Source organism: Corynebacterium meitnerae (assembly GCF_027570075.1).
Lineage (GTDB): Bacteria > Actinomycetota > Actinomycetes > Mycobacteriales > Mycobacteriaceae > Corynebacterium > Corynebacterium meitnerae.
In genome coordinates this window covers 56,607-137,385 of sequence record NZ_JAKMUS010000005.1, presented here as the reverse complement: position 1 = coordinate 137,385, position 80,779 = coordinate 56,607, and the positions used below count along the sequence as shown (strand labels likewise).

Genomic DNA, 80,779 nt, shown 5'->3' with positions numbered 1-80,779 from the left:
GGCCGGTTCTCGGGGTGAAGGTATCGGGTTCTAGCCGTGGCCTAATGAGCCCTAGCGGATGAACTGCCGCGCGAAGTTGACGGCGTTCTGGATGTCCTGCCCGTTGATGTTGGACACGAAGCGCTGCGCCTCAGAGGACAGGGCCTCAGGCGAAGGGTTGGAGAAGTTCGGCAGGGAGGAGTTCTCCGGCAGGCGGAAACCGGGTGCCGGTGCTGCGGGGGCGGCTGGCTGGCCCGGTGTCGAGGCAGGAGGCGGGGCGACGACGCGGCCGCCGGCTTGCCACTGGCCCCAGTCGGAGGTGTAGACGTTGTTGACGTCGCAAAGCACACCGTCGATGGTGACCTGCCACTTCGCCTTCTGGTGAATGTTGGCGCGCGGGTGCAGCTTTCCGCCGGAACCCCAGTCGTGCTGCCAGTAGTAGGAGCCGATGCCGTCCTGGACGCACCACTGGATGACGTTCCAGTTGCCGTACACGCCGGTGCGCAGACCGGCTGCGGTGAGACGCTCCTGGAAGGCACGCAGGTACGGGCGGATCTGGTTGTCGTACTGGGCGCGGGTGGGGTTGTCGTCGATAGCTACGTAGATCGGCTTGCCGTTCGGGCCGCCTGCTGCGCGGTGCAGGTTAATGGCCTGCGGGGCGTGGACAGCAGCGCCGGCGGCACCGGCGAGCCAGTCAGCGGTTTCAGCGCGGCCGAACTGGTAGACCGACGCGGTGAACAGGCCGTTAGCGGCGAAGGCCTGGGTTTCCTTAAGCGCAACGGGCTTGCCCAGCATCCATGATGCGCCGGGGCGGCGCTGGGAGACGTAGCGCACGGCACCCATGTGGCCGGCGGCCTTCACGGAGCGGGCGGAGGGGACACCACCGGCGTAGTCGAGCACCGTGCCGATCGGGCGGCCCTGCGCAGCGGCATTGGGGAGGCGCGAAACGCCGACGAGGGCGGCGGCGCCCAGCGCGGTGGCCAGGGTGGCGTTGCCGAGGAAAGAGCGACGGGAAAGGGGAGCGGATCCCTTAGAGGAGGCAAAAGAGTTATTCACAGCAGCAACATTAGCACCATTGACCCCAGTGGTCACAAGGGGATACGGTGCGGGTATGAAGACTTTTTTCACTGGTGAACAGACCCCGGGCCTCATCGACTGGGGCAATATGCCGACATACAACACGATCATGGCCGTGGCGGTGGGCGCCGGCCTCATTGCCGTTGCGCTCTTCTTCCGCGACTTCCGCAACGGGAAGCTCGAGGAGGTAGAGGGCTACGCGCTGACCTTCGGTGCGCTCGCGCTCATCCTTTTCCCAACTGGCCTGCACATGACGCTGACGTGGCCGCTGGCGCCGGACTTTGCCTTCGATAACATCGTCTTTGGTGAAACGTCCCTGGGCTTCAGTGTTCTGCTGGGCGCTGCCGCTTTCTTCCTGTGGAACAAGCGCGAGTACTACGCCGCCGGCTCTGACGCGAGCTTCCACAGTGCGATGAAGACGCTTCGCCCGGCCACGATCTTCATTGCCGGGCTGGGTCTCGCCCTGTTTGGTATTGCGTTGGCCGGCGTTGTGTACACGCTGTTCGCTGCCCCGGCCGAGGAGCCGATCTCCGGCGCCTTCGCCGACTGGCCGATGATGGAGGCCAGCTTCATTGGTGTGCTGTTTACCATGGTTGGACTTGGTGCAGTGCTGCTTCCGTTCGCGGTTCGTGGCACGGGCGAGGGCACTATCTCCGGGCTGTTCAAGACCATCGAGTGGCTGTGGATCATCTCGGGCACGATCTGGCTGCTGTTCGGTGCGATGAACTTCTACACCCACATCGGCCTGATTGTGAACACGATGTAGAGGGTGGCGGGGGGCGTCGATAAGCGCTATGCTTTCTGTTATGGAAAATAAGCAGATGGATGCGAGCACGGTGCGTGACTCGCTCGAGGCGGTCCGTGATGTGGAGGCCCGTGCCGCACACACTCCGATCCCGTGGCCGATGATCGCGGCAGTCAGTGTTGTGCTCGGCCTGGGCATCGGCCTCATGCTGGCCGGGCAGGTGTGGGGGCTACTCGCGCTGATCGGGTCGCTGGTACTCATGATGGTGCTCGAGTTCAGCGGTAAGAAGGCAGTCCGCGCGGCGATGAAGCAGGACGTGCAGCCCGATGAGGGGACATGGAGCTGGAAGCGCTTCCTCACGTTCATGGTGCTGTATACGATCGCGTATATCGGGATGCAGGTTTTCGCGGACCGCTATCCGGACGGCAATCTGGCCGTGGGGGTCACTGTGGGCATTCTTGCCACCGCCGCGATGATCGCGGGCTACGGCCTGACGTGGAGGAAATACCATTGATCGACCCGGTTATTCATCCACTGAACCGCCTGAGGATCTGCGCAGCCCTGCGCGCTGCCGGGGCGACGGAGGGCAAGGTGCGGCGCGAGATGCGCTTCGCGCGGCTGCGGGAGATCACGGAGCTGTCGGATGCCACGCTGTCGAAGCAGCTCTCGGCGCTCGAGGAGCACGGCTACATCACCCGTTTCCGCGAGTACGGTTCGTCACGCGCGAAGGACACCGTGTGGGTCACGCTCACGCGGGCAGGGGAGAAGGCCCTCGAAGGTCACCTCGAAGCACTCAGGCGCTACGCTGAGCCACATGACTCGCCTGACTAGAACGCCTGCAGAGCTCAAAGATGTGCTTATCGACGCCCCCCGCGTCTCCCTCGTCCCCACCATGGGCGCCCTGCACAGCGGCCACATTTCGCTCGTGCGTGAGGCTAAGAAGTTGGGTAATCCGGTGGTGGTGAGCATCTTTGTCAACCCACTGCAGTTCGCGCCGGGGGAGGACCTAGACGCGTACCCGCGCACGCTTGACGAGGACATGGCCAAGCTGGAAGCGGAAGGCGTGGACGCGGTCTTCGCGCCGAGCGTATCCACGATGTACCCCCACGGCCCCCGCACCACCATCCATCCTGGGCCTTTGGGTTCTGTCCTCGAGGGCAAGACCCGCCCGACTCACTTCGCGGGCGTGCTCACCGTGGTGGCCAAACTGTTCTGCCTCACCGGCGCCACCGACGCGTTCTTTGGGGAGAAGGATTACCAGCAGCTGGCCCTGATCCGGCAGATGGTGGAGGACCTGCACCTGCCCGTGCACGCGCACGGCTGCCCGATCATCCGCGAAGATAGCGGCCTGGCGCTGTCGTCCCGTAACCGCTACCTCAGCCCCGAAGAGCACCAGGCCGCCCTCGTGTTGTCCCGCGCGCTGGCTACCGGTTCGTACGAGGAAGCTCGTTCCCTTCTCGACGCCGCCCCCAATGTCGCCCTCGACTACCTTGCCGTGACCACCCCGGAGCTTGGCGAACTCCCCGCCGGATACCGCGGTCCCGCTCGCCTGCTCGTTGCGGCGAAGGTGGGGGAGACCCGGCTCATCGACAACGTTGCGATTGAAATCTAGCTAGAACGAGTGCTCTTCCGCGGGGAATTCTCCCTCGTGGACAGCGCGCTTGTAGTCGCTGGCTGCCGTGGCCAGTGCCTCGCCCACGGCGCCGAACTTGCGCACGAAGCGGGCACGGTGGCCGCCAGCGGGGAAGTCCGCCAGATCGTGCCAGACCAGCACCTGCGCATCCGTGTCTGGGCCGGCGCCGATGCCGACAGTGGGCACCGGGCTGTTTGCGGTGAGCTCTGCTGCGAGGGGAGCGGGGACCATCTCAAAAACCACCATGTCTGCGCCCCCGTTGACCACGGCCTCCATGTCGGCGCGGAGCTGATCAGCACTGTCATCGCGGCCCTGGACTTTGAAGCCGCTGAGGTTATCCACCGACTGCGGCGTGAAGCCCAAGTGCGCGCACACTGCTAGGCCCGCATCCTTGAGAGCCTTGATGCGCGACGCGATGCGCACCCCGCCTTCGAGCTTGACCATGTGTGCACCGCTGCGGTGAATCATCTCGGTGGCGCTGCGGACACACTGCTCGTCGGAAGCCTCGTAGCTGCCAAACGGCAGATCCGCGATAACCAGCGCATTGCCCGCGCCACGCACGACTGCGGCGGCGAGGTAGGTCATCTCGTCGATGGAGACCTGGTTCGTCGTCTCATAGCCAAACACAACATTTGCCGCGGAATCACCGACGAGCATGCACTCAATGCCCGCCTCCGCGAACACGCGCGCCGTGGAGTAATCGTAGGCGGTGACCATTGCCCACTTTTCCCCATCGGCCTTCTTCTGCTTCAGATCCGCTACCCGAACCTTTTTGGTGGGAACCAAGTATCCAGTCATGCGGACAGTCTAGGCACGCTCGGTGGCAATTCTTGGAATTCCCCGGGTAATTGGATTCTCCCGCTTGGCCAGCGTGCTGCGCTGTGCGTGCATATGCTGGGGCGCATGATCAGAGCATTTAGTGCCGCGCTTGCCGCAGTCAGCCTCATGGCCGTGGCTGGGTGCGGGGCGAGTGAAGACGTGCCACCTGCAGCAGAGAGCCACGATAGCGCTGTTGCCTCCGAGGCGCCGAAGGACGTTGACTACCGCACGCTTTTGGACGGCATCACCTACAAAGGCCAGCCCGTTGCCGTTCGCACGCCGGAACAGATCGAAGAATTCATCCAAATGTCCCGGGACGCGGAAGCCGGCAACGCGGTGGACAACGTCAAAGTTGAACCAGCTGAATGCGCGGAAAGCGTCACCGACCCTGCGCGAGCGAACCATGCTGAGAGAATGAGTGTGGACAATTACGCGATGGCTGACCTGGACGTCGATAGCTTCACGCTCATCGCGGAGGCCGCGGATATCGCTGATTACCGGAAGACTGATCTGGAGAAATCTGATGGGTCCTGTGACAAGTACACCGTCACGATGCACGGCTACACACAGCACATCACCGACAAGGAAATCCCATTCGAAGGCGACGCGAACAAAGGGCGTGCAATCATCTCGCACTCAGTTTTCGACGATGGAACCGAAGTCACCCTTTACAGCGTCGCCGCAGAGAAGAATGGCGCCTTCATCGACGTCGTGATCAAAGACGACTCGCAGGAATCTATCGACGCCGCCAACGCCACACTCGACCAGGTCCTCGCGCGACTCTAGGTCTCAGCCTGGAACAACGCCCAGTTCAGGCCGCGTCTTTCGCCCCCTGATGACGGTGCGGTAACGTAGATTCCCGTTGCCCTAGTAGCTCAGTGGATAGAGCACGGCTCTCCTAAAGCCGGTGTCGGAGGTTCGATTCCTCTCTGGGGCGCCATGTGTTGTCTCGAGACATAGTTCCGGTTATGTCTCGGGACTTCTTTTATTTTTGTTGCCTGGTTTGGGGTTGAGTTCGTTGTCTTTTTGGTTGTAGTAGATCTTGTCGGGGGTCATTGTGTAGCGGGCTATGTGTTGCCCCGTGGTGCGACCCAGCCCTGTTACCACTGTTGGCCTCCGGGTCTTCGCCATTGATGTACCGGCTTGACTATCTGGTTTGACTATCGCGCTTTGCGCCGATCTGCGACCTGCGGTTTTGCGTGGCGCCCTTCGCCATAGTCAAACCTGGGCACACCAAATGGCCGGACGAGCCGGCTATTCGGTGAGGTGGTGGGTTACCTGCCGTACAGGAGTGTCATTGCTCCGAAGGGGTGGACGGTGTTGGGGATGAGGTATCCGTTCGGTGATCTCCACATCGGGGCGCCGCGGATGTTCTCCACTCGGCCGTGGTGGGGTTTGGCAGGGTCATCATCATTGGTGCGGTTGTGATACCGGCACAGCATGGCCAGGTTGTTCATGTTGGTCAGCCCTCCCCTCGACCAGGCTGTGATGTGGTGGACCTCGCAGTTATCTGCCGCGTGCCGGCAATCAGGCACAGGACACGTCGGCATGGTGGCCCGGGCTAGGTCGCGTTGTTTCTGGTTGGCGAAGCGCTGAGTGGCGTAGAGGTTGACGGGGCCTTCTTGGGGGTGGAACATCGCTACTTCTAGGACGTCCCCAAAATTCTTGGCCAAAAACTCCGCACCAGTCATCGTCGTGCCATCGGTGAGCCCCAGGATGACGTCGTCGCCGTCGCCTTTCATGATTGTGATGTGCTCGTCCAGTGGGATGAGCACCAAGGGGCGCGGCACTGCCGGGGCAATGCCGGAAGGAGTGTCATCCTCGGAAGGGCGCAGGCCAAGGATGGCCATGAGCTTCTCGTACATTTGCGGGCCAGCAGGGCCGTCTTTGAGGTTTTGGCGTGTCGCGAATTCAATAGCTGCAGCGTCTTCTTCCAGCGCCATGATGGTCACAGGACGCCTCTTCTTATTCGAGCGGCCATACCGGACTGTTGGTTCCGGGGCTGGCTTGTCCACCTCGGGCACGATGTCCTTCGCACGGCGCTTGAGCGTGTCGTAATTGCCCGGAACAGACAACAGGGCAAGGCGTAGGCGCCACTTCTCGGCGGGGTCGGGGAAAGGTGCTACTCGGGATTCGATGTAGACGAGTTGATCCATCGACTTCTGGGTCGAGCGTGCCACCTTGATCGCGTTGGCTTGCTTACGGGTGAACCTGGTCTTGCCGTAGTAGGCCGTGTGGACCTTTACAAATTCGCGAACACGGGCAGGGCTGCAGCCAGCATCGAGGAGCACCCTGGCATCAAAGTCTGCCAAGGTCTCGATCGGGTTGGTGAAACCCGCTACTAAGGCTGCAAAAGAACTCATGCCATGCACGCTAAACGCAAATGCAAAAACGCGCGAGAAGGGCCCCAAAAACCTGTGGATAACCGGAAAAACTATCCACAGACAGCGCGGGCTACAGCCCGAGCAGAAAGCGTATGACCAGCGGAAACAGGCCGGTTCCCGCGAAACACAAAAATGTTTTAGAAGCTTGTCGTGGAACTAAACCGATTGCGACGCACCCCGCGTCGTGCACGCTTCCTGCTAGAAAGCCATGGCTTAGCTATTTTGCAAGGTCTTGGTGGCTATAGAAGGCCTGTTTTAGCTGCTTAGAGCGCTGCGCGATGGGATTTTCCCAGGTGAGATGATTGCAATTTAGAGACCCACCTAAAGCTTGTATCTTTCAAAAAGCGTGATTTTTGAAAGATAGAGAGTCGTTCGCGCGCTGTAAATTGCAGTGGTTCTAGCTTAGATCCGCGAGCTTGGCCAGCACGTCAGCGGCCGGTGGGTTGGTGGCGTGGGTGCCGTCGGAGTAGAGGATGGTGGGCACGATGCGGTTGCCGTCGTTGACGGACTTGATCCAATCGTCAGCGTCCACGCCGGGTGCTTCGACATCGACGATCTCCACGGCGCCTTCCGGTAACTTCGCGCGGCGAAGGTCTGCGATCAACGCCGTGCAGAACGGGCACCAGGACGCGGCAAAGACGGTGACGGGTGCGGTGGTCGCAGGGGTTGAAGGAGTGTTAGACAAAGCTCTAAGCCTTTCGTTCAAAACGTTGGAAGCGGTAGCGCAGTGGTGAAAAGTCGGTGCCATCGAACGTCACGCGGCCACGTGTAGAAGTGAACCATTCGGTTTCGTGGACCAGCTCAAATTCCGCTGGGATGCGTGGGGCGTGGACGGGGGTGGGGAGGTGGGGGAGGGAGACGTCGATAAGCGTGCGCTCAATGATGTCGACCTGGTCGAGCGTGGCTTCGTAGAGTTGCGCTCCGCCCATGATCCATGCGTCGGTGTCGATGGCGGGGAGGGAGCGGGAGACGAGCGCGCCGTCGGACCATTCGCCGGGCTCGCGTGAGGAGACGACGTGATTCGGGCGGCCGGGCAGCGGCTTGAAGGGGAGTGATTCCCACGTGCGGCGCCCCATGATGACGGGGCTGCCCAGCGTGGTCTCTTTGAAATGTTTGAGGTCCTCTGGCAGGTACCATGGCATGTCTTTGCCGTCGCCGATGACACCGTCGAGGCTTTGCGCCCAGATTGCGCCAAGCATGTTAGACCGAGACCTTCGCGGTGATAGTCGGGTGCGGGTCGTAGCCGGTGACTGCGATGTCGTCGAAGGTGTAGTCGAAGATGGACTCTGCCTTGTTCAGCTCCAGCTGCGGGTATGGGCGGGCGTCGCGCGACAGCTGCTCGCGGACCTGCTCGATGTGGTCGTTGTAGATGTGGCAATCCCCGCCGGTCCAGATGAGTTCGCCGACCTCAAGGCCCGCCTGCTGGGCGAACATGTGCGTGAGCAGCGCGTAGGACGCGATGTTGAAGGGCACGCCGAGGAACATGTCCGCGGAGCGCTGGTAGACCTGCATGGACAGCTTGCCGTCGGCGACGTAGAGCTGGAACAGCAGGTGGCAGGGCATAAGTGCCATCTTGTCCAGCTCCGCCACATTCCACGCGGAGACGAGGTTGCGACGGGACTCCGGGTCCTGGGTGAGAAGGTCCAGCGCATTCTGAATCTGATCAACATGCTGGCCATCGGGTGTGGGCCACGAGCGCCACTGCACGCCGTAAACCGGGCCGAGCTCACCGTTCTCATCGGCCCACTCGTTCCAGATGCGGATGTTGTTCTCCTGCAGCCAGCGCACATTCGAGTCACCCTTGAGGAACCACAGCAGCTCGCCGACAACACCCTTGAAGTACACCTTCTTGGTGGTCAGCAGGGGAAAGGATTCCGCCAGGTTGTAGCGCAGCTGCTTGCCAAACAGGCTGATCGTGCCCGTGCCGGTCCGGTCGCTCTTCGGGGTGCCGGTTTCCAGGATTTCGCGCAGCAGGTCCTCGTAGGGGGTGTTAATGGTTTCTGTCACTTTGCAATTCCCTCGTAACTGCCGTGCTCTTCCTTGTAGGCAGCAGCGTGTTCCAAAATCTCGTCCGCGATTTCCGGGCGGCAGATCAACAAATCAGGAATATACGTGTCCTTATTGTTGAAGCGAACTTCCGAGCCATCCAGCCTTGTCGCGTGAAGGCCCGCTGCCTTAGCGACGCCCACCGGCGCCGCCTGATCCCACTCATACTGCCCGCCCGCGTGGATGTATGCGTCGTAGTCACCCAGCAGAACGTGCATGGCCTTTGCTCCGGCCGAGCCGATGCCGGCGGCCTCAAATCCCATCTTCTCGGCCACGTATTTGGCCACGGCCGGGGGGCGGTTGTGGGACAGCGCGATCTTTCGGGACAACGGGCCCGACACATGGCGCACGTCGGATGACTTAAACACCACGCCCAGGTCCGGCAGGCCCACGGCCGCGTGGATAGGGACACCGTCTTCGACCAGCGCGATATGCACTGCCCAGTCCTGGCGGCCGGTGGCGAATTCCTTCGTGCCATCGAGCGGATCCACGATCCACACGCGGCGGCAGTCCAAGCGCGCCAGGTCATCCACGGCCTCTTCTGACAAGAAACCATCCTCCGGGCGGTGCTGCTCCAGCACGCGAGCGATCCAGTTCTGTGCCAGATCATCGCCCGCCTCACCGAGCTCCCGGCCCCGCAGCAGGCCGACGCCGCGAATCCCCTTCAGAATCTCGCCCGTGCCTTGCGCAATGAGGTTGGTCAACCGTGAGTCCGAATACGTTGCCGTCATGGCCTAGACCTTACCGCTTCCCGGCTTGTGCCGTAGATGTGCGGGGGCGGTGTGAGCCGTTCTCTGTGTGGTGCCCCGTCTGGGCCACTGGTCTGCAAACTGCAATGAATCAACTGCAATGAATCGAGTGGAAGGGGCCGTCAGTAATTTCTCGCGGTGGCGCCACCTGGCTTATATGAAAACGTTTATTGGGGTTTGCGTTGTGAGGGGGCCAAGCGAGACGGGAACATAACACTTAACTTCCCACATAACATCCCACAAGTGTTATGTAGTGGGAAGTTAAGTGTTATGTTGGACTGAAACAGGTGGCCACCATGAGAAAGGGGAGGGCAGAGCAATGACGGATGACGAGCTTGATGGCCTTATTGCCGAGCTCAAGATCATTGGTGCCGAGGGGCAGGCAGTCGAAGTCAAGAGCGGAGTGGGAAAGAATATCCGCGAAACTCTCAGCGCTTTTTCCAATGGTGACGGGGGTATCCTGCTCATCGGCCTGAGCGAAGAGGATGGGTTTACGCCAGTCGAGGGGTTTGATGCGTCGAAAGCTCGCGATGCTGTGGCGTCTCGCTGTGAAGAGCTCACCCCGGCGGTGCGGCCGGTTCTAGAGATTCACAAACATGAAGGGTCTTTCGTGCTTGTGGTTGAAGTGCCTCCGCTCAACCGTGAAGATAAACCGAGTTACATCACTGAACAGGGTCGATGCAACGGTTCTTTCATTCGTACCGGTGACGGGGAACGCCGGCTGACTAAGTATGAAATTGATCGCCTCCTCGAAGAAGAAGTGCAGCCGCGTTGGGATGAGGAGCCAGTGGAGGAAGCTGGCCGCGCCGATCTGGAAGAGGTGACATTAGGTGACTACCTGGCTGTTCAGAAAGCACGCCGGCCAAAGACATTTGCGGATGGGGAAGACCAGGCTTTGCGTCGTCTGCGGGTGATGAAGGGTGAACACCCGACATTGGCTGCGCTGATGACGATGGGGGATTATCCCCAGGAGTTCTTTCCTCGCCTGACGGTCACTTTCGGGCTGTTTCCGGGCACGGGTAAAGGTGATGTCACGGTCGGGGAGAGGCTGCTTGATAGCGCGACACTCGTTGGGACTATTCCTGAGCTCGTCGAATCCGGTGTGGCGATTGTTCAGAAAAACATGCGCACCGCCAGTGTGATTGGGGATGTGTACCGCACCGATTTGCCTGAATATCCCCTCGTGGCTGTCAGGGAGGCGCTGGTGAATGCGTTGATGCACCGTGATTATTCACCAAGCTCACTAGGGAGCCAGGTTCAGATCAACATGTTCGTGGACCGCCTGGAAATCACAAACCCGGGCGGACTCTACGGTGGTGTTACGGTTGAGAACCTCGGCGAAGCAGGCATTAGTTCTTCGCGGAACCGTCGACTGTCATCGTTCCTCGAAGACCTGACTTTTGATGGCGGCGGCCCGGTCGCCGAAAATCGAGGCTCTGGCATTGCGACGATCAACCGTGCGCTGGAGGAGGCACTGATGCCGCCGCCGATCTTCACGGATCGTTTGACTGATTTCACCGTCACCTTCCGGAAGAGGCGAGTGGCGCCGGCCGAACGTCATGGAACCGCGATGGACCAAGTGGCCAAGCTTTTTACCGAACGTGAATCGTGGTCTACCACCGAACTTGTTAACGCAACGGGGCTCAGCCGGACGGCGGTGCAGAAAGCGATCAACCAACTTGTGGCCGACGGAACGGTGGAGCCAACGGAGCCAGCCCGCTCCCCACGCCAGCGCTACCGGCTGACTACCTGATGGAATGTGCTGGTGGGAGCGACATAACACTTAACTTCCCACATAACATCCCACAAGTGTTATGTAGTGGGAAGTTAAGTGTTATGTTCTTCCCGGTTAAAGTGAACACGTGCCTGAGAACCCTTCCAACCACTCCGTGAGCGGGGATTCTGGTCGCGTGCTCGACCGCTTCCACCCGCAGGTGGCAACGTGGTTTGAGGAGGTCTTCGCCGCGCCGACTCCAGTGCAGGAGCAGGCGTGGCAATCGATCTCGGAGGGGGAGAACACCCTTGTCGTCGCCCCGACTGGCTCGGGTAAGACGCTCGCGGCGTTTTTGTGGTCACTCAATTCGATGGTGAATCGCGCCGGGCAGCAAGCACTGCATTTCGACGACAACGTGGCCCTCCAGCGCACCACCCAGGGAACGCGCGCAGGGGTAAAAGTCCTCTATATCTCCCCACTGAAAGCCCTAGGCGTGGACGTGGAGAACAACCTCCGCGCACCGCTGACCGGCATTGCCCGGGTGGCGCAGCGCATGGGGTTGGACATGCCGGATGTGTCCGTGGCGGTCCGCTCCGGCGATACCCCGCAGGCGGAGCGCAACCGGCAGGCGCGTAAACCTCCGGACATTCTCATCACCACGCCGGAGAGCCTCTACCTGATGCTCACCAGCAAAGCGGCGGGAATTCTGAAGACGGTGGATACCGTCATCGTCGATGAGATCCACGCGCTCGCCGGCACGAAGCGTGGCGTGCATTTGGTGTTGTCGCTGGAGAGGCTCCGCAGACTAGCCGGAAACTTCCAACGCATCGGCCTGTCCGCGACGGTGAGGCCGCTCGACGCGGTGGCGAATTTCTTGGGCGAGCGCACCACGATCGTGAACCCGCCCGCGGAGAAGAAGTGGCAGCTCGACGTTCACGTGCCCGTCCCCGACATGAGCGACCTGCCCGTGCCGGAAGAGGGTTCGCCGATCGGGGAGGCAGTTATCAGCGTGGACCTGGACCTCGATGCTGCTCCACCCACCCCAGGGCAGTCCTCGATCTGGCCACACATTGAGGCACAGCTGTACCAGGAAGTGATGGCGCACCAGTCGACGATTGTCTTTGTCAACTCCCGCCGCACCGCGGAACGGCTGACCAGCCGGCTCAATGAGATCTGGGCAGCAGAGCACGACCCAGAGGCGCTCAGCCCGGAAACGAGGCGGCCACCGGCGCAGCTCATGAAAGCAACAGACGTTGCTGGCAAGGCCACCCCCGTCATCGCACGCGCGCACCACGGTTCCGTGTCCAAGGAAGAACGCAAAGCCACGGAAACCGCATTGAAGGAGGGCACGCTCAAAGCAGTGGTGTCCACCAGCTCGCTGGAGCTGGGCATCGACATGGGTGCGGTGGACCTTGTCGTCCAGGTGGAATCCCCACCGTCCGTGGCATCGGGCCTGCAGCGAGTCGGACGCGCCGGGCACTCGGTGGGGGCTGTCTCGGAGGGCTCGTTCTACCCCAAGCACCGTTCTGACCTGGTGCAAACAGCCGTGACTGTTCCGCGTATGCGTCAGGGCCTCATCGAGGAACTGCACACCCCGAAGAGCCCGCTCGATGTGCTCGCCCAGCAGACCGTCGCGGCCGTGGCCATGGAAGACCTCGAACTGGAAGATTGGTACGAGACCGTCACCCGCGCCTGGCCCTACCGCGACCTCGCCCGGGAGGTCTTCGATGCGGTCATCGACCTCGTCATTGGCATCTACCCCTCCACCGACTTCGCGGAACTCCGCCCCCGCGCGATCCTGGACGGCACCACCCTCAAAGCCCGCCCCGGCGCCCAACGCGTGGCCGTAACCAACGCCGGAACGATCCCAGACAGGGGCATGTTCGGCGTGTTCCTCGTTGGAAACGAGGAACAGGGAACAGCACCCCGACGCGTTGGCGAACTCGACGAAGAGATGGTCTACGAATCCCGCGTCGGCGACGTGTTTACGCTCGGCGCATCCAGCTGGCGGATTGAGAACATCACCCGCGACCAAGTGCAGGTCAGCCCCGCGCCGGGCCACACGGGCCGCCTGCCGTTCTGGACGGGGGACAGCCTGGGCAGGCCGTATGAACTCGGGCTGGCGCTGGGCGCATTCCGCAGAGAAGCGAAAAGCGATCCCACCATCATCGACGCGAGCCTGGACGAATATGCCCACGACAACCTGCTGAAATACCTCGATGAGCAGGAGGACGCCACCGGCATTGTGCCGGATGAAAAGACGCTGGTGCTTGAGCGCTTCACCGATGAGCTGGGGGATTGGCGGGTGGTGCTGCACACGCCGTTCGGCAAGGGTGTCAACGCGGCGTGGGCGCTGGCCACCGGGTGGCGGGTGGCGCAAGAAACCGGCATGGACGCCCAGGCGGTCGCGGGGGATGACGGGATCGTGTTGCGGTTGCCGCAGGGGGAGAGGGAACCGGATGCGTCGATATTCGCATTCGATGCGGATGAGATCGCGGACATTGTCACTGAACAGGTAGGTAATTCCGCACTTTTCGCCTCGCGTTTCCGTGAGTGCGCTGCCCGCGCGCTGCTCCTTCCGCGCCGCAACCCGGGCAAGCGCGCACCGCTCTGGCAGCAGCGCCAACGCGCGGAGCAGCTGCTGGACGTCGCGCGCAATTACCCGTCTTTCCCCATCATTCTGGAGACCGTCCGCGAGTGTCTCCAGGACGTCTACGACCTACCCGCGCTGCAAGACGTCATGCGCAATCTGTCCACTCGTCGCCTGCGCGTCGCGGAGGTGACCACGGATCAGCCGAGTCCGTTCGCCTCAAGCTTGCTGTTCAATTACACCGGCGCGTTCATGTACGAAGGCGACACCCCGCTCGCCGAGAAACGCGCTGCGGTACTCGCGCTTGATCCGTCGTTGCTCGCGAAATTGCTCGGCACTGTCGAATTGCGCGAGCTTCTCGACGCCACCGTGATCGCCGACGTCGACCACTCCCTCCGCCGCCTGGGCAAGGCGGAGACCTCCGAGCAGTTCGCGGACACGCTCCGCGTCGTCGGACCTGTCCCTGTCGATGAACTGGAACAGTACACCTCGGTCCCACGCGTGGCGCTCGAGGAAAGCCTGGGCAAACGCATGATGGCCGTGCGTATCGGCGGCCGCGAGCACCTCGCCCAAGCACTCGATGCACCATTGCTTCGCGACGGCCTCGGCGTCCCCGTCCCACCCGGCATCGCCGCCCAAGTGGCCACGATCCCTGATGCGCTCAGCCAACTGGTCAGCCGCTGGGTGCGCACCCGCGGACCGTTCACCCTGCGGGACCTCGCAGCAGCCTTTGGCCTGTCCGTCGGCCAAGCCTACGAGGTGCTCCAGCGCCTTGTAGGGGATGGGAAGGCTATTGAGGGGCGTTACCGCCAGAGCGTCGATGAGCAGGAATACATGGGCGCAGAGGTCTTGCGTATCGTGCGCACCCGTTCACTCGCCGCGGCACGTGCGCAGACCCGCCCGGTTTCGCAATCCGCGCTCGGGAGGTTCATGCCTGCGTGGCTGAATGTCGCTCCGATTGGAGTCCGGCCCCCGTTACGGGGGTCGGACGGCACATACAGTGTCATCGAGCAACTCGCCGGCGTGCGTCTGCCGGCAAGCGCCTGGGAGTCGATGATCCTGCCCAGCCGTGTCGGCGACTATTCCCCGGAGATGCTTGATGAGCTGACCTTGTCCGGCGAAGTCCAGATCGTCGGTGCTGGCAAAGCTGGTGCGCGTGATCCGTGGATCATGCTGTTGCCCGCGGACTACGCCGCGCAGCTCATGCCAGTGCCGGAAGAACCGATGCTGAGTCTGACCCAGCAGCAGGTGATGGAGAAGCTCAACGTCGGCGGCGGCTACCTGTTCACTGACATCCTTGGCCCCGCGAGTGAAGCCACGACCACCGCTGATGAGCTCCGCGAATCCATGTGGGACCTGGTGGAAGCGGGGCTTATCGCACCGGATTCTTTCGCACCGATCCGTGCGCGCTTGGCCGGCGGCAAGCATGGCAAAACGGCGCATCGTGCGAAGCGCCGGCCCTCTCGCAGCCGGATTCGCTCTGGGCGCACGAGTTTTGCAACAGTCACTCCACCGGATATGACCGGGCGCTGGGCCGCGACGCCGACACCGGATACGGATCCCACGCAGCGTTCGCTCGCGCATGGGGAGGCCTGGCTGGACCGCTACGGCGTGGTCACCCGCGGCAGTATCGTCGCCGAAGACGTCCTCGGCGGATTCGCACTGGCCTACAAGTCCCTTGCCGCCTTCGAAGAAGGTGGCAAGGCCATGCGTGGCTACCTCGTGGAGGGGCTCGGTGCGGCACAGTTCTCCACACCGGCGACGATTGACCGGCTGCGTGGCCACCAAGACTCCGACGACCTCGTCGGTTGGCCGTCGGGCACCAAAGAGCCGAAGGTCTACGTGCTCGCCGCCACCGACCCCGCGAACCCCTACGGCGCCGCACTCCCATGGCCCGAAACCGGACCCACCCGCTCAGCTGGGGCACTCGTTGTGCTTATCGACGGTCTCCTCGCCGCCCACCTCACCCGCGGCGGCAAAACCATGACCACCTTCTTCGACGGCTTCCCCGAAGGAACCGGCACCGAGGACGAACTGCTCACCATGGTCGTTGGGGCTCTGACGGATGTGGTGGGGGCGGGCAGGATGGCGCCGTTGACCGTCGAAAAGCTCAATGGCGATGCTGCGTTCACGCTGAAGAATCATGGTGCCGGCGCATCCCCACGCGGCGCGAAAATTGGTGGGCGAACCATCGCTGCGCCGAAGCGGCGGGGAAGGAGCGTTACGGAAGCGCTCGAGGAGCTTGATCATTGACGGCCCCATCCACCGGCCGTAGAGTGTAGTTACGTTACTACCAAAAGGGGGTGCGTGATGACACAGACGATGTCCGCGCGAGAGTTCAACCAGGAGCTCAGCAGAGCGAAGCGGGAAGCGCTTGAGAATCCCGTCATCATTACTGACCGTGGTGCACCATCTCACGTGCTTATGTCCTACGCAGAATACAAAAAACTGACTCATTCGCCAGAAAGCATCGTGGAAAAACTACTCATTGATGGCTCGGTTGATACGAGTATTGAGAATGTCGTTCTTGGTCTACGGCCGGTTGAATTCTGATGTATCTTCTTGACACAAATATCATCAGCGAATTTCAAAAATCGCAGCCCAACGAGGGTGTTCTGCATTGGGTTGCGGAGCACGATGAATCTGAGTTGTATTTATCTGTCATTACCGTGATGGAGATCGAGATTGGTGTTCGTCGGCTCGAACGCCGTGATGCGGAGCAAGCCAGCCGGCTTCAGCATTGGCTCGATGGGGCGGTGCTCGAAGCGTTTCAGGGACGAATCCTGCCCATCAACCTTGAGGTTGCTCGGCGATGTGTTTTCAACCATGTTCCAGATCCCGCGCCGGAAAGAGACGTTCTTATTGCTGCGACGGCTTCAGCTCATGGTTTAGTCGTTGTCACCCGGAATGAAAAAGACTTTCGGAGACTGGGTGTTCCCGTACTCAACCCGTTCAAAGAAACATAGGGGTGAAGGTGATTCAGCGATTGGCTGCGACCCCGCGCCCAAGCGGCGGGGAAGAAGCGTGACAGAAACCCTCGACGAGCTCGGCTATTGAGGCTGCGGTACCTCGTCGGTACCATTGAGGCATGGCTATGAATTTGAGGCTGACCCCGGAGATTGATGAGAAGCTTGAAGCTCTCGCAGCGATGGATGGTGCCTCGAAACAGCAGGTGATTTCACAACTTATCAGTGAACGTTTTGAGCGTGTCGATGCCCGCGAATTTGCCGAACGTGAGCTCAATGCCTTCTTTGATGCGCGCCAAGATCTGATGGAACGTCTGCGAGACATTTGATGGATCCGCGTTCCGCGCTGCGTTTAGAATCCGTTGGCCCGTGGCTTGAAGAGCACGGTTTTTATGTTGCCGACAGAGGGCTACTCGCAGCAGCTTTGGAACGTCCTTGGCTTACTTTTGAGGGGATGGATCTTTACCCTGGGGTGTGGTTGAAGGCGGCTGCACTGATGGACAGCATCATTTCCACTCATCCCTTTGTTGATGGGAACAAGCGCTCTGGAGTATTGCTCGCGGTGTTGCTACTGCGTACATATGATATTCCTGTAGCGCATACTTCTTCAGACGACTGGTTTGACCTTGCCATTTCTGCAGCGACAGAATCGCCGAGTGTTGAGGAAATCGCGTCGCGATTGGAAGGGATCATCCGAAGGTAGTCGCGCATTTGTTCAGCGTGTGCAGTTATTGACCTCTTTTATGAGTTGGGTCGCCGCTGCAAGGCCGAGCCTTTTCTTGGCAGTACGAATGTCCTTGACGGCTTTCACGAACTCCTTCTCCGGATCGGTTCCGGTGTCTTTGAGCACGCCGCGCGCCCACTCGACTGCCTCATCCATGTCGGTGAAAAACCGATGAGTGATTCTTCAGGGGTTGGCTGGTTTCCAAATAAGTTGAACATGTCATTCAATTGTTGGGGGACGTGGTCCCGGCTGCAGGCCACCCAAGTGTTCTGTGATGGTGTTCCTAGATACATGTGCTGATTCATCCAGCTCACTGGCGATGCTGCGACGGCTTCAACTCATGGTTTAAGCGTGCCTGCCGGAGTGAAATAGATGGGTGAATCATTGATTCATGCAGCTTGTTGGAGGTATGCTCCGGTTTATGAGTGCGATAAAAAATCCAATGAGCGGTGGAACACGCACCACGGTTCGCCTGAGTGGTGAGGTCATGGTGGCCGCTAAACACCTTCAGGCCGATAGGGGGCTCTCGCTTTCGGAAGCCGTTAATGAACTAGCAAAGGCAGGCCTGAAACGGAGACAGTCCGTGAGAGAGGTCGTTCTTCCAGAATTCGATTACGAACCTAAAGTTGATGTGACCAACATCGGAGAACTTTTGGGAATCGAAGAGGAGGCGCACTGGCAGGACCGCGATGATCGTTGATGCAAATGTGCTGATCTACGCGTTGGGTGCACCGGGAGCGAAACAAGAACCCGCGCGTGCGTGGTTGGGCGACGCCCTGAACGGTGATGAACGGGTGGGATTGCCATGGGTGTCTCTACTTGCCTTTCAGAGAGTGACCACAAATGCGCGAATTATGAAGCGTCCGCTTTCAGTGGACCAGGCGTGGGGTGCAATCCAAACGCTCATCTCATCTGATCAGGTATGGATTCCGGAGCCAGGCCCACGCCACGCGGAAATACTTGGGCGTATACTCCGGACTTCCGGTGCGACCGGGAATCTGGTTACGGATGCTCATTTGGCTGCGCTTGCAATTGAGCACGGGACAGAAATCTGTTCCTTTGATGCTGATTTCGCGCGTTTCCCCGACGTGCGCTGGTTCAACCCATTACACGGAAACGCGGGGGCCTAGCGGTTGCCTGAAGGTGATTCGGTCTATCAGCTGTCCAAGCGGCTGCAGTTCATGACGGGCCGGGAGGTCACGCGGTGCTCACTGCGTGTCCCGCGCTTTGCCACCGTCGACTTCACCGGCATGACCGTGGAGCGCGTCTGGCCGTACGGCAAGCACCTGTTCATGCAATTCGCTGCGGATGGCCATGAGCCGCAGATTCTGCACACGCACTTGAAAATGGAAGGCACGTGGTCGGTGCACCGTGTAGGGGCGCGCTGGTCCAAGCCCGGGCACACGGCGCGTGTGGTGCTGCAGCTTGCGGATCCCGCCGGGGACATCGAATTGGTTGGTCACTCTCTGGGTTTAGTGGATGTGTTCCCAGTCCGCTTATTTGACTCCGAAATGGGCTACCTTGGCCCGGATCTGTTGGCTTCGACCTTTGACATGGACGAGGCCACCCGCCGCATTCTTGCTGACCCAGGGCGTGAGATCGGACGTAGCTTGCTGGACCAGCAGCGCGTGGCGGGGATCGGTAATGAGTATCGCGCGGAGATCTGTTTCCTGGCCGGCGTGCATCCGGCGCGGACAGTGGGGGAGATCGGCGAAGACGGCGTGGTTAAGATGCTGCGCATTGCGCGGCGCCTCATGTGGGCGAATAAAGACGAGGTCAAGCGCGTGACTACCGGTGTGAAACGCGCTGGTGAGACCAGTTATGTGTTCGGGCGCAACAATAAACCCTGCCGGCGATGCACCACGTTGATCAAGCAAGGATTCCTCGGCGGGCAGGGGGATTTGGAGCGCGTGATCTGGTGGTGTCCGAGCTGCCAGCCAGCGCCTGATACCTGGGATGGGTGAAGGGTTTAGCATTTCGCACCCAGTCCGCCTCCTAAAACACCAGGTCGGGCCAGGTCGGGCTGAGTCGGGTATTAAATCCTTCACCGAAGACGCAAAGTCCAGCTAACCCGCCTGCTTCTCCTTCGCAGCGCGGCGGATGAAGTAGACCAAGAAGCCCAGCATCACCAAGATGATCAGGGCGTAGGCGACCTTGGAGTACTGGTCGATGTAGTTGGTCACAGACTCCCAGTTATCGCCGAGGGTGAAGCCCAGGTAAATGAGGATGAAGTTCCACACGGCGGAGCCAAGGGTGGTCCACACACCGAAGGTGAGCAGGTTCATGCGGTCCAGGCCGGCGGGAATGGAGATGAGGGAGCGGATGCCGGGGATCAAACGACCAAACAAAATAGATGGGCGGCCGTGGCGGTCGAACCATTCGAGGGACTTGTCCACGTCAGAGGCCTTAACCAGCCACATCCAATCCGCGATGGTGCGCAGGCGCTCAGCACCCAACCATGCACCCACGCCATACAGAATGTAGGCACCCACCACTGAGCCGATGGTGGCCCAGATGAACACCGCAGCGAAGCTCAGCGAGCCCTGGGCGACGGTGAAGCCACCCAGCGGCAGGACAACTTCGGAGGGGATGGGTGGGAAGAGGTTCTCAAGCAGGATCGCAATGCCGACGCCGGGGGCGCCGAGCGTATCCATGAGGCTGACAATCCAATCAATGATGGCAGACATGAGGGATAGTCTGCCTTAATCAATGTCCGTGGACCAAGAATGAACCGGCATGCCAGACTTTTGGTTTTCCAGGTACAGCTTCAGCATCTTTGCCAGGGCCTCTTGGCGTTCAGGCGTGTCAGGCTTGGTCCCACCACCGAGTTTGTCCAGAACATCCAGCTGCCAGGTGGCACCGTTCTGGCGGTTCCACGCCCGGCCTTCGATGATGCCCAGGTATTTCTCGTTGAGTTCCTCATCAACCTTGAGCATTCGCAGGCCCTCGTGGGCCTGGTCGAGGAGGTGGTTGAGGACGAGGTTGGATACGTCGATACGCCCCAGCGTGGGCCAGATCATGGTGGCGCTGATGCCGTCGCGGGCGCCGTCGTAGAAGTTCGAGCGGGCGTCCTCGAAGGTGAGGCGGGACCAGACGGGGCGGGTTTGTTCGCCGAGGAACTTCACCAGTCCGTAGTAGAAAGCGGCGTCCGCGATGATGTCGGCAGTAGTGGGGCCGGCGGGCAGGAGGCGGTTTTCCACGCGCATGTGGGACAGTTCCAGCGAGGGATCATAGATTGGGCGATTCCAGCGCCACACCGTGCCGTTGTGCAGGTTGAGGTAGTGCAGCGCGGGGCTGTTTCCATCCATGATGGGTTTGCCGGCGGCGGTGCGGGATTCGGGGATAAGCGGAGAGAAGTATCGTACGTTCTCCTCAAACAGGTCGAATACGCTGGTGATCCACCGTTCGCCGAACCACACGCGCGGGCGAACACCCTGATTCATCAACACAGCGGTGCGGGTGTCAATGGACTGCTTGAACACCGGGATGCGCGATTCATGCCACGTCCGGTGGCCCATAAATAGCGGCGAGTTCGCGCCGAGTGCGACCTGCACGCCGGCGATGGCCTGGGACGCATTCCACGCATCGCGGAAGCGGTCAGGTGCCACTTGGAGGTGCAGCTGCATCGAAGTACAGGTGGATTCCGTAGCGATGTCGTCGAAGGTGGCGCGGTAGCGTTCCTGCCGGGAGACGTCGATATGCACGAGCTCACCGCGCGCCTCGAGCACCATGTTGGACAGTGCGGCGTAACGGTTTTCGGGGGTCATCCACTCGTCGCTTTGTAGGTAGTCGGTGGTGACGGTGGGTAGCGTGCCGATCATGGCAACGTGTGCGCCGGCCTTCTTCGCTGCATCATCCACGGCCGCGAGCCGCTTATCGAGCCCCTCGTGCAGCTGCCGCAGCCCGTCCCCGGTCAGGTCAAGCGGCGGGTGGTTGAGCTCGACGTTGTAGCGGCCGACCTCGGTCTGGTACTCGTCGGAGAGCCCCTCCAGCACCGCCTCGTTGCAGCCCTTGGGCGCCATATCATCGCCCACGAGGTTGAGCTCAAGCTCCAGCCCGATGGTTCCGTGGTCGACGAACTCGGCCTCCTGGAGGTGTGCGTCGAAGCTCTCCAGGTCATCGAGCAGGAGCTGACGGTATCGCGTCCGCTGCTTGGGGGTATAAGAATCACGTGAAACGGCATCGCCCATGCTGGCTTAGCCTATCCGCGGTAAGCGCACTTTCTGTGTTTCAACCGCGGATTTGATTCACGCGTCACGCATTTTTGCGGTACCACGCGATGAGCGAGTCAGTGGAGGAGTCCCCGCTGTTCGGCTCTTCCTCACCCGAGACGGCTGCGGCCAGCTCGTTGGCCTGCGCCTTGCCCAGCTCCACGCCCCACTGGTCGAAGGAGTTGATGCCCCAGATCACGCCCTGCGTAAACGTGATGTGCTCATACAGCGCGATGAGCGCGCCCAGCGCGTGTGGGGTGAGCTCGTCCGCAAGGATCGTCGTTGTCGGTCGATTGCCCGGCATGACCTTGTGCGGGGCCAATTGCTTATCGACGCCCCCCGCTTCCACCTCTTCCACCGTCTTCCCAAACGCCAGCACCTTGGTTTGCGCGAAGAAGTTCCCCATGAGCAGGTCGTGCATGGAGCCTTCACCGGTAGCGGTGGGCAGGTCTTCCTTCGGGCGGGCAAAACCGATGAAGTCAGCCGGGATCATGGACGTGCCTTGGTGCATGAGTTGGAAGAACGCGTGCTGGCCGTTGGTTCCTGGCTCACCCCAGAAGACTTCGCCGGTGGCGGTGGGGACCGGCGAGCCGTCGATAAGCACTGACTTGCCGTTCGATTCCATGGTGAGTTGCTGCAGGTACGCGGGGAAGCGGGAGAGATCCTGCGAGTAGGGCAGAACCGCGTGGGTGGCTACGCCGTGGAAATTGCGGTACCAGATGTTGAGCAGACCCATGAGCGCCGGGATGTTCTGGCGGATCTCGGTGGTGCGGAAGTGCTCATCCATCGCGTGGAAGCCTTCGAGGAAGCGCATGAAGTCCAAGGGGCCGATGACCGCCATGAGGCTCAGGCCGATCGCGGAGTCCACCGAGTAACGGCCACCAACCCAGTCCCAGAACGGGAACATGTTCTCTGTGTCGATACCGAATTCCGCGACCTTCTCCGCGTTCGTGGACACAGCGACGAAGTGCTTCGCGATGGCCGATTCATCCCCATCAAACTGCTCCAACAGCCAGCGCTTCGCGGCGTGCGCATTGGAAAGAGTCTCCTGGGTGGTGAAGGTTTTGGAGGCGACGATGAACAGCGTCTCACCCGGATCCGCCTGGTCGAGGACGCTGACCATGTCCGCCGGATCAACATTGGACACGAACTCTGCGGTGATTCCCGCCGTGGCGTAGGTACGCAGGGCCTTCGCTGCCATCGCGGGGCCCAAGTCCGAGCCGCCGATACCGATGTTCACAACCTTCTTAATCGTGTGCCCCGTGTGCCCCAGCCATGCACCCGAGCGCAGCTTCGATGCGAAATCACGCATGCGGCCGAGCACCTCGTGCACGTCAGCTGCGACATCCTGCCCATCAACGGTGAGGTCCTTCTCCGCGGGCAGGCGCAGCGCGGTATGCAGCACCGCGCGGTCCTCCGTGGAGTTGATGTGCGCGCCTTGGAACATCCGCTCCGTTGCGTCCTTCAGTCCTGCTTCTTCTGCCAGGGCAACGAGGGCGTCCAGAACGTCCTCATCCACCAAGTTCTTCGACAGATCAACGTGGAGGCCAGCAGCGTCGAAGGTGTACTTCTGTGCACGCTGCTCATCACTGTTGAACAGCTCACGCAGAGTCATTTCAGGTTTCTCTGCGTGGAGTTTCTGCAGGTCTTTCCATGCCTGTGTCTGGGTGATATCGCGGGAAGGGGTGGTGGCAGAGGAATCAGTCATAGCGTGTCCTTGGAGCTGATCATCGGTTCAACGAATGTGCCCCTCCAGATTAGTGAAAGTTTCAGCCATAATGGGGCCATGAGCATTGTCAAAATCAACGCAATCACTGTCCCTGAAGGTGCCGGCGAAAAGCTCGAGGAGCGTTTCCAGGCCCGCAAGCACGCTATTGATAGCCAGCCAGGCTTCGAAGGCTTCCAACTTCTGCGCCCAGTGAAGGGCGAGGACCGCTACTTCGTGGTCACCCGCTGGGCCGACCAGGAATCCTACGACGCATGGTGGGCCGGCGAAGGCCAGGCCGCCCACGCCAACAAAGAAGGGGAGCAGCCCCGCAAGCCGGTTGCTACCGGTGCAGAGCTGCTCGAATTTGAGGTTGTGCTGGATTCCCTCGAACAGGACTAGAGGCCCACTTAGTGGGCCTCTATCCCAACTTGCCTCGCCCAAGCCTGAGAAGGATTGCGGCGAGGTTTGGTCCTTCTTCCCCCAGCTCGTCGCGGAACTGGTTGATGATGGCCACCTCGCGGGTGTGCACAAGCCGCGTGCCACCTGAGCCCATGCGAGTTTTGCCGATGGCTTGGGAGATCTGCGAGCGACGCTTCACTGCGTCAAGGATCACGCGGTCGAGCCGGTCAATTTCTTGCCGGTATTTTTGAATCTCCGCGTCCGACAACGGGTCATCCGTACCCGATGGGTACCTGATCTCAAACTGCTCCTCGCCCTTAGCGCTCATAGCCCTACATTCTGCCACGTGCCTGCGCGAACTGGCGCAGGGAGGGCAGTGTCGTACCCGCCTAGTACGGTGGTAGCCATCATGGGAACTGACTTAACTTTGGGGCTTAACCCGCAGCAGAAAGCCGCGGTGGAACATTCTGGCTCGCCGCTGCTCATCGTGGCCGGTGCGGGCTCGGGCAAGACTGCCGTTCTGACGCGGCGCATTGCTTATCTTTTGCAGGAACGCGGTGTCGCACCGTGGGAGATCCTGGCCATCACATTTACTAACAAGGCTGCCGCTGAGATGCGGGACCGTGTGGTGAGTTTGATTGGCCCGCAGGCGGAGCGAATGTGGGTGGCCACGTTCCACTCGGTGTGCGTGCGGATTCTTCGCCAGCAGGCACAGCTCGTTTCGGGCTTGAACAGTAACTTCACTATTTATGACAGTGATGATTCGCGGCGGCTGCTGAGCATGATCGCGAAAGAGATGAACCTTGATTTGAAGAAGTTCACTCCGCGATCCCTGGCTAATGCGATTTCGAATCTCAAGAATGAGCTCGTCGGCCCGGAAGAGGCACGCGCAAAGGCCACCACCACGAAGAACCCGTTTGAGGTGACCGTGGCGTCTGTCTACGCGGAGTACCAACGTCGTCTCCGTGGAGCAAACGCGGTGGATTTTGATGACTTGATTGGGGAGGTCGTCGCGCTATTCAAACAGCACCCGCCAGTGCTCGAGTATTACCGCAGGCGCTTCCGTCACGTGCTCGTGGACGAGTACCAGGACACCAACCATGCGCAGTACGAGCTCATCCACACGCTGGTGGGTGATGGCCCGCATGCACCTGAGCTCGCTGTGGTGGGTGATTCGGATCAGTCGATTTATGCTTTCCGCGGTGCAACGATCCGCAACATCGAGGAGTTTGAGCGGGATTACCCCAACGCCACCACGATCCTGCTGGAACAGAATTACCGCTCCACGCAGAACATCCTCGCCGCAGCGAATGCTGTCATTTCCCAGAACGTTGGCCGCCGGCCCAAGAAGTTGTGGACGGACCTTGGGGAAGGGGAGAAGATCATTGGCTACGTTGCGGATAATGAGCATGATGAGGCCCGCTTCGTCGCCAATGAAATTGATGCGCTGACGGATCGCGGTGCGCAGTATTCCGACATCGCGGTGATGTACCGGACGAACAACTCTTCGCGGGCTCTGGAGGACATCTTCATCCGCGCCGGGATTCCTTACAAGGTTGTTGGCGGTACCCGCTTCTACGAGCGCCGTGAAATCCGCGACGTCATCGCGTACCTACGCGTACTGGAAAACATGGACGATGACGTGAGCATGCGCCGCATCATCAATGTGCCCAAGCGCGGTATTGGAGATAAGGCCCAAGCGATGGTGGCGCTGCACGCGGAGAACCAGGGCATCAGCTTTGGGCGTGCACTGCGCGACGTGGTCTCGGGGGAGGTCCCCGGCGTGGCATCTCGTACCTCCAACGCGATCGGCGGGTTCGTGGAGATGCTCGATGGCCTCCTGGCTGAGATTCCAGAACTCCGCAATGAGGTCACGGGTATGCCGGACCTGGGTGGCCTGGTTGCCCGCATCCTGGATGTCACTGGATACAAGGCGGAATTGGAAGCCTCCAATGATCCGCAGGACGGCGCCCGCCTAGATAACCTCAACGAATTGGTGTCGGTGGCGCGGGAGTTCTCCTCGGATGCAGCGAACCAGATGGCCTACGCAGCGATGCCAGGCGATGAGCCGGAAGATGTGTCTGAAGGTGAACCCGCGCCGGGCTCACTGCAGGCATTCTTGGAGCGTGTGTCCCTGGTTGCTGATGCGGACCAGATCCCGGATGAAGGCCAAGGCGTGGTCACGATGATGACGTTGCATACCGCTAAGGGCCTGGAATTCCCGGTCGTGTTTGTTACCGGTTGGGAAGACGGGCAGTTCCCACACCTGCGATCCTTAGGTGATCCGGCGGAGCTGGCCGAAGAACGTCGATTGGCATATGTAGGAATCACCCGCGCAAGGCGGAACCTTTACCTCACGCGGGCGATGCTGCGTTCGTCTTGGGGCAATCCGGTAACCAACCCCGCCAGCCGCTTCCTCGCAGAGGTCCCAGAGGACCTCATCGACTGGCGCCGGGTGGAACCGGAGCGCTCCTACGACGGTGGCTTCTCGGATGCTTGGGGCACTCCGTCGACGCCACGCAAACCCATGCGGACCCGAAGCGGTGGAAGCCGCATGAAGGTCAACAAGAATTTGGACCTGGCTAAGGGGGACCGTGTTAACCACGCGAAGTACGGGCTGGGCACGGTCATGAGTGTCGATGGATCAGGAGCCAGGGAGACCGTCACCATCGACTTTGGTTCCAGCGGAACCGTGCGCCTCATGCTCATCGGCGGCGTGCCGATGGAGAAGCTCTAAGACGCTGCTCTAGACGGTGATGCCGCGCTCCGCGAACCACGGCACCGGGTCCACTTGCGTTTGACCATCCGGCAGGATCTCAAAGTGCAGGTGCGGCCCGGTGGAGCGGCCCTCATTACCCATCTGAGCAATCTGCTGGCCGGCGGTCACGCGCTCACCCACGTTCACGTTGAAGGAGTGGACGTGGCCGTACACGCTGATGGAACCGTCGTCGTGGCGCACGCGTACCCACTTGCCAAAGCCCTGGGCCGGGCCGGCGTTGATCACGGTGCCGTCCATGACTGCCCTAATAGGCGTACCGATGCTGTTGGCAATGTCGATGCCGCGGTGGATAGAACCCCAACGCGGACCGAAGCCGGACGTGAAGCGCCCCTCGGCTGGCATCACGACGGTCTGGCCAGACGGGGATACACCCGTCTGAGCCGTCACAGTGTTGGACGGGACGCCAGCGGTAGCCTCAGCCTCGTTGTACTGCGGAAGAATGCGCGGATCGTAAACGATGCTGTAGCCAGCAGCGGAGAACGTAGCGCCCTTGGTGAAGATGTCGTCCAGAGCCTTGCCGATGTCCGGCAGGGCAGGAGCCAGCCCCTCAACGGACTGACCGTTCACGGAGACGGTAAAGGCATTGGCGGGCAAAGCGGCAAGCGGAAGGGCCAGGGCCAAAGCGCCGGCAATGAAACGTTTTTTCATGTCGTCCTTTTCGAAAAGACTTGAGGGAAACATGTGAAAGAGTTTTGCAACTTGAAACATGCTATCGGCGGCCGACCGCTAGTTCAACGGCAATTTAGGCCATTTGACGTGCGAAATTAGCTCGTCCGTGCGAATGTTTCCAGCAAAACTGCTGGGTAGCAATGTGGCTAGTGTGACAAATGTGACTGCTGTTACTCGGCTTGGTGGGGGTAGTGATTGGGGGTGGGGGAGTGGCGAGCATAAAAAATCCTCCAGCCCATAAGGGTTGGAGGATGAAAGGCTCTCGTTGGCTTTAGAGGGTGATGCCACGCTCTGCGAGCCACGGTGCCGGATCAATCGCGTCGCCGCCATTCGGGTGGACCTCGAAGTGGAGGTGGGAACCGGTGGACCAGCCGCGGGAGCCCATGCCGGCGATACGCTGTCCTGCGCGGACAGTCTGACCGACGGTGCATTCAATGGTTTCCATGTGGCCGTAGAGGGTTACGGTGCCGTCCTCGTGGCGGATGCGAACCCAGTTGCCGTAGCCGCCAGCCGGGCCAGCGTCGATGACAACGCCATCAGCGGCAGCGAGGATCGGGGTGCCAACGGCATTGGCAATGTCAATGCCCTTGTGGAAGGTGCCCCAGCGCGGGCCGAAGCCGGAGGTGTAAGCACCTTCAGCAGGCTTCACGGTAAGCGGTGCGCGTGCAGCCAGGTCGGCCGCGATGCGCTCCTTGTTGTATTCCAGTGCCTTGCCCAGCTGCTCGGTGAGGTTCTCAACCGGCTTGTACTCGCTGATGGCAAGAATCTGCGGCGCGGATACCGGGTTGAGGTTGGCGGTGTTGATGTTCGGGGTCCCCACCTGTGCCTGGCCGCCTGCATTGGCTGCGCTGGCAACAGCTGCGCCACCGGTGGTTACTGCACCGGTAGTCAGAGCTACCATTGCAATACGTCCCTTATTGGGGCTCTGCTTGCGGTGCTTGCCGCCCGTGCGTTGTGCGCGCGAAGAGTTCAACTCAAAACCTCGTTAGATCGTCTTTCGGTTACGGGCGGTTGACGGTGGAGCGTTTCCCCGCAATATAAACGGTGTGTTCCGTAATCGTAACCTAGTTGTTATCTACCCGGCGTAACATTAGTCAGGCCAAGAACGTTAAGCAACCTCTTAGGGGGAATTTATTTTTCCTGTCATGTGAACTCGACACAACGCCATGACCCGCCATTATTCACATCAGTGCACATGAGCCACAGGGGTCTCGCGAATCTTGGGGTTTCTTGTTGCTGCGCAGGCCTTATATATCTGTGGTGATTTTCGGCACACCCCCGGCCCGGAACCTTTTTAAAAGAATTTTTAAGAAACGTGTAACGCCATCCTTGGGGTGGTCGATACTTAGATTGCTTAGGTAAAACATTGGCCCCGCCAAAGGTTTTCCAAATGCAACCGTGTCGCAAAAGTGCTCACGGAACTTCTACGAGACAGGACGTTCATTATGAAGCGCACCATCACCGCCGCAATCGCTGCTGCTACCGCCCTCTCCCTCGCCGTCGTTCCGGCGCAGGCTGAGACTCCCAAGAAGCCGGAGCTGTCTGCTAGCCAGCAGCAGGGTGAGAAGAAGGAGAGCTCCTCCAAGATCTCCAACGAGGATGCCATCGACTCTGCGATTAAAGGCGACAAGACCAAGATCGTTGAGTCCATCGTCAAGGACAAGGACGAGGCTGGGCAGAAGAAGGCTCTCGGCCCGCTGGCTTCTTCCTTCAAGTCTGACAAGTCCAACGACTGGAAGTTCGGCACCACCTTCGACATCCTGCTCGGCACCGGCATCGCTGCTCTGCTCCTGGTGATCTTCAACTTCGTCAAGGGCGGCATCAAGTTCTAAGCTCTCTTCCTTCCAAGAGCCGACAACTTAGGCGCACACCTCCGAAAAGTTCTTCCTCACTGGGGAGCTTCACGGGGGTGTTTGTGCTTTCTGGGTTAGTGGGGCCGTGTCCCACCCGCCAGCTGGCTGGTTGGCGTGGAACAGTTGGCAGTGATGAGTAACAAGTCCAGTCCACCCTCGCGGTCTTCCCGGTCCTCGCGCACCTCGCCGTCCGCTCGCCGTCGCCCGCGCACGGTACGTGCTGCTGACGCCGCGCGCCCTGATGTTTCCCCGGTAGTGCCCACCACGATGAAGGAGCGGCTCCGCCACTACCTTCCATTCATTGGTGTGCCGAATGCAGTGTTGGTGCTGGGCATTGCAGTGCTGTGTCTGGGTACGATCCTGCTGACCGGTGGCCGTCCAGCGGCGCTTCCGGCTGCGATTGCGGAGACATGGTTTGTGGCGCACGGTGTGCCTGTCACTTTTGATGGGGTCACACTTGGCGCGATTCCGCTGCTGCCAGCCATTGGCGTGGCTGCGTTGATTGCGTGGCGTGTCCGTGCGGCAACGAAAGACCGCGTGAGCATTCTTGACCTCTACGCCATTGCTGGTCTGGTCATTCTGATTCCGTTCACGTTGTCCGCCATTGCATGGTTCATGGTTGCGGATGCGTCGGCAGTTTTCCCGGTTACGGCGCCAGCTGTATATAAGGGCCTGTTCGTCCCCGTGTTCATTCACCTCGTGGGAATGGCATGCGGGATGAGTGCGAAGCTGTGGACGGCACTGTGCCGCCGCGTTGGTGTGCCCGTTGAGTTCGTGGGCATCACGGGTGCCACGATTCGTCTGTCCCTTCGTCTGCTCGCCGCATCAGGCGCGTTCTTCTTGGTACTGCTCGCTTTTGGTGCCCCGCGGATCGGGGAGCTGCTGGACTCTTACCCAACGTTGGGTGCCAGCGGTGGTGCCGGGTTGCTTTTTGCCAGCGTGCTGTACCTGCCCAACGCAGCGGTGAACACACTTGCTGTTCTCATGGGAACGCCGCTCGCCATTGCGGAAGGATCGGTATCGCTATTCGGCGCAGTGGTGCCGCCATTGCCACCCATGCCGCTCTTTGCGGCCATCCCGGGTGAGGTCGCCGTATGGGCGCCGGTCTTCCTGATTGTCCCCGCGGGCGTGATCATTCACTTCTTCATCCGTCGTCGTCTCAGCGGGTTCGAGGTTGTCATCGCAGCCGCATGGGCTGCTGTTCTCGCGCTCATCAGCGCGCTGCTCGCTGGCGGCCAGGTCGGCGCGTACGGCTGGATCGGACCATCGCCGTGGGCATTCACGCTTGCCGCTGGTGCATGGGTCGGCGGTATTGCCGCGATCGCCTGGATCATTGCTACCTTCACTCGTCCGAAGGTCGAGGAAGAACCAGACGCAGAACCAGAAGAAGAGGAAGATCTGGAAGCAGAAGAACCTGCGGAAGAACCGGCAGAGGAACCTGAAACTGAGCAGACAGACGAGGCTGATGAAGAGGCTGATGAACCAGCCGAGGAAGAGCCTGAGGCTGACTCTGAAGAAGAGCCGGAGGAGGACGCCGAGGCGTCGATAAGCGCAGAAGAGGGTACCCAGGAGGATAAGGGCTAGACAGGGGCTAGACTCTGTAGGCGTGGCAGACTCTTCACAGGCCTCTGGGCGTATTTCTGTAGCTGTTTTGGTTTCCGGTTCGGGGACGCTGTTGCAAGCGATCATTGATAACCGGGGAACGTATGACGTGGATCTTGTCGTTGCGGACGTGGAATGTCCGGCGCTTGATCGTGCACGGAAGGCTGGTATCCGCACGGAAGTGGTCCAGCTTGACGGCGACCGCAGCGCGTGGAATGTCCAGCTGAGGGATACTGTCGCCAGCGTGAACCCGGATGTGGTTGTGTCCGCCGGGTTTATGAAGATCGTGGGGGAGGAGTTCTTGGAGCGCTTCGAAGGCGCCCTGATTAATACTCACCCAGCCCTGTTGCCCGCATTCCCTGGTGCGCATGCTGTGCGTGATGCTTTGGCGTACGGCGTGAAGGTCACGGGAACGACGGTGCACTACATCGATTCCGGTGTGGATACGGGCCAGATCATCGCCCAGCGTGCAGTGGATGTGCGCGAGGGGGAAAGTGAAGAAGAGTTGCACGAACGGATTAAGGAAGTGGAGCGGGCGCTCATCGTCGATACGCTAAAGCGCGCGCACACCGCCAACATCACCACCACCGGAAAGGTTGAGTTCACCGCATGAGCACCCGTAAACCGATTAAGCGCGCCCTGGTCAGTGTCTTTGATAAGACGGGCTTGGAAGAGCTCGCAGCAGCATTGGCGGAGGCAGGTGTTGAGATTGTCTCCACCGGGTCGACCGCGCAGCGCATCAAGGGTGCCGGCGCAAACGTCATTGAGGTGGCGGAGCTCACCGGCTTCCCGGAGGTGCTGGAGGGCCGTGTGAAGACGCTGCACCCGCGCGTCCACGCCGGCATTCTGGCGGACCTGCGCAAGGAAGAGCACGCGAAGCAGATCGCGGAGCTGGGTGTGGAGCCGTTCGATCTCGTTGTGGTGAACCTGTACCCGTTCGAGGACACCGTTGCGTCCGGCGCGGGCTTTGACGATGTTGTGGAGATGATCGATATCGGCGGCCCGTCCATGGTGCGCGCTGCAGCGAAGAACCATCCGTCGGTTGCTGTGGTTGTGGATCCGGCGCGTTACGGCGAGGTCATCGAGGCCATCAAGGCCGGTGGATTCGACGAGGATCAGCGCCGTCAGCTTGCGGCTGATGCGTTTACGCACACCGCGCTTTACGACGCCGCGGTGTCCACCTGGTTCGCTGAGCAGCTTGGCCGCACGGACAAGTCCACGACGCTGCGCTACGGCGAGAACCCGCACCAGGCCGCCAGCCTGATCTCCGACGGCACCGGCCTGGCCGGTGCAACCCAGCACGGCGGCAAGGAAATGTCCTACAACAACTACCAGGACGCGGATGCGGCATGGCGTGCGGCGTGGGATCACGAGCGCCCGTGCGTTGCTGTGATCAAGCACGCGAACCCGTGCGGTATCGCTGTGTCTGAAACGTCCATCGCTGAGGCACACGCGAAGGCGCATGCCTGCGACCCGGTGAGCGCATACGGCGGCGTGATTGCTTCCAACCGTGAGGTCACCCTTGAGATGGCGGAGCAGGTCAAGCCGATCTTCACCGAGGTGATCATCGCCCCGAGCTACGCCGATGACGCACTGGAGCTGCTGCAGACCAAGAAGAACCTGCGTATCCTCACCGCTGAGAAGCCGGAGCGTGAGGGCAAGGAGATCAAGCAGATCTCCGGCGGCACGCTCGTTCAGGACCGTGACATCTACCAGGCCGAGGGCGATAGGCCGGAGAACTGGGAGCTTGTCGCCGGTGAGGCTGCTGATGAGGCAACGCTGAAGGACCTGGAGTTCGCATGGAACGCCATCCGTTGCGTGAAGTCCAACGCCATCCTCATTGCGAGCGAGGGCGCCGCAGTGGGCGTGGGCATGGGTCAGGTCAACCGCGTGGATTCCGCAAAGCTCGCTGTTGAGCGTGCCAATACCCTCGACGAGGGCCGCAACCGCACCAACGGCGCAGTTGCCGCTTCTGACGCGTTCTTCCCGTTCGCTGACGGTTTCCAGATCCTGGCTGATGCCGGCGTCAAGGCCGTCGTTCAGCCGGGTGGCTCCATCCGCGATGAGGAAGTCATCGCTGCTGCGAATGAGGCCGGTGTGACCATGTACGTCACTGGCACCCGTCACTTCTCGCACTAGGCCTACCCCCCGTTGAAGCAAGGACATCCCGTACCATGACTGACCCACACTGGCAGCAACCCCAGCCTCCGAACCAGCCCCAGCCGGGGCCGGGGCAGTACCCGCCGTATTACTACGCGCCGGCGCCGGAACCGGAGAAGAAATCCAACATAGGAATCATCATTCTGGGGTTTCTGCTCACGCTGCTGCTGGTTGGTGGAGCGGTTCTTGCGACGCTGTACTTCACGTCGAAAGACTCCTCCTCAGCGTCTGAGGAAACGTCGATGACGCTGCAGCAGTCCCAGGAGTCGGAGGTGTCCACCCCGCAGGCAACGATCACGGAAACGGTTGATGTGCCTGCCCCGGATCGGGAGCGAAACAAAGATCGGACGTACACCTCGTATGAGCGTGGCACGTCGGTGACCAGTAAGGGCTTTGCACGTGCCGTGTACTCCGCATTCCAGGCGGAGTATGACGGGGACCCGAACATCACTCTGCATGACGTGTACAGCAGTGCGACGGGGAAGTACTACACCATGCGCTGCAGCGAAGAAGGCTCCACGGTTGTCTGCCGCGGCGGCAATAACGCAGTGGTGAAGATCTACTAGTGGTGCGAGGTGCAGCATCAGCACTGACGGCAGTCGGGCTTGTTGCCTGCCTGTCGTCGTGCACTATTGGGCCGAGCGCGGACAGTGAGCCGGAGGAGCGCTTGCCACAGCCAACGCTCCAAGCACCCACGGAGACCTCACCACAGCCAGAACCCCCAGAAGACACTGCGCCCCCACCATCGGCTGAGCTGCAAACAGCGCTTGATGCTGCCGTGAATGAGGTTGTGCAGGCGTATGGGGGAGTAGCGGAAGTGGCAATCGTCGGTACGTCCGGCGAGTATTCTGCTGGTGATGCCAGTGGTTTTGCCTCCTGGTCCACGATCAAAGTGCCCATCGCCATCGCGGCGTTGAACACGAATCCGGGACTAGCCGGGCAAGCAGCCATGGCTATTCAGTCTTCGGACAACGCTGCGGCGATGACGCTGTGGCAAAGCACCACCCCAGAAGCCGTGGAAGCGGTCCTCGCCCAAGGCGGGGCACCGATTGCGGTGCAAAGCCAATATGTCCGCCCGGAGTTCTCCCCCTTCGGCCAAACACAGTGGACCGTCACGGAACAGGCACGCTTTGCTTCCCATTTGCGGTGTGTGGACGGCTCAAGCCCCGTCGTGGAGCTCATGGGGGCCATCACCCCCGCACAGTCCTATGGGGTGGGCACGCTTCCTGCTGCGCGCTTCAAAGGCGGCTGGGGGCCTTCGGCCACCAATGGTGGGTATGAGGTCCGCCAGTTCGGTCTTGTCCACGATGATGCGGGCCGCGATGTTGCCCTTGCCCTTGCCGTGCGCAGCGGGGACGGCTCCTATCAAAGCGGGCAAGCCATGGCCAGCGAATTAGCGGCACTGGTGCGTCCGGCGCTGAACACCGCACCGGAATCGCACTGTTAGCGGGTGGCTTTCTCCAACAGATCGATCGTGCGGTACCCGCGATCATCCGGCAGCGGAGTGTGCAAAACATCCAGCACAGCATCCGCCAGAACCACCGACGGGGATGGCAGCGCATCCGTCACAAGAGGGTACGGCGCCTTACCGGTATTGTCGCGCAGTTCCACAGCCGCCAGCGACATGTGGAACGGCAGATCAATGCGCGGATCATCATCGCCCACAATCTCAGCGGCCAGGGCGCGGAAGATCGATTCCAGCGTGCCACGCAGCTCGTGGTACTCCGTGAACTCCTCGGACATGGCAATAGGCAGCTGATACAGCCGACCAATATTCCACTTCGAAGACAACAAAATACGCGTTTGTGCAGCCACCAGCGCCCACAGTTTCAGGCTCGGCGTCGCATCCGACGCCGCGAGGTCTTCAGCAAGGCTTATCGACGGCTCAATGGTGCTCTTCAGCAACTCCAAGAAGATATCCGCCTTGGAAGGGAAGTGGTAGTACAAAGACGCCTGACGCATACCCACGGCATCCGCGATCTCATGGGTGGAGGTAGTGGCAAAACCTTGCTTGGTGAACAGTTCCGCCGAAGCGTCAAGGATCTCCTCGCGTGCAGTGACGCCAGAGCGCCGCGGTGATGCTTTCCGCGGTCGGCCAACGCTTCGCCTCATGCGCTCCTCCTCAAAGAGTGGTGGTGAACTAACAGAACAACTTACCTAATGGTGGGGCCCCGGGGGGCGTCGACAAGCAAAAAGAACCTCAGCGCCCACCTCCTTGGGGGAGGGGGCGCTGAGGACTGTCGAAGCTCTAGGCGAAAACCAGCGGATTTAGCGGCTGGTGAACGGCAGGAGAGCCATCTCACGCGCGTTCTTCACAGCGGTAGCGACCTGGCGCTGCTGCTGCGGCGTCAGGCCAGTGACGCGACGCGAGCGGATCTTGTGGCGATCGGAGATGAACAGACGCAAGGTCTCAATGTCCTTGTAGTCCACAGCTTCGATGCCCTTGGCCTTGAGCGGGTTCTTCTTCGGGCGGCGGGACTGCTCCATCCGCGCCTTACGGTTGTTATTGCGCTTCATGTTTACAGACTCCCTTAATTACCACGAGGACTTACGGACGCCCGGCAGCTCGCCGCGGTGGGCCATCTCACGCATACGAACACGGGAGAGACCGAACTTGCGGAGGTAGCCGCGGGGGCGGCCATCGTGCGAGTCGCGGTTACGGACGCGGGACGGCGAAGCGTCACGCGGCTGGCGGTTGAGCTCAAACTGAGCCTCGAGACGGTCCTCATCGGACGTCTCCGGGTTGCGGATGATCGCCTTGAGCTCCTGACGGCGCTCAGCGTAACGCGCGACGATCTCCTTGCGCTTTTCGTTCTTAGCGATCTTGGACTTCTTCGCCATATTTATCGCTCCTCGCGGAATTCAACGTGCTTACGCACAACCGGGTCGTACTTCTTCAGAGTGATGCGATCCGGGTTGTTGCGCTTGTTCTTACGGGTGACGTACGTAAAGCCGGTGCCCGCAGTGGACTTCAGCTTGATGATGGGGCGAATGTCATTGCGTGCCATGTGCTAGATCTTCTCCCCTCGGGCGCGGATCGCTGCAACGACGGACTCGATGCCGTCGCGGTCAATGATCTTGAGCCCCTTCGTGGATACGTTCAACGTGATGGTGCGGCCCTCAGAGGGCAGGTAAAACTTCCGCTTCTGCACGTTGGGGTTCCAACGGCGCGAGTGGCGGCGGTGCGAGTGGGACACGGTCTTGCCGAAAGACGGCTTCTTTCCCGTGACCTGGCAATGTGCCGACATGGTTACTTCTTTCTCCTAGCCGCTTCTAGTCGTGGGGGACTGTAGATAGACGCCGCACTCGTTGCTGGTTAAAGGCCTAAAAGTGAGGGTGGCCTGGTAGCTCGAGGGCGCCAGAAGTCACCGGTTGACTAAAGCGTTTACGTGTACTTCGACAACAGCGAGAGTCAACACTACACGCAGCAGTGGTTATTTCATAATCGCTTTTGTTATCTTTTCCGCATGGTTTATCGGCGCATCGTTGCCCTTGATGTTGCGCGGGGACTAGCCATCCTGGGCACCCTGCTGACTAATATTGCTATCTTCGCCTCCACTTCCGACGATCTCTTTTCAGCGATCTTCCCGGAGCGCTCCAACGCTGGCGAAGCGCAGGGCTTTATTCGCGGCTCCAATGACACCGGAATACCTTTCATTCCCTGGCTCATTGAATCCCTGCTGTACCTTATTACCGATGGCAAGTTCCTTGGGCTGCTCACCATCATGTTCGGCATCGGTGTGGAGATTCAGCGCCAAAGTCGGCAGCGCCAGGGCCTGCCGTGGCCGGGTGGATATATGTGGCGCGCCGGCATCCTTGTCATTGAGGGGCTGCTTAATTACATCTTCATCTTCGAATTCGATGTGTTGATGGGCTACGGCCTTACTGCTCTGGCTGTTGCGCCGATTATGGCCCGAAGTGAGAAGGTGCAGAAGCGGTGGATGATCGTTGGTGTCTCCATCCATGTCTTCGTCATGACGGCATTCGCTGTCATCATGATTCTGCTGAACAACATGGTGCCTCTGGAGGAGCAGGGGACAGAGACCCTCGGCACTGAAGATCTTGGCACTGCCTTCGCGACGGATAGTTACTGGGACATGGTCCAGTACCGAGCGATTGACATCGTCGGTGGTCGCATGGAAGTGGCCATCATGTTCTTCATGGGGATCGGCGTGTTCTTGCTCGGAGCGCGCTTGTACCGCGCGGGCCTCTTCCAGCCGGATGGTGCCGCGTTGCGCCGCAAGGTCATGTTCTACTGCTTCGGCATTGGTCTGCCGGTTGACTGGGGGCTGCGAATCTTCACCATCAATGCGTTCCCGCTGACCCGCTACGTCACGTCGACGGTGGTGGCTTTCGGTTTGCTCGCGCTCATCGCCTGGTTCTATGTCAAGAAGGGGAACGTGCTCGGTGTCGCGGGTAGGCCCATTGCTGCTGTGGGGCGCATGGCGCTGACCTGCTACGTGCTGCAGAATGTCATCGCCTCGATCATCTTCTACGACTTTGGCTTTGGTGTTGCTCGGCTTATCGACGGCCCTCATTACACCTACTGGGTCCTCCTCATCTTCGCGCTCATGTCGGTGTTCCTGGTGCTGTTGAGCATGGCCTGGCTCAGCAAATTCGAACGCGGACCACTGGAAATGGTGATGCGGATGGCCTATGAACCACTGTCCAAACGCCGAGACGCGCGCATCCTACGCAAGCAGGCACAGCAATTTCGCGATTCCGCTGATCACCTGTAATATGTTCCGAGTCCAATTCGCACCCAACTCAGGCACGATCCAGTGGATGAAGAAGGCCGCTGGAACCGACCTGAAGTATCAATCCTGAGGGAAACGAAGAGATGAAGAAAGATATCCACCCTGATTACCACCCGGTGATCTTCCAGGACGCAGGTACTGGCCACCAGTTCCTGACCCGTTCTACCGCAACCTCCAGCCGTACTGCCCAGTGGGAAGACGGCAACGAGTACCCGCTCATCGTCGTTGACGTGACCAGCGAGTCTCACCCGTTCTGGACCGGCGCTCAGCGTGTCATGGACACCGCAGGCCGTGTTGAGAAGTTCAACCGCCGCTTCGGTGGGATGGCCCGCCGTAAGAAGAAGTCCGACAGCTAAACCGCCTACTGATCCAGTCGAAGGAGGAGAAACACCATGGCAACCCCGAAGTTCCGTAAGTCCCGCTCGAACACGCACCACCGTCGTTCGCAGTGGAAGGCAGACAATGCCGCTCTGCAGGAAGTCAAGATCGACGGCCAGACCGTGCGCATTCCGCGTCGCCTGGTCAAGGCAGCTCAGGCTGGTCTGATCGACGTCGAGCAGTTCTAAGCACTCGCTTAAGACGTAGCGATAGCCACTGGAAGTTTTCCAGTGGCTATTTTTTATTCTGTTTTCGGGTGTTTCTGACACGCTAGGGGGATGCGGGCGCACCGGGCGTTCACCTCATTGTCATAATGGGTGCATGAAAATTCTGGTCGTCGATGATGAGCAGGCGGTGCGCGAGTCCCTGCGCCGCTCTTTGCAATTCAATGGGTATGACGTGCTTTTGGCGAGCGATGGGTTGGAAGCCCTCGACGTTATCGCCGAGGAGCAGCCAGACCTGACAATCCTCGATGTGATGATGCCCAAGCTGGACGGCCTTGGTGTCTGCCGTGAGCTCCGCTCCTCTGGCTATGACAGGCCGATCCTCATGCTCACGGCGCGGGATGGGGTGTCTGACCGAGTAGCTGGCCTCGATGCCGGAGCGGATGATTACCTGCCAAAGCCATTCGCCTTGGAGGAATTGCTTGCTCGCGTGCGTTCGTTGCTGCGTCGTGCCCGTGCGGATGCGATCGCGCAGACGGGCTCCCCGACGGCAGAGCTGCAGTTCGAGGACCTGTTCCTGGACGTAGCTACCCGCGATGTGCGCCGGGGTGACCGCCATATTTCCCTGACTCGCACTGAGTTTGCACTGTTGCATTTGCTCATGCAGAACCCCCGTCAGGTGCTTTCGCGCCAGCGCATCCTTGAAGAAGTGTGGGGCCATGAATTCCCGTCCTCCGGCAACGCGCTTGAGGTTTACGTGGGCTACCTGCGCCGTAAAACAGAGGCAGGCGGTGAAGCTCGCCTTATCCATACCGTGCGCGGTGTGGGCTACGTGCTGCGGGAGACTGCCCCGTGATTTTGCGGGTACGAAGTGGCGCCAGTGCGCCGAGTGAGGGGGCGGCGGAAGACACCACGCAGTCGTCGTTACGCGGACGCGTGGCTGCTTATGCTGTCGCCGGCGTGACGGTAGCCGTGGGGATGACCGCGTTGTTTTCTTATTTCGCGGTGTCCGGTGCGATTAAGCAGAACGAGCTTTTGGAGCTGGATTCCCGCACGGTTGCACTGATGCGGCAGACCCGGGATGTTCTCGAGGAGGCCGAGACAAACAAGGATGACGCTAACCGTGAGGTTCGCTTCCAAGAACTGGTGGATCACTTCCGGACTGATAACCCGGGTTATCTTGCAGCGGTATCGCCAGGCGTAAAGGAGCCGTTCATCGGCGATGCACTGCCCATCGACCGGATGGCGGTGCAAGGTCAAAAGCCGGATTGGGCGCACCTTGAATTCCAGGATGAATGGGTGTCTGTCTTGCGTGCGCAAGGCGCCACGGTGGTTCTCGGAATGGATTCGAGCACGTACTCGTTGATGGTCAGCCGCCTCAAGGCCACGCTGATTGGCATCGCCGGCTTGGGCACGCTCTTGGCAGCGTTCATGGGGCTGATCATCGCGCGCGTGACCGTGCGTCCTTTGGAGCGCCTGCGCCGTTCGATTGATGGCGTTGTGTCTACTGAGGAGCTTGAGCCGATCGAGGTGATTGGTCAGGACGAGTATGGGCGTCTCACGGAATCCCTCAACGACATGATGGAGACACTGAAGGATTCACGGGTCCGCCAGTCCCAGCTTGTTGCGGATGCGGGGCATGAACTCCGCACGCCGTTGACCTCAATGCGCACGAATATTGAGCTGCTCATGATGCTGCATCGCTCCGGGCAGGTGGACACGATGGCGCCGGAGGATCTTGCGGATCTGGAAGCCGATGTCATGGCCCAGATGGAGGAGATGTCCACGCTCATCGGCGACCTCGTTGATCTGGCCCGCGAGGATGGGCCGCAGCAGGAGCTCCAGCCCGCGCGCTTGGATGAGATCATTTCGGATTCGCTTGAGCGCGTGCAGCGTCGCCGCCCGGACGTGGATTTCCGCGTTCGCCTGGATCCGTGGCTCATTGACGCGGATGTGCCTGCCCTCTCACGCGCACCCGTGAACCTGCTGGATAATGCCGCGAAATGGTCCCCACCAGGTGGCGTTGTCCGCGTCAGCTTGCGCGCCGCACAACGCCGCGCAGTGCTGATTATCGACGACTCCGGCCCCGGCATCCCCGCCGATGAACGCGAGAAAGTCTTCGAGCGTTTCTACCGCGCACCCGAATCCCGCGCCATGCCGGGATCAGGTTTGGGCTTGGCCATCACGCGTCAGGTGTTGGAACGTCATGGTGCCACCATTTCCGTGGACGAATCTGATGATGGCGGCACCCGCATCCGCATCATCTTCCCGGGCGAACCTGTTACCGAATAGTCGCTGGGCAGGTCCGAGCGGACCTCCCAGCAAGTGTTCAGGGAGTACTACGCTAAGCGGTGAATGTGAACAAGAGATGGCACAGCAAGGCGGAGGACAATAACCCACCATGACTTCATCTGAATACCCGGGCGAATACTCGGTTTACGCCCACTCACAAGGTGTGCAGCAGCCACCATATGTTGCTCCCGTCCCACCGAAGCAGAAGAAGGGACTGGGTGCTGGGGCGGCGATTGCGCTGGCACTGGCTACCTCTTTGGTCGGTGGTGCTGCAGCTGGCTATACCGCCGGCACGGTGGCCAGCTCCGATAACTCCCAGCAGACCACTATTGGTGCTGGTGATACGGAGAATGCTCTGGAAGCTCCCGTGAAGTCCCAGAAGGAGCCAGCGCCGGAAGGCTCCGTTGAGCACGTGGCCTCCGCCGTGCTGCCAGCTGTTGTTTCCATCGAACTGACGGATGGCTCCCGCGTGCTGTCTGAGGGCTCTGGGTCCATCATCACCGCCGACGGCAAGGTGCTGACCAACCACCACGTGGTGGCAGAAGCCGGAACTGGTCGGGCGCAGCTCGCCGTGACGTTGAATGACGGCGCTAAGCACCCAGCCACGTTCATTGCTTCTGATGTGAACACCGATGTGGCTGTCATCCAGATCGAAGGCGTCAAAGACCTACCAGTGATCCAGTTCGGCGATTCGGACAACCTTGCCGTGGGCCAGTCCGTTGTGGCCGTTGGTTCTCCGCTGGGATTGTCCGCAACAGTGACAACCGGCATTGTCTCCGCGCTCAATCGCCCGGTTCGCGCGGCTCAGGGCGGGGGAGAAAGCTCGCTCATGGATGGCATTCAAACCGATGCGGCGATCAACCCCGGTAACTCCGGTGGCCCGTTGGTGGATATGAATGGCCACCTTATTGGCATGAACTCTGTGATCGCCTCGCTGTCCCAGAGCTCAGGTGAGGGCGGATCCATCGGCTTGGGGTTTGCTATTCCGTCGAATTTCGCCCGCCGTGTTGCGGAGCAGCTCATCAACGAAGGCGAAGCACGCCAGCCGATGATGGGTGTGCAGGTGGATATCCGCCAGGTCACCGATGGTGCTCTCATTAGCGCTGTGCAGCCGGGAAGCCCCGCTGATCAGGCTGGTCTGAAAGAGGGCGATGTTGTTGTGCGGATCAATGACCGTCCGATTGAGTCCTCTGATGCACTGGTCGCGGCCACGCGTTCCTTCGATTTCGGGGAGACCGTCCATCTACAGGTCCGCTCTGCTGGATCTGATGAGACCAGAACGGTAGATGTGACCCTAAGTTCAGAGTAGATTTCTTTTCATAACTATTGAATGCGCATCAGTGGCCCGTGTATCAGTGGCCGCTGATGCACCACTACGAGGAGCCCGCCATGTCCAACACACTCGACGCGCTCGACATCCGCGAGCCTGATGAGGAATTCCTCCTCGCTACGGAGGCAGAAGAACAACAGCCGGTGCAGCCAGGTGCGATTGCTGTGTTGGTCAGTGACCATAAGCAGGGCGGGGCAATCGCTGAAGGCTCGGATCGTCTGGTCTACGAGTTGTTGGAGGAAATCGGTTTCAAGGTCGACGGCGTGGTGAGCGTGAAGTCGAAGAAATCGGAGATCCGCAAGGTCATTGAAACGGCCGTGGTGGGTGGCGTGGACCTCGTGGTCACCGTCGGCGGCACCGGTGTGGGTCCGCGCGATAAGGCGCCGGAGGCCACCCGCGCCGTCATTGATCAGATGGTGCCGGGCGTGGCCCAGGCAGTGCGTGCTTCCGGGCAGGCATGTGGGGCCGTGGATGCGTGCACCTCGCGCGGTATTTGCGGTGTATCTGGCTCCACGGTGATTGTGAACCTGGCTCCATCGCGTGCAGCTATCCGCGACGGTGTGCTGACCATCGCACCGTTGGTGAAGCATCTCATCGAAGAGCTGCGTAAGTACAGCCTGCAGTAGGACAAAAATGAAACAACGGCGCCGTGTACGGCGGCTTTCTGATGCTGTTGACTATGACAGAACAGCGGACCGCCCCAACCCTTCTCAGGTGGAACAGTCCGCTGATTTTGATGGTGACCGGGTAGTCCAGTTGGATGACGGGATCACGCCCGAATCACCCGAAATGGATGATCTTGCCCGGTACCGCGAGGAACGTCCCCCGCATTACGGGGATTAGAGCTTGTTCTTTACCAAGTCATCGAGAGACTCGGAAGACAGCAAGTACGGTGCGATCTCGTAGACGGTGCGCGCACCCGTTTCGCCAGCCTGACGCAGCCGCCATGCCGCGCGGCCGTAAGCTACCTGCACTGCTGCGGTGAAGTCTGGGTTGCGCTCCAATTCAAGGCCGAACTCAATGACGTGCCCGGAGTCGCCCACCTGACCGCGCGTAATCACCTGGCCGCCGTGCGGCATGCCCTGGTGGTCACGTTCAAACTCAGCCTCGGAGATGAACTCCACGATCGTCTCGTACGGTGCGAAGTAGTCCGGCATGGTCACGATGGCCTCGCGGATCTCTTCCTTCAGCTTTGCATCCGCTGCAGCATCGCCTGTTTCCTCCGCCACAACAAAGCAGTGTCGCACGTGGCACTCGTTGCCCTTGAGGTCTGCACCCTCACCACGCTTCACAGCCTCAATCGCCTCCGGGTTGGGCTTGGTGTACTGCACACCCTTGAGCACGCCCGGCACGCGACGCACCGCATCCGAATGGCCCTGGGACAGGCCAGGGCCCCAGAACGTCATCTGGTCCGCACCAGGCAGTACCGCGCCACCGAGCACACGGTTCAAGGAGAAGAGGCCCGGATCCCAACCGGTAGAAATCATCGCGATGTTCTCGCCTTCGCGTGCAGCCTCATCCATGGTTGCCCGGTACGCGGGGATTTCATGGTGGTTGTCATACGTGTCCACCGTGGTGAAGTGCTTGGCCAATTCAGGGGCCTGCGCCGGCACGTCGGTGGCGCTGCCCAAGCACACGAAGAGCACATCTACTTCGTCTTTATGCTTTTCGACGTCCGCCGCCGGCAACACACGAGCCTCCGTATCCAAAGAATCGCGGCGCGAAAACACACCGACGAGTTCCATGTCGGGCTGGCTAGCGATCACTTTCTCAACGCTGCGGCCTAAGTTGCCGTAGCCAATGATGGCGGTACGAATCATGCGGGGGAGTCCTTTCTCAGTACTTCTAGACTTCTCATGACTTCTCATGACGTCTTAGGTCCTCCGACGATTGTTCCAGATTTCTCGATATAGCCGGAAAAACGAAACAGGTAACAAAAGAGGGTTTGTAGACACACCTGCAGGCGACAAGGCCTGCTGCTCCGTGCCCCGTTGGGCGCCTGAGCGATCAACCCCGGTGTAAAATTTTACATTGCGCCGGTAACTATCAGGAAACAGAAACTGTCTACCAGGGGTTTTGTTGGTGCCAATTTTTTGCCATGTAAATTTTTACACACGCCCGGCGATGGAACGCGGCCAAGGGCAGCCCTTCGCCCCCCCTTGGCCCAACAAAAGAACCGCCCAACCTGTGAAGGCGGAGCGGTTCGTAGTCACCAGATGTGGTTTAGAGCTGGCGGGGACCGTTCTGGTTAGCCAGCAGGTCACGGATCTCGGCGAGCAGTTCCTGCTCGGTCGGAGCCGGAGCATCCTCGCTGATGCCCTTGCGGCGCTTCTGTGCCTCATCCAGCTTGTTCATCGGTGCAACGATGATGAAGTAGACAACTGCAGCAATGAGCAGGAAGTTGATCACAGCGGTGATCAGAGCACCGAAGTCAACGAAGGTTGCGTCATTGCCGCTGATGATGTGAACGCCCAGACCGGTGAAGTCTGCGCCACCGATGGAGGCGATCAGCGGGTTGATGATGTTGTCAGAGAACGAGGTCACGATTGCGGTGAAAGCGGCACCGATGACAACACCGACAGCCAGGTCGATGACGTTGCCGCGCATGATGAAGTCTTTAAAACCCTTGAGCATTTTTCTCCTTGAAAAACTATGTGGGAAATGGTCTTACTTTTCGGTGAAAGAAAATACCCCATCGTGGGTGATGGGCCTAACCGAGTGGCACAGAACACACAGCTAATGCCGCTCATTCACCACGGTGCTTTCCGCCTGTGAGCACCACCGTGAGTGGCAACGTGAGGGAAGAAGCTGCCACATTGACGGCGTCCTCATTCCGTAAAAGCAGCAGCACTCCGGTTTGAGCCTCACCGCTACCGGCGGTGACCACGGTGCCGCCAGTGGCAATCGTGCGTGCAGCGGTAACTGCAGTATCTGCAGCATCAGCCGAATCACCCCCCGTGGTCACCACTGACACCTCGTCGCCGTGGTGCAGCATGGGGATGATGTCAGGCTCCGCGAGCTTGACCGGCACGAGAGTAAAAGAACTCGCGTCCGCCCCGCGGGCATGCGCAATAGAGGAAACAAGATCAGGGCCTGTAATCCGCGTTGTGGTGAGCACTTCGCCGGCAGAGGCAGCCGCGGCAATCACTTGGCCCTCAGCCTTGGCATGGTCTGTCACCGCATTGGTGGGAACAATGTTGCTGGGCAGGGAGCGCAGCTCCACATCATCAGCGCTCAATACCGTGCCGGGTGCAACATCACGGGCGAAGACCACCACCTGGGGGTCCTTGGCAGCGCGGCCACTCAATGCGAGGAGTACCGCGCAAATGATGAGCAAGCCCGCAACCAGGCGCCGCATCAGGACGGAACGCCGGTAGCCGGGAGTGGAAAGAGTAGACAGGGAAGAAGAGAAATTAAAAGAAGCCATATTCTCTTTGACTGCTTCAACACCCTGTTTGGTTCCCTCGCAGCCCAAAGTTTTTCTAAGAAGGCTTGTTGTAGTCCGCGAATATCAGCACACCCGACGGGGTGACGGCGGCGCCCACAGGCTGGTCGTGAGGGTCAGCTGGTAAAGAATCGTGGACCTCATTGTCGTAGACCAACGCGATGCGCGGCTGGTTGGGCGCATGGAGGAGGGCGCGGTCGTAGTAGCCAGCGCCTTGTCCCAAGCGAACTCCACGGCGGTCCACGCCCAAGGCTGGAACGATGATCACATCGCAGGTGCTCAATGCGCTGGAAGGCAGCCGTGGTCCAGTGGGTTCGGCGATATCAAAGAATTCGCCGGGGGTGAGCTCACCCGGTGTGTACATTGCCCACTGCAGCTCGCCTCCAGAAAGAGTGATGGGCAGCATGATCTCCCAACCCTCTTTCACCAAGGCCGGCAGTAGCGCGGACCCACCTGGCTCAGACGGCATCGGAGAATAGGCGGCCACCCGATGCGGGGAGAGCGTGCGCAGGTGGGGGAGGAGGTGGGAGATGAGAGTGTCGTCGATAAGCATCTTTTGCTCAATCTTCCCGCGAGCTTCACGCGTGGCGGCACGAACTGAAGATTTTGAAGACATACATATCCCTTTCCTTACACGCGCAGCGGCTACCCGGATTCGTAGCGTCTCACAGGTAGACTATCCATTCATGCGCAATTCCTCCTCGGCCCCCAAGGTGGGCGTGAAAACCGTCGTTGTTCCCGCAGCTGGAATGGGTACCCGGTTCCTGCCCGCCACAAAGACGGTGCCGAAGGAATTGCTCCCGGTGGTGGACACCCCGGGTATTGAGCTCATCGCTGAAGAAGCCGCACAGCTTGGCGCGAAGCGTCTCGCTGTTGTCACCGCGCCGGGTAAAGGCGAGGTCATGGAGCACTTTGGCAATTTTGACCACCTGAAAGAGACGCTGCTGGCACGTGGCAAAGATGAGCAGGCACAGAAGGTAGCTCGTGCGGCCGAGATCATTGAGGCGCAGGCCGTTGTGCAGGAAGAGCCGCTCGGTCTTGGCCACGCGGTCGGCTGTGCTGAGGCAATCCTGGACGATGATGAGGACGCAGTGGCCGTCATGCTGCCGGATGATCTGGTGCTGCCCACCGGTGTTATGGAAAAGATGGTGGACGTGCGCGCCAAGCTCGGTGGTTCCGTGCTGTGCGCGTTCGTGGTCAGCCCGGAAGAGGTGTTCAACTACGGCGTCTTTGATGTCCGCGAGGTGGATGCCGCGGATGGTGTGGATCCGGAGAAGGTGAAGCGCGTTGTGGGCATGGTGGAAAAGCCTGAGCCGGAGGATGCGCCCTCCACGTTCGTTGCCACCGGCCGCTACCTGCTTGATCGGGGCATTTTTGATGCTTTACGACGCATCACGCCCGGCAAAGGCGGCGAACTCCAGCTCACCGACGCGATTGAGCTGATGATTAGCGAAGGCCACCCGGTGCACGTTGTTGTGCACGACGGTAAGCGCCATGACCTGGGCAACCCGGCTGGCTACATTCCGGCCAATGTTGATTTTGGTTTGCACCATGAGAAGTACGGTCCGGCACTGTACAAGTCCATCAAGCAGATCCTGAAGGACTTCGAGTCGGAGAACCCGCACCTCGCAGGCACCGACTAAGTTCACGAGTAGTTCAAAGTTTCAGCCGCCGGCAGAAGGGTGACGTGATGCGCAGCGTTGAAGAGCAGTTGGACATTATCGTCGACGCCACGATGACGCCTGCGCCGATCCGAATTGGTATCACCGATGCACTTGGCCTCATGTGCGCGGAGGAAGTGCAGGCAACCCGCTCGCTGCCCGGCTTTGCGCAGGCTGCTGTTGATGGTTATGCGGTGCGCGCCGTTGATGTCGGTGGTGCACAATCGCTGAGCAACCGCACGACACATGAGGATGAAGAGCAACCCCATGTTGAGCCGGATACCTCTTTGCCGGTGGTGGGTGAAGTAGCTGCTGGTAGCCAAAAGCCGCTGCGCCTCCAGCCACGCCAGGCTGTGCGCGTGGCCACGGGTGCGCCGCTACCTACCTTGGCTGATGCGGTTTTGCCCCTCGAGTGGTCCGACCGTGGCCGCCGCCGCGTGACCCCGCACCGTCCAGTGCGTTCCGGTGACTTTATCCGCCGTGAAGGCGATGACATCCAACCCGGTGACATTGCAGTGCGTGCCGGTGCTGTTCTTGGCCCGGCCCAGATCGGGCTACTCGCCGCTGCCGGCCGCGACAAGGTGCTCGTGTATCCGCGTCCCCGCGTGACCGTGATGTCCTACGGCTTGGAGCTGGTGGACATTGATAGGGATCCGGGCCTGGGCCAAGTCTTCGATGTTGGGTCCTATGCCGTTGCCGCTGCAGCGAAGGACGCGGGTGCGGATGTCACTCGCGTGGGCATTATCAACGCGGAACCGCGCCGCCTGAAAGAGCAGATCGCGGTCCACGCCCAAAAGAGTGAGTTTTTGATCATCACCGGCGCCGTCGGCGGTTCAAGCGCCCGCGCCGTCCAAGAAGCACTGGGCGAGCTGGGCGATATTGACACCACCCGCGTGGCCATGCATCCCGGTTCCGCCCAAGGCTTCGGCCTGGTGGGGGAGGATCGCATCCCAACCTTCCTGTTGCCGTCGAATGCCGTGAGTGCCCTCGTGGTGTTTGAGGCGCTCATTCGTCCGGCGATCCGCTCGTCGTTGGGCAAGCGCGTGCTCAATCGCCGTGTGGTGAAGGCGCGTTCGATGAACCGCATCGAGTCGATTCCGGGACGTCTCGGATTCGTCCGCGCTCGCCTCATGCGCGATGCGCAAACCCGCGATTACCTGGTGGACAGCATCGGTGGTGCATCCGGCGGCGCGGCTCACTTGTTGGCTGGTCTCGCTGAAGCAAACGCGATGATCCGCATTCCCACGGACGTGGTGGAAGTGCGCCCCGGCGATGTCGTTGACGTGTTGTTCTTGCAGCAGCGGGCCTGAGCATGTTGAGCCTCATCGGTTGGGCGCGTAGCTATGCCCACCCGGGGTGGCCCATGGCTACTCCCACAGTGTTTATTCGCGGTGATAAGCCCGTGCGTTTGCGGCCGCTGAAGCGCTCTGATGGCCGCGACTGGGCCCGCATGCGCATCTCCGATGAAGCGCTGCTGCGCCCGGTTGAGCCAACTGTGCAGGGCACCTGGCAGGAAGCCCATTCCCCGGAAGCGTGGCGTTCCACTTGGTCGAACCTGCGCCGCTGTGCCAATGAAGGCATCGTCGTCCCACTGGCCATTGAATTCGACGGCCACTTTGCCGGCCAGGTCACCCTGGGCAATATTCAGCATGGCGCGATCAGTGAATGTTGGATCGGCTACTGGGTCCATTCCCGTTACAACGGCCGTGGTATCGGCACTGTTGCGTGTGCTCTTGGCGTGGATCATGCCTTCGCGCGCGTGGGTCTGCACCGCGTCACGGCGACGTACCTGCCGGACAACCCGGCGTCCGGCAGAATATTGGCTAACGCGGGCTTCCGCGAGGAGGGGTACCTGAAGGAAAACCTCCACATTGATGGGCGGTGGCGCGACCACTATTTCGTGGCGCAGAACATTGATGACCTGCCCGGTTCCGCGGTGGAACGTTTGGCCGCGCAGGGAAGGTTGTGGATCTAAGAAATTCTGGGGCGCGACTCGGCGTGGGGCGGTCAACTTCAGCCTGTGGCTGGTTAGGGTCGTTCTAGTAATTTCCGCCGTCAAGAAAGGTCGTGGGCCCATGTCAGGCAGCCTCAGCCTGATCATTGTTCTCATCGTGGTTGTGTGGGCGATTGTTCTCGCCCCGATGGTCTTGGGGGATTCCAAGCCCATCCGCCGTGCTGGTGAGGGCTTTGACGAGACCCGTGTCCTCCACCAGGGCGGCACCGCCGCAATCCAGGCTCGCCGCCGCCCGCGCGTCACCGCCGCGGATGTGCACCGCCACGACGAGGAAGACGATTACGAGGTTGTCGTCCCTGAAGAGGGGAGCACAGAAGCAGTGCTTATCGACGACTCCCCGGCCACCCCTTCCTGGAAAAAACTCTTCACCCGCTCCAACGTTGTGGACGCTGAGCCCGTAGAAGACGAGGCTGACACCCCAGAGACTGAAGCAGAAGCAGAGGTTGCAGAAGCTGAGGCAGATACTGCTGACACTGTGGACGCTGCAGACGCTGAACTCGACGAGACCCTCGATGAGGCCGAGGACCTCTCCGCCGAGTACGACTACGACGATTCCTACCTTGCCCCGGAGGACTTCGGTTACTCCACCGTGGTGTCCATGCCAGAAGCAGAAGAGATGACTGCTGAAGACTCTGTCGATGTTGCAGAGGACTCTGTTGAAGATTCCGCCGCTGACTCTGCTGATGATGCAGCTGCTGACTCTGCCGATGACTCTGCTGATGATGTCGACGAGGCAACTCTTACCCGCGCGAGCCGCGGTCGTGGTGGCTGGACCCCGGAGGCTGAGAAGCAGGCACGTGCAGAGCGTCTACGTCGCCGTGAGCGCACCCTGCTGGGCCTGATCACGGTCACCGGTGTTGCTTTCATCTGGGCACTGATCAGTGGCGGCTGGGTATGGCTGGCTCCGCTCGCAGGCGCAGCTCTTCTCGTCTGGTACATGTCTGCGCTGCGCAGCCTGGTCACCCAGGAACGCGCGCTGCGTGAGCGTCGTCTGCGTCAGCTGCGCCGCGCCCGCCTCGGTGTCGTTTCCTCTGAGGAAGACGCACCGCTGCCAGCCCACATGCGCCGCCCCGGCGCAGTGATCGTGGAGCTCGATGATGAGAGCGCGGACTTTGCCAACCTGCCGGAGTACCACGACGACGACTTCGATTTCCATGGCGCAGATCGGGTCCGCGAGAGCGCATAACCCAGTATCATCACGGGGTATGACTCAAACTGATACAACCCCAGGCACCAAGCCAACCGCCACCAACAACAACCCGGGCCCGACCGCGTTGCTGTGGAAGAAGTTCAGCGATACCCCCATCAAGCGTGGACTGTTTTCCGCCCTGTACATGGTGAAGGCCCCGTACTTCCGCACGGTGATGCCGCGCGTCCAGGAAGCTGTTCCGGGTCGCTGCGTTGTGCGCCTGGGCAAGTGGTGGGGTGTGCAGAACCACATTGGAACCTTCCACGTGATTGCCGGTTTGAACGGCGCTGAAGCCGCCATGGGCCTGCTGTGCGAGGTCACCGTTCCGGACACCCACCGTTGGATCCCGCGCGGTATGCGTGCGGATTACCCGAAGAAGTCCACTGGTGGTCTGACCATCACCGCCACCGCGGACTTCCCGGATTTCTCCACCATCACTCGTGAGACCGGCGGCCAGCTGGTCACCATTGATTGCCAGCTTGTCGACGATGCTGGGGTCGAGCCCATCACCGCCGAAATCGACGTGTGGGTGACCGCTAAAAAGTAACTAGGAAGGCCCACCGTGCACGATGCCGGTGCATTGCAACAGTGCAAACACCGTCACCGGCCCCAGCATGGTGAACCCACGCTCCTTCAGCGCGGCCACTAACTCCTTGGTGCCGTCCACAGATTGGGGTGTGGGTTCAAAGGACCACAAGAATTCAGCCAGGTCCGTTCCCTCTTCCCGCAACGCCAGGCAAGCACGGGCGTTGGTGATCACGGCGTTGATTTTGCGGCGGTTGCGGATGATCGAGGCGTCGATAAGCAATGCTTCAACATCCGTCTCATCCCACGCGGCGATGGTCTCGATGCTGTTGCTGAAAATCGCGCGGCGCAGTGCCTCGCGCTTCTGAAGAATCAGATTCCAGCTCAGCCCCACGACGAAAACTTCGAGGCCTAAGAGCTCAAACATTTCTTTTTCGGTGGTGACCGGGCGCCCCCACTCTGTATCGAAGTACTCCTGAACCAACGGCGTCATGTGCCGGGTGAGGGATTGTTGTTGGTTGTCCTGATGTGTGTCTTGTTCAAAGTGTGAAAGTGTCATACTTACTTTGACTGCTGTAGGGGCCCATTTGGTTCCACGTTGTAGGGTAGTTTTTATGAATACCCCCGCTGTGCGCGATGCTGCGCTGCTCATCGCACGTTTTGTCCTGGGTGTCATATTCATTGCACGGGGGTACCAACACTGGGTGGCAGATGGTATGACGCGCACGGCACAGAAGTTTTCACAAGCGGGAGTCCCTCAACCAAAGCTGGCGGCGTACACCGCTGGCTCCCTGGAACTCGTTGGTGGGGCGCTGTTGATCATTGGGCTGCTCACCACCATCGTGGCAATGGTCTTAGCGCTGTTGGTGGCCGCTGCCGGGTACTTTGTGCACATGGATGCCGGCTTCTTCGCGGAGCAAGGCGGCCTGGAGTATCCGCTTCTTCTGATAATGCTGTTGCTGTTCATCGTTGTTTTTGGTGCAGGACGCGCAAGCTTGGACAAGGTGCTTATTGATGATTAGTCACGCAGAGGTACAAGCCGCCCTGTCCGCACGCATCGATGGGGAAGAGGCCGGGCTGGATAAAGCTGTCGTAGATGCGCACTTGGCGCACTGCCCTGAATGCGCGTCTTTCTGGGAGCGTTCACTGGCTCTCTCACGCTCGTTGAGCTTTGTCGAAGCTGACGGCTCCATGTCGCCGCCGGAGGATCTGTCGGACGTGATCTACGCCGGCGTGGAAACCGAGTTCCGCAAACTCGCCTCCCGCCGTCTCCTGGGCTTGAGCATCGGCCGTGTCATTCTCGGCGTGCTGGCTGTCCTCTACATCGTGTGGGCTGGCCAGCTCGTGGCTGGTTCCGGCGGGGCGGACATGGACCCTGAGATGGCAAGCCTGCTCATCGGGGCCGCCGCCGTCCGCGTTGGTATCGCGGCAGCGCTGTTGCTGGTGGCATGGAAACCGAATCAGATTCCCGGTGTGCTGCTCATCGTCGGCGCCATGTTCGGGTTCACCATTGGTTTCGCTGTGCTGGACGCCGTCTCCGGTGAAGCCACAGCACCATGGCTTCACTTGGGCATGCTGCTGTTCACCAGCGCCGCCCTCGTGTTCATGTGGGTTGCGGACCGTGGGCCGTCCAACCCGCTGCGGACGCTCAGTGCTGGGCCACAGTAATTATTGCTAGCTACTTCCAGCTACTTCCAGCTACTTCCAGCTACTTCCAGCTGGGCAGCCACATCAGCTGCGAGAAGTAGCTATCGGGGATGACAAAGCCGTAGAGGATCGGGGAGAAGTACAAGAACATGCCTACGGCGACGGCGAGGTAACCAATAACGGCGAGCTGTCCCGAGGTCATGCTGTAGCCCGCGAGCTTGCGTAGTGGTGGCAATGGCTTGCCCCGGCCAGCGAGGTTCCCCAGTGCCAGTGCGATGAGCACGATGGTGAAAGGAACGAGGGGAGCGGCATAGAAGAAGTACATCTGGCGGTCAAACGCGGCCAGCCACGGCAGGAAGCCGGCTGCGAAAGCAATGAGGGGCAGGATCACGCGGCGGTCACCGCGGGAGATCCATGCCCAGATCGCCCACAGAAGGATGGGCATGGTGAGCCACCAAATGGCAGGTGTGCCAAAGAGATAAATCATCCGGCGGCATTCCTGGCCACCAGCGCACTCAATGCCGGTGGAGGAGTAGTACAGGATCGGCCGGGAGGCGACGAGCCAGGACCACGGCTTGGAATCCCATGGGTGGGAGTGGCCGCCGGAACTGGTCAGTTCAGAGTGGAAGCGCAGAACGGAGAAGTGGTAGTAGAACCAGCCGGCGACTGGCTCAGGAAGCTGGGTGAGCCAGGACCAGTCGGAGCCTTCGATGGTGCCGTCCGACAGTGAGTGCCGGTACACGGAGGTCTCCGATGCGAACCACGCGCGCCAGGACCAGACGTACAGCACAGCGGGGATGAGCACGATGGAGGCCAGTGCCGAAGGCACGTCGCGCAGCAACGTACCAGCAACCGGCTTGGCCACCCCGTAGCGGCGGCGCAACCACAGGTCGTAGAACGACGACAGCAGGCCAAAGAACGCGATGTAGTACAGGCCGGACCACTTCACAGACAGCGCCAAGCCGAGCAGCACACCCGTGGCAAAACGCCACCAGCGGAAGCCCAAGCGTGGGCCGAAGGGGCCGGATTCGGCGATACGGCCACTGACATACGCATCGTGCAGGCGCTGGTGGACCTGCCGCATATCACCCGCCAGGGTCCACGCCGCCATGACAATAGGCAGCAGGATGAACACGTCGAGCATGCCGAAGCGGCCGATGACCAGCAAGACACCGTCGACAAGCGCGAGAATGCCCGCGAACAACGCGACGACCCATGACTGCGACAAGCGTCGCGCGAGCAGCATCGTGAACACAACGACGGCCGCACCGAAGAGCGCAGCAACAAAACGCCAGCCCAGCGGGGTATATCCGAAGAGCATCTCACCGAGCGCCGCCAGCTGCTTACCCAGCGGTGGGTGCACCACCAGGCCGTAGCCCGGGTTGGATTCAATGCCGCCCAGAACCGGGTTGAACCAGGAGCGGGCGATGTCCCAGGCCTGCGGCGCGTAGTGCTTTTCATCGAAAACAGGGGTGCCTTTTGAATCTGCTGTAGTCACACCCACGAACCGCGTGAACAGTGCAATGATGCCGATCACAACGGTGGTGACGGTGTCCCGGCGCGTCCACGGCACAGTGATGGGGGCGGTGGGCGCGGGGGTCTTCACAGCAGAACTCACGCTGGTGATCTTACTGGTCATGCTTAAGCTGGTTGCCATGGATGATTCGCTTGTCGCCACAGGCATACTTGTCGCCGCCACTCCACTGGGCAATATCCGCGATGCGTCGCCACGTCTCGTGGAGGCTCTTGAGCGCGCTGATGTCATTGCTGCCGAGGACACGCGCCGGGCTCGTGCACTCGCCGCAGCGCTCGGCGCGGAGATTCGTGGCAAGGTCGTGTCCAATTTCGATCACAATGAGGACCACAGGGCACAGGAGCTTATCGACGTCGCTCGTTCCCGCCTCGTCCTGGTCATCTCCGACGCGGGCATGCCACTTGTCTCTGACCCAGGTCACTCGATCGTGTCCGCGGCCCATGATGCGGGTGTTCGGGTGACGTGTCTGCCGGGGCCATCGGCGGTGACGACTGCTCTGGCACTGTCGGGTTTGGGTGTTGGGCGCTTCATCTTCGATGGTTTCGCCCCACGTAAATCCGGTGCGCGCACCACCTGGCTGGAATCCCTGAAAGGGGAGAAGCGCGCGATCTGTTTCTTTGAGTCCCCCCACCGCATTGGTGGAACGCTGGCGCACGCGGCTGAGGTGCTGGGGCCGGAGCGTCGAGTAGCAGTCTGCCGTGAGCTGACCAAAACCTACGAGGAAGTGCGCCGCGGCACCTTGGCTGAACTCGCCGAGTGGGCTGCCGATGGCCTGCGCGGTGAGATCACCGTTGTGATTGACGGTGCAGACTCCACGCCGGCTCCCGCGGACGAGGAAGATTTGGTGGAAGCAGTTCTAGCCAAGGTTGATTCCGGCATGCGTCTCAAGGATGCTGTGAAGGATGTAGCCAAGGCAGCTGGTGTCAAGGTGGGGGACCTGTACGACGCAGCGCTGCTGAGACGATGCCAATAAAGGATGACAATAAAGGATGACGATAAAGGGTGACGATGAAAGGATCCGGTCGTGCCTCCGACTAAAGACAAGAAGAAAACACGCTGGTTACAGTTGCTGTTTCTTTTCATCTGCGTGTTTTCAATCGTTGCCTCCATCCTGATGGTCCGGGTACAGCCACCTAAGGCGGCGCAGTCCGTCCAAGTGCTCACGTCTGATTGGGAGCCCTACGTGGATACCACTGCGGAGCAGGGCGGCATCATCGGCGACATGGTTACCTCTGTCCTGGCCAGCAGTGGTTACAACGCCAATATTGCCTTTGATAACTGGGCGCCCGGTTTGGACAAAGTAGAGCGTGGCACCGCCTTTGGCATCTTCCCGATGGTCAAGTCCGCCGAGCGTGAAGAGCTTTTTGAGTACTCCGACCCACTCGTCAGCTACCGCTACGTTCTGTTCGCACGCACCGATGAGCAGATCCCTGACGCTGTTCTCCGTGGCGATCTCACGGGAATCCGCGTAGGCAAGATCGACGGCTATGACTACTGGCCGGAGCTGGAAAACTCTCACGCGGAATTCACATCTTATCCCTCCACCATCGCCGGTTTCGCGGCATTGGCACAGGGGGAAGTAGACCTGCTCGCTGAGTCAGACATTGTTGGTCGTGCCACGCTGGAAAGCGAGAAATTCTCCGGTGACGCCAGTGAATTCCGCATCATCGAAGGGGATGACCCGGCTTTGTCATCCGAGGACAGCGTGTACTTCCTCATCCGGAAGAGCAAGATTTCCCGTGACGTCATGGCACGGTTCAACGCGTCGCTGAAGGAATACAAGAACACTGACCGCTACCGCGAACAGGTGGAGGCGCTCACCGTCAGCCCTGACCACGTGGTGCTCACAGGCGACGGCCTGGTGGAGGTACTCGATGAATTCGGGAAACCCATGGGGGCTGTCCCACCTGGCGTTGCCGCCCGCGTGCTGGAATGGCCGAAGGATCTGGCGGAAGGAAGCCAGACCACGATCAAGATGTTGGATGGCCCACTGGCCGGGCGAATTGCCATCGTCAACCTAGAGAACGTGGAGGTCAACCGTGAAAACCGCTAGTTTCCGCCTCGTCTCCCCACTACGCGTTGACTGCTTCTTCCTGCCCGGCGTGGAGTTTTGTGAAACGGCTGCGAACTTCCAGTTCTGGGAGTCCGTCGCCACCGCCTCAGGTGCCACGCACCTGCGCGAAAAGCCCACTGAGGGCAAGTTGCAATACGGCTCCACCGCCAGCGTGGACTTGCCACATGACATCGCGCTGCTCAAGAACACAGTGACGGTGCCTACCGACTATGTTCACGCGCAGTTCCCGCATATCAGCGTCACCCACGTCCAATGGCAGTTGTGCGATTTTGGCGTGCTGCTCGTAGAAACCTTCCTCACCGTGGATATCCAGGAGCGCGAGGCCGCCGATGTGGAACAAGATGTCCAAGCCGCTGCGGCGTACGTGACATCGCACGCGATCACGGAAAACTACAACGATCTGAAGAACACGATCATGTCCGTTGAGGGCTACGAGAACTTCGTGGTTTTCCAAGGTGAAACCCCAGTTGAGAACGCGTGGGCATCACGTGCACTTATCCTCGATCGCGAGAATGCAGGCGCGGAGGAGTACCACTTCGCAGAAGCGTGGTTGGCGAATAATAAGGAGAGGAAGGGGATCGTCGAAAAGCTTGAGCGCGGTGAGATCCATCATTCCGCTGACTGGATGAACTACATCTATGTGAGGGAAACCCCTGAAAATCGCGCGGAGATGCAGGAGGCATGGAAGGCGCTGCTGCGCGCGCAGTTCTTCTATTCCGCGATGGGGCGCATTGATTCACAGCTGACGGAGATTCTGTCGTGGGCCATGTCGCGGTCTGAAGACATCTCGACGACGAAATTGCGCGAGCAACTCCGCCAAGAAATGGATTTTGCTGAGGCGCTTTTGCTGAAGAAGTCCGAGGTAGGGAAGTTCGTGAACCCGTCCTCGCGCCAGGAAACTGAGCGCATTTTGGACGTGTGGGATTTCGACGATGTGCTAGCTGATCCTGTGTCCACCAAGTTGCAGATCTGTCAGGCACGCATTGACAACATTGAAAACGAGCGCCGCCGTTCCGCGAGCTTCTTCACCGATCTCATCCTCATGGTCATCGGTGTGACCTCGATTTTGGGCACCGCGCTTGCCGTGGTCAGCCTGGGCCGCGACGCATCGGTCGACCCGAATCAGACCGTCTATGACCTCGGCGCGGGGGACCTCACCACATGGATTGCCACCCAGCCGATTGATGTCATTTTGCTCATATCGACGATTGTCTCCGCCCTCATGGTCATCGCCTTTGTCTTCGCCCGGAAGAAGAGCGAATCCTGATGGGCACCAAACTCCGGTTTGGAATCATCGTTACCGCCCTGGAAGTCCAGTTTTGGTTTCCGGTGTGGCTCCTCTTCCTGCTTGACCGTGGTTTCACCATCGGGCAGGCCGCACTGGCTGATGCTATTTTCCGCATCGTGGCCACCATCGGTGAGGTGCCCGCCGGCTGGCTGTCAGACCGGATTGGGCGCAAGAAATCCCTCTACCTCACCCTGGTGGGCACGGCGGTGACCTTCTTCCTTATCGCTGCTGTGACCACCATGCCGGGATTGATCCTTGCCTGGACGGTGTGGGGTGTGCTGTGGGCGCTCGTGTCGGGTTTGCTCACGGCTTATGGCTGGGAGCTGGGACACGATAGTGCTGAAGATGGCGCCGCGGGTGGTGTCGAATACGTCCGGGTGCGGCGTATCTGCGCTGCGATCGCGATGCTGGTCTCGCTTGTTTCGGCGGGGTCACTCTATGAGATTTCGGTGACGCTGCCGTTCACCCTCACCGCTGTTTTGGCACTTGCCGTCATCCCACTGGCGGTGAGCCTGCCGGACGTCTCTGCCGCCCAACAGCACCAGGCGCGCGTTCCTGTTCGGGCAGCACTCACCGGTAGCATGCGTACAGCCATTGCCGCTGGCGCCATCGTGCTCGTGGCTGGTTGGAGCATCCAGATGGTCTTCCAACCCCTGGGGATGGAAGTGGGATTGAGTCCAGCCAACATCTCTTTCCTGTTCGCCGGCTTCGCCGTGGCACAACTCGTGGGTGCCTGGCTGGTGGGCCGCGTCCGGTGGGATCGGGACAGCGTTCTTGTCCTCTCCGTCGCCGGTATCGCCCTGATGTGCTTCGGCGTGTGGGCGCCGGGACTGCATCAGTCCGTGGCACTGCTGAGCTTGGTCACCCTGGGCCTGTTCTACGCCGTTGGCACGACCTACTGCGATATCTGGGTATCGGAGCTTTCCACCGCCAAAAACCGCGCGATGATGCTGTCCCTCGTCTCCCTTACCGGCGGAATAGTCATGGTGGGAACGCGTCCTGTCCTTGGCCTGGTCGCGGACACATGGGATGCTCACGCAGCCTTTGGCGTCTGGGCCGCGGTGTGCGCTGCCCTCACTTTTGCTCTGTGGGTTGTGCTCAAGCGGGGGCGAACTTCAATCACATGAGCGGGGACGTAAGGTAGAACCATGCAAAAAAACGTTCTCGTCTGCGTGGCATGGCCGTACGCTAACGGTCCACGCCACATCGGTCACGTGGCCGGTTTCGGTGTCCCGTCCGACGTCTTCGCCCGCTACCAGCGCATGGTGGGCAACAACGTGCTCATGGTCTCCGGCACCGACGAGCACGGCACCCCGCTGCTTGTCCAGGCGGACAAGGAAGGCGTGACCGTCAAGGAGCTGGCGGACCGCTACAACCGCCAGATCGTCGAGGACCTTGCTGGCTTGGGTCTGTCCTATGACCTGTTCACCCGCACCACCACCCGTAACCACTACGCGGTGGTGCAGGAGCTGTTCAAGGGCCTGTACACCAACGGTTACATGATCAAGGAGACCACCAAGGGTGCGATCTCCCCGTCCACTGGCCGCACCCTCCCTGACCGCTACATCGAGGGCACCTGCCCGATCTGTGGCGCCACCGACGCTCGCGGCGACCAGTGTGACAATTGCGGTAACCAGCTCGACCCGGTTGACCTGATCAACCCGGTGTCCAAGATCAACGGCGAGACCCCGGAGTTCGTGGAGACCGAGCACTTCATGCTCGATTTGCCCGCGCTTCACGACGCGTTGAAGACCTGGCTCGAAGCCCGCGAAGACTGGCGCCCGAACGTGCTCAAGTTCTCCCTCAACCTGCTGGAGGACATGCGTCCGCGTTCCATGACCCGCGACATCGACTGGGGTATCCCGGTTCCGGTTGAGGGCTGGGAGAATGACCCGGGCAAGAAGCTTTACGTCTGGTTTGACGCTGTTGTCGGCTACCTCTCTGCCTCCATCGAGTGGGCAGCGCGCACCGGTAATCCGGATGCGTGGAAGGACTTCTGGCAGGATCCGGAAACCCCGGGCTTCTACTTCATGGGCAAGGACAACATCACCTTCCACTCCCAGATCTGGCCGGGTGAGCTGCTCGGCTACGCCGGAAAGGGCGCAAAGGGTGGCGAGCGCCACGAACTTGGTGAGCTCAACCTGCCTACTGAGGTTGTCTCCTCTGAGTTCCTCACCATGTCCGGCTCGAAGTTCTCCTCCTCCAAGGGCGTTGTTATTTACGTGAAGGACTTCCTCGCGGAGTTCGGCCCGGACCCGCTGCGCTACTTCATTGCGGTTGCCGGCCCAGAGAACAATGACACGGACTTCACCTGGGACGAGTTCGTCCGCCGTATCAACAATGAGTTGGCGAACGGCTGGGGCAACCTGGTTAACCGCACCGTGTCCATGGCCCACAAGAACTTCGGTGAGGTCCCCGTTCCGGGCACGCTCACTGACGCGGACCACGCCATCCTTGATCTGGCTGAGCGCACCTTCGCTGAGGCCGGCGAGGAACTTTCGGCCGCAAAGTTCAAGAACGCCATCACCAAGATCATGCACGTCGTCGGCGAAGCGAATGCCTACATCGCCGACCAGGAGCCGTGGAAGCTGGCCAAGGACGAGACCCAGCGCGAGCGCCTCGCCACCGTGCTGTGGACCGCACTCCAGGTGGTCTCGGACTGCAACGCCATGCTCACCCCGTTCATCCCGCACACCGCGCAGAAGGTCCACGAGACCCTCGGCCGCGACGGCATCTGGGCCGCCACCCCGCGCGTGGAAGAGGTCACGGACGATGAGGATCTGGACCTGATCGGTGTTGGCCTTCCGGAGAAGGGCCAGAGCTACCCAGTCATCACCGGTGACTACACCACGCAGCAGGCAACATGGGGCCGCGTCGATGTTGCCCCAGGCACGAAGCTGGAGAAGCCACAGCCGCTCATCGCCAAGCTCGACCCAGAATTGGGTGAGACCGGCCCAGAGTGGGCGCCTGTTCAGTAATCAACCTCCGGTTCTTCCGGGAACGGTACGGGATGGAAGGGAAATTCCATCCCGTATTCGCGTTCAAGGGCGGACAGTGATTTGAGGCATTCTTCGTAGTCGAAGTTTTCCTCAAAAACATCGAGCACCCGGTGGCACTTGGCAAAGAAGCGGGAGCGGGTGCGCTTGAGGCGCTCTACATCGTTGATGGTCTGCTTCCAGCGTGGTGTGGTTTCGGTGACCTGGCTGTTGATGAATCCGTTCCGGTCAGCCAGCGCGTAGGTGCCATCGGAGAAGAGCCAAACCACGTCGCCGGTTGTGGGGTCTACCAGGTAGAACGCCCTGCGATCGGTTTTTACATTATGGTGCTTCTGGCAAAGGCAGTAGAGGTTGTTCGCTGTTGTTGAGCCGCCGAGGCCGTAGGCGATGCGGTGGTCGAGCTGGCATTCCCAGGCAGTGCGGTCGCAGCCGGGGTAGATGCAAGTGCCGTCACGGCCGCGGACGAAGGCGGCGATGTCAGCGGGTGGAACGTAGCCGTCGATACTGCGCGTGGCGGCGGCATCCATGTCCACAAGTTTTGGGTCAAAAGAATGGAACATCTCGGTTCCGGTGGCTGTGGTGAAACCGTGGCCGGGGATGAATACGGAAGCGGACTCGTCGATGGTGCCGTCTGAGTTCTTGGGAGCGTAGCCGTAGACGCGGGCGTTCGCAGCGGGGGCGATCTTTCCGGTGAGGAGGAGCAATGTGGCCTCATCATCAGTGATGCCGTGTTCTTTCGCGGTTTCGCCGATGAAGGCTTTAACGGCGGCTGATGTCGCGTGGTCGGCGATCATGGTCATACCTGAGGAGCCGTGGTAGTAGCCATCGTGGAAGGTGACTTCGCATTCACCGGGCAGCAGGGTGCGCCCCTTTTCGCGCTTCTCCCGCTTCTTTTGATCAAAGGCCACAGAGGAATCCATGTCGCCGATAGCTTTGTTCAGGCGAGTGGTGATGGTGTTCGCGCCGGGCAGCGCCTGGTTCGGCTTGGTCGGGGTGAACAGCGTGACTAGGAGGGCATCGAGTAGTGCGAAAACCTCCGGATCAGGAGTATCCCCGAGAACGCTGATGGCGCGATCGATGGCCTTCAGACGACGCAGATCCAGGCGGTGCGTGGCTTCTTGGAGGGCACGCAGCATGGGGAGATCTTTGAGGCTGCGATAGGCATAAACAGCGCCGCGAACTTCCGTGAGGGATAAGCCTGTGGCGGAGCACATGCGGGCGAGCTCAGTGTCGTGGTCCTTGGAGCCTTCAAATTCATCAGCGGTGGCGTAGTGGTGAAACACCGCATGGATTGCAGCACGCATGCCCATCCCGGCAATGGCATCGATGTTGTCGGGGTTCTCCGTGGCGAAGAAAGCCGTGGGGTTGGGCGGCGGTGGTTCTGGTGGTTGTGGCGGGCGGTCAGTCAGTTGGGTCATGGTTCCCCCGTGTGGATATCGCGTGAATGTGTTTTACGTTCGTGCGAACATACTTTCACATCACTGCGACATGCGATCGCCGCTATTCGAACAAAAACAAACAGATGTTCGAATGCCTCATGTAGGCCCCAAGCTAGTCGCCCAAAAACTGCTCAATAAAAGTTGTGAGCTTCCCCGTTTTCTCATCCTCAAAGCGCGTGTCCACCACCACGAGGGGAGCGGTGTACATCTCCCGGTCGGGGGAGGTGACAACGAGGTCGGTGCCGTAGGCGTCGATAAGCAATTGCCACTCGAAACCGTGCTCACGAATGAATGCGTCGCCGAGCGCGGTGCCGTACATGCGCGCGACATTGCCGCGGGAGTACGTGCGGCGCAGGTCGGGATCGAGGGAGAGGTAGTCGCTCAAGGTCTCCTCGAAGGAAGCGACGATGTCGCGGACGGATCCATTGATTCCGGCGACGGCGGCTTCGGCGAGGTCACGGTCGATTTGGGTGCGGGTTGCAGCATCGATGTCGTGGAATGTCATGTGCTCGAGGATAGGCTGGAATTCATGTCGAAGAAGAAACCTCGCCCCACGCCTGTTCCTGCCGAGCGAATTGCTGGGCTTATCGACGCCCACACTCACCTCGCCTCCGCCCGCGCCCGCACCAAAGATGAGGTGGATGCGATCGTTGAACGCGCTGTCGATGCCGGCGTTGAGCGCATCTGCACGGTCGGCGATGGTCTTGACGAGGCGGAGCTTGCTTTGCAGGCCGCGCACTTCAATGCCCGCGTGTTTGCTGCATGTGCGATCCATCCGACGCGCGCGGGGGAGCTCGACGAGGCGGCGCGCGAGCGTCTCACACAGATGGCGGCTGATGAGCGCTGCGTGGCCATCGGGGAGACCGGCATTGACACCTATTGGATCAAGCATGACCCAGACCGGACCGCACCGTTGGACGTGCAGGAAGAAGCGTTCCGTTGGCACATTCAACTCGCCGTGGATTCCGGCAAGGCCTTGATGATCCATAACCGCGAGGGCGATGCGGACATGATGCGCATTCTCGCGGATGCGCCGCAGCCGAAGCATGTCATGCTGCACTGTTTCTCTTCGCCTCTCGACGTCGCGCGTGAGGCGATTGACCGCGGCTACGTGCTGTCTTTTGCGGGCAATGTGACGTTCAAGCGTAACGACGAACTCCGTGAGGCAGCGGCACTTGCCCCGACCGGGCAGCTGCTCATTGAGACGGATGCGCCGTACATGACGCCGGAACCGTTCCGTGGCGCGCGCAATGAGCCTGCACTGATTGGGCACACCGCGCATGTTGTTGCAGAAGCACGTGGCATGACAGTGGAGGATCTCGCGGCCGAAGTGGGGGAGACCTTCAGTCGCGTTTTCGGGGTGTGAAATAGGTGCGCCTGTGGGTGCTGATAACGGGTGTGATTGATGTGGCTGTGAAAAGCCTCAAACGCTCAAGACACGCTTCAAGCTTTTGAAAATGTGCTGGTCTTCGGCGTACCTTTACCGTATTGTTATTTTAGTTTGCTTCCCTCAAGCTCTATTGCCGAGCTTGTGTTCCGAACTTTTGTAAGGACTGTTCTTTTTATGTCGCGTCAACGCCGCATCAATAAGACTTCAACTACCCGCGCTGTGATTACCTCTTCGGCTATCGGCGCTCTTGCTATCGGTGGTGCTGCCACTGCAGTAGCTACTCAGAAGAATGTCACCGTGGACGTCAATGGTGAGACGGTTGAGCTGAGCACCTTCGCCGGCAAGGTCGATGGCGCACTGAAGGCCGCTGGCGTTGAGGTGGGTGACCAGGATCTGGTGTACCCGGCACCGTCCGAGTCGCTGTCCAATGGTGACACCGTGACCGTGCGCACCGCGAAGCCGGTTGCTGTGTCCATCGACGGTGGCCAAGCTCAGGAGTTCACCACCACCGCAGCCACCGTTGATGATCTGCTGGGTGAGCTGCCCGGCATCGTTGGCGGGTCTAGCCACAGCTTTGCTGCGGACCAGGCTGTCACGGAGAACATGACCATTGATGTCACCTCCCCGAAGATCGTGGCTATCCGTGATGGCGACAATGTCACCTACACCTCCGCTGCGGCGAAGACCGTGGGTGATCTGCTGTCAGCCCGTGGCGTGCTGGTGGATTCCAACGATCGCGTGAGCCCAGCACTGGATGAGCCAGTGACGGAAAACATGACGGTGGAGATTGACCGCGTCGATGTGACGGAGCGGACCACCACCGAGGAATTCGATGCTGAGCCGGAGTACGTGGACGATGAGTCCCTTGCGCCGGGTGAAGAGCAGGTCCGTGAGGAAGGCGCGAAGGGTGAGCGTAAGACCACCCACCGCGTAGTCACCGTCAACGGCGTTGTTGAATCCGATGCTGAGGTTGGTCAGGTGGAAACCCGTCCGGCCCGCAAGGCAGTGATCGCTCGCGGCAAGATCCCGGGCAACACCGGCGCAGCAGCCCCGGCAGTGGGTGGCGGTTCCGTGTGGGATTCCATCGCGCAGTGTGAGTCCGGTGGTAACTGGGCTATTAACACTGGTAACGGCTACTACGGTGGACTGCAGTTCGCGGCTTCCACCTGGTCTGCTTACGGCGGTGGCCAATACGCGCCAACGGCGAACCTGGCTACCCGTGAGCAGCAGATTGCCATCGCGCAGAAGGTTCAGGCCGCACAGGGCTGGGGCGCATGGCCTGCCTGCACGGCACGCTTGGGTCTCCGCTAATCTCCGAGGTATGACCGTAGAGGACTCTCACCTGCTGAACCCGCCAGATATTCGCGCGCTGGCGGAGGAACTGGACGTTGCCCCGACCAAGAAATTGGGGCAAAACTTTGTCCATGACCCCAACACTGTGCGTCGCATTGTTGCTGCTGCGGAGTTGGGAGATGCGGAGACGGTCCTTGAAGTGGGCCCCGGACTGGGCTCCTTGACGTTGGGGCTTATTGACGTCGCAGAACACGTCATCGCGGTGGAGATTGATCCCCGTTTGGCTGGTCGCCTCGCGGTAACTGTGGGCGAGCGCGCCCCGTCCCACGCACACAAGCTTGAGGTCGTGGGGGCGGATGCCATGAAGGTGACGGTGGCGGATCTCAGCCGTGAACCGACGGCACTCGTGGCTAATCTGCCGTACAACGTCGCCGTCCCCGTGCTGCTGCATTTGCTGGCGGAATTTCCTTCCATTCGCACCGTCCTGGTGATGGTGCAGCTGGAAGTCGCGCAACGGCTCGCTGCCGATCCAGGCACCAAGATTTATGGCGTGCCCAGCGTGAAGGCATCCTTCTACGGGGATGTGCGGACCGCGGGAACGATCGGCAAAAATGTCTTCTGGCCAGCGCCGAATATCGAATCGGGGCTCGTTCACATCGATGTGAAGGACAAGGGATGGTCGCGCTCAGTGCGTGACAAGGTTTTTCCGCTTATCGACGCAGCCTTTGCCCAACGCCGCAAAACCCTCCGCGCCTGCTTAGCCGGTGTGTACGGTTCGGCTACTGCAGCTGAGGAAGCATTGCGCGCAGCCGGCATTGATCCGCAGCTTCGTGGGGAGAAGTTGGCGGTGGAAGACTTTGTCCGTTTGGCTGAAGTGAGCGCGTTGTGAATGTGACGCTTTCTGCCGCACGGGCGAACGGTAAGGTCAACCTGCACCTGGGGGTAGGGGAGGTACGTGGGGATGGCTACCACGAGCTTTCCACCGTGTTCATGGCAGTTGACCGGACGGAAACGGTCACGCTGATCCCGGAACCAGACGCTCAGGTCACCTCCGGCGTAGTGGCAGGCATGAACACGACCTGCCACGTACGGGTGCCGGATGAGGATTTGGATACGCCAAAGAATCTGGCCTGGCGCGCAGTGAATGCGATTTGCGACGGCGCTCACGTGCCACCAGTCCGGATTGAAGTGGACAAAACCATCCCTGTCGCCGGCGGAATGGCCGGTGGTTCGGCGGATGCTGCGGCAGCGATCAAAGCAGCCGTGGGATACATGTCGCAGCATGGCTTCGAGGTACCGGCAGAGCGGGTGCAAGAGATAGCAGCTGAACTCGGGGCCGATGTGCCGTTTGCCCTCATGGGCGGGATTGCTTTGGGGACGGACCGCGGCGATGCGCTGGTGCCTATGATGGGGCGTGGCCAGTACTGGTTCGCTTTCTTGAACCCCAGGGTGGGGCTGTCCACCGGCGCGGTTTTTGAAAAGCTGGATGAGATGCGCTTTAACGACGTCTCCTTGGTGCCCCACATGGACACCACGCTGTTGTCCCGGGCGCTGCTGTCGGGGGACCCGGTGCAGGTCGGCGCAGTGATGCACAATGACCTGCAAGCAGCGGCGGTGGCGTTGCATCCGCGGTTGAAGGCACTCATTCGGGATGCCGAAATGGCGGGGGCGATTCGCGCGATGGTGTCCGGCTCCGGCCCAACGGTGGCGGCGCTGTGTCCTGACCGAGAGACAGCACAGACGGTCGTGGAAGAAATCACGCGTAGCGGTGCAGTGGAGGGCTTTGTCACGCATGGTCCAGCCGCTGGCGCGATGCTGCTGTAGGCGTGCCTAGACTGGTTGCATCATGGCAAACCTGATCAACCTGGAAAATGTGTCCAAAACCTGGGGGTTGAAGACCCTGTTGGACAAAGTGTCCCTTGGTGTCCAAACCGGCGACCGTATCGGCGTGGTGGGGCTCAACGGCGGTGGCAAAACAACGCTGTTGGAAGTGCTCACTGGTATTGAGTCCCCGGATGAGGGGCGTGTCTCGCACGCTAATGACTTGCGCATGGCGGTGGTCACGCAGCGTTTTGATCTGCCGGAGGACATGACGGTGGGGCAAGCCGTGGTGGAGCCTCTCGGCTTGGAGGTCTATGAGTGGGCTTCCAATGCGAAGGTCCGTGAGGTGCTGGCTGGTACCGGAGTGGCTGACCTGGGTTTGGATACACCGGTGGGGCAGCTCTCTGGTGGTGAGCGCCGCCGAGTGAACCTCGCTGCCGCACTCGTGCGGGATCTGGATTTGATCGTTCTGGACGAGCCGACGAACCACCTGGACGTTGAAGGCGTGCAGTGGTTGGCGGACCATTTGATGAAGCGGAAGCTCGCTCTCGTCGTGGTCACGCACGACCGTTGGTTCCTGGACACAGTGGCCACGCTGACGTGGGAAGTCCACGACGGCAAGGTGGATGTCTACGAGGGCGGCTACAACGACTGGACGTTTGCGCGTGCGGAGCGTGCGCGCCAGGCGGATGCGATCGAGCAGCGCCGCCAGAATTTGGCGCGCAAGGAGTTGGCATGGCTGCGTCGCGGTGCGCCAGCACGCACGTCGAAGCCGCGCTACCGCATTGAGGCGGCAGAAGCCTTGATCGCGGATGTTCCGGCACCGCGCGACACGGTGGAGCTCATGGCGTTTTCTAAGCAGCGCCAGGGCCGCGTGGTTATTGAGCTGGAGGACGCGCGTATCGACGCGCCGGATGGGCGCACGCTCGTGGATCACCTGACATGGCGTTTGGCGCCGGGGGAGCGCATTGGCCTCGTCGGCGTGAATGGTTCCGGCAAGACCACGTTGCTGCGCACCCTGGCGGGGGACTACCCGCTGGCAGCCGGCAAGCGGATTCAAGGCCTGACCACCAAGATTGGGTGGCTGCGCCAGGAGCTGGATGATCTGGACCCCTCGCGCCGGGTCATTGATGCGGTGGAAGATGTGGCCACCTACATCACGATGGGGAAGAAGGAGATGTCCGCTTCTCAGCTGGCAGAACGTCTCGGGTTCAGCCCGAAGCGTCAGCGCACGCCAGTCGGGGATCTGTCGGGCGGTGAGCGTCGTCGCCTTCAACTCACACGCGTGCTCATGAGTGAGCCGAATGTGTTGCTTCTCGACGAGCCGACGAACGACCTCGACATCGACACCCTCCAGGAACTCGAAGACCTCCTGGATAGTTGGCCGGGAACGCTCGTGGTCATCTCCCACGACCGGTACTTGATCGAGCGTATTGCTGACGTCACTTATGCGCTGTTCGGAGACGGAAAACTGACCAACCTGCCCGGCGGCATCGAGCAGTATCTGCAGCGCCGTGAGGGGATGGGTGCGCAGTCCGGTGTGCTGGATCTGGGGGCGGCAGATGGGAAGAAGGATGGGAAGAAGGATGGGAAGAAGGCGCAAGAGACGTCGACAAGCGAAAAAGCTCTGAGCCCGCAGCAATGGCGCGAGGTGTCGAAGAAGATGAGTGCGCTGGAGCGCAAGATTGAGAAGCTGGACGCGCAGGCGGAGGCTCTCGAGGCGGAGATTACGGCGATGTCGGGGGAGGCTGACCCTGATTTTGAGGCCATTGGGGTGAAGTCGGGTGAGCTGTCGCAGCTGCGTGACCAGCGTGAAGAGCTGGAAATGGAGTGGCTCGAACTGGGAGAACAGCTTGAAGCGTAGAGTAAAATGAAATTTTTGTTTCATTTCGCGTACAAAATGACGCAAACTTTGTACGCTGCCCTTTATGACTCAGATCACATTCGGGAGGCGTACGTTTTTGGCTGGCGCGGGAATCGCAGCGGCAGGTGTTGCTGCTTCCCGTTTTCCCAGCGCATACGCGCAGGAGGCCGCGGGGCCGGAACTCATCGTCGGGCGCGGCATGGCGGATATGACGGGGGAGCCGCTTGGCGCTGGCATGAACGGCTACGCGGTGATGGAACAGTCCACCACGGGTATTCGTCTGCGTCAGTTCGCACGCGCGTTCATCTTTGAGGACGCGGAGGGGGTCAGCAGCGTCTTCGTCATCGCGGAGATGGGCCTGATGTTCCAGTCCATCCAGCTGGAGGTGCTGCGTAGGCTCAAGGAGCAGTTTGGTGCGCAGTACAACGAGTCCAACGTGTTCATCTCTGCGTCCCACACGCACGTGGGGCCGGGTGGCACTTCCGGGCACCTCATGGTGGATCTGACCACGATGGGTTTCCGTCCCGTCACGTTTGAGGCAACCGTCGCCGGCATCGTGGAAGCGATCAAGAGGGCGCACGTAGACAAGCAGCTGTCCACACTGCGACTTGTTCGCGGTGAGGCGAAGGAAGCGGGTGTGAACCGCTCCTTCCAGGCGTTTTCCCGCAATCCGGATGAGGAGAAGAATGCGTTCCCGAATGGCGTGAACCCGGAGAGCATCACGCTGTACATCTCCCGCGGCGGCAAAGACGTGGGCCTGATCAACTGGTACGGGCTCCACGCCACGAGTTTCGGGCACAAGCACACGCTTATCGACGGCGACCACAAGGGCTGGTCTTCCTGGCGCATGGAGCGTGAGAACGGCACCATCCACCGTGAGGCGGAAAACGCACCGTTCGTTGCGGCATTCGCCACGGCACCGCAGGGTGACATCACTCCTAACATGGGTCTGAAGCCGAAGACCGGACCAGGCTTTGAGGATGAGGCCCTGTCCGCTCAGATCTTGGGTGACCGGCAGATCGATGCCACGAGTGGACCGGACACTCGAGTCATTGACATCACGGGCAAGAACGGCGCGACGATTCGTAACCGCTACAAGTGGGTGGACATGCGCAATATCACTATCGATGGGCGTTTCACTCCGGATGGCACTGAGCAGAGGACCGGTCCGGCGATTTTGGGTGCTGCCTTCGCCGCGTCCAGCCAGGAAGATGGTGGCGGACTGGAGGTGCCCATCTTCAACGAGGGTGAGCGCGGTGGCACGCCATGGGTGAAAGCGCTCGGTGATGTGGTGCTGCCAGCAGACTGGAAGGAGATCCACGGCAACAAGGAAATGCTGCTCCCGCTTGGCTTTATCGACGGCATGATCCAACAGGTGCTGTTGTTCTCCGTGACGCAGATTGCGGGCCTGACCATCATTACCAACTCGATGGAGCCGACGTCCATGGCGGGCTACCGTATGCGCCAGCACGTGGCGGAGGTTCTCGATGTTCCGCTGGAGACCGTCATCTGCATGGGTTACACCAGCGGTTACGCCCACTACGTGACCACACCGGAAGAGTATGACAACCAGGACTACGAGGGTGGTGCCACCATCTTCGGCCGCCATGAGTTGTGCGCGATGGTTCAGGTCTACGACGAGCTGGCTGAGTCTCTGCGCGACGGCACGCGGATTGATTCCGGCGCGCCGGCGGGTGACCTCACTGGTTGGATTCCTACCTCTTTGTCCGGCAAGCCCGGTATAGACCAGCCGGCTTGGGGCACGAGCTTCGGTGATGTCATCACTGCTAGTGGTACGGTCGCGGCTGGCAAGCGGGCAACGGCAACCTTCTGCTTTGCTAACCCGAACTCGGACCTGCGCCATGGTGAAGGCTACGTGACCATCACGAATGCGGCGGGGGAGATTGTGGCCGATGACTTCCACGCGGATACCATCATTGAGTTTGTGAAGAATGCGGAGACCACGAACGCCCGCGTTTCGTGGGATACGAAGAATGCGGAGCCGGGGATGTACACCATTCGTGTCGATGGTTCTTCCCGGGATATCTCGGGTTCGCTTACACCGTTCACGGGTTCTACAACGGTGACCGTCGCCTAGCGATCGGCGCTAAGAGTGACCACTTCGCGGGGTTGCTTGAGGGTGCGACTACCGTTAGAGGTATGAGTGCCAACAAGCCTGAGACCGCAAGCAAACCCCCGAAGCTATCTAAGAAGGCCTACGAGAAGGAGCTGCTCCGCCTCCAGGCTGAGCTGGTGAAGATGCAGCAGTGGGTTGTGGCCACTGGTGCACGCATCGTCGTTGTCATGGAGGGGCGTGACGCTGCGGGCAAGGGTTCCGCCATCAAGCGCATCACTCAGTACCTCAACCCGCGCGTGTGCCGCATTGAGGCTCTGCCGAAGCCAACTGAGCGTGAGCAGACCCAGTGGTACTTCCAGCGCTACATTGAGAAGCTGCCGGCTGCCGGTGAGATCGTCATCTTTGACCGCTCTTGGTACAACCGCGCTGGTGTTGAGCGCGTGATGGGATTCTGCACCTCGCAGGAATACCGTCGCTTCCTGCACCAGGCGCCGATCTTTGAGCGCCTCCTGGTGGAAGATGGCATCTTCCTGCGCAAATACTGGTTCTCCGTTTCTGATGAGGAGCAGTACGCACGCTTCAAGTCCCGCCACAATGATCCGCTGCGTCAGTGGAAGCTCTCGCCGATGGATCTGGAGTCCATCACCAAGTGGGAGGACTACTCCCGTGCGAAGGATGAGATGTTCATCCACACCGATATCCCGGCCGCGCCGTGGTACACGGTTGAGTCGGAGGACAAGAAGCGTTCACGCATCAACGTGATCTCGCACCTGCTGTCCACCATCCCGTATGAGCACATTGAGCCGGATCTTCCGGAGATTCCGGAGCGCCCGACCTCGGTGGATTATGAGCGCCCGCCGCGCGATGAGTTCCGCTACGTGCCGGATGTTGCGGCCAAGCTGGAGCGCGGGAAGAAAAAGAAGAAAGACTCCTAGAGTTTTTTCGGGTAGCCGCGCGGCGTGCTGACTGTCTTGTTGCTTGGGATCCAGAAACGGTAAGGCGCGTCCACGTTTTTACTGATCCCGATGCGCGGCCCCGCCACCCATTCGGGCTCTTCTTCGCGCATGGTCAGCTGCACTTCCGTGCCGTTGTCCGTAAGGTCGAGCCCCAGCGCACGCCCTAAGTTGCCGGGGCCGCGCGCCAAGTTTTCGTCGATAATTGGCTTGCGGTTTTTCGCTTGTCGACGTTCCCTGGCAAGCTCCACTCCCTCCACCACCTCGCCGCCCCGCATGAGGCAGCCCTGACCAGTTCCTTCGGGTGCGCACACGATGTTGCCGTTGAGGTGGATGCCGTAGGAGAGGTAAACGTAAAACCGCCCGGGCTGACCAAACATGGCCGCGTTACGGGCGGTTTTACCGTTATATGTGTGTGCTGCCGGGTCCTCCGCACCCAGGTACGCTTCCACTTCTGTCAGCCGAATAGTCACGCCACGGTGGGTGACGTAGCAGCCAAGCAGCTGTGGGGCGACGATGTTTGCGGGTGCGGAGAAGTCCACCATCAGGTTTGCTTAACGCGCCGGCAGCTGAACCTTGGGCATGTGTGGCGCCAAGATGTCCCCGAGACCCTTGAACAGTGCGACGAGCACCAGGCCCACACCACCAATGGCGAGGATGAGCGTGAGGCCGTGCGTTGCCTTCTGCATCGGGGACCCATCACCAGTCGAGGAAAGATCGATCGACTTCAGGTCCTCGCTGCTGCTCTTTTCCGTGCCACCAGCGTTGTCAGTCGACGACTGTGTCTCTGCAGTGGCTACTGGGGCCGAAACGGCTCCTGTTGCCAGGGCCACAGCGGTGGCTGCTGCGACAGCAGTGGTGGAAAACAGGTGACGACTCTTCTTCATAGCGCTCTATCCTATTGAACGTTGGGGCGAGGTGGTGAATTACTTCAGGAAACCGAGCTGGTTAGCGAAGAACGCGCCACCGCCGATCAGTGCCAGCAGAGCAACGATGATGCCGATGATGCCACCGGTGCTCAGGCTGCTGCCGGCAGGGTCCTTCGGCTTAACTGGCTCACCAAACTTGACATTGAACGATGCTGGAGCCATTTCGATACCCTCTTCGTAGAATCCCATCATGGCTTCGACTCCGCCTTTTGCGAGGCTGCCGTTTCCTGACTCTGAGGTGACGGTCTGGTTTACAGCAGGTTTAATCGGTGCAGTGAGTGGCAACTTAGCAAACTCAACATCGTCGCCCTTCTGGTCCTCAAAAGGCTTGTTTTCACCGGGATTCCAGCCCTTGCTCAGGTAGTCGACGGTGATGACCGCCTCCTTCTCCGTCAGCTTGACCTTGAAGTCCCACAGCTTCACATCGAGGCCATAGCCGTTTTTGTTGGCTTCGCCGCCGTGGCCCTTGTGGCCAAGGAAGTGAATAGCGCCGTTGAGGTCGATGGTGCCCACACCATCAGCGTTGATGGAAGTCTTCTCGGCGTCAACCGGGAACTTGAAGTCAGTGATCTTGCCGCTATTGTTTTTGATCGTTTCCAAGCCCTCAGAGGCGGTAACGCTGCCCTTGGCGATGGGGCCCTGAAGATACCTCAGGAATGAATCCTTGATCGACCAAGAGACGTATCCGGATTCAACCACCGGGACTGGTGCAGTCTCCTCGGCCGTTGCGACCGGGGAGAGCGTGGAAGTAGCTGCGAGCGCGGTGGCAGTTGCCACCGCGGTGAGGGTTGTAGTTGCGAGACGCATAAGCATCCTTTCGGGAAGTGCCAATAATGACGCCCCAAAGTTTAGGGTAAGCTAACCCTAAATGCAACCTCCGGATGACAAACTTTAGGTTGAGGGGGTGAAAAGGAGTGACCCCCCGTCCCATTCTTCGGGTTCAGGATGGACGAAAAGCCCGGTGGGGGTCTTTTCAACGTGGATGGGCCACTCGTAAACGCGGGAGAGGATCTCGTCGGTGTACACCTCGTCGACGGTGCCTGCAGCCTCGACTTTGCCGCGGCTTAAGCACACGACGTTGTCGCAGTAGGTCGCTGCGGCCTGAAGGTTGTGAAGGACCACGATGACGGTGCGGCCAGCTTCCGCGAGGCGGCGCACCGTGCCCATGGTGCGCTCCTGGAAACGGATATCCATGGCGGCGGTGGGCTCATCGAGGAAGACGATAGGGGTCTGCTGGGCGAGGATGCGGGCGAGTGCGACGCGGGCACGCTCGCCACCGGAGAGGGTGGTGATGTCGCGGTCCTGCAAGTGGGTGACGCCGGCGGCTTCAAGGGCGGCGTCGATAATCGCATCATCGTGCTCCGGCTTACTGACCTTGCTCCAGGGGGTGCGTCCCATTTCCACAACATCGCGGACGAGGAAGGAAAAGGCGATTGAGATGTCTTGCAGCATGACAGAGCGCGTCTGTGCCAGCTCAAGGGAGGAGGCATCGAATGCGTTGACTCCACTCAGGCTGACAGTTCCACTGTGAGGCTTGTCATCGCCGGAGACAGCGGCGAGCAACGTGGATTTACCAGAACCGTTTGGTCCGATGAGTGCTGTCACTTTCCCGGCTGGGGCAGTGAACGACACATCTTCGAGGATGCGGTTGCCATTCTTGATAACCGTGATGCCGTGAGCTTCAACCGTCATAGTGTCCTACGCTTCCGAATCATCTGCCGCAGCAAGAAGAAGAACGTTGGCCCGCCAATGAGGGCGGTGAAAATGCCGATGGGCAGATCCGCGAACGGAATGAGTGTGCGCGCAAGAATATCCGATGAGCCGATCAGCAGTGCGCCACCGATGGCCGAGGCGGGGAGGAGGATGCGGTTCGAAGGCCCTACCACCGTGCGCACGATGTGAGGAATCACCAAACCGACGAAGGTAATGATGCCGGCGAAGGAGACGGCGGCGGCTGTAAGCAACGTCGATAAGGCAATCGCGACGATGCGCACGCGCTGGACGTTCAAGCCGACGTGCGAGGCGGCTGTATCGCCCAGTGCGAGAAGATCGAGCTTCTTGCCCAAGAACATGGCGAATGCGGTGGTGGCTGTCACGATGATTGCCACGATGCCGGTGTGTTCCCAGTTCGCACCGGCGAGGGTGCCCATCTGCCAGAAGATGATCTGTTCACGCGCCGTGGTAGGCGCGAGGAAAACAAGCATAGAGATGGCGGCGCCGGCGATGGCATTCGCGGCGATACCCACCAAAACAAGGTTTAGCACCTGAACTCTCCCAGATGTACGGGAAAGCTGGTACACGAGCAGCGTGGTGAGAACGCCGGCGATGAATGCGCTTGCGGGCACAGACCAGGAGCCGAGAATCCCTGCGCCAAAGACGATGGCAAAGGCCGCACCGACGCCAGCACCACTGGTGACACCGATGATGGACGGCTCCGCAAGAGGGTTAGAAAACACCGCTTGCATCAGCGCGCCACCCAATCCGAGCGCAGCGCCGACGAAGAGGCCGAGCACAAGGCGGGGCAGGCGAATCTGCCAGATGACTGATGAATCAAGATCCGTCGCGGCCATGGGGCCGGCTGTGAGAATGGGCCATAGCTCGCGCAGGTCAAGCTCGTATTGGCCAACCGTGATGGAGTAAATACAGGTGGCCGTGAGAAGTACGGCCATGACGCAGAACAGAACAATGCGTCGTGTACGCCGCTTTTGGAAAGCGGCTAGTTGAGTCGGCTTTGTCATTAGTTCTCGTCGGACCCACCGTAGAGTGCGTGCGCGGCGCGCAGCAGCATCTCAGGAGTCTGCGGACCGTAGGCGAGCGAATCACCATCAGGCAGAGCAAGGACGCGACGGTTCTGGCCAGCATCAGTCTGAGCCACACCAGGGCGCTGAAGCAGGCCTTCGATGTTGCCTGTGGACTCAAGCCCGCCTGTCATCATGATGAACAGCTCAGGGTTCACCTCAGCCAATGCTTCAGGACTGGCTGGGACAGGGCTGCCGATGCCGTTTTCAGAGTTCACATCCACGCCACCCAGAGCTTCGATGAGATCCTGGGTGTGGTCGCCGTTACCGATCAGGTAGAAAATGCCACCGGTACCTCGTGCGTACAGGAAGGACATGCGCAGCGGAGTATCCGGAATAACGTTCTTGATGGCGGCGAGTGCTTCCTCGAGCTCCTTCTCGGTGCGCTCAGCCAGTTCTTCACCGGCATTCGGAAGGCCAACCACGGAGGAAAGGTGGCGAATATCGTCGCCGATCGAATCCAGCTTGCGGTCTGGCTTCATCACAACAACGGTGACGCCCGCATTGCGAATCTGATCAATGGCCTCTTCAGGTCCCACGGAGTGGTCCACGATCACCAGGGAGGGCTTGAGATTCAGGATTGCCTCAGCGTTGAGCGTGTGGCCACCCTCAGTCACCGTGGGGAGGTGCTCGAGCGATTTCTCGGTCGAGGAGACCGTTCGCCCAACGATATTCTCGGTCATGCCCAAACCACGAAGGATCTTCGTGTACGTGCCGTATAGGTCGAGCGCCAGGATGCGGGAAGTATCTTCCACCGACACTTCGTAACCATCAGCATCCGTCAGCTCCACCGGCAGCGCTGGCTTCGGGTTGGAGATGACGGGCTCGACCTCGCTCAGGGTGTCAACGCGAGAGACCCCTTGCACCTGGTGTGGATCTTGTGTGGCATTGAGAGAATCCGCCAGCTTCTGCGTCTGGGACGAAGTTGGGTTATCCCAAGACGAGCATCCGGACACGAAAGCTAGGGACGCAGCCATAACGAGGCCGATGAGTGTTTTCTTCACTGTCGATCTTTCCAACGAGGTTTTGTGGGTCAACTTCCGGGAACGAAGCTGCTAGTTCTTCAGAACAAAGCGGGTGAGCACGCCGCCAGACGTAACAAAGGAAGCAAGGATAACAAGGATCTGTGCAACCGAACTGTCGTCCCAAGTCACTCCGTCTTCACCAGCAGACTTGATCTGGAACTGGTTTTCCCCGAGGCTCTTAGACTTCGATTCACTGTCCACGCCATCCTTTTCGTCAAAAACAGAGACGCCGCTAGCCGATGCTCCTGAGCCGGAAGTGCTGGTGCCGCCGGACTTAGCACTGCCGGAGGCTGTGCTGGTTGAACCACTGCCCGAGGAACGCAGTGCAGCCGCCTGGCTTGCACTACCACCCTGACCGGTACTTGCACCGGAGTTGGCTGCACCCTGGCCGTCGACACAGTTCGGTGCACCGCCGAGCTGGGCAGTAAAGGAGATGGGGTCCAGTGCGGTTCCAGCCTCGTAGAACTGGGCAAATGCTTCAGCGCCGGCTCCAGTCAGGGAGGTGGTGGCCTGGCCCTGGATAGCGCCCTCGCTGATATCGAGCTGAGTGAAGTTCAAGTCCGCAAGGGTCACACGGCCGAAATCATGGGGATTACCGTCGACGTCATTGGACTTGGAGTTGAGAATCAGCTGGCCAGAATTGCCAGAGAACTGGATCTCCATGTTGGAGAAGCGGGTGTCCAGAATCCCATTGTGGCCTGTGAAACGAATCGCGCCTGGGAACAGAATGGAACCGGACTTATTGTTCACGTTGACGGCACCAGAGGTACCGGTCCACTGGAACGCGTTGTTGGCATCGGTGACGCCGCTCAACTCCCAGCCGCCCTTAGCGATGGAACCCTTGATGTAGTTACGGAAGGACTGACGGACACCCCATGCAGCACTTGCTTGCTGCACACCGCGTGCGCCATCATCCGCACACACTGCACCAGAACCGGATCCGCCAGATGCCTGGGCATTCGCGGCACCCTCGTTGGATCGAGCGGCGGGGGAGACAGCAGTACCGCCAACTGGGCCGGAGTTATTGCTCCGTGGCAGCCCGCCCGTGCCTGCCCCCGCACCACCGTCGGCATTGTTGTTGCCAGTGTTGGCGCCAGCTTTATTACCAGCATTGTTGTTCGATGGTGCCGGCGTTCCGGGAGCACCAGTGCTGACAGCTACGGAGGGCTTGCGGTTGAACAGCTTGTCCGCGTTATTCAACAAAGAATCGGTGGTGGTCATCAGTTTGTTGAGCTCGGAGAGCGTTGAGTTGATGTCGCCGATCAGTGCAGCGGGCGTCCCCTTCTTGGGTGCGTTTCCGGTAGAGCCCGATCCGCCACCGGAGGAATTGCCGTCCCAGCCTTCAATGTCCAGGCCAAGTTCGGGTGCTTCACCGCTCTCGTCGTCAAGCTTCAGCTCGATGTCGACGGGCGCCATCTCCTCATTTGCCTCATAGAAGCCGCCGAACATTTCGAGGGTCTTCGCGTCGTAGCCCAAGGAGGTCGGGCCAGAGATGCGAACCGTGCTCGCCGTGAAGTCGAGCGGGTTGCTCAGCTCAATGTTGGCGACGGGCGTGTCCTTCCAAACGGTGTGCGGGCCCTTGGTGGTGGTGTCTACGAATTTGGGGCCTTCACCATCAACGATGATTTGGGCCTGGGTGCCCTTGATCAACAGGCGGAAGTTGGTGAGCTTAAGGTCCAAGATGCCCTTGTGTCCCCAGAAATGAACTTCACCGTCGAAGGAAACCAGACCTTCGTTGGCAGAGCTCATGCTCGACTTCTTGGCGTTGAATTTGAACGGCTCGGAACTGGTGAATGGCTGGCCGTTGAACTGGATGTTGCCCTTTGCGATCTTGCCTTGGATGTAATCGCGGAAGGATTCCCTAATGGCCCAGTTCATTTCGCCATCGACCACAGCGCGGTGGGAAGCGGAGTTGGCAAAAGGCTGCATGACATCTGGAGTCTGAGCGAAAGCCAATGGCGACATCGCGATCATGGGGGCGCCAGCACCGAGTGTGGCGATGGAAGCCGCTGCGGTGACTGCGGCCAGCTTATTCCTGAACATGAGTGTCCTTAGGGTGTGGATAATGCCTGGATAGTTGCCTGGGTTTAGAGGATAGGCTAACTTAAACTTTTAAAAAGATCAAACGAAAGGTTGATTGTGAACTCCCTACACAATGACGACACCCAAACCATGCGCCGCATTCCTTCTCCTCAGGTTGTTGATCCGGTGAAAGATCCGAATCGGCGCCTGAAGTTCGAGGCCTGGGAACGGGGCGCCATTGTGCTGGCGACCGCTGTTCTTGCTTTCGGTGGTGCCGCAGGCAATATGGTGGTCGCAATTGTGGGGGCGCTTGGCTTGTTGCTCACTATTGTGGCGATGTCCTACATGCCTGATCGCCGCGCACGCCAGGCGGAGCGGAATAAGCATCCAGAATATGAATGGGCGGAAGATTTCGGCCGTGGTTCAGCTGGCATCGCCCTTGGTGTGGCATGGGCGTTGGTTCTGGCTATCGCCGGCGCGGTTCTCTTCCTGTTCCCTGGTGATTACGCCATGACTGGCGGCGTGATTGCGGCGGTTCTGAGCGCGGTGATTATGTTTGTCGCGCTCCTCATCGTGGACAGGTAGAACTTAACGTCCCTGCAGAACGGGGCTGATTCTTGCCAGGTCGGCAAACACGGCGCTGTTCAGGCAGAAGGCGTTTTGTGCGTGGGCGAGCAAGGAGGCGCGCTCGGTGTCGCTGAAAGGCAGCGCATCGAGTGCGTCTTTGTAGTTCTTGCGGAACGGGGGGATTTTGCCGATCGCGGAGAAGTCATAGAACGTGAGCTCCTCAGCGGCGAGGCCGTAGTGGCCTTCAAGCATGCGGGCGATCACCTGGCCGCCAGCAATATCGCCCAGGTAGCGGACGTAGTGGTGGGCGATGATGGCGGGGGCGTCGTCGGGGGAGATGGTTTCCAGTTCGGCGACGTAGCGGGTGGTTGACGGCAGGGCAGTGATCTCTTCGCGCCAGTTCGGGCCGATCATGGCGGCGAGGTCAGCTTCAAGGGAGGGGAGGCGATCCAGGCGGGCATCAGCGATGGAAGCAACAGCGTCATTGGTGGCGCGGCCACGGCGGGCGATGTTCTCGAGTGCGGTGTAGATGAAGTAGTACTGCGCGGTGAGGTTCACTGCGTCTTCGCGGGCGAGTTCGCCGCGGATGAGGTTAGCCATGAACGAGGCGTTCTCAGCCTCCGTGTGGGCGACAGCGGTGCCTTCGCGTAGGAGGGTGGAGATCGAGGTTGCCTCGGTAGTAGCGGTGGTCATGGTGGGGGTTATCCTCCCGTTTCGTGGACTAAGGTTTCCCTAACTTTGCTACAGTAAGGCTTGCCTAAGTGGCAAGGATGGCGACCTTTTCCGAGGAGCCCGGGGGGAATTAGCAAACGTTAGTATGACCTAATTGGGGAAGGATTGCGGCAAGAAATGATCCCGCCGGCCAGCAGCTCGACGGGATCTAGGCAACCGTTGTCCCCAGAAAGATCTGGCGAGGACGGAGCCACTGGCTTCAACGCTATCGTGGTGGCCCGTCGATAAGCAATGTGCGAATTTTGCGCGGGCTTCCCGTGAACTGTGGAACACTGTTTTCATGGCAGAAACAATGAATCCACCGGTGAAGATTGAGGTTGTGCGGTCTACTGGCGTGATTACGCTGGATCGGCCGAAGGCGTTGAATTCGCTCAATCCGGAGATGCTGTATCCGATCATTGATGCGCTCAAAGCGTGGCGTGAGGATGATGCGGTTGAGCAGGTGCTCGTCGTCTCCTCGGGCAAGCATTTCTGCGCGGGCGGGGATGTGCGATACGCGCGTGAGGCGATCATCGCTGGACAGCACGAGGAAATCGATGAGTTCTTCCGCCGCGAGTATGAGATGAATCTGATGATCGCGGAGTACCCCAAGCCGTTTGTCTCGCTCATCTCAGGTGTAGTGATGGGCGGTGGCCTGGGCTTGTCCGCGCACGGTAGCCACTTGGTGGTTACGCCGGATGCGTTTGCGTCGATGCCGGAGATGAATATCGGTTACTTCACGGATGTGGGCATGAGCTGGAGGTTGCAGAACCTTCCTGGCCACCCAACGCTGGGGCTGGGCATGTTCCTCGCGTTGACGGGGTACCGGCTCAACGCACATGAAATGGTGGCCACGGGGCTGGCTACTCATTTGGTGGAATCGCTCGACGGTCTTGCCGAGCGGGTTATTAATGAGGGGGTGGGGGTGCTCGACGAGGTTGCGGTGAAGCCGGACTTGAAGGAGTACGAGGAGCTCGAAGAGCTGTACGTGCTTATCGACGATGTGTTTACCCACCCATGGCCCGAGATCAAGGAACGCCTTGATGGGCGACTGGCTGAGGTTGTCGAACCGTTGATCGCGCAAGCCTCGCCGTCTGCCCTCGTCGCCACAGCGGAATTGATGCTGGCTAACTCCCACTGTGACCTAGCTACTGCGCTAGAGAATGAGGACAAGCTGGGGCTGCTGCTGCGCCGGGAGAACGATTTCCTCGAGGGTGTTCGCGCAGTTTTGGTGGATAAAACCAATGATGCCGCGTTTGCCCCCGAGCCTGAGTCCGAAAAATATCGCGACGCGATAGAGTAGAGCTACTGGTTATTAGACCCTTCGAGTAGTGCACAAGGACTGAATTGTGAACGCTGAAAACCCGATCAATCCGAACTCCCCGTCCAACGCGATGGATGACTGGAACCACAAACTCACCCTCGCTCAGGAGATGCTGCCGCTGATCAGCCAGCTCCACCGCGAGAACAATGCGGTGACCTCCATCTACGGTCGCCTGCTGGTGGGCATGACTGACATTGAGATCATCAAGGCCCACCGGTACGCACGCCGCGTGGTGGAGCGTGAGCTGCCGTTGGATGCAACGCTTCCGATCCTGCGCGAGCTGACCACCATGAACCTGGGCACCTCTTCCATTGACCTGGGTCGTCTGGCTAAGAACTACAGCCGTACCGAGGGTGTGGAGCTGCGCACCTTCCTGGAGGAGGAGCTCGCTGAGGTCATTGGTGGTGACAGCCACCGTGTGCCGCGCGATGTCGTCCTATACGGCTTCGGACGCATCGGTCGCCT

General features: G+C 60.3%; 87 protein-coding genes and 1 tRNA gene (1 of these 88 running past the window's edge). 53 read left to right on the top strand and 35 right to left on the bottom strand.

What is annotated here, in order from left to right; all coding sequences use genetic code 11:
- Window positions 1–51 precede the first annotated feature (51 nt).
- On the bottom strand, window positions 52–1,035 hold the full coding sequence (locus L8U60_RS04890; protein ID WP_269965254.1) for a DUF1906 domain-containing protein: 984 nt from the start codon (window positions 1,033–1,035) through the stop codon (window positions 52–54).
- A gap of 55 nt (window positions 1,036–1,090) precedes the next feature.
- On the opposite strand from L8U60_RS04890, the gene L8U60_RS04885 reads away from it, so the two are divergent.
- From L8U60_RS04885 to panC, 4 genes are read left to right on the top strand one after another with little or no spacing between them, the layout of a single operon-like run.
- Window positions 1,091–1,822, top strand: a complete 732-nt coding sequence (locus tag L8U60_RS04885; protein WP_269965253.1) for a DUF981 family protein — start codon at window positions 1,091–1,093, stop codon at window positions 1,820–1,822.
- A gap of 40 nt (window positions 1,823–1,862) precedes the next feature.
- Window positions 1,863–2,315 carry a hypothetical protein gene (locus L8U60_RS04880; protein WP_269965252.1) on the top strand — a complete coding sequence of 151 codons (453 nt, stop codon included), beginning with the start codon at window positions 1,863–1,865 and terminating at the stop codon, window positions 2,313–2,315.
- The gene (locus tag L8U60_RS04875; RefSeq protein WP_274708471.1) at window positions 2,312–2,632 is read left to right on the top strand and encodes a transcriptional regulator; all 321 of its coding nucleotides are present in this window, start codon (window positions 2,312–2,314) and stop codon (window positions 2,630–2,632) included. Before L8U60_RS04880 ends, L8U60_RS04875 begins: the two co-directional genes overlap by 4 nt.
- On the top strand, window positions 2,616–3,413 hold the full coding sequence (gene panC / locus L8U60_RS04870; protein ID WP_269965251.1) for a pantoate--beta-alanine ligase: 798 nt from the start codon (window positions 2,616–2,618) through the stop codon (window positions 3,411–3,413). The genes L8U60_RS04875 and panC overlap by 17 nt, the downstream gene beginning before the upstream one ends.
- Here panC and panB read toward each other — a convergent pair whose 3' ends face one another.
- Window positions 3,414–4,232 (bottom strand): 3-methyl-2-oxobutanoate hydroxymethyltransferase, encoded by an 819-nt coding sequence (panB, locus tag L8U60_RS04865; RefSeq protein WP_269965250.1) that lies wholly within the window; start codon window positions 4,230–4,232, stop codon window positions 3,414–3,416. It abuts the gene before it with no gap.
- A gap of 105 nt (window positions 4,233–4,337) precedes the next feature.
- Here panB and L8U60_RS04860 point away from each other — a divergent pair, with 105 nt between their 5' ends.
- Both L8U60_RS04860 and L8U60_RS04855 read left to right on the top strand, forming a co-directional pair.
- Window positions 4,338–5,039: a hypothetical protein gene (locus L8U60_RS04860; RefSeq protein ID WP_269965249.1), complete on the top strand. Its 702-nt coding sequence runs from the start codon at window positions 4,338–4,340 to the stop codon at window positions 5,037–5,039.
- 78 nt (window positions 5,040–5,117) lie between these two features.
- Window positions 5,118–5,193: transfer RNA gene (locus L8U60_RS04855), tRNA-Arg, on the top strand.
- A gap of 334 nt (window positions 5,194–5,527) precedes the next feature.
- Here the strand turns inward: L8U60_RS04855 and L8U60_RS04850 are convergent.
- The 5 genes from L8U60_RS04850 to L8U60_RS04830 form a co-directional block, all read right to left on the bottom strand.
- Window positions 5,528–6,616 (bottom strand): HNH endonuclease signature motif containing protein, encoded by a 1,089-nt coding sequence (locus tag L8U60_RS04850; RefSeq protein ID WP_269965248.1) that lies wholly within the window; start codon window positions 6,614–6,616, stop codon window positions 5,528–5,530.
- A 418-nt stretch (window positions 6,617–7,034) separates the two neighbouring features.
- Window positions 7,035–7,322 (bottom strand): glutaredoxin domain-containing protein, encoded by a 288-nt coding sequence (locus L8U60_RS04845; protein WP_269965247.1) that lies wholly within the window; start codon window positions 7,320–7,322, stop codon window positions 7,035–7,037.
- A gap of 4 nt (window positions 7,323–7,326) precedes the next feature.
- A complete protein-coding gene (locus L8U60_RS04840; RefSeq protein WP_269965246.1) occupies window positions 7,327–7,836 on the bottom strand; it encodes a dihydrofolate reductase in 510 nt (169 codons plus the stop codon).
- A 1-nt stretch (window position 7,837) separates the two neighbouring features.
- The gene (locus L8U60_RS04835; RefSeq protein WP_269965245.1) at window positions 7,838–8,644 is read right to left on the bottom strand and encodes a thymidylate synthase; all 807 of its coding nucleotides are present in this window, start codon (window positions 8,642–8,644) and stop codon (window positions 7,838–7,840) included.
- Window positions 8,641–9,414 carry a 3'(2'),5'-bisphosphate nucleotidase CysQ gene (locus tag L8U60_RS04830; RefSeq protein WP_269965244.1) on the bottom strand — a complete coding sequence of 258 codons (774 nt, stop codon included), beginning with the start codon at window positions 9,412–9,414 and terminating at the stop codon, window positions 8,641–8,643. Before L8U60_RS04830 ends, L8U60_RS04835 begins: the two co-directional genes overlap by 4 nt.
- Before the next feature lie 337 nt (window positions 9,415–9,751).
- Between L8U60_RS04830 and L8U60_RS04825 the strand changes: the two genes are divergently transcribed.
- The 6 genes from L8U60_RS04825 to L8U60_RS04800 all read left to right on the top strand — a co-directional run bounded on the left by L8U60_RS04825 (window position 9,752) and on the right by L8U60_RS04800 (window position 17,405).
- The gene (locus L8U60_RS04825; RefSeq protein ID WP_269965243.1) at window positions 9,752–11,185 is read left to right on the top strand and encodes an ATP-binding protein; all 1,434 of its coding nucleotides are present in this window, start codon (window positions 9,752–9,754) and stop codon (window positions 11,183–11,185) included.
- A 109-nt stretch (window positions 11,186–11,294) separates the two neighbouring features.
- The gene (locus tag L8U60_RS04820; protein WP_269965242.1) at window positions 11,295–15,989 is read left to right on the top strand and encodes an ATP-dependent helicase; all 4,695 of its coding nucleotides are present in this window, start codon (window positions 11,295–11,297) and stop codon (window positions 15,987–15,989) included.
- A 57-nt stretch (window positions 15,990–16,046) separates the two neighbouring features.
- Window positions 16,047–16,289 (top strand): type II toxin-antitoxin system Phd/YefM family antitoxin, encoded by a 243-nt coding sequence (locus tag L8U60_RS04815; RefSeq protein ID WP_269965241.1) that lies wholly within the window; start codon window positions 16,047–16,049, stop codon window positions 16,287–16,289.
- Window positions 16,289–16,702, top strand: coding sequence for a type II toxin-antitoxin system VapC family toxin (locus tag L8U60_RS04810; RefSeq protein ID WP_338026470.1), 414 nt, complete (start codon window positions 16,289–16,291; stop codon window positions 16,700–16,702). The genes L8U60_RS04815 and L8U60_RS04810 overlap by 1 nt, the downstream gene beginning before the upstream one ends.
- A 122-nt stretch (window positions 16,703–16,824) precedes the next feature.
- A complete protein-coding gene (locus tag L8U60_RS04805; protein ID WP_269965240.1) occupies window positions 16,825–17,031 on the top strand; it encodes a hypothetical protein in 207 nt (68 codons plus the stop codon).
- Window positions 17,031–17,405 carry a type II toxin-antitoxin system death-on-curing family toxin gene (locus L8U60_RS04800; protein WP_269965239.1) on the top strand — a complete coding sequence of 125 codons (375 nt, stop codon included), beginning with the start codon at window positions 17,031–17,033 and terminating at the stop codon, window positions 17,403–17,405. The genes L8U60_RS04805 and L8U60_RS04800 overlap by 1 nt, the downstream gene beginning before the upstream one ends.
- 12 nt (window positions 17,406–17,417) lie before the next feature.
- Here L8U60_RS04800 and L8U60_RS04795 read toward each other — a convergent pair whose 3' ends face one another.
- Window positions 17,418–17,582: a hypothetical protein gene (locus tag L8U60_RS04795; protein ID WP_269965238.1), complete on the bottom strand. Its 165-nt coding sequence runs from the start codon at window positions 17,580–17,582 to the stop codon at window positions 17,418–17,420.
- A 235-nt stretch (window positions 17,583–17,817) separates the two neighbouring features.
- Between L8U60_RS04795 and L8U60_RS04790 the strand changes: the two genes are divergently transcribed.
- Genes L8U60_RS04790 through L8U60_RS04780 form a run of 3 tightly spaced genes read left to right on the top strand, consistent with a single transcriptional unit; the run spans window position 17,818 to window position 19,390 of the window.
- Window positions 17,818–18,126 carry a hypothetical protein gene (locus tag L8U60_RS04790; protein WP_269965237.1) on the top strand — a complete coding sequence of 103 codons (309 nt, stop codon included), beginning with the start codon at window positions 17,818–17,820 and terminating at the stop codon, window positions 18,124–18,126.
- Window positions 18,116–18,556 carry a TA system VapC family ribonuclease toxin gene (locus L8U60_RS04785; protein ID WP_269965236.1) on the top strand — a complete coding sequence of 147 codons (441 nt, stop codon included), beginning with the start codon at window positions 18,116–18,118 and terminating at the stop codon, window positions 18,554–18,556. The genes L8U60_RS04790 and L8U60_RS04785 overlap by 11 nt, the downstream gene beginning before the upstream one ends.
- Window positions 18,557–18,559: 3 nt before the next feature.
- Entirely contained in the window at window positions 18,560–19,390 is an 831-nt protein-coding gene (locus L8U60_RS04780; protein WP_269965235.1) for a DNA-formamidopyrimidine glycosylase family protein, read from the top strand.
- Between the two features lie 102 nt (window positions 19,391–19,492).
- Here the strand turns inward: L8U60_RS04780 and L8U60_RS04775 are convergent, their stop codons facing one another.
- The 3 genes from L8U60_RS04775 to pgi form a co-directional block, all read right to left on the bottom strand.
- Window positions 19,493–20,113 carry a DedA family protein gene (locus L8U60_RS04775; protein WP_269965234.1) on the bottom strand — a complete coding sequence of 207 codons (621 nt, stop codon included), beginning with the start codon at window positions 20,111–20,113 and terminating at the stop codon, window positions 19,493–19,495.
- 15 nt (window positions 20,114–20,128) lie between these two features.
- The gene (locus L8U60_RS04770; RefSeq protein WP_269965233.1) at window positions 20,129–21,616 is read right to left on the bottom strand and encodes a glutamate-cysteine ligase family protein; all 1,488 of its coding nucleotides are present in this window, start codon (window positions 21,614–21,616) and stop codon (window positions 20,129–20,131) included.
- Window positions 21,617–21,680: 64 nt separating this feature from the next.
- Window positions 21,681–23,345 carry a glucose-6-phosphate isomerase gene (gene pgi, locus L8U60_RS04765; protein ID WP_269965232.1) on the bottom strand — a complete coding sequence of 555 codons (1,665 nt, stop codon included), beginning with the start codon at window positions 23,343–23,345 and terminating at the stop codon, window positions 21,681–21,683.
- Window positions 23,346–23,423: 78 nt separating this feature from the next.
- Here pgi and L8U60_RS04760 point away from each other — a divergent pair, with 78 nt between their 5' ends.
- A complete protein-coding gene (locus L8U60_RS04760; protein ID WP_269965231.1) occupies window positions 23,424–23,744 on the top strand; it encodes an antibiotic biosynthesis monooxygenase family protein in 321 nt (106 codons plus the stop codon).
- A gap of 19 nt (window positions 23,745–23,763) precedes the next feature.
- Here L8U60_RS04760 and L8U60_RS04755 read toward each other — a convergent pair whose 3' ends face one another.
- Window positions 23,764–24,072 carry a chorismate mutase gene (locus tag L8U60_RS04755; RefSeq protein WP_269965230.1) on the bottom strand — a complete coding sequence of 103 codons (309 nt, stop codon included), beginning with the start codon at window positions 24,070–24,072 and terminating at the stop codon, window positions 23,764–23,766.
- 81 nt (window positions 24,073–24,153) lie between these two features.
- On the opposite strand from L8U60_RS04755, the gene pcrA reads away from it, so the two are divergent.
- Window positions 24,154–26,481: a DNA helicase PcrA gene (gene pcrA, locus L8U60_RS04750; RefSeq protein WP_269965229.1), complete on the top strand. Its 2,328-nt coding sequence runs from the start codon at window positions 24,154–24,156 to the stop codon at window positions 26,479–26,481.
- 9 nt (window positions 26,482–26,490) lie between these two features.
- Here pcrA and L8U60_RS04745 read toward each other — a convergent pair whose 3' ends face one another.
- Both L8U60_RS04745 and L8U60_RS04740 read right to left on the bottom strand, forming a co-directional pair.
- Window positions 26,491–27,171: a M23 family metallopeptidase gene (locus tag L8U60_RS04745; protein ID WP_269965228.1), complete on the bottom strand. Its 681-nt coding sequence runs from the start codon at window positions 27,169–27,171 to the stop codon at window positions 26,491–26,493.
- Window positions 27,172–27,463: 292 nt separating this feature from the next.
- On the bottom strand, window positions 27,464–28,093 hold the full coding sequence (locus tag L8U60_RS04740) for a M23 family metallopeptidase (RefSeq protein WP_269965227.1): 630 nt from the start codon (window positions 28,091–28,093) through the stop codon (window positions 27,464–27,466).
- Between the two features lie 544 nt (window positions 28,094–28,637).
- Between L8U60_RS04740 and L8U60_RS04735 the strand changes: the two genes are divergently transcribed.
- From L8U60_RS04735 to L8U60_RS04710, 6 genes are all read left to right on the top strand, one after another.
- Window positions 28,638–29,024, top strand: coding sequence for a hypothetical protein (locus L8U60_RS04735; protein WP_269965226.1), 387 nt, complete (start codon window positions 28,638–28,640; stop codon window positions 29,022–29,024).
- Between the two features lie 153 nt (window positions 29,025–29,177).
- A complete protein-coding gene (locus L8U60_RS04730; protein ID WP_269965225.1) occupies window positions 29,178–30,629 on the top strand; it encodes a cell division protein PerM in 1,452 nt (483 codons plus the stop codon).
- A 22-nt stretch (window positions 30,630–30,651) separates the two neighbouring features.
- The gene (gene purN, locus L8U60_RS04725; protein WP_269965224.1) at window positions 30,652–31,260 is read left to right on the top strand and encodes a phosphoribosylglycinamide formyltransferase; all 609 of its coding nucleotides are present in this window, start codon (window positions 30,652–30,654) and stop codon (window positions 31,258–31,260) included.
- Window positions 31,257–32,786: a bifunctional phosphoribosylaminoimidazolecarboxamide formyltransferase/IMP cyclohydrolase gene (purH, locus tag L8U60_RS04720; RefSeq protein ID WP_269965223.1), complete on the top strand. Its 1,530-nt coding sequence runs from the start codon at window positions 31,257–31,259 to the stop codon at window positions 32,784–32,786. The genes purN and purH overlap by 4 nt, the downstream gene beginning before the upstream one ends.
- A 35-nt stretch (window positions 32,787–32,821) precedes the next feature.
- Window positions 32,822–33,373: a hypothetical protein gene (locus L8U60_RS04715; RefSeq protein WP_269965222.1), complete on the top strand. Its 552-nt coding sequence runs from the start codon at window positions 32,822–32,824 to the stop codon at window positions 33,371–33,373.
- On the top strand, window positions 33,373–34,254 hold the full coding sequence (locus L8U60_RS04710; protein WP_269965221.1) for a serine hydrolase: 882 nt from the start codon (window positions 33,373–33,375) through the stop codon (window positions 34,252–34,254). Before L8U60_RS04715 ends, L8U60_RS04710 begins: the two co-directional genes overlap by 1 nt.
- On the opposite strand, the gene L8U60_RS04705 is transcribed toward L8U60_RS04710, so the two are convergent.
- From L8U60_RS04705 to rpmB, 5 genes are all read right to left on the bottom strand, one after another.
- The gene (locus L8U60_RS04705; RefSeq protein WP_269965220.1) at window positions 34,251–34,919 is read right to left on the bottom strand and encodes a TetR/AcrR family transcriptional regulator; all 669 of its coding nucleotides are present in this window, start codon (window positions 34,917–34,919) and stop codon (window positions 34,251–34,253) included. The two genes, L8U60_RS04710 and L8U60_RS04705, sit on opposite strands and share 4 nt — an antisense overlap.
- Before the next feature lie 156 nt (window positions 34,920–35,075).
- Window positions 35,076–35,324, bottom strand: coding sequence for a 30S ribosomal protein S18 (gene rpsR, locus L8U60_RS04700; RefSeq protein WP_005291360.1), 249 nt, complete (start codon window positions 35,322–35,324; stop codon window positions 35,076–35,078).
- Between the two features lie 18 nt (window positions 35,325–35,342).
- Window positions 35,343–35,648 carry a 30S ribosomal protein S14 gene (gene rpsN, locus L8U60_RS04695; RefSeq protein WP_269965219.1) on the bottom strand — a complete coding sequence of 102 codons (306 nt, stop codon included), beginning with the start codon at window positions 35,646–35,648 and terminating at the stop codon, window positions 35,343–35,345.
- 2 nt (window positions 35,649–35,650) lie between these two features.
- A complete protein-coding gene (gene rpmG / locus L8U60_RS04690) occupies window positions 35,651–35,815 on the bottom strand; it encodes a 50S ribosomal protein L33 (RefSeq protein WP_006841072.1) in 165 nt (54 codons plus the stop codon).
- A 3-nt stretch (window positions 35,816–35,818) separates the two neighbouring features.
- Complete coding sequence (gene rpmB / locus L8U60_RS04685; protein ID WP_269965218.1) at window positions 35,819–36,055, bottom strand: 50S ribosomal protein L28; 237 nt, start codon at window positions 36,053–36,055, stop codon at window positions 35,819–35,821.
- A 219-nt stretch (window positions 36,056–36,274) separates the two neighbouring features.
- Here rpmB and L8U60_RS04680 point away from each other — a divergent pair, with 219 nt between their 5' ends.
- From L8U60_RS04680 to L8U60_RS04645, 8 genes are all read left to right on the top strand, one after another.
- The gene (locus tag L8U60_RS04680; RefSeq protein WP_269965217.1) at window positions 36,275–37,546 is read left to right on the top strand and encodes a DUF418 domain-containing protein; all 1,272 of its coding nucleotides are present in this window, start codon (window positions 36,275–36,277) and stop codon (window positions 37,544–37,546) included.
- Window positions 37,547–37,647: 101 nt separating this feature from the next.
- Window positions 37,648–37,920 (top strand): type B 50S ribosomal protein L31, encoded by a 273-nt coding sequence (locus tag L8U60_RS04675; RefSeq protein ID WP_269965216.1) that lies wholly within the window; start codon window positions 37,648–37,650, stop codon window positions 37,918–37,920.
- Window positions 37,921–37,956: 36 nt separating this feature from the next.
- Window positions 37,957–38,130: a 50S ribosomal protein L32 gene (gene rpmF, locus L8U60_RS04670; protein ID WP_034664006.1), complete on the top strand. Its 174-nt coding sequence runs from the start codon at window positions 37,957–37,959 to the stop codon at window positions 38,128–38,130.
- 133 nt (window positions 38,131–38,263) lie between these two features.
- Window positions 38,264–38,962 carry a response regulator transcription factor gene (locus L8U60_RS04665; RefSeq protein WP_269965215.1) on the top strand — a complete coding sequence of 233 codons (699 nt, stop codon included), beginning with the start codon at window positions 38,264–38,266 and terminating at the stop codon, window positions 38,960–38,962.
- Window positions 38,959–40,398: a sensor histidine kinase gene (locus tag L8U60_RS04660; protein ID WP_269965214.1), complete on the top strand. Its 1,440-nt coding sequence runs from the start codon at window positions 38,959–38,961 to the stop codon at window positions 40,396–40,398. Before L8U60_RS04665 ends, L8U60_RS04660 begins: the two co-directional genes overlap by 4 nt.
- A gap of 109 nt (window positions 40,399–40,507) precedes the next feature.
- Window positions 40,508–41,707 carry a S1C family serine protease gene (locus tag L8U60_RS04655; RefSeq protein WP_269965213.1) on the top strand — a complete coding sequence of 400 codons (1,200 nt, stop codon included), beginning with the start codon at window positions 40,508–40,510 and terminating at the stop codon, window positions 41,705–41,707.
- An 80-nt stretch (window positions 41,708–41,787) separates the two neighbouring features.
- Window positions 41,788–42,354: a MogA/MoaB family molybdenum cofactor biosynthesis protein gene (locus L8U60_RS04650; RefSeq protein ID WP_269965212.1), complete on the top strand. Its 567-nt coding sequence runs from the start codon at window positions 41,788–41,790 to the stop codon at window positions 42,352–42,354.
- Between the two features lie 7 nt (window positions 42,355–42,361).
- Entirely contained in the window at window positions 42,362–42,571 is a 210-nt protein-coding gene (locus L8U60_RS04645; protein ID WP_269965211.1) for a hypothetical protein, read from the top strand.
- Here L8U60_RS04645 and L8U60_RS04640 read toward each other — a convergent pair.
- From L8U60_RS04640 to L8U60_RS04625, 4 genes are all read right to left on the bottom strand, one after another.
- A complete protein-coding gene (locus L8U60_RS04640; RefSeq protein ID WP_269965210.1) occupies window positions 42,568–43,548 on the bottom strand; it encodes a diaminopimelate dehydrogenase in 981 nt (326 codons plus the stop codon). The genes L8U60_RS04645 and L8U60_RS04640 overlap by 4 nt on opposite strands.
- Before the next feature lie 403 nt (window positions 43,549–43,951).
- Complete coding sequence (mscL, locus tag L8U60_RS04635) at window positions 43,952–44,362, bottom strand: large-conductance mechanosensitive channel protein MscL (protein ID WP_269965209.1); 411 nt, start codon at window positions 44,360–44,362, stop codon at window positions 43,952–43,954.
- A gap of 112 nt (window positions 44,363–44,474) precedes the next feature.
- Window positions 44,475–45,155: an SAF domain-containing protein gene (locus L8U60_RS04630; protein WP_269965208.1), complete on the bottom strand. Its 681-nt coding sequence runs from the start codon at window positions 45,153–45,155 to the stop codon at window positions 44,475–44,477.
- 55 nt (window positions 45,156–45,210) lie between these two features.
- Window positions 45,211–45,789, bottom strand: coding sequence for a 5-formyltetrahydrofolate cyclo-ligase (locus L8U60_RS04625; RefSeq protein WP_269965207.1), 579 nt, complete (start codon window positions 45,787–45,789; stop codon window positions 45,211–45,213).
- A gap of 70 nt (window positions 45,790–45,859) precedes the next feature.
- Between L8U60_RS04625 and L8U60_RS04620 the strand changes: the two genes are divergently transcribed.
- The 5 genes from L8U60_RS04620 (at window position 45,860) to L8U60_RS04600 (ending at window position 50,584) form a co-directional block, all read left to right on the top strand.
- Window positions 45,860–46,816, top strand: a complete 957-nt coding sequence (locus L8U60_RS04620; RefSeq protein ID WP_269965206.1) for a UTP--glucose-1-phosphate uridylyltransferase — start codon at window positions 45,860–45,862, stop codon at window positions 46,814–46,816.
- 47 nt (window positions 46,817–46,863) lie between these two features.
- Window positions 46,864–48,144, top strand: coding sequence for a molybdotransferase-like divisome protein Glp (gene glp, locus L8U60_RS04615; RefSeq protein ID WP_269965205.1), 1,281 nt, complete (start codon window positions 46,864–46,866; stop codon window positions 48,142–48,144).
- Between the two features lie 53 nt (window positions 48,145–48,197).
- Window positions 48,198–48,809, top strand: a complete 612-nt coding sequence (locus L8U60_RS04610; RefSeq protein ID WP_338026469.1) for a GNAT family N-acetyltransferase — start codon at window positions 48,198–48,200, stop codon at window positions 48,807–48,809.
- Between the two features lie 100 nt (window positions 48,810–48,909).
- Window positions 48,910–50,034 carry a divisome protein SepX/GlpR gene (gene sepX / locus L8U60_RS04605; protein ID WP_269965203.1) on the top strand — a complete coding sequence of 375 codons (1,125 nt, stop codon included), beginning with the start codon at window positions 48,910–48,912 and terminating at the stop codon, window positions 50,032–50,034.
- A 19-nt stretch (window positions 50,035–50,053) separates the two neighbouring features.
- Window positions 50,054–50,584: a hotdog fold domain-containing protein gene (locus tag L8U60_RS04600; protein ID WP_269965202.1), complete on the top strand. Its 531-nt coding sequence runs from the start codon at window positions 50,054–50,056 to the stop codon at window positions 50,582–50,584.
- On the opposite strand, the gene L8U60_RS04595 is transcribed toward L8U60_RS04600, so the two are convergent.
- Window positions 50,585–51,121 (bottom strand): DNA-3-methyladenine glycosylase I, encoded by a 537-nt coding sequence (locus tag L8U60_RS04595; protein WP_269965201.1) that lies wholly within the window; start codon window positions 51,119–51,121, stop codon window positions 50,585–50,587.
- Window positions 51,122–51,176: 55 nt separating this feature from the next.
- On the opposite strand from L8U60_RS04595, the gene L8U60_RS04590 reads away from it, so the two are divergent.
- Both L8U60_RS04590 and L8U60_RS04585 read left to right on the top strand, forming a co-directional pair.
- On the top strand, window positions 51,177–51,584 hold the full coding sequence (locus L8U60_RS04590) for a DoxX family protein (protein WP_269965200.1): 408 nt from the start codon (window positions 51,177–51,179) through the stop codon (window positions 51,582–51,584).
- A complete protein-coding gene (locus L8U60_RS04585) occupies window positions 51,577–52,230 on the top strand; it encodes a zf-HC2 domain-containing protein (protein WP_269965199.1) in 654 nt (217 codons plus the stop codon). The genes L8U60_RS04590 and L8U60_RS04585 overlap by 8 nt, the downstream gene beginning before the upstream one ends.
- Before the next feature lie 40 nt (window positions 52,231–52,270).
- On the opposite strand, the gene L8U60_RS04580 is transcribed toward L8U60_RS04585, so the two are convergent.
- Window positions 52,271–53,974, bottom strand: a complete 1,704-nt coding sequence (locus L8U60_RS04580) for a dolichyl-phosphate-mannose--protein mannosyltransferase (RefSeq protein WP_420840148.1) — start codon at window positions 53,972–53,974, stop codon at window positions 52,271–52,273.
- Here L8U60_RS04580 and rsmI point away from each other — a divergent pair.
- The 5 genes from rsmI to metG are packed head-to-tail and all read left to right on the top strand — an operon-like array spanning window position 53,865 to window position 60,083.
- The gene (rsmI, locus tag L8U60_RS04575) at window positions 53,865–54,716 is read left to right on the top strand and encodes a 16S rRNA (cytidine(1402)-2'-O)-methyltransferase (protein WP_420840147.1); all 852 of its coding nucleotides are present in this window, start codon (window positions 53,865–53,867) and stop codon (window positions 54,714–54,716) included. The genes L8U60_RS04580 and rsmI overlap by 110 nt on opposite strands.
- 51 nt (window positions 54,717–54,767) lie before the next feature.
- Window positions 54,768–55,796, top strand: a complete 1,029-nt coding sequence (locus L8U60_RS04570; RefSeq protein WP_269965196.1) for a substrate-binding periplasmic protein — start codon at window positions 54,768–54,770, stop codon at window positions 55,794–55,796.
- Window positions 55,783–57,084, top strand: coding sequence for a hypothetical protein (locus L8U60_RS04565; RefSeq protein WP_269965195.1), 1,302 nt, complete (start codon window positions 55,783–55,785; stop codon window positions 57,082–57,084). Before L8U60_RS04570 ends, L8U60_RS04565 begins: the two co-directional genes overlap by 14 nt.
- Window positions 57,084–58,232, top strand: coding sequence for an MFS transporter (locus tag L8U60_RS04560; RefSeq protein WP_269965194.1), 1,149 nt, complete (start codon window positions 57,084–57,086; stop codon window positions 58,230–58,232). The genes L8U60_RS04565 and L8U60_RS04560 overlap by 1 nt, the downstream gene beginning before the upstream one ends.
- A 21-nt stretch (window positions 58,233–58,253) precedes the next feature.
- Window positions 58,254–60,083 (top strand): methionine--tRNA ligase, encoded by a 1,830-nt coding sequence (gene metG / locus L8U60_RS04555; protein WP_269965193.1) that lies wholly within the window; start codon window positions 58,254–58,256, stop codon window positions 60,081–60,083.
- On the opposite strand, the gene L8U60_RS04550 is transcribed toward metG, so the two are convergent.
- Both L8U60_RS04550 and L8U60_RS04545 read right to left on the bottom strand, forming a co-directional pair.
- Window positions 60,077–61,519, bottom strand: coding sequence for an HNH endonuclease signature motif containing protein (locus L8U60_RS04550; RefSeq protein WP_269965192.1), 1,443 nt, complete (start codon window positions 61,517–61,519; stop codon window positions 60,077–60,079). The genes metG and L8U60_RS04550 overlap by 7 nt on opposite strands.
- A 133-nt stretch (window positions 61,520–61,652) precedes the next feature.
- Entirely contained in the window at window positions 61,653–62,045 is a 393-nt protein-coding gene (locus L8U60_RS04545) for a DUF3806 domain-containing protein (protein ID WP_269965191.1), read from the bottom strand.
- A gap of 24 nt (window positions 62,046–62,069) precedes the next feature.
- Here L8U60_RS04545 and L8U60_RS04540 point away from each other — a divergent pair, with 24 nt between their 5' ends.
- The 7 genes from L8U60_RS04540 (at window position 62,070) to ppk2 (ending at window position 70,920) form a co-directional block, all read left to right on the top strand.
- Entirely contained in the window at window positions 62,070–62,906 is an 837-nt protein-coding gene (locus tag L8U60_RS04540) for a TatD family hydrolase (RefSeq protein WP_269965190.1), read from the top strand.
- A 198-nt stretch (window positions 62,907–63,104) separates the two neighbouring features.
- The gene (locus L8U60_RS04535) at window positions 63,105–64,241 is read left to right on the top strand and encodes a resuscitation-promoting factor (protein ID WP_269965189.1); all 1,137 of its coding nucleotides are present in this window, start codon (window positions 63,105–63,107) and stop codon (window positions 64,239–64,241) included.
- 10 nt (window positions 64,242–64,251) lie between these two features.
- Complete coding sequence (gene rsmA, locus L8U60_RS04530) at window positions 64,252–65,112, top strand: 16S rRNA (adenine(1518)-N(6)/adenine(1519)-N(6))-dimethyltransferase RsmA (RefSeq protein WP_269965188.1); 861 nt, start codon at window positions 64,252–64,254, stop codon at window positions 65,110–65,112.
- Entirely contained in the window at window positions 65,109–66,047 is a 939-nt protein-coding gene (locus L8U60_RS04525) for a 4-(cytidine 5'-diphospho)-2-C-methyl-D-erythritol kinase (protein WP_269965187.1), read from the top strand. The genes rsmA and L8U60_RS04525 overlap by 4 nt, the downstream gene beginning before the upstream one ends.
- A 22-nt stretch (window positions 66,048–66,069) precedes the next feature.
- Window positions 66,070–67,908, top strand: coding sequence for an ABC-F family ATP-binding cassette domain-containing protein (locus L8U60_RS04520; protein ID WP_269965186.1), 1,839 nt, complete (start codon window positions 66,070–66,072; stop codon window positions 67,906–67,908).
- A gap of 64 nt (window positions 67,909–67,972) precedes the next feature.
- The gene (locus L8U60_RS04515) at window positions 67,973–70,006 is read left to right on the top strand and encodes a neutral/alkaline non-lysosomal ceramidase N-terminal domain-containing protein (RefSeq protein WP_269965185.1); all 2,034 of its coding nucleotides are present in this window, start codon (window positions 67,973–67,975) and stop codon (window positions 70,004–70,006) included.
- A 62-nt stretch (window positions 70,007–70,068) separates the two neighbouring features.
- Window positions 70,069–70,920, top strand: a complete 852-nt coding sequence (gene ppk2 / locus L8U60_RS04510; protein WP_269965184.1) for a polyphosphate kinase 2 — start codon at window positions 70,069–70,071, stop codon at window positions 70,918–70,920.
- On the opposite strand, the gene L8U60_RS04505 is transcribed toward ppk2, so the two are convergent.
- The 7 genes from L8U60_RS04505 to L8U60_RS04475 all read right to left on the bottom strand — a co-directional run bounded on the left by L8U60_RS04505 (window position 70,917) and on the right by L8U60_RS04475 (window position 77,733).
- Complete coding sequence (locus tag L8U60_RS04505) at window positions 70,917–71,483, bottom strand: DNA-3-methyladenine glycosylase (RefSeq protein ID WP_269965183.1); 567 nt, start codon at window positions 71,481–71,483, stop codon at window positions 70,917–70,919. The two genes, ppk2 and L8U60_RS04505, sit on opposite strands and share 4 nt — an antisense overlap.
- 9 nt (window positions 71,484–71,492) lie before the next feature.
- Window positions 71,493–71,825: a hypothetical protein gene (locus L8U60_RS04500; RefSeq protein WP_269965182.1), complete on the bottom strand. Its 333-nt coding sequence runs from the start codon at window positions 71,823–71,825 to the stop codon at window positions 71,493–71,495.
- Window positions 71,826–71,864: 39 nt separating this feature from the next.
- Window positions 71,865–72,674: an HtaA domain-containing protein gene (locus L8U60_RS04495; protein WP_269965181.1), complete on the bottom strand. Its 810-nt coding sequence runs from the start codon at window positions 72,672–72,674 to the stop codon at window positions 71,865–71,867.
- Window positions 72,675–72,758: 84 nt separating this feature from the next.
- Entirely contained in the window at window positions 72,759–73,559 is an 801-nt protein-coding gene (locus L8U60_RS04490) for a heme ABC transporter ATP-binding protein (protein ID WP_269965180.1), read from the bottom strand.
- Entirely contained in the window at window positions 73,556–74,605 is a 1,050-nt protein-coding gene (locus L8U60_RS04485; RefSeq protein WP_269965179.1) for a FecCD family ABC transporter permease, read from the bottom strand. Before L8U60_RS04485 ends, L8U60_RS04490 begins: the two co-directional genes overlap by 4 nt.
- Window positions 74,605–75,642 (bottom strand): heme/hemin ABC transporter substrate-binding protein, encoded by a 1,038-nt coding sequence (locus tag L8U60_RS04480; protein ID WP_274708475.1) that lies wholly within the window; start codon window positions 75,640–75,642, stop codon window positions 74,605–74,607. Before L8U60_RS04480 ends, L8U60_RS04485 begins: the two co-directional genes overlap by 1 nt.
- 78 nt (window positions 75,643–75,720) lie before the next feature.
- Entirely contained in the window at window positions 75,721–77,733 is a 2,013-nt protein-coding gene (locus tag L8U60_RS04475; protein ID WP_269965177.1) for an HtaA domain-containing protein, read from the bottom strand.
- Between the two features lie 96 nt (window positions 77,734–77,829).
- Between L8U60_RS04475 and L8U60_RS04470 the strand changes: the two genes are divergently transcribed.
- Entirely contained in the window at window positions 77,830–78,297 is a 468-nt protein-coding gene (locus L8U60_RS04470) for a hypothetical protein (protein ID WP_269965176.1), read from the top strand.
- 3 nt (window positions 78,298–78,300) lie between these two features.
- Here the strand turns inward: L8U60_RS04470 and L8U60_RS04465 are convergent, their stop codons facing one another.
- A complete protein-coding gene (locus L8U60_RS04465; protein ID WP_269965175.1) occupies window positions 78,301–78,972 on the bottom strand; it encodes a biliverdin-producing heme oxygenase in 672 nt (223 codons plus the stop codon).
- A 319-nt stretch (window positions 78,973–79,291) separates the two neighbouring features.
- Here L8U60_RS04465 and L8U60_RS04460 point away from each other — a divergent pair, with 319 nt between their 5' ends.
- Both L8U60_RS04460 and L8U60_RS04455 read left to right on the top strand, forming a co-directional pair.
- Window positions 79,292–80,293, top strand: coding sequence for a 3-hydroxyisobutyryl-CoA hydrolase (locus tag L8U60_RS04460; protein WP_269965174.1), 1,002 nt, complete (start codon window positions 79,292–79,294; stop codon window positions 80,291–80,293).
- 91 nt (window positions 80,294–80,384) lie between these two features.
- On the top strand, window positions 80,385–80,779 hold the 5' portion of the coding sequence (locus L8U60_RS04455; RefSeq protein WP_269965256.1) for a glyceraldehyde-3-phosphate dehydrogenase. The gene runs 1,045 nt beyond the window's last position; the window shows 395 of its 1,440 coding nt (coding positions 1–395); its start codon is at window positions 80,385–80,387; the stop codon falls past the right edge of the window.

Coding starts and splice junctions, on each gene's coding strand:
- L8U60_RS04885 (WP_269965253.1), top strand. CDS start 1,091: ATGAAGACTTTTTTCACTGGTGAACAGACCCCGGGCCTCATCGACTGG.
- L8U60_RS04880 (WP_269965252.1), top strand. CDS start 1,863: ATGGAAAATAAGCAGATGGATGCGAGCACGGTGCGTGACTCGCTCGAG.
- panC (WP_269965251.1), top strand. CDS start 2,616: ATGACTCGCCTGACTAGAACGCCTGCAGAGCTCAAAGATGTGCTTATC.
- panB (WP_269965250.1), bottom strand. CDS start 4,232: ATGACTGGATACTTGGTTCCCACCAAAAAGGTTCGGGTAGCGGATCTG.
- L8U60_RS04860 (WP_269965249.1), top strand. CDS start 4,338: ATGATCAGAGCATTTAGTGCCGCGCTTGCCGCAGTCAGCCTCATGGCC.
- L8U60_RS04850 (WP_269965248.1), bottom strand. CDS start 6,616: ATGAGTTCTTTTGCAGCCTTAGTAGCGGGTTTCACCAACCCGATCGAG.
- L8U60_RS04840 (WP_269965246.1), bottom strand. CDS start 7,836: ATGCTTGGCGCAATCTGGGCGCAAAGCCTCGACGGTGTCATCGGCGAC.
- L8U60_RS04830 (WP_269965244.1), bottom strand. CDS start 9,414: ATGACGGCAACGTATTCGGACTCACGGTTGACCAACCTCATTGCGCAA.
- L8U60_RS04825 (WP_269965243.1), top strand. CDS start 9,752: ATGACGGATGACGAGCTTGATGGCCTTATTGCCGAGCTCAAGATCATT.
- L8U60_RS04815 (WP_269965241.1), top strand. CDS start 16,047: ATGACACAGACGATGTCCGCGCGAGAGTTCAACCAGGAGCTCAGCAGA.
- L8U60_RS04810 (WP_338026470.1), top strand. CDS start 16,289: ATGTATCTTCTTGACACAAATATCATCAGCGAATTTCAAAAATCGCAG.
- L8U60_RS04805 (WP_269965240.1), top strand. CDS start 16,825: ATGGCTATGAATTTGAGGCTGACCCCGGAGATTGATGAGAAGCTTGAA.
- L8U60_RS04800 (WP_269965239.1), top strand. CDS start 17,031: ATGGATCCGCGTTCCGCGCTGCGTTTAGAATCCGTTGGCCCGTGGCTT.
- L8U60_RS04795 (WP_269965238.1), bottom strand. CDS start 17,582: ATGGATGAGGCAGTCGAGTGGGCGCGCGGCGTGCTCAAAGACACCGGA.
- L8U60_RS04790 (WP_269965237.1), top strand. CDS start 17,818: ATGCAGCTTGTTGGAGGTATGCTCCGGTTTATGAGTGCGATAAAAAAT.
- L8U60_RS04785 (WP_269965236.1), top strand. CDS start 18,116: ATGATCGTTGATGCAAATGTGCTGATCTACGCGTTGGGTGCACCGGGA.
- L8U60_RS04775 (WP_269965234.1), bottom strand. CDS start 20,113: ATGTCTGCCATCATTGATTGGATTGTCAGCCTCATGGATACGCTCGGC.
- L8U60_RS04770 (WP_269965233.1), bottom strand. CDS start 21,616: ATGGGCGATGCCGTTTCACGTGATTCTTATACCCCCAAGCAGCGGACG.
- pgi (WP_269965232.1), bottom strand. CDS start 23,345: ATGACTGATTCCTCTGCCACCACCCCTTCCCGCGATATCACCCAGACA.
- L8U60_RS04760 (WP_269965231.1), top strand. CDS start 23,424: ATGAGCATTGTCAAAATCAACGCAATCACTGTCCCTGAAGGTGCCGGC.
- L8U60_RS04755 (WP_269965230.1), bottom strand. CDS start 24,072: ATGAGCGCTAAGGGCGAGGAGCAGTTTGAGATCAGGTACCCATCGGGT.
- pcrA (WP_269965229.1), top strand. CDS start 24,154: ATGGGAACTGACTTAACTTTGGGGCTTAACCCGCAGCAGAAAGCCGCG.
- L8U60_RS04745 (WP_269965228.1), bottom strand. CDS start 27,171: ATGAAAAAACGTTTCATTGCCGGCGCTTTGGCCCTGGCCCTTCCGCTT.
- L8U60_RS04740 (WP_269965227.1), bottom strand. CDS start 28,093: ATGGTAGCTCTGACTACCGGTGCAGTAACCACCGGTGGCGCAGCTGTT.
- L8U60_RS04735 (WP_269965226.1), top strand. CDS start 28,638: ATGAAGCGCACCATCACCGCCGCAATCGCTGCTGCTACCGCCCTCTCC.
- L8U60_RS04730 (WP_269965225.1), top strand. CDS start 29,178: ATGAGTAACAAGTCCAGTCCACCCTCGCGGTCTTCCCGGTCCTCGCGC.
- purH (WP_269965223.1), top strand. CDS start 31,257: ATGAGCACCCGTAAACCGATTAAGCGCGCCCTGGTCAGTGTCTTTGAT.
- L8U60_RS04715 (WP_269965222.1), top strand. CDS start 32,822: ATGACTGACCCACACTGGCAGCAACCCCAGCCTCCGAACCAGCCCCAG.
- L8U60_RS04705 (WP_269965220.1), bottom strand. CDS start 34,919: ATGAGGCGAAGCGTTGGCCGACCGCGGAAAGCATCACCGCGGCGCTCT.
- rpsR (WP_005291360.1), bottom strand. CDS start 35,324: ATGAAGCGCAATAACAACCGTAAGGCGCGGATGGAGCAGTCCCGCCGC.
- rpsN (WP_269965219.1), bottom strand. CDS start 35,648: ATGGCGAAGAAGTCCAAGATCGCTAAGAACGAAAAGCGCAAGGAGATC.
- rpmG (WP_006841072.1), bottom strand. CDS start 35,815: ATGGCACGCAATGACATTCGCCCCATCATCAAGCTGAAGTCCACTGCG.
- rpmB (WP_269965218.1), bottom strand. CDS start 36,055: ATGTCGGCACATTGCCAGGTCACGGGAAAGAAGCCGTCTTTCGGCAAG.
- L8U60_RS04680 (WP_269965217.1), top strand. CDS start 36,275: ATGGTTTATCGGCGCATCGTTGCCCTTGATGTTGCGCGGGGACTAGCC.
- L8U60_RS04675 (WP_269965216.1), top strand. CDS start 37,648: ATGAAGAAAGATATCCACCCTGATTACCACCCGGTGATCTTCCAGGAC.
- rpmF (WP_034664006.1), top strand. CDS start 37,957: ATGGCAACCCCGAAGTTCCGTAAGTCCCGCTCGAACACGCACCACCGT.
- L8U60_RS04665 (WP_269965215.1), top strand. CDS start 38,264: ATGAAAATTCTGGTCGTCGATGATGAGCAGGCGGTGCGCGAGTCCCTG.
- L8U60_RS04655 (WP_269965213.1), top strand. CDS start 40,508: ATGACTTCATCTGAATACCCGGGCGAATACTCGGTTTACGCCCACTCA.
- L8U60_RS04650 (WP_269965212.1), top strand. CDS start 41,788: ATGTCCAACACACTCGACGCGCTCGACATCCGCGAGCCTGATGAGGAA.
- L8U60_RS04645 (WP_269965211.1), top strand. CDS start 42,362: ATGAAACAACGGCGCCGTGTACGGCGGCTTTCTGATGCTGTTGACTAT.
- L8U60_RS04640 (WP_269965210.1), bottom strand. CDS start 43,548: ATGATTCGTACCGCCATCATTGGCTACGGCAACTTAGGCCGCAGCGTT.
- mscL (WP_269965209.1), bottom strand. CDS start 44,362: ATGCTCAAGGGTTTTAAAGACTTCATCATGCGCGGCAACGTCATCGAC.
- L8U60_RS04630 (WP_269965208.1), bottom strand. CDS start 45,155: ATGGCTTCTTTTAATTTCTCTTCTTCCCTGTCTACTCTTTCCACTCCC.
- L8U60_RS04625 (WP_269965207.1), bottom strand. CDS start 45,789: ATGTCTTCAAAATCTTCAGTTCGTGCCGCCACGCGTGAAGCTCGCGGG.
- L8U60_RS04620 (WP_269965206.1), top strand. CDS start 45,860: ATGCGCAATTCCTCCTCGGCCCCCAAGGTGGGCGTGAAAACCGTCGTT.
- glp (WP_269965205.1), top strand. CDS start 46,864: ATGCGCAGCGTTGAAGAGCAGTTGGACATTATCGTCGACGCCACGATG.
- L8U60_RS04610 (WP_338026469.1), top strand. CDS start 48,198: ATGGCTACTCCCACAGTGTTTATTCGCGGTGATAAGCCCGTGCGTTTG.
- sepX (WP_269965203.1), top strand. CDS start 48,910: ATGTCAGGCAGCCTCAGCCTGATCATTGTTCTCATCGTGGTTGTGTGG.
- L8U60_RS04600 (WP_269965202.1), top strand. CDS start 50,054: ATGACTCAAACTGATACAACCCCAGGCACCAAGCCAACCGCCACCAAC.
- L8U60_RS04595 (WP_269965201.1), bottom strand. CDS start 51,121: ATGACACTTTCACACTTTGAACAAGACACACATCAGGACAACCAACAA.
- L8U60_RS04590 (WP_269965200.1), top strand. CDS start 51,177: ATGAATACCCCCGCTGTGCGCGATGCTGCGCTGCTCATCGCACGTTTT.
- L8U60_RS04585 (WP_269965199.1), top strand. CDS start 51,577: ATGATTAGTCACGCAGAGGTACAAGCCGCCCTGTCCGCACGCATCGAT.
- rsmI (WP_420840147.1), top strand. CDS start 53,865: ATGGATGATTCGCTTGTCGCCACAGGCATACTTGTCGCCGCCACTCCA.
- L8U60_RS04580 (WP_420840148.1), bottom strand. CDS start 53,974: ATGACATCAGCGCGCTCAAGAGCCTCCACGAGACGTGGCGACGCATCG.
- L8U60_RS04560 (WP_269965194.1), top strand. CDS start 57,084: ATGGGCACCAAACTCCGGTTTGGAATCATCGTTACCGCCCTGGAAGTC.
- metG (WP_269965193.1), top strand. CDS start 58,254: ATGCAAAAAAACGTTCTCGTCTGCGTGGCATGGCCGTACGCTAACGGT.
- L8U60_RS04550 (WP_269965192.1), bottom strand. CDS start 61,519: ATGACCCAACTGACTGACCGCCCGCCACAACCACCAGAACCACCGCCG.
- L8U60_RS04545 (WP_269965191.1), bottom strand. CDS start 62,045: ATGACATTCCACGACATCGATGCTGCAACCCGCACCCAAATCGACCGT.
- L8U60_RS04540 (WP_269965190.1), top strand. CDS start 62,070: ATGTCGAAGAAGAAACCTCGCCCCACGCCTGTTCCTGCCGAGCGAATT.
- L8U60_RS04535 (WP_269965189.1), top strand. CDS start 63,105: ATGTCGCGTCAACGCCGCATCAATAAGACTTCAACTACCCGCGCTGTG.
- rsmA (WP_269965188.1), top strand. CDS start 64,252: ATGACCGTAGAGGACTCTCACCTGCTGAACCCGCCAGATATTCGCGCG.
- L8U60_RS04520 (WP_269965186.1), top strand. CDS start 66,070: ATGGCAAACCTGATCAACCTGGAAAATGTGTCCAAAACCTGGGGGTTG.
- L8U60_RS04515 (WP_269965185.1), top strand. CDS start 67,973: ATGACTCAGATCACATTCGGGAGGCGTACGTTTTTGGCTGGCGCGGGA.
- ppk2 (WP_269965184.1), top strand. CDS start 70,069: ATGAGTGCCAACAAGCCTGAGACCGCAAGCAAACCCCCGAAGCTATCT.
- L8U60_RS04505 (WP_269965183.1), bottom strand. CDS start 71,483: ATGGTGGACTTCTCCGCACCCGCAAACATCGTCGCCCCACAGCTGCTT.
- L8U60_RS04500 (WP_269965182.1), bottom strand. CDS start 71,825: ATGAAGAAGAGTCGTCACCTGTTTTCCACCACTGCTGTCGCAGCAGCC.
- L8U60_RS04495 (WP_269965181.1), bottom strand. CDS start 72,674: ATGCGTCTCGCAACTACAACCCTCACCGCGGTGGCAACTGCCACCGCG.
- L8U60_RS04490 (WP_269965180.1), bottom strand. CDS start 73,559: ATGACGGTTGAAGCTCACGGCATCACGGTTATCAAGAATGGCAACCGC.
- L8U60_RS04485 (WP_269965179.1), bottom strand. CDS start 74,605: ATGACAAAGCCGACTCAACTAGCCGCTTTCCAAAAGCGGCGTACACGA.
- L8U60_RS04480 (WP_274708475.1), bottom strand. CDS start 75,642: ATGGCTGCGTCCCTAGCTTTCGTGTCCGGATGCTCGTCTTGGGATAAC.
- L8U60_RS04475 (WP_269965177.1), bottom strand. CDS start 77,733: ATGTTCAGGAATAAGCTGGCCGCAGTCACCGCAGCGGCTTCCATCGCC.
- L8U60_RS04465 (WP_269965175.1), bottom strand. CDS start 78,972: ATGACCACCGCTACTACCGAGGCAACCTCGATCTCCACCCTCCTACGC.
- L8U60_RS04460 (WP_269965174.1), top strand. CDS start 79,292: ATGGCAGAAACAATGAATCCACCGGTGAAGATTGAGGTTGTGCGGTCT.